The sequence below is a fragment of the Alteromonas sp. ABD4_190 genome (assembly GCF_056160105.1).
This window is the reverse complement of record NZ_JBSWWN010000001.1, coordinates 3,341,899-3,457,241: the sequence shown is the minus strand read 5'-3', so window position 1 is coordinate 3,457,241 and position 115,343 is coordinate 3,341,899. Positions and strand designations below refer to the sequence as shown.

General features: G+C 44.4%; 100 protein-coding genes, 3 tRNA genes and 1 riboswitch (2 of these 104 only partly in view). Of the genes, 44 read left to right on the top strand and 59 right to left on the bottom strand.

Annotation, left to right across the window (positions count from 1 at the left end):
* From cysQ to ACXAFM_RS15090, 4 genes are all read left to right on the top strand, one after another.
* Positions 1-399, top strand: partial view of a 3'(2'),5'-bisphosphate nucleotidase CysQ gene (gene cysQ / locus ACXAFM_RS15105; protein ID WP_474831303.1) — the 3' portion only. 393 nt of this gene lie to the left of the window's left edge; 399 of the gene's 792 nt are visible here — the last part of the coding sequence; its start codon lies beyond the left edge, outside the window; it ends in the stop codon at positions 397-399.
* Position 400: 1 nt separating this feature from the next.
* Positions 401-1,816 (top strand): sulfate adenylyltransferase subunit CysN, encoded by a 1,416-nt coding sequence (gene cysN, locus ACXAFM_RS15100; RefSeq protein ID WP_474831304.1) that lies wholly within the window; start codon positions 401-403, stop codon positions 1,814-1,816.
* Positions 1,817-1,832: 16 nt separating this feature from the next.
* Positions 1,833-3,557 (top strand): SLC13 family permease, encoded by a 1,725-nt coding sequence (locus ACXAFM_RS15095; RefSeq protein ID WP_474831305.1) that lies wholly within the window; start codon positions 1,833-1,835, stop codon positions 3,555-3,557.
* Positions 3,558-3,826: 269 nt separating this feature from the next.
* Positions 3,827-4,531 (top strand): YIP1 family protein, encoded by a 705-nt coding sequence (locus tag ACXAFM_RS15090; protein ID WP_474831306.1) that lies wholly within the window; start codon positions 3,827-3,829, stop codon positions 4,529-4,531.
* A gap of 150 nt (positions 4,532-4,681) precedes the next feature.
* On the opposite strand, the gene ACXAFM_RS15085 is transcribed toward ACXAFM_RS15090, so the two are convergent.
* Positions 4,682-5,635, bottom strand: a complete 954-nt coding sequence (locus tag ACXAFM_RS15085; protein ID WP_474831307.1) for a DUF3025 domain-containing protein — start codon at positions 5,633-5,635, stop codon at positions 4,682-4,684.
* A gap of 70 nt (positions 5,636-5,705) precedes the next feature.
* Between ACXAFM_RS15085 and ACXAFM_RS15080 the strand changes: the two genes are divergently transcribed.
* Both ACXAFM_RS15080 and asnB read left to right on the top strand, forming a co-directional pair.
* Positions 5,706-7,373, top strand: coding sequence for a M28 family metallopeptidase (locus tag ACXAFM_RS15080; RefSeq protein ID WP_474831308.1), 1,668 nt, complete (start codon positions 5,706-5,708; stop codon positions 7,371-7,373).
* A 399-nt stretch (positions 7,374-7,772) separates the two neighbouring features.
* A complete protein-coding gene (asnB, locus tag ACXAFM_RS15075; protein ID WP_118489858.1) occupies positions 7,773-9,443 on the top strand; it encodes an asparagine synthase B in 1,671 nt (556 codons plus the stop codon).
* Positions 9,444-9,510: 67 nt separating this feature from the next.
* Here the strand turns inward: asnB and ACXAFM_RS15070 are convergent, their stop codons facing one another.
* A complete protein-coding gene (locus ACXAFM_RS15070; protein WP_474831309.1) occupies positions 9,511-10,392 on the bottom strand; it encodes a type 2 periplasmic-binding domain-containing protein in 882 nt (293 codons plus the stop codon).
* Positions 10,393-10,492: 100 nt separating this feature from the next.
* Positions 10,493-11,167, bottom strand: a complete 675-nt coding sequence (gene queE / locus ACXAFM_RS15065; RefSeq protein ID WP_474831310.1) for a 7-carboxy-7-deazaguanine synthase QueE — start codon at positions 11,165-11,167, stop codon at positions 10,493-10,495.
* 94 nt (positions 11,168-11,261) lie between these two features.
* Here queE and queC point away from each other — a divergent pair, with 94 nt between their 5' ends.
* Positions 11,262-11,918 (top strand): 7-cyano-7-deazaguanine synthase QueC, encoded by a 657-nt coding sequence (queC, locus tag ACXAFM_RS15060; protein WP_334057735.1) that lies wholly within the window; start codon positions 11,262-11,264, stop codon positions 11,916-11,918.
* Positions 11,919-12,027: 109 nt separating this feature from the next.
* On the opposite strand, the gene ACXAFM_RS15055 is transcribed toward queC, so the two are convergent.
* From ACXAFM_RS15055 to ACXAFM_RS15045, 3 genes are all read right to left on the bottom strand, one after another.
* A complete protein-coding gene (locus tag ACXAFM_RS15055; RefSeq protein ID WP_474831311.1) occupies positions 12,028-12,954 on the bottom strand; it encodes a LysR family transcriptional regulator in 927 nt (308 codons plus the stop codon).
* A gap of 337 nt (positions 12,955-13,291) precedes the next feature.
* Complete coding sequence (gene uvrB / locus ACXAFM_RS15050) at positions 13,292-15,307, bottom strand: excinuclease ABC subunit UvrB (RefSeq protein WP_474831312.1); 2,016 nt, start codon at positions 15,305-15,307, stop codon at positions 13,292-13,294.
* A gap of 93 nt (positions 15,308-15,400) precedes the next feature.
* On the bottom strand, positions 15,401-16,774 hold the full coding sequence (locus ACXAFM_RS15045; RefSeq protein WP_474831313.1) for an MATE family efflux transporter: 1,374 nt from the start codon (positions 16,772-16,774) through the stop codon (positions 15,401-15,403).
* A gap of 998 nt (positions 16,775-17,772) precedes the next feature.
* On the opposite strand from ACXAFM_RS15045, the gene ACXAFM_RS15040 reads away from it, so the two are divergent.
* From ACXAFM_RS15040 to ACXAFM_RS14995, 10 genes are all read left to right on the top strand, one after another.
* Positions 17,773-17,849: transfer RNA gene (locus ACXAFM_RS15040), tRNA-Asn, on the top strand.
* A gap of 27 nt (positions 17,850-17,876) precedes the next feature.
* Positions 17,877-17,953: transfer RNA gene (locus ACXAFM_RS15035), tRNA-Asn, on the top strand.
* 193 nt (positions 17,954-18,146) lie between these two features.
* Positions 18,147-18,728, top strand: coding sequence for an electron transport complex subunit RsxA (gene rsxA / locus ACXAFM_RS15030; protein WP_014975993.1), 582 nt, complete (start codon positions 18,147-18,149; stop codon positions 18,726-18,728).
* Positions 18,728-19,309 (top strand): electron transport complex subunit RsxB, encoded by a 582-nt coding sequence (rsxB, locus tag ACXAFM_RS15025; RefSeq protein ID WP_118489864.1) that lies wholly within the window; start codon positions 18,728-18,730, stop codon positions 19,307-19,309. The genes rsxA and rsxB overlap by 1 nt, the downstream gene beginning before the upstream one ends.
* Positions 19,310-19,314: 5 nt before the next feature.
* Positions 19,315-22,191 carry an electron transport complex subunit RsxC gene (rsxC, locus tag ACXAFM_RS15020; RefSeq protein WP_474831671.1) on the top strand — a complete coding sequence of 959 codons (2,877 nt, stop codon included), beginning with the start codon at positions 19,315-19,317 and terminating at the stop codon, positions 22,189-22,191.
* Positions 22,188-23,273, top strand: a complete 1,086-nt coding sequence (gene rsxD / locus ACXAFM_RS15015) for an electron transport complex subunit RsxD (protein ID WP_474831314.1) — start codon at positions 22,188-22,190, stop codon at positions 23,271-23,273. The genes rsxC and rsxD overlap by 4 nt, the downstream gene beginning before the upstream one ends.
* Positions 23,273-24,166, top strand: a complete 894-nt coding sequence (locus tag ACXAFM_RS15010) for an RnfABCDGE type electron transport complex subunit G (protein WP_474835068.1) — start codon at positions 23,273-23,275, stop codon at positions 24,164-24,166. The genes rsxD and ACXAFM_RS15010 overlap by 1 nt, the downstream gene beginning before the upstream one ends.
* Positions 24,159-24,851 (top strand): electron transport complex subunit E, encoded by a 693-nt coding sequence (locus tag ACXAFM_RS15005; RefSeq protein ID WP_179982766.1) that lies wholly within the window; start codon positions 24,159-24,161, stop codon positions 24,849-24,851. Before ACXAFM_RS15010 ends, ACXAFM_RS15005 begins: the two co-directional genes overlap by 8 nt.
* 122 nt (positions 24,852-24,973) lie before the next feature.
* Positions 24,974-25,696: an endonuclease III domain-containing protein gene (locus tag ACXAFM_RS15000; RefSeq protein ID WP_474831316.1), complete on the top strand. Its 723-nt coding sequence runs from the start codon at positions 24,974-24,976 to the stop codon at positions 25,694-25,696.
* 195 nt (positions 25,697-25,891) lie between these two features.
* A complete protein-coding gene (locus tag ACXAFM_RS14995) occupies positions 25,892-27,307 on the top strand; it encodes a M20/M25/M40 family metallo-hydrolase (protein WP_474831317.1) in 1,416 nt (471 codons plus the stop codon).
* 237 nt (positions 27,308-27,544) lie between these two features.
* On the opposite strand, the gene ACXAFM_RS14990 is transcribed toward ACXAFM_RS14995, so the two are convergent.
* Positions 27,545-27,724 carry a hypothetical protein gene (locus ACXAFM_RS14990; protein ID WP_334057716.1) on the bottom strand — a complete coding sequence of 60 codons (180 nt, stop codon included), beginning with the start codon at positions 27,722-27,724 and terminating at the stop codon, positions 27,545-27,547.
* 164 nt (positions 27,725-27,888) lie between these two features.
* Complete coding sequence (cspE, locus tag ACXAFM_RS14985) at positions 27,889-28,101, bottom strand: transcription antiterminator/RNA stability regulator CspE (protein WP_025254517.1); 213 nt, start codon at positions 28,099-28,101, stop codon at positions 27,889-27,891.
* A gap of 325 nt (positions 28,102-28,426) precedes the next feature.
* On the opposite strand from cspE, the gene ACXAFM_RS14980 reads away from it, so the two are divergent.
* The 3 genes from ACXAFM_RS14980 to glpQ all read left to right on the top strand — a co-directional run bounded on the left by ACXAFM_RS14980 (position 28,427) and on the right by glpQ (position 31,051).
* The gene (locus tag ACXAFM_RS14980; RefSeq protein WP_474831318.1) at positions 28,427-29,137 is read left to right on the top strand and encodes an SDR family oxidoreductase; all 711 of its coding nucleotides are present in this window, start codon (positions 28,427-28,429) and stop codon (positions 29,135-29,137) included.
* A 216-nt stretch (positions 29,138-29,353) separates the two neighbouring features.
* Positions 29,354-29,749 (top strand): lactoylglutathione lyase, encoded by a 396-nt coding sequence (gene gloA / locus ACXAFM_RS14975; RefSeq protein WP_474831319.1) that lies wholly within the window; start codon positions 29,354-29,356, stop codon positions 29,747-29,749.
* Between the two features lie 105 nt (positions 29,750-29,854).
* Positions 29,855-31,051 carry a glycerophosphodiester phosphodiesterase gene (gene glpQ, locus ACXAFM_RS14970; RefSeq protein WP_474831320.1) on the top strand — a complete coding sequence of 399 codons (1,197 nt, stop codon included), beginning with the start codon at positions 29,855-29,857 and terminating at the stop codon, positions 31,049-31,051.
* 37 nt (positions 31,052-31,088) lie between these two features.
* Here glpQ and ACXAFM_RS14965 read toward each other — a convergent pair whose 3' ends face one another.
* Positions 31,089-31,961 (bottom strand): flagellar protein MotY, encoded by an 873-nt coding sequence (locus tag ACXAFM_RS14965; protein ID WP_474831321.1) that lies wholly within the window; start codon positions 31,959-31,961, stop codon positions 31,089-31,091.
* 341 nt (positions 31,962-32,302) lie between these two features.
* Here ACXAFM_RS14965 and rnt point away from each other — a divergent pair, with 341 nt between their 5' ends.
* Entirely contained in the window at positions 32,303-32,938 is a 636-nt protein-coding gene (gene rnt, locus ACXAFM_RS14960) for a ribonuclease T (protein ID WP_474831322.1), read from the top strand.
* Positions 32,939-33,012: 74 nt separating this feature from the next.
* Here rnt and ACXAFM_RS14955 read toward each other — a convergent pair whose 3' ends face one another.
* On the bottom strand, positions 33,013-33,618 hold the full coding sequence (locus tag ACXAFM_RS14955; protein WP_474808007.1) for a peroxiredoxin: 606 nt from the start codon (positions 33,616-33,618) through the stop codon (positions 33,013-33,015).
* A gap of 287 nt (positions 33,619-33,905) precedes the next feature.
* On the opposite strand from ACXAFM_RS14955, the gene ACXAFM_RS14950 reads away from it, so the two are divergent.
* Positions 33,906-34,100: a bacterioferritin-associated ferredoxin gene (locus tag ACXAFM_RS14950; RefSeq protein ID WP_025254510.1), complete on the top strand. Its 195-nt coding sequence runs from the start codon at positions 33,906-33,908 to the stop codon at positions 34,098-34,100.
* A gap of 149 nt (positions 34,101-34,249) precedes the next feature.
* Here the strand turns inward: ACXAFM_RS14950 and ACXAFM_RS14945 are convergent, their stop codons facing one another.
* From ACXAFM_RS14945 to ACXAFM_RS14925, 5 genes are all read right to left on the bottom strand, one after another.
* Entirely contained in the window at positions 34,250-37,321 is a 3,072-nt protein-coding gene (locus tag ACXAFM_RS14945; protein ID WP_474831323.1) for a TonB-dependent receptor domain-containing protein, read from the bottom strand.
* A gap of 100 nt (positions 37,322-37,421) precedes the next feature.
* Positions 37,422-38,477, bottom strand: coding sequence for a FecR family protein (locus ACXAFM_RS14940; RefSeq protein WP_474831324.1), 1,056 nt, complete (start codon positions 38,475-38,477; stop codon positions 37,422-37,424).
* 1 nt (position 38,478) lies between these two features.
* The gene (locus ACXAFM_RS14935) at positions 38,479-39,039 is read right to left on the bottom strand and encodes an RNA polymerase sigma factor (protein WP_474831674.1); all 561 of its coding nucleotides are present in this window, start codon (positions 39,037-39,039) and stop codon (positions 38,479-38,481) included.
* Between the two features lie 166 nt (positions 39,040-39,205).
* Complete coding sequence (locus ACXAFM_RS14930; protein ID WP_474831325.1) at positions 39,206-41,776, bottom strand: TonB-dependent receptor plug domain-containing protein; 2,571 nt, start codon at positions 41,774-41,776, stop codon at positions 39,206-39,208.
* Positions 41,777-42,110: 334 nt separating this feature from the next.
* The gene (locus tag ACXAFM_RS14925) at positions 42,111-42,461 is read right to left on the bottom strand and encodes a Grx4 family monothiol glutaredoxin (RefSeq protein ID WP_136780857.1); all 351 of its coding nucleotides are present in this window, start codon (positions 42,459-42,461) and stop codon (positions 42,111-42,113) included.
* 348 nt (positions 42,462-42,809) lie between these two features.
* Here ACXAFM_RS14925 and sodB point away from each other — a divergent pair, with 348 nt between their 5' ends.
* The 4 genes from sodB (at position 42,810) to ACXAFM_RS14905 (ending at position 48,493) form a co-directional block, all read left to right on the top strand.
* On the top strand, positions 42,810-43,391 hold the full coding sequence (sodB, locus tag ACXAFM_RS14920) for a superoxide dismutase [Fe] (protein WP_474831326.1): 582 nt from the start codon (positions 42,810-42,812) through the stop codon (positions 43,389-43,391).
* A 241-nt stretch (positions 43,392-43,632) separates the two neighbouring features.
* Positions 43,633-45,555, top strand: a complete 1,923-nt coding sequence (locus tag ACXAFM_RS14915) for a PrkA family serine protein kinase (RefSeq protein ID WP_269916060.1) — start codon at positions 43,633-43,635, stop codon at positions 45,553-45,555.
* A gap of 102 nt (positions 45,556-45,657) precedes the next feature.
* Positions 45,658-46,944 (top strand): YeaH/YhbH family protein, encoded by a 1,287-nt coding sequence (locus ACXAFM_RS14910; RefSeq protein WP_474831327.1) that lies wholly within the window; start codon positions 45,658-45,660, stop codon positions 46,942-46,944.
* A 1-nt stretch (position 46,945) separates the two neighbouring features.
* Positions 46,946-48,493 (top strand): SpoVR family protein, encoded by a 1,548-nt coding sequence (locus tag ACXAFM_RS14905; protein ID WP_474831328.1) that lies wholly within the window; start codon positions 46,946-46,948, stop codon positions 48,491-48,493.
* Between the two features lie 28 nt (positions 48,494-48,521).
* Here ACXAFM_RS14905 and ACXAFM_RS14900 read toward each other — a convergent pair whose 3' ends face one another.
* The 3 genes from ACXAFM_RS14900 to prmB all read right to left on the bottom strand — a co-directional run bounded on the left by ACXAFM_RS14900 (position 48,522) and on the right by prmB (position 51,932).
* The gene (locus tag ACXAFM_RS14900; RefSeq protein ID WP_474831329.1) at positions 48,522-49,739 is read right to left on the bottom strand and encodes an MFS transporter; all 1,218 of its coding nucleotides are present in this window, start codon (positions 49,737-49,739) and stop codon (positions 48,522-48,524) included.
* A gap of 150 nt (positions 49,740-49,889) precedes the next feature.
* Positions 49,890-50,987, bottom strand: a complete 1,098-nt coding sequence (aroC, locus tag ACXAFM_RS14895) for a chorismate synthase (protein WP_039222880.1) — start codon at positions 50,985-50,987, stop codon at positions 49,890-49,892.
* Positions 50,988-50,996: 9 nt separating this feature from the next.
* Positions 50,997-51,932 carry a 50S ribosomal protein L3 N(5)-glutamine methyltransferase gene (prmB, locus tag ACXAFM_RS14890; protein ID WP_474831676.1) on the bottom strand — a complete coding sequence of 312 codons (936 nt, stop codon included), beginning with the start codon at positions 51,930-51,932 and terminating at the stop codon, positions 50,997-50,999.
* Positions 51,933-52,084: 152 nt separating this feature from the next.
* On the opposite strand from prmB, the gene smrB reads away from it, so the two are divergent.
* Positions 52,085-52,735 carry an endonuclease SmrB gene (gene smrB, locus ACXAFM_RS14885; RefSeq protein WP_474831330.1) on the top strand — a complete coding sequence of 217 codons (651 nt, stop codon included), beginning with the start codon at positions 52,085-52,087 and terminating at the stop codon, positions 52,733-52,735.
* Between the two features lie 21 nt (positions 52,736-52,756).
* Here smrB and ACXAFM_RS14880 read toward each other — a convergent pair whose 3' ends face one another.
* From ACXAFM_RS14880 to ACXAFM_RS14855, 6 genes are all read right to left on the bottom strand, one after another.
* Positions 52,757-52,882 carry a hypothetical protein gene (locus ACXAFM_RS14880; RefSeq protein WP_474831331.1) on the bottom strand — a complete coding sequence of 42 codons (126 nt, stop codon included), beginning with the start codon at positions 52,880-52,882 and terminating at the stop codon, positions 52,757-52,759.
* 188 nt (positions 52,883-53,070) lie between these two features.
* Positions 53,071-53,490 carry a hypothetical protein gene (locus ACXAFM_RS14875; RefSeq protein ID WP_474831332.1) on the bottom strand — a complete coding sequence of 140 codons (420 nt, stop codon included), beginning with the start codon at positions 53,488-53,490 and terminating at the stop codon, positions 53,071-53,073.
* Positions 53,491-53,625: 135 nt separating this feature from the next.
* Complete coding sequence (locus ACXAFM_RS14870) at positions 53,626-54,084, bottom strand: hypothetical protein (protein ID WP_474831333.1); 459 nt, start codon at positions 54,082-54,084, stop codon at positions 53,626-53,628.
* A gap of 397 nt (positions 54,085-54,481) precedes the next feature.
* Complete coding sequence (locus ACXAFM_RS14865) at positions 54,482-55,120, bottom strand: transglycosylase SLT domain-containing protein (RefSeq protein WP_474831334.1); 639 nt, start codon at positions 55,118-55,120, stop codon at positions 54,482-54,484.
* Positions 55,121-55,187: 67 nt separating this feature from the next.
* Positions 55,188-56,786 carry a glutamate--cysteine ligase gene (gene gshA / locus ACXAFM_RS14860; protein ID WP_474835066.1) on the bottom strand — a complete coding sequence of 533 codons (1,599 nt, stop codon included), beginning with the start codon at positions 56,784-56,786 and terminating at the stop codon, positions 55,188-55,190.
* Between the two features lie 74 nt (positions 56,787-56,860).
* Positions 56,861-59,731, bottom strand: coding sequence for a M16 family metallopeptidase (locus ACXAFM_RS14855; protein ID WP_474831336.1), 2,871 nt, complete (start codon positions 59,729-59,731; stop codon positions 56,861-56,863).
* A 336-nt stretch (positions 59,732-60,067) separates the two neighbouring features.
* On the opposite strand from ACXAFM_RS14855, the gene ACXAFM_RS14850 reads away from it, so the two are divergent.
* From ACXAFM_RS14850 to ACXAFM_RS14840, 3 genes are all read left to right on the top strand, one after another.
* On the top strand, positions 60,068-60,628 hold the full coding sequence (locus tag ACXAFM_RS14850) for an Hpt domain-containing protein (protein ID WP_474808031.1): 561 nt from the start codon (positions 60,068-60,070) through the stop codon (positions 60,626-60,628).
* Complete coding sequence (locus ACXAFM_RS14845; RefSeq protein ID WP_474831337.1) at positions 60,628-61,395, top strand: pseudouridine synthase; 768 nt, start codon at positions 60,628-60,630, stop codon at positions 61,393-61,395. The genes ACXAFM_RS14850 and ACXAFM_RS14845 overlap by 1 nt, the downstream gene beginning before the upstream one ends.
* A gap of 78 nt (positions 61,396-61,473) precedes the next feature.
* Positions 61,474-62,430, top strand: coding sequence for a ketopantoate reductase family protein (locus ACXAFM_RS14840; protein WP_474831338.1), 957 nt, complete (start codon positions 61,474-61,476; stop codon positions 62,428-62,430).
* Between the two features lie 46 nt (positions 62,431-62,476).
* On the opposite strand, the gene lysS is transcribed toward ACXAFM_RS14840, so the two are convergent.
* The gene (gene lysS, locus ACXAFM_RS14835) at positions 62,477-64,039 is read right to left on the bottom strand and encodes a lysine--tRNA ligase (protein WP_474831339.1); all 1,563 of its coding nucleotides are present in this window, start codon (positions 64,037-64,039) and stop codon (positions 62,477-62,479) included.
* A 23-nt stretch (positions 64,040-64,062) separates the two neighbouring features.
* Positions 64,063-65,161 (bottom strand): peptide chain release factor 2 gene (prfB, locus tag ACXAFM_RS14830; protein WP_474808039.1). Its coding sequence is split into 2 segments (ribosomal slippage): positions 64,063-65,085 and positions 65,087-65,161, totalling 1,098 coding nucleotides; the frame shifts between segments, so codons are not numbered across the junction.
* 336 nt (positions 65,162-65,497) lie between these two features.
* Here prfB and ACXAFM_RS14825 point away from each other — a divergent pair.
* Complete coding sequence (locus ACXAFM_RS14825; RefSeq protein WP_474831340.1) at positions 65,498-65,716, top strand: hypothetical protein; 219 nt, start codon at positions 65,498-65,500, stop codon at positions 65,714-65,716.
* Between the two features lie 182 nt (positions 65,717-65,898).
* On the opposite strand, the gene ACXAFM_RS14820 is transcribed toward ACXAFM_RS14825, so the two are convergent.
* A complete protein-coding gene (locus tag ACXAFM_RS14820; protein WP_474831341.1) occupies positions 65,899-66,984 on the bottom strand; it encodes an alkene reductase in 1,086 nt (361 codons plus the stop codon).
* A gap of 289 nt (positions 66,985-67,273) precedes the next feature.
* On the opposite strand from ACXAFM_RS14820, the gene ACXAFM_RS14815 reads away from it, so the two are divergent.
* Both ACXAFM_RS14815 and ACXAFM_RS14810 read left to right on the top strand, forming a co-directional pair.
* Positions 67,274-68,332, top strand: a complete 1,059-nt coding sequence (locus ACXAFM_RS14815) for a flavin reductase family protein (protein ID WP_474831342.1) — start codon at positions 67,274-67,276, stop codon at positions 68,330-68,332.
* Complete coding sequence (locus ACXAFM_RS14810; protein ID WP_474831343.1) at positions 68,329-69,483, top strand: fatty acid desaturase family protein; 1,155 nt, start codon at positions 68,329-68,331, stop codon at positions 69,481-69,483. The genes ACXAFM_RS14815 and ACXAFM_RS14810 overlap by 4 nt, the downstream gene beginning before the upstream one ends.
* On the opposite strand, the gene ACXAFM_RS14805 is transcribed toward ACXAFM_RS14810, so the two are convergent.
* A complete protein-coding gene (locus tag ACXAFM_RS14805; protein ID WP_474831344.1) occupies positions 69,461-69,898 on the bottom strand; it encodes a DUF2177 family protein in 438 nt (145 codons plus the stop codon). The genes ACXAFM_RS14810 and ACXAFM_RS14805 overlap by 23 nt on opposite strands.
* Positions 69,899-70,101: 203 nt before the next feature.
* On the opposite strand from ACXAFM_RS14805, the gene ACXAFM_RS14800 reads away from it, so the two are divergent.
* Positions 70,102-70,554, top strand: a complete 453-nt coding sequence (locus tag ACXAFM_RS14800; RefSeq protein ID WP_474831345.1) for a hypothetical protein — start codon at positions 70,102-70,104, stop codon at positions 70,552-70,554.
* 68 nt (positions 70,555-70,622) lie between these two features.
* Here ACXAFM_RS14800 and ACXAFM_RS14795 read toward each other — a convergent pair whose 3' ends face one another.
* Positions 70,623-71,081, bottom strand: a complete 459-nt coding sequence (locus ACXAFM_RS14795) for a hypothetical protein (protein WP_474831346.1) — start codon at positions 71,079-71,081, stop codon at positions 70,623-70,625.
* 231 nt (positions 71,082-71,312) lie between these two features.
* Between ACXAFM_RS14795 and ACXAFM_RS14790 the strand changes: the two genes are divergently transcribed.
* Positions 71,313-72,179 (top strand): DUF417 family protein, encoded by an 867-nt coding sequence (locus ACXAFM_RS14790; RefSeq protein ID WP_474831347.1) that lies wholly within the window; start codon positions 71,313-71,315, stop codon positions 72,177-72,179.
* 94 nt (positions 72,180-72,273) lie between these two features.
* On the opposite strand, the gene ACXAFM_RS14785 is transcribed toward ACXAFM_RS14790, so the two are convergent.
* Positions 72,274-73,488 carry an endonuclease/exonuclease/phosphatase family protein gene (locus ACXAFM_RS14785; protein ID WP_474831348.1) on the bottom strand — a complete coding sequence of 405 codons (1,215 nt, stop codon included), beginning with the start codon at positions 73,486-73,488 and terminating at the stop codon, positions 72,274-72,276.
* Positions 73,489-73,898: 410 nt separating this feature from the next.
* On the opposite strand from ACXAFM_RS14785, the gene ACXAFM_RS14780 reads away from it, so the two are divergent.
* From ACXAFM_RS14780 to ACXAFM_RS14760, 5 genes are all read left to right on the top strand, one after another.
* The gene (locus ACXAFM_RS14780; protein WP_474831349.1) at positions 73,899-74,942 is read left to right on the top strand and encodes a PLP-dependent cysteine synthase family protein; all 1,044 of its coding nucleotides are present in this window, start codon (positions 73,899-73,901) and stop codon (positions 74,940-74,942) included.
* 59 nt (positions 74,943-75,001) lie between these two features.
* Positions 75,002-76,258, top strand: coding sequence for a DUF2891 domain-containing protein (locus tag ACXAFM_RS14775; RefSeq protein ID WP_474831678.1), 1,257 nt, complete (start codon positions 75,002-75,004; stop codon positions 76,256-76,258).
* A 105-nt stretch (positions 76,259-76,363) separates the two neighbouring features.
* Positions 76,364-76,999 (top strand): response regulator transcription factor, encoded by a 636-nt coding sequence (locus ACXAFM_RS14770; protein ID WP_474831350.1) that lies wholly within the window; start codon positions 76,364-76,366, stop codon positions 76,997-76,999.
* A gap of 243 nt (positions 77,000-77,242) precedes the next feature.
* Entirely contained in the window at positions 77,243-79,093 is a 1,851-nt protein-coding gene (locus ACXAFM_RS14765) for a methanol/ethanol family PQQ-dependent dehydrogenase (protein WP_014948731.1), read from the top strand.
* 62 nt (positions 79,094-79,155) lie between these two features.
* Positions 79,156-79,827: a pentapeptide repeat-containing protein gene (locus ACXAFM_RS14760; protein WP_474831351.1), complete on the top strand. Its 672-nt coding sequence runs from the start codon at positions 79,156-79,158 to the stop codon at positions 79,825-79,827.
* 280 nt (positions 79,828-80,107) lie between these two features.
* On the opposite strand, the gene ACXAFM_RS14755 is transcribed toward ACXAFM_RS14760, so the two are convergent.
* The 4 genes from ACXAFM_RS14755 to prfC form a co-directional block, all read right to left on the bottom strand.
* Complete coding sequence (locus tag ACXAFM_RS14755; protein ID WP_474831352.1) at positions 80,108-80,311, bottom strand: hypothetical protein; 204 nt, start codon at positions 80,309-80,311, stop codon at positions 80,108-80,110.
* 487 nt (positions 80,312-80,798) lie between these two features.
* Complete coding sequence (locus ACXAFM_RS14750) at positions 80,799-81,365, bottom strand: NADPH-dependent FMN reductase (RefSeq protein WP_474831353.1); 567 nt, start codon at positions 81,363-81,365, stop codon at positions 80,799-80,801.
* A 288-nt stretch (positions 81,366-81,653) separates the two neighbouring features.
* Positions 81,654-83,384: an arginine--tRNA ligase gene (gene argS, locus ACXAFM_RS14745; protein WP_474831354.1), complete on the bottom strand. Its 1,731-nt coding sequence runs from the start codon at positions 83,382-83,384 to the stop codon at positions 81,654-81,656.
* 13 nt (positions 83,385-83,397) lie between these two features.
* Positions 83,398-84,987, bottom strand: coding sequence for a peptide chain release factor 3 (gene prfC, locus ACXAFM_RS14740; protein ID WP_474831355.1), 1,590 nt, complete (start codon positions 84,985-84,987; stop codon positions 83,398-83,400).
* 524 nt (positions 84,988-85,511) lie between these two features.
* On the opposite strand from prfC, the gene ACXAFM_RS14735 reads away from it, so the two are divergent.
* Positions 85,512-87,269, top strand: coding sequence for a GGDEF domain-containing protein (locus tag ACXAFM_RS14735; RefSeq protein WP_474831356.1), 1,758 nt, complete (start codon positions 85,512-85,514; stop codon positions 87,267-87,269).
* Here the strand turns inward: ACXAFM_RS14735 and ACXAFM_RS14730 are convergent.
* From ACXAFM_RS14730 to ACXAFM_RS14715, 4 genes are read right to left on the bottom strand one after another with little or no spacing between them, the layout of a single operon-like run.
* The gene (locus tag ACXAFM_RS14730; protein WP_474831357.1) at positions 87,264-88,199 is read right to left on the bottom strand and encodes an alcohol dehydrogenase catalytic domain-containing protein; all 936 of its coding nucleotides are present in this window, start codon (positions 88,197-88,199) and stop codon (positions 87,264-87,266) included. The genes ACXAFM_RS14735 and ACXAFM_RS14730 overlap by 6 nt on opposite strands.
* A gap of 30 nt (positions 88,200-88,229) precedes the next feature.
* Complete coding sequence (gene dkgB / locus ACXAFM_RS14725; RefSeq protein WP_283645096.1) at positions 88,230-89,066, bottom strand: 2,5-didehydrogluconate reductase DkgB; 837 nt, start codon at positions 89,064-89,066, stop codon at positions 88,230-88,232.
* A 21-nt stretch (positions 89,067-89,087) separates the two neighbouring features.
* The gene (locus ACXAFM_RS14720; RefSeq protein ID WP_474831358.1) at positions 89,088-89,996 is read right to left on the bottom strand and encodes a TIGR03571 family LLM class oxidoreductase; all 909 of its coding nucleotides are present in this window, start codon (positions 89,994-89,996) and stop codon (positions 89,088-89,090) included.
* A gap of 10 nt (positions 89,997-90,006) precedes the next feature.
* The gene (locus tag ACXAFM_RS14715) at positions 90,007-91,206 is read right to left on the bottom strand and encodes an MFS transporter (RefSeq protein ID WP_014948716.1); all 1,200 of its coding nucleotides are present in this window, start codon (positions 91,204-91,206) and stop codon (positions 90,007-90,009) included.
* A 192-nt stretch (positions 91,207-91,398) separates the two neighbouring features.
* Between ACXAFM_RS14715 and ACXAFM_RS14710 the strand changes: the two genes are divergently transcribed.
* Complete coding sequence (locus tag ACXAFM_RS14710) at positions 91,399-92,295, top strand: LysR family transcriptional regulator (RefSeq protein ID WP_474831360.1); 897 nt, start codon at positions 91,399-91,401, stop codon at positions 92,293-92,295.
* 1 nt (position 92,296) lies between these two features.
* On the opposite strand, the gene ACXAFM_RS14705 is transcribed toward ACXAFM_RS14710, so the two are convergent.
* From ACXAFM_RS14705 to ACXAFM_RS14660, 10 genes are all read right to left on the bottom strand, one after another.
* Positions 92,297-93,232 carry a DMT family transporter gene (locus tag ACXAFM_RS14705; protein ID WP_474835063.1) on the bottom strand — a complete coding sequence of 312 codons (936 nt, stop codon included), beginning with the start codon at positions 93,230-93,232 and terminating at the stop codon, positions 92,297-92,299.
* 228 nt (positions 93,233-93,460) lie between these two features.
* Positions 93,461-93,757, bottom strand: coding sequence for a hypothetical protein (locus tag ACXAFM_RS14700; protein WP_014975948.1), 297 nt, complete (start codon positions 93,755-93,757; stop codon positions 93,461-93,463).
* A 114-nt stretch (positions 93,758-93,871) separates the two neighbouring features.
* Positions 93,872-94,372 carry a ribosomal protein S18-alanine N-acetyltransferase gene (rimI, locus tag ACXAFM_RS14695; protein ID WP_474835061.1) on the bottom strand — a complete coding sequence of 167 codons (501 nt, stop codon included), beginning with the start codon at positions 94,370-94,372 and terminating at the stop codon, positions 93,872-93,874.
* A gap of 8 nt (positions 94,373-94,380) precedes the next feature.
* Positions 94,381-95,109, bottom strand: a complete 729-nt coding sequence (locus ACXAFM_RS14690) for an alanine acetyltransferase (RefSeq protein ID WP_474835059.1) — start codon at positions 95,107-95,109, stop codon at positions 94,381-94,383.
* Positions 95,110-95,416: 307 nt separating this feature from the next.
* Positions 95,417-95,493, bottom strand: a tRNA-Trp gene (locus ACXAFM_RS14685).
* Positions 95,494-95,704: 211 nt separating this feature from the next.
* Positions 95,705-96,556 (bottom strand): phosphotransferase, encoded by an 852-nt coding sequence (locus ACXAFM_RS14680; protein WP_474835057.1) that lies wholly within the window; start codon positions 96,554-96,556, stop codon positions 95,705-95,707.
* Positions 96,513-97,157 carry a nicotinamide riboside transporter PnuC gene (pnuC, locus tag ACXAFM_RS14675; RefSeq protein WP_014948709.1) on the bottom strand — a complete coding sequence of 215 codons (645 nt, stop codon included), beginning with the start codon at positions 97,155-97,157 and terminating at the stop codon, positions 96,513-96,515. The genes ACXAFM_RS14680 and pnuC overlap by 44 nt, the downstream gene beginning before the upstream one ends.
* Entirely contained in the window at positions 97,157-97,420 is a 264-nt protein-coding gene (locus tag ACXAFM_RS14670; RefSeq protein WP_014975943.1) for a hypothetical protein, read from the bottom strand. The genes pnuC and ACXAFM_RS14670 overlap by 1 nt, the downstream gene beginning before the upstream one ends.
* A gap of 17 nt (positions 97,421-97,437) precedes the next feature.
* Complete coding sequence (locus tag ACXAFM_RS14665) at positions 97,438-99,528, bottom strand: TonB-dependent receptor (RefSeq protein ID WP_474835055.1); 2,091 nt, start codon at positions 99,526-99,528, stop codon at positions 97,438-97,440.
* 55 nt (positions 99,529-99,583) lie between these two features.
* Positions 99,584-99,687, bottom strand: a riboswitch (TPP riboswitch).
* Between the two features lie 130 nt (positions 99,688-99,817).
* Entirely contained in the window at positions 99,818-100,243 is a 426-nt protein-coding gene (locus ACXAFM_RS14660; RefSeq protein ID WP_012517742.1) for an acyl-CoA thioesterase, read from the bottom strand.
* 59 nt (positions 100,244-100,302) lie between these two features.
* Here ACXAFM_RS14660 and ACXAFM_RS14655 point away from each other — a divergent pair, with 59 nt between their 5' ends.
* Complete coding sequence (locus tag ACXAFM_RS14655; RefSeq protein WP_474835053.1) at positions 100,303-102,645, top strand: tRNA(Met) cytidine acetyltransferase TmcA domain-containing protein; 2,343 nt, start codon at positions 100,303-100,305, stop codon at positions 102,643-102,645.
* Positions 102,646-102,797: 152 nt separating this feature from the next.
* Here ACXAFM_RS14655 and ACXAFM_RS14650 read toward each other — a convergent pair whose 3' ends face one another.
* From ACXAFM_RS14650 to ACXAFM_RS14625, 6 genes are read right to left on the bottom strand one after another with little or no spacing between them, the layout of a single operon-like run.
* Positions 102,798-104,063: a tetratricopeptide repeat protein gene (locus ACXAFM_RS14650; protein ID WP_474835051.1), complete on the bottom strand. Its 1,266-nt coding sequence runs from the start codon at positions 104,061-104,063 to the stop codon at positions 102,798-102,800.
* A 2-nt stretch (positions 104,064-104,065) separates the two neighbouring features.
* A complete protein-coding gene (locus ACXAFM_RS14645; RefSeq protein ID WP_012517738.1) occupies positions 104,066-104,677 on the bottom strand; it encodes an energy transducer TonB in 612 nt (203 codons plus the stop codon).
* Position 104,678: 1 nt separating this feature from the next.
* Positions 104,679-105,077: an ExbD/TolR family protein gene (locus tag ACXAFM_RS14640; protein WP_012517737.1), complete on the bottom strand. Its 399-nt coding sequence runs from the start codon at positions 105,075-105,077 to the stop codon at positions 104,679-104,681.
* An 11-nt stretch (positions 105,078-105,088) separates the two neighbouring features.
* Positions 105,089-105,613 carry a MotA/TolQ/ExbB proton channel family protein gene (locus ACXAFM_RS14635; RefSeq protein ID WP_012517736.1) on the bottom strand — a complete coding sequence of 175 codons (525 nt, stop codon included), beginning with the start codon at positions 105,611-105,613 and terminating at the stop codon, positions 105,089-105,091.
* A 1-nt stretch (position 105,614) separates the two neighbouring features.
* Positions 105,615-106,973 carry a MotA/TolQ/ExbB proton channel family protein gene (locus ACXAFM_RS14630; protein ID WP_474835049.1) on the bottom strand — a complete coding sequence of 453 codons (1,359 nt, stop codon included), beginning with the start codon at positions 106,971-106,973 and terminating at the stop codon, positions 105,615-105,617.
* A 6-nt stretch (positions 106,974-106,979) separates the two neighbouring features.
* Positions 106,980-107,741 (bottom strand): DUF3450 domain-containing protein, encoded by a 762-nt coding sequence (locus ACXAFM_RS14625; RefSeq protein ID WP_179982703.1) that lies wholly within the window; start codon positions 107,739-107,741, stop codon positions 106,980-106,982.
* A 554-nt stretch (positions 107,742-108,295) separates the two neighbouring features.
* Between ACXAFM_RS14625 and ACXAFM_RS14620 the strand changes: the two genes are divergently transcribed.
* Positions 108,296-108,850 carry a 2OG-Fe(II) oxygenase gene (locus tag ACXAFM_RS14620; protein ID WP_474831372.1) on the top strand — a complete coding sequence of 185 codons (555 nt, stop codon included), beginning with the start codon at positions 108,296-108,298 and terminating at the stop codon, positions 108,848-108,850.
* Positions 108,851-108,859: 9 nt separating this feature from the next.
* Here the strand turns inward: ACXAFM_RS14620 and ACXAFM_RS14615 are convergent, their stop codons facing one another.
* The 5 genes from ACXAFM_RS14615 to ACXAFM_RS14595 form a co-directional block, all read right to left on the bottom strand.
* Positions 108,860-110,668 (bottom strand): 2OG-Fe(II) oxygenase family protein, encoded by a 1,809-nt coding sequence (locus ACXAFM_RS14615; protein ID WP_474835046.1) that lies wholly within the window; start codon positions 110,666-110,668, stop codon positions 108,860-108,862.
* Positions 110,668-111,657: an aspartyl/asparaginyl beta-hydroxylase domain-containing protein gene (locus ACXAFM_RS14610; RefSeq protein WP_474835044.1), complete on the bottom strand. Its 990-nt coding sequence runs from the start codon at positions 111,655-111,657 to the stop codon at positions 110,668-110,670. The genes ACXAFM_RS14615 and ACXAFM_RS14610 overlap by 1 nt, the downstream gene beginning before the upstream one ends.
* 51 nt (positions 111,658-111,708) lie before the next feature.
* Positions 111,709-111,981, bottom strand: a complete 273-nt coding sequence (locus tag ACXAFM_RS14605) for a hypothetical protein (protein WP_474835042.1) — start codon at positions 111,979-111,981, stop codon at positions 111,709-111,711.
* Positions 111,982-111,986: 5 nt separating this feature from the next.
* A complete protein-coding gene (locus tag ACXAFM_RS14600) occupies positions 111,987-113,117 on the bottom strand; it encodes a prolyl hydroxylase family protein (RefSeq protein WP_474835040.1) in 1,131 nt (376 codons plus the stop codon).
* Between the two features lie 89 nt (positions 113,118-113,206).
* Positions 113,207-115,343, bottom strand: the 3' portion of a protein-coding gene (locus ACXAFM_RS14595) for a TonB-dependent receptor domain-containing protein (RefSeq protein ID WP_474835038.1). It continues 665 nt past the right edge of the window; the window shows 2,137 of its 2,802 coding nt (coding positions 666-2,802); its start codon lies beyond the right edge, outside the window; it ends in the stop codon at positions 113,207-113,209.

Genomic DNA, 115,343 nt, shown 5'->3' with positions numbered 1-115,343 from the left:
ATTGTTGGTGAAGGTGCGTGGACTGAAGTAAATGGCGAATTTACCGCTATTTCTGCGCGCAAGCACGATGGTGCACAAGTGTGGAAAGTGGTAGGTAGTCGTTCTCACCAAAGCCCTGAAATTCAGAATTTATTGGCGCAGCTTGAAGGTGAAACCGAGCTTGTGGCGATGGGCAGTTCACTGAAGCTTTGCTTAGTGGCAGAAGGCGAAGCACATCTTTACCCTCGATTAGGCCCAACATCTGAATGGGATACAGGTGCAGCGCACGCCGTCGCATTAGCGGCAGGAGCAAACGTAACCGTACTTGACCCTGAAAATCCATTAGATGACAACGCTGACGCTCTTACGTACAACCAAAAAGAGTCTGTGTTAAACCCCTTTTTCCTTGTGAGCGCATAACATGAACAATGAAAACGAATTATTAAGACAGGACGTTCTGTCTTACCTTGAGCAACACGAAAAGAAAGACATGCTACGTTTCCTTACCTGCGGTAGCGTAGACGACGGTAAGAGTACCCTTATTGGTCGCTTACTTCACGATTCAAAAATGATTTATGAAGACCAGCTTGCCGCTATCACTAAAGACAGCAAAAAAGTGGGCACTACAGGCGAGAAAGTTGACCTTGCCCTTCTTGTAGACGGCCTTCAGTCTGAACGTGAACAAGGTATTACAATTGACGTAGCATACCGCTACTTCTCTACCGACAAGCGTAAATTTATTATCGCTGATACCCCAGGGCATGAGCAGTACACGCGCAACATGGTAACTGGCGCGTCAACGTGCGACCTTGCTATTATCCTTGTTGATGCACGTGGTGGCGTTAAAGTGCAAACCAAGCGTCACTCATTCCTAGTTTCACTTCTAGGTATTAAGCACGTTATTGTTGCTATCAACAAAATGGACTTAATGGACTATTCAGAAGAAGTGTACAAGCAGATTCAGGAAGATTACCTGAAGTTTGCTGAACAGCTTGATATTCCTGATATTCAGTTTGTTCCTATTTCAGCGCTTGAAGGCGATAACGTGGTAGGTGTAAGTGAAAAAACACCTTGGTTTGACGGCACGCCACTAATGGAAATGCTAGAAAATATTGAAATTGGTGAAGATGACAATCAAGAAGATTTCCGCTTCCCTGTACAGTATGTTAACCGCCCTAACCTAGACTTCCGTGGCTTTGCCGGTACGGTAGTATCAGGCCAGGTTGCACCAGGCGATGAAGTGACGGCACTTCCTTCAGGTAAGAAATCAAAAGTTAAGCAAGTGGTTACATTTGAAGGCGATCAAGAACGCGCTTATGTACCTCAAGCGGTTACGCTAACCCTTGAAGACGAAATTGATATCTCTCGTGGCGACATGATTGTGAAATCAGACAACTTGCCACTGCTTAACACCCAGTTCAAAACACATTTAGTGTGGATGTCTGAAGAGCCGCTAATGCCAAACAAGCAATACTTGTTTAAGTTCGCGACTAAGTCAACGCCAGGGGTTGTTGCTCATATCGATAATCAAATTGATGTGAACACGCTTGAAGAAACAGATGCCATGCACCTAAATCTTAACGAAATTGGTGTGGTAGACGTTAAGTTCACTCAGCCAGTCGCCTGTGACCCGTACAAGCGCAACCGTCCTACAGGTTCATTCATTGTTATCGACCGTTTAACCAATGGTACGGTAGGTGCAGGTATGATCATCGACCAAATAGCGGGTGATGCACAACATACTTCGCCTAACTTCTCTGAGTTTGAACTTGAATTCAATGCATTAGTTCGCAAGCACTTCCCGCATTGGAACTCTGTGGATATCAGTAAACTATAAGCAGGACTGGAGCAATATGGATGTGACCCAGTTCATCGTACTGGCAATTTTTGTCAGTACGATATGTGCGCTGATTTTTACCAGTCAGCGCCCTTCTACTGTGTTTTCTGGTGCAGTGTTAGCTTTACTGGTTACCCAGCAGTTATCTCTTGATGACATCTTGCTAAATTTAACAAACAAGGGGCTTATTACCCTTGTTTTGTTGCTTTTGGTAAGCAGTGCAATTGATAAAACAGCGCTAATAAAACGCCTAGGTAGAAAACTTGTTAGTGCTAACTTTACGCATTCTTACTGGCGACTGTTCTCACTTACTTTTGTTTCTTCAGCGCTACTCAATAACACCGCTATTGTGGCTAGCCTTATTGGCCCTATAAAACAAAACCAATATCACCCCGCTTCCCGACTACTGATCCCGCTCTCGTACGCTGCAATACTCGGTGGCACGGTGACTTTAATTGGTACCTCAACTAACCTTATTGTAGATAGCTTTCTACAAGAGCACGGGCACCCTGGCTTCAATTTCTTCGACTTCACTCTGTATGGCTCTATTGCTGGGCTAAGCTGTGGCCTTCTCATGTTCATGTTATTACCTTTGCTACCTAATATTGGCAACAAGAACAATAACTATCATGAGTATATGGTTGAAGCAGAAGTCGAAGCAGTTTCAGAGCTCATCGGCAAAACCGTAGAACAAAACCATTTACGTAACTTACCAGAACTCTTTTTGGTTGAAGTGGTGCGCAATGGCAACCTGATATCTCCTGTTGGGCCTGATCTGGTTATTCTGGAAAACGACAAACTGATCTTCTCTGGCAATGTCCAAAAGCTAGATAACTTAAGCCATATAAAAGGATTAAGCATGTTCGCAGAAACTGATGGTGTTTTGCGTGAAAGCTTAACGGAAGTTGTAGTAGCCAACCGCGCTCAAATAATTGGGCAAACCATTAAGAACCTTGGTTTCAGAGCGCTGTTCGATGCCGCTGTCGTCGCTATTCGCCGCGATGGAGAGCAACTATCAGGGAAGTTAGGCGAAATAAAGCTTCAGGCGGGAGACTTCTTGCTTTTAGCTACGGGCCCAGACTTTGCGACTCGTCAAAACTTAAACAAAAACTTTTTCATTTTGTCTGAGCAAAAAATTGCCCGCCCATTAACCAATAAGCAAGAGTGGATCACCCTTGGTGGTTTCCTTACGACTGTGTTATTAGCCGCGACTAATGTCATTTCATTGGCTATTGGTTTATTGTTCTTAGCTGCGGTGCTTATCGGCGTTAGGGTTACGTCAAACGGCGAAATGAAGCGAAACCTGCCGCTAAACTTGATTGTTGTAATAGTCGGTGCGCTAAGTTTAGCCACTGCGCTCGAAAACTCTGGGGTCATTACCACTACAACCGAAGCGCTCATGCCTCTTTTGGCGGGCACTGATTGGTTTGTGGCGCTCGTGGTTATCTACTTGCTAACCTTACTTTTAACTGAGTTCGTTACCAACAATGCAGCTGCGGCATTAATGTTCCCGTTTGCTTATGGGCTAGTGCAAATTATCGGCGCACCGCTAATGCCATTTGCTTTAGCCGTTGCCTTTGCGGCAAGCGCGAGCTTTATATCGCCATTTGGCTACCAAACCAACCTCTTGGTTTACAATGCTGCCAACTACAAATTTGCGCACTTTATAAAGATAGGGTTACCTATATCTGTAATGTACAGCACAATAGTGCTAACGCTGCTGAATATAACTTATCTATAGGCTGTGTACGGTCTTACTAGCATAAAAAACAAAAGGGAAGCCTAGCTTCCCTTTTTACTGCTCTTTAACCGAATCTGCGCGCTACAATTAACTAACTTTATTCATTTTCCCTTACAAAAAAATGACTCTTTATCAGAATCTTGTGCTGTACATAATGTGTGCCCGCCAGTAATCTTTATACTTATCTACGTGTTAACGAACAATAATTTACAGCATTGTTTTACACAAAACCTAAGTAGCAAATAAAAACTAAGAAAGAGGAGCAAGGGATGCACACTGTGACGAATCCTTTTCAAGCGTGTAATGATATCTTTTTTAAACCGAATGGTGTCTTTAAAGCAGTTGGTGAGCACAACAACTGGAGCTGGATGCCGTTTGTCTTGGTTATGACTATCACACTAGTATCACAATATCTTTATGTGAACTTTGTCGACATTGAGTGGTTTGCAGAAATGAACATCGCTTCACAGGGCGATATGAGCCCGGCTGAAGAAGAGCAGATGAAGTCTTTTTTCACAAGAGATGCGCTACTTTGGTCTTCTATTATCGGCGCTTTTTTTGTTCCTATCATTGTTAACGCTGTTTATGCCGTTTACGTAAACTTGATGACACGTTCAGATGACAGTCATGTTTTCGGTTTTACTGACTGGTACGGTTTTGCGTGGTGGCTTTCAATGCCTTATGTGCTGACTGGTTTGGTTGGCGTTGCTCTGCTGTTGTTTGCTGGCGACCATCAGGTAGCGCCATCAATCTTGTCGCCAGCGTCTCTTGGGTATATTGCGAATATCCCGATGGACTCGCCTTGGTACGCTTTCGGACAAGCTTTAAGATTAGAGCTTTTTTGGGGAATTTATTTGGCCACCGTAGGCATCTCGCAGTGGACGTCTTTTCCTCTTAAGAAAGCGGCACTCATTGCAAGCGCCCCGTATGTGGTTATCTACGGTATTTGGTTGATTGCTTTAGCGCTATTCTAAAAAAATCACTTTCAATAGCCCGCTTTCCACTTGGCTATTTGTTGTCGCTGCCCCGATAAAACGGAGGCAGCGACAAGCTCCTACCTAAAATTTAAATTTTCGAAGCTTAATTTAAAAAACGCGGTGCACAAGTCAACGGGCCCAAGCCCTTTAAGACCACAAAGGTAGCTGAATTGTCGGCTTACTTCCCTCGCGTAGCGGTTTAAAATAGTCTTTATTCTGATAAAACGTTTCATCTTGTTGACTGTGCCACAAAGGAACACCAAGCAAAGGCAATGGCTTTAAAAGCGGTGTTTTTTCAAAATAATTTAACGCTTTGATGCGTGCTGTCATCGCATCGTCTAACAGCAAGCGCTGCTGCCATTTATTGAGACGGCTAAAACCATATGGTACAGCTACTGCTAACCACTTGCCTGTAAGACCTATAAATGGGTTTAACATCATTTCCAAATTCGCGTGTCCGAAGATAAAAGGGCTAACCTGTGTGTGCCACAGCACCCGTTTTTCGACAAAGACACGCTCCCACTGATGGGATGCTAATTCCGCTAAAAACGTTTCAAGGGTGTCACTATCACATGACGCACCTTGCATGGCCTTACCTGTCGCTTTGCTATATGAGTTAGCAAGTGTTGCTGTTCGCTTAGGCTTATTTAAAGCAGTGTTCTCAGAGGCTTCAATCGCAAGGACTACACCACACTCATCGAAGTGAGTAATGCGATTGCGGCGCGCCGTTCTGGGGTTTACACCGTGCGCATTGATATCACTAATATGTAGCGCGTTTAACAAAGATTTTGTTTTTGGAAACTGCAGCCAGATAAGTGCATTAAACAAGTCGTGCCAGCTATGCTCTCGGGTAGGAACTACACCGTCTTCGCTAATGATGGTCTCGTAATACCGCTCGTCATCATGTGAAAACTGGCTTTGTCCCTTAAACAAGGGGCCTTGCCAATGATCATAATATCGAGTCGTTAATTCATTTAGCTGTTCAGGCGTAGGAAATTCGTCGTTACTAAGCAAGCCAACCTCTTCAAGAAGCGCCGTAACCGGTTTACTGGCGTGTTTTAGTAAGTAGTCTTTACAGAAGGGGATTGAGTTTGATTGCATATCAACTATTGGTTCGCTTTGGGGTTTTCTCTATACTGGTCGCGTATTGTAGAGCAAACAGAGACTAACAATGAAAAAAATGTTTTTGCCATTGCTTGTACCTACCCTTTTAGGCGTAAGTGCTTGCACACCTAACAACGACAGCACCACGACAAACGATAAAGCGCAGAAAACTATGCCTGTGGCTTCTAACTTCGACAGTGTTTATAACAGCATTTCTGATGCTGATATCCGCGAGCCGTTAAAAGTCTTGTCTTCCGATGAGTTTGAAGGTCGTTTACCAACGACTGAAGGTGAAAAGAAAACCATTGATTACTTGGTCAGTGAATTTACTAAAGCAGGTCTTAAGCCGGGTAATGGCGATAGCTTCCTTCAAAAAGTTGCGCTTATGGAAATCACAGCTGATCCAGATATGACCATGAGCATAGGCGACAATATCTTTGCCTACAAAGAGCAAATGGTTGCCTCTTCGAAGCGTGAGCAAAGCTCGGTATCTCTTGAAGATTCCGAACTGGTGTTCGTTGGTTACGGCGTTAATGCACCAGAATACGACTGGAACGATTACGAAGGGTTGGATGTTAAGGGCAAAACCGTGGTTATGCTAATCAACGACCCTGGTTTTGAAAACCCAGAAAGCGGTAAGTTTCAAGGTACTACCATGACCTATTATGGCCGTTGGAGTTACAAATACGAAGAGGCGAGTCGACAAGGGGCGGCGGGTGCCATTATCGTTCACGAAACCGCGCCAGCGTCTTATGGCTGGTCTGTTGTTGCAAACAGCTGGAGTGGTCCGCAGTACGGTTTAGTTAGTGCCGATAAAGGCGCGAGCCGCGTTGCTGTTGAAGGTTGGCTTACGTTAGATGCTGCGAAAAAAGTGTTTGCTGATGCCGGCCTTGATTTTGATGCCGAAAAAGCTAATGCCATGCAAGGTCCATATAGCAAAGCGATGGATATCAAAGCCTCGGTTACCGTAAAAAACACGTTCAAAAAGTCAGAAAGCAACAATGTAATCGCCACATTACCGGGTACCGAGTTTCCTGATGAGCATATTATCTACACGGCACATTGGGATCATCTAGGTAAAGATGAAAGCAAAGAAGGCGACCAAATCTATAACGGCGCGCACGACAACGCCACAGGTACTGCAGCAATGCTTGCTATGGCTAAAGCCTATTCAGAACTTACGCCTGCACCAAAACGCTCGGTATCATTTTTAGTGGTAACCGCTGAAGAACAAGGGCTATTGGGCAGTAAGTTTTATGCCAGCAACCCCGTTATTCCTATTGAAAATACCGTTGCGAACATCAATATGGATGCAATGAACGTTTTGGGTAAAACCAAGAACGTGGCGGTTGTAGGCATGGGCAAATCAGAAATGGAAGACTACCTTGAAGCCGCTGCAGTTAAGCAAGGCCGAACGCTTACCCAAGAAGACCGACCTGAAGCAGGTTACTACTACCGTTCTGACCACTTCAGCTTTGCTAAACAAGGTGTACCAGCACTTTATGCAGAGGGCGGCAATGAGCCAGCAGATGAAGAAACGGCTAAGTACAGAAAACGTATGAACGTTATCGTGACAGGCTGCTACCATCAAGTGTGCGACCAATATCGCGATGACTGGGACTTAAGCGGCATTGTACAAGACACGCAGATGCTGTTTGATGTGGGTGTCGGCGTTGCGAATGCTGACACTTGGCCTAAATGGAATGAAGCAAGTGAGTTTCAGCGCAAAAATTAATATCCGCTCTGACTTCTAAGCGTCAAAAATGCTTAGTTATGCAGTAAAACTAAAAGGGCCTTTTTACAGGCCCTTTCTTACTTCTCTTTACTATATCACTGCTTCAAGCGGCTTCGAATTGCTATTTTTTACTATTCAGAAAACTCACGGGCTATTTAGTTGACATAATAATTATGCATTCTAAATAGGATAAAAATGTTAATAAACGGCTGTTTTGAGATAAAAGGAATAAGTATTTCCATTTTCTCATCATAATCTACTTGCAATTTCCTGTCAGACTGGCACATTCAAGGCACGCGAAAAAAGAATAAAAACAATCCTTCGCTCACTCGTACGCGAGTACCGACAGAAAAAACTTCTATTATTTTTTTCAACAAGTGAACAGAGAGAATCCGTTATATGTGTGGTATTTTCGGTATCCTTGATATCAAAACCGATGTGTCTGAACTCAGAACCCAAGCCCTCGATTTATCAAAACTATTGCGCCACCGTGGCCCTGACTGGTCGGGTATCTGGAATAATGACAATACCATTCTTTGTCACGAAAGACTGGCGATTGTCGACGTAGATACAGGGGCACAGCCTCTTATCAGCCAAAACGATAAGCAAATTCTTGCGGTTAACGGCGAGATTTATAATCACAAGCAGCTAGCCGCTGACTTAGATGAGCCGTATCCATTTAAAACCCGTTCAGATTGTGAAGTTATCCTTCCGCTTTTTCAGCAAAAAGGCATCGACTTTATTGATGACCTAGAAGGCATGTTCGCGTTTATTCTTTACGATGAAGAACAAGACGCTTACCTGATTGCCCGTGACCACATTGGTATTATCCCGCTTTATACGGGTTACGATGAACACGGAAACTTCTATGTTTCGTCAGAAATGAAAGCACTAGCGGGCGTATGTAAGACAATTAGTGAATTCCCTCCAGGTCACTACCTGTGGAGCAAAGAAGGAAAAATCACTAAGTACTACAAACGCGACTGGATGGAATACGACAACGTAAAAGACAACACAAGCGATTTAGACGAGCTTCGTGTAGCGTTTGAGAAAGCGGTGAAGTCACACATGATGTCTGACGTGCCTTACGCAGTTCTGTTGTCTGGTGGTCTAGACTCATCACTGGTTTCTGCTGTGGCTGCACAGTACGTAGCCAAACGTGTCGAAGATGAAGACAAGACTGACGCGTGGTGGCCACGCCTTCACAGTTTTGCTGTAGGTCTTGAAGGTGCTCCTGACCTTAAAGCTGCGAAGAAAGTGGCGGATATGATTGGTACCGTTCACCATGAAATCCATTTCACCATTCAAGAAGGTTTAGATGCCATCCGTGATGTTATCTTCCATCTTGAGACCTACGATACAACCACTATCCGCGCCGCTACCCCTATGTACCTTATGACCCGCAAGATTAAAGCAATGGGTATAAAGATGGTGCTTTCGGGTGAAGGCTCTGATGAAATCTTTGGTGGCTATCTGTATTTCCATAAGGCGCCAAATGCCAAAGAGTTCCACGAAGAAACGGTACGTAAGCTGGATCGTCTTCACATGTTTGACTGTGCTCGCGCCAACAAAGCGACGTCAGCATGGGGTGTTGAAGCACGTGTTCCTTTCTTAGATAAGAACTTTATTGACGTAGCCATGCGCCTAAACCCACAAGACAAGATGTGTCTTGATGGAAAAATGGAGAAGTGGATCCTTCGTAAAGCATTTGATAACGGCGAAACCCTTCCCGCGGAAGTATTGTGGCGCCAGAAAGAACAGTTTGGTGACGGTGTAGGTTATTCGTGGATTGACTCAATTCGCGACTTTGTGGAAAACGAAGTAACCGACCAACAACTGGCTACTGCTGAATTCCGCTTCCCAGTGAATACGCCTGACACCAAAGAAGGCTATTACTACCGTACTATTTTCGAGAGCTACTTCCCTCAAGAAAGTGCCGCGCGCTGCGTACCTGGCGGTAAGTCAATCGCCTGTAGTACTGCAGAAGCTCTTGAATGGGACGAGAGCTTTAAGAACAATGCCGACCCATCTGGTCGCTCAATGAAAGATGTTCACGCTGGCGAGTCTTAATAGACGCCTAAATAAAGATATGTATAAAACGCAGCTTAGGCTGCGTTTTTTATTTCTGTTTAACTCTTTATAACGTAGGTTTATACCAGAGTGCAGAATTAGTGAGAGGCGTCTCAATAGGAAGCAATGGGTTTTCCAGAGTAAATATTTTGCGCTCACTAACGTCTAGAGACTCTAAGATAGGCGCATAGGTAGACTCAAACAAGGCGTCAAATGAACCGTCTTCTATAGCTCTATTTAGGCCAGTCTGAATGAGGTTTTCTAATGTTTTATTATTCCCATTAACGAAGTAGTACATTGCTGTCGGGTAATAAAGGGCCATTGAAGGCTCGAGGTAGAGATTAGTGCGACGGCCTTCTTCCTCGAGTTCTGCGCTCACCTCCATCACCGAGCGGGGGAAAAAGTCACCTTTGCCCTGTTTAATCATGTCATACGCTTCACGAAATTCAGGCACGGTGAAAACATTGAACCCGTTAGCTTGCAAAATCTTAGTATCTGGCCACTCTTCTCCTTGGATAGGAACAAGTTTACGCATATCGTTCAACGACAATACATCATCAAACTTCGACTTTTTGTCTTCGTTAATAACAAAGACGCGAAAGCCAATAAGCCCTTTGGCGATAGGTATTCGAATAGGAGTCAGCTCTTTTTCGCGCTGGTTATCTGTCATGCTCCACACAACGTTAACTTCTCTATTCTCACGTAGCTGGCGCATAGCCTTACTCGTCAGTAAGATGCGATCCGAAGGGCGAAGCTCGTAATTGACACCTGTTTTATCGAGAGCGAGTTTCAATAAAGCAATAGGATATTGTGCACGTGCATCGGAGTCGTCGATCGGCCTGGGATAGGTAATCGTCCATGTAGCGCCATCTGCCATTGGTACAATAGCCCAAAGACATAGAGCAATAGCTGCAGTAACGGCTTTTTTAAGCAAGTTGAAGCTGTGCATTTTCTTTATGCCCACGTTGAATTAAAGAGTGAGTTATAGAGTGAGCTGAGTACTCTTGATCGCGTTTTATTCTTTTAAAAGGCAGATATGTATTAAACATTTATTCAATGCCAATGTATTTGTGTGTTTGTAAAGATAGCCGCCAGTTGCGCTCAATACAAGTCCGCACAGCGAGTTCAGTTGCTCTCTTCTGCTGGCTAATTGGTTGTAAACAAACCTGTTTTCCTTCCAGCGATGATACGCTGCTCAGCAGAGCGTCAAGTTCATCAATATGCTTTTGCATAGCAATAGGATGCTTAATTTCGTTTGCTCTTTCTAAAGCACTGACTAAAACGTCGTATCCACCTTTCATATTTATTTTAGGTGAAACAGTTACGTAAGTGCGCTCATCACAGAGCACTTCAAAGGTGCCGCTGGTTTCAATTTGCGTGGTGTAACCACTATTGTGTAGCAGGGTTGTCAATGGGCGTAAATCGTACATACAAGGCTCACCTCCAGTGATGACTACGTGTTTTGCCACGTATCCTTGCTTACTAAATTCGGCCAGCAAGGCGTCTTCACTTGAGATGAAATAACTTTCTGACTCTTCGCCTTTGGTTATCACAGCCTGAGGCGAAACACTTAAATCAGGTTTAATTTCCCACGTATGTTTAGTATCACACCATGGGCAGCCTACAGGGCAGCCCTGCAGACGAACAAAAATAGAAGGTATACCTGTGTGAGCACCTTCACCCTGGATAGTTTCAAACATCTCATTGATGTTTAATGTGGACATTACAGACAATTTGACACCCTTTAACGATTGTATGTTGGGATTTTACCAAGGATCACATAAAATTCGGGGATAATTTCTTAAATCTTCAAAAACTATGTCAGAAAACGTTGTTGTTATCTATTCAGGAGGCATGGACTCTTTCACTGTACTGCACAAAGCGCTAAAGGCAGGCAAAAAAGTCCACGCATTAAGCTTTAACTATGGTCAGCGCCACAAGAAAGAGCTCGACTATGCAGCGAACGTGTGTAAATCACTTAATGTGCCTCACAAGATTGTTGATATTAGCGCTATTAATACACTTATTGGTGGCTCTGCCCTGACGTCAGATATCGATGTGCCTGAAGGTCATTATGAAGAGCCAAGCATGAAACAAACCGTAGTGCCTAACCGCAACATGATATTGCTGTCGTTGGCGGTTGGCTATGCAGTGAGTTTGGATGCCAATGAAGTCTATTATGGTGCACACTCTGGTGACCACGCCATTTATCCCGACTGCCGCCCAGAATTCGTGCATAAAATGAATGACGTATGCGGTATTGCTAACTACACCCCTGTTACCATAATGACGCCCTATATCGACGACAGCAAAACAGCCATTTTGACTGACGGCTTGTCGATGGGTTTGGACTATGGGCAAACATGGACATGCTACAACGGCAGAGAGAAAGCGTGCGGGAAATGCGGTGCATGTGAAGAGCGTTTAGAAGCTTTTAAGGAAAACAACGCTACCGACCCACTAGAGTACGAATAAGTACTGCTCATACAAATAAACATACTCAATAAAAAACACCTCTTGTTCCCTGCGTATTTATGAACGCTTTAGAACAAGAGGTGTTTTTATATTAGCTGTATTGATGAAACTACTTCTGGCTTTCAGAAATAAAATAACTTAACTCTTTAATGCAGTGGCGTAATACCGGGTTTAACCGCGTGTTTTTGCCGTTCATCACAAACAACTCGTGGCTAAAGTTAAAAAGACTCCCTTGAGCAATAGGCACAAGCCCTAACGCCGCTCCCTGCTCTTTCGCCATATAATCGGGTAATAAACCGATATATTCGCCCGTCATAATTGCGGACATTGCGGCGTCAAAAGAATCAGAAAAGGTTTGAATAGATAGCCTGGTTTCATCTTCAATATAGTTAGCCGACGAAAGGCCAGCGATACCAATCGCAGGATAGTCACCAATTTTCACATTTTCTGGCAATTCAGTATCGCGATACTTGGCCAATGGATGGGTTGGCGCGCAATATAAGCGCCCTTCAGTTTCGATCCCCACTGGGTGAAAAGTGACGGATTCTGGCTTTACCATGTCATAGGTTGAAACCACAAGGTGGCACTCTCCCGATAACGCTACATGTTCTACTTCGTTGTATAGGCGAGTTTGGATATTCACATGAATATCGTCAAACTTCTTCATCGTACTTTTAACCGCTTTACTAACGGCCAAGTGCATTGATAGCGGAAGGCCTGCCATTAACACGAGCGTGATATGGCCAGAATAATCATCGTGTAGCGATTTTAAATTGAAAACAAAGTTGTCGAAGGCATTGAAGATGCGCTTGGTTTCTTGAAAAACCACCTCACCTTCTTTTGTCATTTGAAAGCCACCACGACCACGATGACATAGCACCAAATCCAAACGCTCTTCGAGCTTTTTAATGGCGGCACTGATATTTGGACGTTGCATTCGCAACACAGGTTCAGCTGCAGTAAATCCGTTGCAGCTCGCTACAGCATAAAACACACGCAGTAGCTTGATATCTGACTCCTGAAGACGATTAAGCATGTTAGCACCTGTTTTTAGGTATAGTTATAGATACTCTAATAAGAACTATATGTAACTAATCGTGCTATTACAACGACATTTTGCTGCTTTTCGTCTCATTTAATAATAAAAAAACAACTTCTCTGTTTCGTAAATAGTTATCTACAGGAATATTTTTACATAAGTAAAAAGAACATAAGCAAAGGTGAAGAGCAAGTAGAGATGTGTTATTCAAATTTATACGAAACATGTGTTTAGGAGGTTTTATGGCAATTTTTAACTCACGATTTGAATAAAAAATGCCTGCGCAAGTAAAGCGCCCCCAATAAGTACTGAGGGCGTTGACTGGGTAAAATGCTTAAGAAAGCGCAACTACCTGTTTTCTAATTGATTCAATATCGTCACGAAGTGACGCCGCTTTTTCAAACTCAAGCTCACGCGCATATTCAAACATCTGCTTTTCAAGCTCCGTGATTTGGTCCATTAATTCAGTAGCACTTGCTGTTTTCTGTTGCTTCTTCTTCTCTTCAACTTTGCGCAGTCTGACTTTTCCAGACGCTGGGTGCGCGCTGTCGCCTAAGTCCATAATATCGGTAATAGGCTTGTTAAGTCGCATTGGCGTTATACCATTTGCCTCATTATGCGCCATTTGCTTCTCACGACGGCGCTCAGTCTCGTCCATCGCTTTTTTCATCGACTTGGTAATACTGTCAGCGTACAAAATAGCTTTACCATTCACATGACGCGCGGCTCTACCAATAGTCTGGATTAACGAACGTTCAGCGCGCAAGAAGCCTTCTTTATCGGCATCTAAGATAGCCACCAGCGACACTTCCGGCATGTCTAAACCTTCACGTAAAAGGTTAATACCTACCAACACGTCGAATTTACCCAGTCGCAAGTCTCGGATTATTTCAATTCGCTCTACGGTATCGATATCCGAATGCAGATAACGAACTTTAACGCCGTGCTCATTTAAATACTCGCTTAAATCTTCAGCCATACGCTTGGTTAAGGTAGTAATAAGCACACGTTCGTCAAGCGCTACCCGCTTTTGAATTTCAGACAGGACATCATCAACCTGAGTGGCTACAGGACGTACTTCAATAACAGGGTCTAGCAGACCCGTTGGACGCACAACCTGCTCAACTATCTCACCATCGGTTTTCTTAAGTTCATAGTCGCCCGGCGTAGCAGAAACATAAATAGTTTGAGGGCAAATTTGCTCAAATTCTTCAAACTTTAGCGGGCGATTGTCTAACGCAGACGGCAATCTGAAACCAAATTCAACTAGGGTTTCTTTCCTAGAGCGATCACCACGGTACATGGCCCCTACTTGAGAAACGGTAACGTGAGACTCATCGATAAACATCAGACCGTCTGCTGGGAAGTAATCTAATAAAGTTGGAGGTGGCTCGCCCGGCGCTCGTCCCGATAAATAGCGGGAATAGTTTTCAATACCCGAACAATATCCAAGCTCCATCATCATTTCGATATCAAACTGGGTACGTTGTGAGATACGCTGCTCTTCAATAAGCTTATTCGTTTCTTGAAGCTGCTTTTTGCGATCGCCCAATTCGTCCTTTATATGCTCAATCGCATTCAGAATTTTCTCTCGCGGTGTTACATAGTGCGTTTTTGGAAAAACCGTCGCGCGAATAACAGACTTATCCACTGCGCCCGTTAACGGGTCGAACAGACTTATCTTATCTATTTCATCGTCAAACAGTTCTACCCTTACGGCTTGCTTTTCAGAGTCGGCAGGAAAGATATCGATGACATCGCCACGCACGCGGAATGTACCCCGTTCAAAGGCCAAATCGTTACGCTTGTACTGCAGTTCAGCAAGGCGACGTAAAATATCACGCTGATCCATGGTGTCGCCCTGTCGAAGGTGCAACAGCATTTTCATATAGGATTCAGGGTCACCCAAGCCATAAATAGCCGACACGCTGGCCACAATGACTACGTCCCGGCGCTCCATCAGTGCCTTGGTAGCTGATAACCGCATTTGCTCAATGTGGTCATTAATAGACGCGTCTTTCTCAATAAAGGTATCGGTACTTGGAACGTAGGCTTCTGGCTGATAATAATCGTAATATGAAACAAAGTACTCTACGGCGTTATTGGGGAAAAACTCTTTCATTTCACCGTAAAGTTGAGCCGCTAATGTTTTGTTGTGTGCCAGTATAAGGGTGGGTCGCTGCACTTCTTTGATGACGTTAGCCATAGTAAAGGTTTTACCTGACCCTGTAACACCCAGCAATGTCTGACCGGCCAAGCCACTCTCAAGTCCATCCACTAAAGCTTCGATGGCCTTAGGCTGGTCACCAGCTGGTTTGTATTTAGAATGAAGCTCAAACCCTCTACTCATTTATTTAACCTTTCCTTTAGCTTACTGCTTAAATATTGCTTGTGTACACATCTGTTAAAAAAGACGTGCTAACCGGGATTGGCATTCGCCGCATTAAGAATTTACTGTGTCTGCCTCAAGCTGAGCTAACGCGCGCTTGAAAACAACAAGTGAAACACATGCCATTGCAATATTAGCAATGACGGTTCCGGCAAATAGCCCTTTTAGGTCGAAGAAAAAGCTACCCGCAACGCTAATTGGTACGAAGAAAACAAATAAGCGGATGACACTTAATATCAATGCTGTCATGGGGCGGTGCATAGCGTTTAACGATGAGTTAGTCAGAATGATAATTCCCTGCATGCCGTAACCTAACGGCACTATCATCAAAAACAGCTGTATTAATACGCTAACTTCGACTTCATTAGCAAAAGCGACGGCTATCCAGCTAGACAGTGCCCACATGACAAGAAAAATGCCAAACTGCCAAATAAGAACAAACTTCAATGTAAGCGAATATGCTTTTTTTACGCGCTCTACCTGCCCTGCCCCTACGTTTTGACTTATAAAAGGAGGCAGTGTCATAGAAAGTGCTAGCACGATAATACTAGCAATGGACTCCATTCTATTACCCACTCCCCAAGCTGCAACCGCTTCAGCACCGTAACCAGCGACTACAGCTGTCATTACACCACCAGCGACAGGGGTAAGCATGTTCGCACCTGCCGCGGGCAGTCCTATCTTGAGAATTTCACGGCTGCTATCACGCAACTCCGAAAGCGTGAGCAATCTAGGTAACATAAGCTTTCGGCGAACAGCCAAAATATAAAGTATCCACAAAGCGCCAACAATCCACGCGATAAAGGTGGCCAGAGCCGCACCTTTTATTCCCATCGCAGGGATGGGCCCAAGTCCGAATATAAAAATAGGGTCTAGCAACGCATTTAGTCCCCCTCCCGCAGCCATTACAATACTTGGCGTTCGGGTATCACCACATGCGCGTAGTACACTATTGCCCACCATAGGCATAGCTAAAAAGATGCTCGACAAATACCAGAGCCCCATATAATCAGATATATATGGCATTAAATTGTCTGTCGCATTAAGCAATTTGAACACAGGCTCTATGGTAAAAAAGCCAATCATTGCTAATGTCCCTACCAGTAGAACAGACAGCATAAGCGAGCCTGTAGCATAGTGCTGGGACTTGGTTATTTCCTTACTACCCTGCAACTTCCCTATTATTGCTGAGGTTCCTATACCTAAACCAATATTCAGACTGATTACTGTGAAGGTCACTGGAAAGGTAAAACTTATAGCAGCTAGAGGGTCTGTGCCCAGCAAGCTGACGAAAAAGGTATCGATAAGTCCGAAGCTCATCATCATTACCATTCCTAATATCATAGGAATAGTCATACGCTTTAACGTAGTACCTATATCTCCTCCCAATAAGTCGGAAGTACGTTGTTTAGCGTTACTTTTTATCACTAGTTCTCCGGCTGACTAAATTCCCCTAATTAATTGCACGCTAGTGTAAAACGGTGAACGCTATTTAGCCATTCAGTTTCGATAAACAAAGCAAAGATCAAGAGGGAGAGAAGAAATATGGTGTTTTTAATGAAAATGCATGCGCTGTACGAATTTGTTCATTATTCGCTAAAAACACTACTTTATATAAATTTGTACACAATAAATATGTGAGTAATTCCGTGACAGTTTAGTTTCTATTCCATTTCACTTTTAATATAGTCACTCCTGAAGTTCGATCACATTAAGTTTTCACCGCTTAACGATTGAAAGAACAACAAAAATGTTAATAACTTGTAAGGCACTCACGAATAGCACGGATTTAGTTGGATAGCATTTAGTCATTCGTTGAATTAACACACAAGCTACTTTTTGTTCAACCGATCTATTTAGATCGAGAGTAACGATCACAAAAATAGACCTAAGTCTTTGTATATTATATTTTATTATAGCCTGAAACGCACGATTCACCCAGATCAAGTTATACCTGATCTATTAAAAATCGTAGACGAATCTAAGCTATCAACATAGTTATCCACAGATTTAGTGGATAACTACCGCCAGACCATATTCGGCGGGATTTTGTGCTCGATTAATTTCCCATCACGTAAGTGGTGACTAACCTTTTAATCCTCAGGTACAGGTTACAGATTTATTAAAGGCTGTACATAATAACAGTATGGAAGCAATTTTTTATTCTTTTTAGTTATATCCATTGCACTTAATGAGATATAAAAGAAAAAAGAAAAATCCATTTAACTATAAGCAAAAAGCACACTTGTTTATAAGCAAAGATGTAATAATGGACAGTTATTAACCATCACTTTCTCAGCATTGACGACAATTTGAACACAAAGGCGCTAAAAAGCTATTTTTTGCGCAGTCAGCACAAATATTTCATTTATGTTGTTGACAGTTCCCAAGTACGTCTTTAATATTCGCCTCCGTTGAAGCACAGGTCCCCCTTAGCTCAGTTGGTTAGAGCGACGGACTGTTAATCCGCAGGTCCCCCGTTCGAGTCGGGGAGGGGGAGCCAACTTCAGCAAACAACTTAGGTGTCGATTCCCCCTTAGCTCAGTTGGTTAGAGCGACGGACTGTTAATCCGCAGGTCCCCCGTTCGAGTCGGGGAGGGGGAGCCACTTAGTTGGCTCTTAATCGCCTCACCCACTTCATTCTATTTTAATTCCTAAAACAACGCGTTTAGACATTAAATAACCCTAATTCAATCAAGTTGTTAAACCCGTTCTAAAAAGGGATAATAGACCTAATCTGTTTTTCTTTTTAATTCGCGGGCATTGTCCGTCAAGATTCCTCAAAGGAATTGCGTTATTCATGACTGAATTTTTACTGCTATTGATTGGTACAGTACTGGTTAACAACTTTGTGTTGGTTAAGTTTCTCGGCTTGTGCCCGTTCATGGGTGTGTCTGGCAAACTGGAAACCGCCATGGGTATGTCTATGGCCACCACATTTGTTCTCACGCTTGCCTCTGCATCGAGCTACCTAGTGGAAACCTATTTACTTGCTCCACTGGGCATCGGTTACCTTAGAACGCTGGCCTTTATTCTTGTTATCGCGGTGGTGGTTCAGTTCACAGAAATGGTCGTGCACAAAACCAGCCCTACCTTATATAGGCTGCTAGGTATATTTCTCCCTCTTATCACAACCAACTGTGCAGTCCTTGGTGTAGCGCTATTAAACCTTACCGAACAGCATAATTTCATGCAGAGTCTTATTTATGGTTTCGGCGCTGCTGTGGGGTTCTCTCTTGTACTGGTGTTATTTGCGGCCATGCGTGAGCGTTTGGCTGCTGCTGACGTACCGGTCTCATTCAAAGGGGCATCAATTGCCATGATTACCGCAGGCCTCATGTCCCTTGCATTTATGGGATTTAGTGGATTGGTGAAGGTGTAATGTCAATGTCTACTGCGATCATACTTGCCGTTATTGCTATTGGCGTCCTCGCCCTTATTTTTGGCCTAGTCTTGGGCTATGCGAGCATTCGCTTTAAAGTAGAGGGCGACCCACTTGTCGAGCAAATTGATGCTGTGTTACCACAAACCCAATGTGGTCAATGTGGTTATCCAGGTTGTAAACCTTATGCTGAAGCCATTGCAGATGGCGATGACATTAATAAATGTCCTCCGGGCGGTGAAGCAACGATCAAAAAACTTGCAGACTTAATGGGTGTTGAACCCAAGCCCCTTGATGCAGCGCACGGCGAGGAAGACGTCAAAAAAGTTGCTTTCATTCGAGAAGATGAGTGCATCGGCTGTACCAAATGTATTCAAGCCTGCCCTGTCGATGCCATTTTAGGTGCCGCCAAACATATGCACACAGTTATTACCGACGAATGTACAGGATGTGACTTATGTGTAGACCCCTGCCCTGTGGACTGCATTGACATGGTGCCAATAGTTCAAACTACTTCTACATGGAAGTGGGATTTCGAATCATCACCTAAAGGTGATATCCCTATCAAAATGGTATCGTAATTGTGATGTATCCAAGTTTTGATTCAATTATAGAAGCGCTTGAGGCGGGGAAGCTGTACTCATTTCCAGGTGGTGTGCATCCTGACGATAAAAAATCACTTTCTAATACCTCGGTAATTAAAAAGCCATCGTTGCCTGAGTTATTGGTAGTACCATTGCGCCAGCACATTGGTTCAGACGGAATATGCTGCGTAGAAGTTGGCGAAACCGTGTTAAAAGGCCAAATTCTGTCGCAAAGCTCCTCGCCTTTTTCGGTACCTGTACACGCTCCCACCTCTGGAGAAGTCGTTGCAATAGCGCCGCATGTTGTAGCGCACCCTAGCGGCTTAACAGAAATGTGTATATCGATACGCCCGGATGGGAAAGACACATGGGCCGACCTGTCGCCCATCGCTAATTACAGCGAGCTTGATAAAAACAAACTTATTGAAGCTATCTGCCAGGCAGGAATTTCAGGAATGGGTGGCGCAGGCTTTCCGACCCATATTAAAACCTCAACATCTAAACCTGTTGAGTTTCTTATTTTAAATGGGATTGAGTGTGAACCTTATATCACGTCTGATGATCGATTGATGCGTGAGCACGCGTGGCAAATACGCCAGGGTCTAGATATTCTTACTCACCTTATTGGGCCGAAAGCCATAGTAGTTGCGGTTGAAGACAACAAGCCCGAAGCTTTCGAGGCACTCAATATTGCCTGTCAGGATAAGAAAGATTACCGCGTTGTTAGCGTTGAAACTAAATACCCTGCCGGCGGCGAAAAACAGCTGATTCAGGTTCTAACTGGCCGAGAAGTTCCAAGAAATGGATTGCCTGCTGACGTAGGGGTGATGATGTTCAACGTGGCTACCTGCTATGCTATTGCAGATGCTATTCTACACGGCAAGCCGCTGATTGAACGTGTTGTTACCGTAACTGGTGAAGCCGTTGAATCACCAAGCAATTTTAGAGCGTTGCTGGGTACGCCCGTCTCTCATCTATTGGATGAAGCAAACTACAATCCGAAAAAACAAAAAGCACCTAAAGTGATTATGGGCGGGCCTATGATGGGCTTTACCTTATCAGACGCTACAATCCCCGTGGTGAAAACCACCAACTGTTTGCTGGTTCCAGCAAAAAAAGAGCTGGTAGACGACAATGCAGAGCGCCCCTGTATTCGCTGTAGTGCATGCGCCGACGCATGCCCTGCGTCATTGCTTCCCCAACAGATGTTTTGGCACGCCAAAGCAAAAGAATACGATAAAGCCGAAGAATACGACCTTTTCGACTGTATAGAGTGCGGTGCATGTGCTTACGTTTGCCCCAGCGAGATCCCACTGGTGCATTACTATCGCCAAGCTAAATCTGAAATACGCATTCAGCGCGATGAAAAGAACAAAGCTGAGAAGGCCAAACAGCGTTTTGAAGCGCGTAAAGAGCGTTTAGAGCGTGAAAAACTGGAGCGAGAAGCAAAGCATAGAAAAGCAAAAGAGGCGCGGTTAGCCGCAAATAAAGCCAAAGAACAAAATGCTGCAGCTGTAGATAATGCAAATAACTCGGCTGACGCTGCCGCAACTGAAGCAAAGGATAAAGTAGCGGCGGCGCTTGCACGGGCGAAAGCGAAAAAAGCGGCAATGCAGGCCAAGGCTAAGGACGAAAATACACCAGTAAACGCTGACGAGCCTAGCTCACCGGCAGACGATAAAAAAGCTCAGGTAGCCGCGGCAATTGCCAGAGCAAAGGCGAAGAAAGCAGCCCGAACTCAAGGTTCAGAGCAAGCTGAAAACGCCACTGAGTCAGCGGCTCAGGCACCTTCGCCAGAAGATGACAAAAAGGCCAAAGTTGCCGCAGCTATCGCCAGAGCGAAAGCGAAGAAAGCAGCTCAAGCTGGCCAGCATTCAGATGCGTCAACAGAAAACCAAGCGGGTTCTCAAGACGAAAAAAATGCTGTTCTTTCAAATTCTGAGACATCAAATTCTGAGCCTTCAAATACTGAAACTAACGCAGACCTATCAGTTGAGGAACAGAAAAAAGCGCGAATTGCTGCGGCCGTTGCTAGAGCAAAAGCGCAAAAAGCAGCTAAAAATAACGCGAGTGGCCAATCTGAGCAGGCTACGCCCACTCAATTAGACGAGCAGCAAGACAATCAGTCTGAAGAAGCGCTAGGTGGAATGGATGCTAAGGATGAAAAGAAGGCTAGGATAGCTGCTGCCGTTGCTAAAGCGAAAGCCAAAAAGGCTGCGTCGCAAAAAGCACAAGCATCTAGCCCTGTTAGTGAAGCTGACACAGACAGCCAAGACGTTAGCTTGCAAACAGAAGCGGATCCTCAAAGCGTCAACGGCCAAGATAATGGTGCTCAGGATAACAAGGCTTTAAATTCATCTAGCAACTTGAGCGAAGCGGAACAGAAAAAGGCCCGCATTGCTGCCGCCGTGGCGAAAGCAAAAGCCAAAAAAGCGGCCAAACAGGAAGGGAATCTAGAGGACAATATAGAAGGCGAGCACGAAGATGCTAGCGATAGTGATCTCAGCATGGAGGCTGCTTCAACGCAAAAAGCGCAAGATGAAACCAGCACGCCTAATGAGAATACTAACGACGCTCCATCTAAAGGTGACGCCGACGGGAAAAAAGCGCGTATAGCTGCCGCAGTGGCAAAGGCCAAAGCAAAGAAACTTGCTCAAAGCGGGAATGAAGATTTAGCGTTCTCACAAGATACTGCTGAACAACAAAGCGACAAAGATACAGAGCAGAGCGAGACGCCTAATAATGTAGAACAAACAACAAGTGCGCAAACAACTTCTCAACACACTGCTCAAGATGAAAAGAAAGCACGTATAGCGGCAGCCATTGCAAAAGCAAAAGCGAAAAAAGCGGCGGCTGAACAAGAGAAAGAATCAGAATGAAGTTAAGTCTATCGAGTTCACCACACCAACGGGTTAAACGCGATACCGGACAGGTCATGCGCATGGTCATTTACGCCATGCTCCCAGGCATGATAGCCCAATCTATTTTTTTTGGTTGGGGCATGCTTATTCAAGCGGTTATTGCGGTAGCAAGTGCACTAGTTATTGAAGGGGTTATTTTATATCTAAGAAAACGCCCTATCGAACGCACTCTTACTGATTACAGTGCGGTTTTAACCGGCTTGTTAATCGCGATTAGTATTCCACCTACTCTGCCATGGTGGATGACGGTGACAGGCGTTTTCTTCGCCATTGCGGTAGCTAAACAGGTGTACGGTGGACTTGGCTTTAATATTTTCAACCCAGCCATGATTGCTTACGTGGTGCTGCTTATTTCATTCCCGGCAGCCATGAGCCTATGGCTGCCTCCCGCGACTCACGCTGGCATCACGCCAAGCTTTTTAGATTCGGCTTCACTCATCTTTACTGGTTTTACTACCAGTGGATACGATGTCACTCAACTCAAAACCATTGCCGATGGTGTAACCATGGCAACACCGTTAGATACATTGAAAACCGACCTAACGCAAGGCGTAACCTACTCAGAGTCATTAGCTAAACCTATCTTCGATGGCGGTATATTCGAAGCCGCCGGTGCAGGATGGGGCATAGTAAGTCTTGCTTATTTACTCGGTGGTCTCTACCTATGGAAAACCCGCGTTATTAGCTGGCACATCCCAGGCGGCATGCTGCTGAGCGTATTCGTTTGTGCATCACTTCTTCATTTAGTTCACGCCGACTACTATGCTTCACCGCTATTCCACCTGTTTAATGGGGCAGTAATGGTAGGCGCATTCTTTATCGCCACCGACCCGGTTTCAGCGTCAACAACCCCAAAAGGCCGAATTATATTTGGAGCTGCCATTGGTTTTTGGGTAGTTATAATACGTACATTTGGTGGTTACCCCGATGCGGTGGCGTTTGCGGTGATCATTATGAATATGGCGGTACCGCTTATTGACTATTACACCCGCCCTCGTGTTTACGGTAAAAATGTGGGCAAAGGCCGAGGTAAGCAATAATGATGAAAGAAAGCTTGGCCAAAAACGGCCTTATGTTAGGTGCGTTTGCCGTTGTTACCACAGCGTTGATAGCATTAACTTTTTTTGGTACACAAGACAAAATTGAGCAACAGAAGCAGCAAAAATTACTAAGCGTACTGAATGAAGTCGTACCTAGCGAATTCCATGACAATGCTCTGTACGCCAACTGCACAGAAGTCAATGCCCCTGAACTGGGCATAAAAAAAGCCCATAAGATATACCGTGCCACGCTAAGCGGCCAACCTAGCGCGCTTGTGCTGGAAGCCACCGCTCCAGATGGTTATAGCGGTAATATAGATATTGTTGTTGGTGTAAAAGTGGATGCACCAGTTAGTGCAAACACACAAAGCAGCTCGAGTACCGAATCGCTCGACAGTGAGAGCGAAAATCTCAATACCACCGCGTTAGCGCTCTCGGATATGACCGAGCTTAATTCAACACCTCAGAGATCATCAGAGCAAGACGAGAATGCGCCCGATATTTCTGCGCCCAATACTAATAGAATAAGTATGACGGTACTTGGCGTACGCGTTATCGAACATAAAGAAACCCCTGGGCTTGGTGATAAAATAGAGCTTGCAGTAAGCAATTGGATCACAAGCTTCAGCGGCAAGTCTTTCTCACCAGATAACCTAGCTCCATGGCAAGTCAAAAAAGATGGCGGCGAATTTGACCAATTCACAGGCGCTACAATAACGCCAAGAGCGGTAGTCTCAGCGGTACGTGAAGCTTTACTTTACGCTCAGGCTAACCAAAGTGCGCTATTCTCCGCTCCCAACACCTGTGCAACAACAGATTCGGTTGAAACGATAGATGCCGTTAACGTGGATGAAACGCAACCTCATAGTGTAGAGGAGTTACAACGTGACTGACTTTCGCGACCTGTCCTTGCAAGGGCTTTGGAAGAACAACCCTGCGCTAGTACAGCTGTTAGGATTGTGCCCCCTACTAGCCGTTACCGCTACCTTCATTAATGGTTTAGGGCTTGGCCTTGCTACCATGTTGGTTTTAATTGGCAGTAACATTACCGTTTCACTCGTTCGAAATGTGGTAAGAAACGAGATTCGCATCCCTGTTTTCGTTATGATTATTGCAGCATTTGTAACCATTGTTCAGCTTCTAATGAATGCCTATACCTACGACCTTTACTTAGCGTTAGGTATTTTCATTCCACTGATTGTAACTAACTGCGCCATTATAGGTCGCGCCGAGGCCTTCGCATCGAAAAACGGGCCCCTTGCGTCCGCATACGATGGGTTCATGATGGGCTTAGGCTTTACTGCTGTGTTGGTGGTACTAGGCGGCATGCGAGAAATACTAGGTGCGGGTACGTTATTAGCGGGTGCAGATAGGCTATTTGGACCCATTGCTGCGAATTGGACTATTACACTTTTCAACACAGAAAACCCATTTTTGCTTGCGATATTACCGCCGGGTGCGTTTTTAGGCATGGGACTTCTTATTGCTATTAAAAACAGCATAGATGCTAAATTAGCAGCTAAACAAACATCGCCTGCAGTGAAAGCAGAGCGCGTGCGTGTTACTGCAGAGAGTTAAATCATACTGTAATTGTTAGCGTGGCTTGACGGAGTAAGTGAAAAATTCAGCAGATGGCGCAAACGTTTTAACTTAAAAAATTTACACCTTGTTTAGCGACCGTATTAAAAAAGTATTTAAAAATGAATAATATAGTTAAGCCAGCAAAGCCGCTTTCTAAGCAGGAAAAAGTAAAAGAAATAATGCGAATTTTGGATGACCTTTATCCAGAAATTCCTATCTTCTTAGATCACAAAGACCCATATACGTTACTCATTGCGGTTCTATTATCGGCACAATGTACCGACGAGCGCGTTAATCAAATTACGCCAAAGTTATTCGCTCGCGCGGATAATCCCTACGACATGGTGTTGATGAGTATTGAAGAAATACAAGACATTATCCGCCCTTGTGGATTATCGCCTATGAAGTCGAAAGGCATTTGGCATTTGTCCGATATGATCATCAAACAACACAATGGTGAAGTTCCAGCAAATTTTGAAGCGCTGGAGGCCATGCCTGCTGTTGGCCACAAAACGGCCGCGGTGGTTATGTCTCAAGGCTTTGGTATTCCTGCTTTCCCGGTAGATACTCATATTCATCGTTTGATGTACCGCTGGGGTTTATCGAACGGAAAGAGTGTTGAGCAGACAGAGCGTGACGCAAAACGCTTGTTTCCAAAAGAAAGGTGGAACGACCTCCATCTGCAGATTATCTTGTACGGCAGAGAATACTGCCCTGCCCGCGGCTTCGACTTAAACAAGTGTGTTATCACACGTGAGTTCGGCAGAAAGAGCTTTATTAACGAAGTGCTGAAAGAACAAGAGAAAAAGCAAAAGTTGGCGCTTAAGAAGAAGCGTAAATAGAACATTTTTAGAGAGGAGCCATTCGGCTCCTCTTTTTAATTCCACTCACTTACTCACACAAACAATTTTGCGACTAACACACGAGTTACGCTTGTAGTTTGCCTCGAAAGGGACAATCAAATTAGCTATGATGTTTGGGGTAGAGTTTTGCTCACGCAAGTAAACAAAAATATAAAAATAATCCACGGAGAACACATGTCCCGATTGAATAATATCGCTAGGAATCTAGCGTTTGGTGCATTAGTAAGTGCATGCAGCTTTGGCGTTTTTGCTGAAACTTCCCCCATTACTGACGAGCAAAAGAAAACTGCGGAAACGCTAATTCAAAAAGCGCTGAAAAGTGACTTAGGCTATAGCATCGTAGAATCACTCACTACAGAGATAGGCCCACGCCTTGGCGGTTCAGAAGCAGAAAAGCGCGCCAGAGATTGGGGTGTTAAGGTAGGAAAGAACCTTGGGTTTGATAAAGTGAGCATTGAAGAGTTTAGCATGCCCTTCTGGGACAGGGGTCACTTACATATTTCACTTACTGCACCATACATGCAGCCCCTTTACGGTACCGCGTTAGGTGGAGCTGCTCCTTCAGAGAGCGAGATCAACGCTGACATCGTATATTTCAGGGATATTCATGCACTAACCGCAGTTAAAGACGGCGCGCTGAAAGGCAAAATTGCGTTTGTCGATGGCGACGCCATGGTAAAAAGCCAAACCGGTGCGGGCTACGGACAAGCAAATCAACGTAGACGCATTGGTTGGCAACATGCGCAACGTGGTGGCGCTGAAGCGCTAGTTGTACGTTCGGTAGGCTCAGACTCCCATCGCTTCCCTCACTCCGGCATGATGAGTTCAGACGGCGATGAGTGGGCCGATATTCCGGTTGTTGCTATTTCGAACCCCGACGCTGATCATCTTCGACGCCTACACAATTTAGGCAAGCCACTGTCGTTATCGCTCCATTCTGAGTCAAAGTGGAAAGGCGAAGTAAATAGCGGCAACGTAATACTAGATTTAGTAGGAAGTGAAAAGCCTGAAGAGATTGTGCTTATTGGTGGTCACTTAGACAGCTGGGACCTCGGCACTGGCGCTGTAGATGACGGTGCCGGCGTTGCTATTACCACAGCGGCAGCCGCATTAATTGCATCACTGCCTGAACGCCCTAAACGCACCATTCGTGTAGTTATGTTTGGCGCTGAAGAAGTAGGCTTGTTAGGCGCGTTTGCTTATGCAAAACAGCATGAAAAGAACCTTGCTAACCACGTTCTGGCTACTGAGTCTGATTTTGGTGCGCAAACAATTTGGCAACTTGTGTCGAATGTGAACCCTGAAGCAACAGTACTGGTAGATGAAATCGCAAAAATCCTGTCCCCGCTAGGTATAATTCGCGGTGGTTCAGACGTTGCTGGTGGCGGCCCCGACATTATACCGCTAGCAGCGAAAGGCGTACCGACTATCCGGTTGAACCAGAACGGACGAGATTATTTCGATCTTCATCACACGCCTGATGACACATTGGATAAAATTAACCCTGATGAACTGGCGCAAAACATTGCAGCTTATGCAGCAAGCATATATCTGTTAGCAGATTCAGACGTCGACTTAAAAGCCAAATAAAAGTCAGGGGTTATTTCTATAACGAGATTGGTTAGTACACTCCCGTACTAGCCAATGCTTCTCTTGCAACAGCACCATTATTTACAGCGTTTAATACATACGACACAGTTGCACGACTGAACACGCAAGACCTATAACCTTTTAGCTTTTTAGCATCATTATTGACTATACAGCGATAAAGTCTCTTAAGCGCCTGTTATTAAGCACGAAAGCATAGAATGGGTAGTTAGAACTTAATTAGCTCTCTTGAATAAGCTGATCAATAAATCGCTTTGCTTCTTGTCTTGATGATAACTGAACATGTCGATAGGTATTCGCATGTTTGAAGGCAACAGCTGTTTTATTTATGGAGATATTTGAAATTAACGCACCTGGAATAAGGCTGTTAATGGTAGAGATAGAGTTTTGAAATTGCATATTAAATACTTCTTTATTGATATTGTTTGTTTTGAATTCCTCGCAGGTTGGGTTAAGAAATCTAAAAACGAAAATTAGGCTCTTTTCACATTTTACGTGAAAAAGAGCCCATCTTTGCGGGTTACTTCAAATAAGAGAAATAACCCTAAGCTTGCTTACAGGTCTTAAAGAACTGTTACGTTAGCAGCTTGTGGGCCTTTTTGGCCTTGTTCAACTTCAAAGCTAACCGCTTGACCTTCAGCAAGAGTCTTGAAGCCGTCAGAAGTGATTGAACGGAAGTGTACGAATACGTCTTTGCCACCAGCTTCAGGAGTAATGAAACCGAAACCTTTTTCTTCGTTAAACCACTTAACTGTACCATTTACAGAATTAGACATAATAATAACCTTTTAAAAAATTGATGTAATGGTGGAAGCCACCGAATAGCAATAGACATAACTAAGCTAGTAAAGCAGTTGTATATCTATCTAGCACTTCAATTTGAAGGTATAAAGAAAGGTACAGCGCAGTATTAGGTAAAGCATAAAACATATCTAGAGCGAGCGAGACAGTACAGGTTATTGATCGCGATGTCCAATTATTTTGGGATTATTTTTTAAGCATTCCAATGCAACCTTATTACTGGCTCACAATGAATACGTATGTTTGTATAACGCCAATACCAGCTAAGTTAATCTTATTTTTTTTCGCTAGGTTTTAATTATGACAGACATGTACTCATTATTAGATAAAACCGCCATTGTAACAGGCGGTGGTAAGGGGCTGGGTAAAACTATAACCCACTTTCTATTAGATGCAGGAATGAAAGTAGCTATCTGCGGACGCACTGAACAGACGATAAACGAGACAGTTGAACAATTAGATGCGCTATTCCCCGGTAAAGTCATTGGGACAAAATGTGATGTATCAAAAAGTGATGAAGTAGCAAGTTTTGTAAAAGAAGTTAAAAATACATTTGGCGAACTTCACGTTCTTATCAATAACAGTGGGTTTGGTAAAGAAACGCTTATCTGGGAAACCAGTGAAGACGATTGGGACGAAGTGATGGATACCAATGTAAAAGGTTCCTTCCTTATGTGTAAGCAAGTAGTGCCCCATATGATTGAAAATCGAGAAGGTTACATTATCAATATTGCCTCTCAGGCGGCACTAAATGGATATGCCAATGCCGGCGTTTACTGCGCGTCAAAATTCGCATTGGTGGGGCTTGGGAAAGCTCTTCAAGAGGAGGTGCGACCTTATGGCATTCACGTTCACTCACTCAACCCTGCGCTAATTCAGTCACAGAAAACAGAATCAGAGAAGGTAGATAAGGGTCTTATTCAAAACGAAGACTTAGGCAAAATGGTGGTCTACCTGTTAAGCCAGCCACGTAGACTTAAAATTGATAATATCGGCATGTGGGGTTTTTAATACGTTTAAGTGGAATGGTAAAACTGTCTTAAAGCGTTAACATTTCCCCATTATCATGGTGTGTCGTTTGCGTTGACCAACGAAAGTGCTCTGCAGGGAGCCGTATGAATGGGGCTCTGTGTGGCTCGAGTTCTGCGTACATGTAGCAACTGCAAACGCACACTTACAATGCAGTGTACCATCGGGTAATTCTGATGGTTCAAATAGGAAATAGTTATGCGAATCCTTCACACCATGCTTCGAGTTGAAAACTTAGAGGCGTCACTTCACTTTTACACCTCATTGATGGGCATGCGCCTTCTCAGACAATCAGAAAACAAAGAGTATGAGTACACCCTCGCTTTTGTAGGATACGGAGAAGAGACCGATAGCACTGTGTTAGAGCTTACCTATAACTGGGGTGACAACACCTATGATAAGGGTAACGCGTACGGCCACATCGCTATTGAAGTAGACGACATCTATCAGTTTTGTGAAAACTTAGAAGCAAATGGCGCTGAGGTGTATCGTAAACCTGGCCCAGTAAAAGGTGGCTCTACCGTCATCGCTTTTGTTCGCGATCCAGATGGGTATGCCATAGAACTTATTCAAAATAAGTCTATTTCACTATAGCGCGACGTCGCCAATATCTTTTAAGCGCTTGTAACATAAGCTTTCTGTGAAATGTACGGCATAAGTAAGAAGGCGATAAAAGTAAACACATGGAGTGGCAGTCACATGCTAGGTAACCGCTTATTATTTTCTTTAAACCGTGTAAGCAAGGCTGTAGCGGGTTCGTCGAACAAGCTTAAGTTGCTATTAAAGGGCAATGCTAGGTTTCGCAATAGATATACGACCAGGTTGGCATCGTTACTACCTGCTTTGGTGGTGCTATTTACAGGTGCCCTTGCCTCTGAGAGTACGTTTGCAGCTGATGCTACGAATAGTAAAACCTCGCAAGCTGAAGCAGAACATACCACTAGCGAAAGACCGCATTTTACCGTTATCGCCCATCGCGGCGCTTCTGGCTATTTGCCGGAACACACCCTTGAAGCAGCCACGCTAGCGTTCTCGCTGCGTCCTGACTTTATAGAGCAGGATGTTGTTATAACCAAAGATGACATCCCCGTTGTACTGCACGACATTCACTTAGAGACAGTCACTAATGTAGAAGAAATTTTTCCAGCGCGTCACCGAAAGGACGGACGCTATTACGCCCGTGACTTCACCCTCGAAGAGCTTCGAGCATTGCGGGTACATGAACGTGCCAACAGTGATGGCAAACAAGTTTTTAAAAGTAGGTACCGCGGCTCCCAGGCTAATTTTAAAGTGGCCACGTTAAGTGAACACTTTGAGCTAATCAGCGAGCTTAATCGCCAATTCGGCACGTCTGTAGGCGTATATCCAGAAGTAAAGTCCCCTGCTTTTCACATTGCTGAAGGTATTGATGCCAGTAAGATGGTTATCGACACATTAAAAAACTACGGGTTTGCGGGAGAAAACGGCAATAGTTACCTGCAATGCTTTGACTTTAACGAGGTCAAGCGTATTCGTGAAACCCTTGGCTATAAGGGCAAAGTAGTTATGCTGATTGGCGAGAACGATTGGGGCGAGAGCGACACCGACTACGATTGGCTGCGTACACAAGATGGCATGAAGCAAGTCGCGAAGTATGCAAACGGCATAGGCCCTTGGTTAGGCCATTTAATGGATAATGAGGCGATGGCTAAAGGGAAAGTAGAAGCAGCAAGCTGGGTTCAGTACGCTCACAATAATGAACTTACAATTCACCCCTACACTTATCGTCAGGATGCGCTTCCAGCGGGCATGTCTGGAGAACAAATTTTAGATGTATTGCACAAGGTAGTGCGAGCTGATGGCGTTTTCACCGACCATTTAGTGCCTGTATTAACCTGGCGAGACAAAACAAATTAACGCAAGTTAAACGGGTTTAAGGCGCTTTAGCAAGCGCCTAAGACTTGGATAGTCGTACCACTACGCGTCTGTTTTGTGCACGGCTTTCCCGCGTATCGTTTGGCGCGATATGACGTTTTTCACCGTGGCCTGTCAGCTGGATCCTATCTTCAGGTACACCTAGCGTAGTGAGATAGCTTTTTACTTCATTGGCCCTTCGAATAGACAATTGTTCGTTGTTGTAACGTCCACCGTAACTGTCCGTATAACCATCGAGAAGCACAAGCTCCAATTCACTGTCTTCTTTTAAATATTCGCCAATCATAGTTAAACGCTTTTGCGAATACTTAGTAAGTTCGGTGCTGTTATTCTGATAAGACAATACGGTGTAAGAAATGTCATCAAAACTAAAGGGAAGCAAGTTCGACACGCACTTAACAAAGTCGCGATACACGCCTGAGAAGTTGCTTGCGTTTAATGCCACACTCACTTGGTCATATTTGTTATACCAATCTTGGTAATAAATCGTGGGCCAAAAGCCTTTCTCCAACTCAGACAGCATAGTCCATGCAGCATCCTGCGGCAGGTCGCCATTGTATTGCTTTCGAATAGACATATCCGCGATGGTCTTTGGCGCCACACCCGGCATCCACTTTGGCGGAACAGAGTAGACCGCAGCCACATCAAACTTGTTTGGCAGCATGTACATATCTAATTCAAATTCCATGTTGAGCTGCTTCGACGCAGAACTAGTGAACATGGCTTCGCCGTAACCAGGCAATTCATGGTTAAGTGTACACTGCAGGCGCGTGTCCGTATCAATACGCCAGTTGGAACTTTCAATGGTTGCAGAATATTGCCGCATGGCAGCATGGGACGACAGCGACCCCACCATCCCCAATAAAGCGATATATTTTAATTTCGACACCATTTCGACACCATAACGAAAGTCAGACTAACATGAATGTAGGCCTTTCATACGCCCACCAATCTTTAAGAGCCATAAATTGTACCCATTCGCTTTAAGCCGCAAATAGAACGTTTTGAAAAATTCATGGTTAATAAGATTATCGTCCAAAGTGTAGAAAAGTTTAGCGTTTAATACCATTAGCGTTTCGTACTATTAGCGCTTCTCATCTTCTCGGTTTTCAAATTGAAACTGGCAACTCGAAGATATCCTTGCGATAATTCTCTGTGCTAATAAGTTTCGCAGGTAGGTTTGCATAAAAAGCGACCAACCAGTTTCTGCAACCTAGTCTTACAAGAGTGTTTATGTCTGCCAACCCGCCCCTTCTTTCCCAGCGCTTTCGAGGTTATTTTCCCGTTGTCATCGACGTTGAAACGGCCGGATTTAATGCAGGCACTGACGCCTTATTAGAGTTAGCAGCGGTTACGGTGAAAATGGATGAAGAAGGAGTACTGCATCCTGACCAAACCTTTCACTATCATATAGATCCTTTCGAGGGTGCTAACCTTGAGCCTGCGGCATTAGAATTTAATGGCATTGATCCGAATTGCGCATTACGAGGTGCTATTGAGGAAAGCGAAGCCATGAAGGATTTATGTAAAGGTATTCGCAAAGCACAGAAAAATGCAGACTGTCAGCGTTCTGTTATCGTTGCTCATAACGCAACTTTTGATCAAAGCTTCGTTAATGCTGCGATTGAGCGCTGCAATATAAAGCGCACGCCCTTTCACCCATTTGTTTCCTTCGATACCACCAGCCTAGCGGGCCTTGCCCTTGGTCAAACTGTGCTGGTAAAAGCATGTCGAGCGGCTGGGATATCGTTTGACCAAAATGAAGCGCATAGCGCCCTTTACGATGCACAGAAAACCACCGAGCTATTTTGCTATATGGTAAATCGCTATAAGGCCTTAGGTGGCTGGCCAGTAGAAAATCAAGAATAGTTTTTTCGATAAACGCCGTAAACAAAAACAGCGCCAAAAGGCGCTGTTTTTCTATTATCTTTTAACAGGTTTGCTTATAGCTTATCTGCTTCTTCAGATAGATATTTAGCTACACCTTCAGGTGATGCATCCATACCTGATTTACCTTCGGTCCAACCTGCTGGGCAAACTTCGCCATGCTCTTCGTGGAACGCTAGTGCATCAACCATGCGAAGCATTTCGTCAACGTTACGACCAAGTGGAAGATCGTTTACTACCTGGTGACGTACCATACCTTCTGCATCAATTAGGAATGAACCGCGGAAAGCAACACCATCTTCTGGGTGCTCAACATCGTATGCTTGGCAGATGTCGTGTTTTACGTCAGCAACAAGAGTATATTTAACTGGACCAATACCACCTTGATTTACTGGGGTATTTCTCCACGCATTGTGTGAAAACTGAGAGTCGATTGAAACACCAATTACTTCAACACCGCGCTTTTTAAACTCGTCATAACGCTTGTCGAAAGCGATAAGCTCTGACGGGCATACAAAGGTAAAATCTAGTGGGTAGAAGAATACAACCGCTTTTTTGCCCTTAATAGCTTCACTTAGCGTGAAAGAATCTACGATTTCACCACTACCAAGTACCGCAGCTGCAGTAAAATCAGGTGCCGGACGGCCAACTAATACACTCATGAGTCTCTCCATTTATATTTGGATTGTAATAATAAAGGTGATTACATTGCGCAATCACTTTGATGAGAAATTTCCTATCCAGAAAATAGGTACGAATACGGAAATAACAATATTAAACAATGAGTTTTTTTACTGCTCGTACCAATAACTGAACAGCATAGAACAAAACTGTCCCGGACATTACCCAGTCGTTACCTAATTGCGGTTTATTAAATCTGCCATTACCTACTTGCCAAAACAAAGAATAACAATTATTATCATTTACAGATTCATTTGGAGTACGTTTAATGTTTGTTTGCATGTGCTATGGGGTAACAGATAAAAGCATTCGCGCGGCGGTTGAAGAAAACGGCGTGGGTAATATGCGTGAGTTACGTCAACATTTAGAGCTTGGCTCACAATGCGGTAAGTGCATCAATATGGCACAACAAATTATCGATCAAACCATTATTGACGAATCTCTCTTCAAAGACGTCGGCTAATATAAAAGTCCAAGGCTATCAGGCTAAATAACACAGGCTTATTTCCGAACACGCTTACCCTATCTATTGAAGTTAAAGCTTTATCCATGTTTAAAAGCTCGGTTTGACACCCTCAACTTTTCCTAAATTAGCTTCGTCAATACTATTAGCTATTTAAAGCTGTATTCAACACCTGCATAGTAAAATGCGCCATTAATACCGCCAGGGGATGTTGGTGGATAAAGCGCCCCAACCTCACCTTGAAACGGATTTTCATTTGGTAACGCGTCAAATAAGTTCTGCGCTCCAAAAGTAAGTTGAGTATCAGGCAAAATCTTCCAAGCGAGTTGAGCATCGAAAGTGGTTAGCGCACTGCCGTAAATATCCAAGCCTGCCGAAGCATCTAGATGATCTTCATAAAATTTACCGTAGTAGTTTAAACGCCAAGTGAAGGCCCATTCGTCTTTTGACTGTTCTAAGGTAATGCTCCCTCGATGAGCAGGGAGATTGTCTTCTAACATACGTATTCGAGCCTCAGTTAAGTTGGGCAGAAGCGTTATTTCCCCATCGCTTAACACCGGGTACAGAGATACACGCTCAACTTGCGTGTCTGTCCAGTTGTAGGCGACCAACACAGAGTTTGACCAGTCGCTTAACGCAAAATTGTAGTTTACAACTAAATCGATACCCTGGGTTTTGGTATCAAAATCATTGGTAAAATACTTAGCGGAATTATATCGGGCCGCATCAAAACGCCCTTGAGCAACAAGCGTATTAACGTCATCCTCGGTTAAAGGAATGGCCGATGTGGTACTGATACGATCGGTAAGGCGAATATTAAAATAGTCGAGCGTAGCAAAGAAGTTGTCACTTGCTTGCATAACCAAGCCCAAGCTAAAGTTTACTGATTCTTCAGGCGTCAGCGGCGTGGCCCCAAGCTGCTGCGAGATAAGGTCGGTTGGCGGCAATGTTGCTTGGTCTTCCAAGCCATTAAGGCCATAGGCAGTAGTTACATTTATAACATTACTTTGGCCCACAGTCGGAGCTTTAAAGCCCGTATTTAAAGAACCTCGCAGTGCAAACATATCGTTAAGTGTGTAGCGAGTACTTAGCTTTCCATCAAATGTTGACCCGAAATCACTGAAATGCTCTACTCGCGTTGCTACACCAAACTGCCAATCTTCAGTCGCGTAAAATTCCAAGTCGGCATACACAGCCCAATTGCTGCGACTCCAGTGACCAGCAGACTGAGGTTGATAACCAGGAAAACCGTTAGAGCCTATTGAGAAGCCTTCACTTAAACCTATCGGTGGTTCTAAAGCGAAAGGGCCAGCGATATACGAGGCTTCATCTCCCGCTTTTTGAAAATACGTCTCTTTTCTCCACTCAACGCCAGCAGCAATGCTCACGGGGTCGTCAAAAATAGTCTGGATCAGTTTAGTAAAGTCTAAGTTTAGCGTGCGTTCTACTTGTGATACCCCGCCTGGAGAAAAGGTCGTTGGGCTTTGCGGCCCTAGCGAAGGGTTGACCGTATTCGATATAGTGTACTCAATATCGCTATAGCCCAAGGTGGCACTGATATCCATCGCCCACCCCTTAGGCAATTCATGCTTTATACCCATTGCAATAGAAGCATCGGTAATCGTTCCACCGAACCGAGGAGTAAAACCACCAGGGAACCATTCATTAAAGGCAAAACAATTTGCTCCAAGTGAGGTCGTGTTATCTGCGATAAGTTGGTAATCAGGGTTTTCTAGTACGTTGTCATTTGATAAAGATATTGAAGGGCACGCTATACCGCTATTTAGCCCATCCAAATCAGCAACAATAAGGCGGCTTTCGCCGGTATTCGGATCCGTTCGGCTAAATACCCCTTCGCGAGTTTGCGGATTTCGAAAATAAAACCCTCCGTTTATCTCTCTTCTCGCGGCGGTCGCAAAACTATAAAAATGGGACGTTTTTGAAATATCAGCACCTGCATTGAGCGCAAGTTTGATATCTTCGTTAACATCAAGGGCCCCCCAAACTTGAGATGGCGAGGCGATAAAGCTATTTCCCTGTTCCAATAGCCCTTGGGCATCATCTCGCTGTACCGAGCGCGACGTGCCGTTTTGCTGTCGGTATTCCGCAGTGGTGTTAAAAAAACCCGATTCTCCTAACGTAAAGCCTTTATTAAGCTGTATTTGAAACAGTTCGCCATCGCCCTCGCTGTACCCTCCGGCTTTAAGCGCAACGCTCCCACCCTCGCGGTCATCTTTTAGCACAAAATTGATCACACCAGCGATAGCATCTGATCCATATTGAGCAGAGGCCCCGTCTCGCAGTACCTCCACTTGTTTTAACGCATAAGCAGGTATAACGGATATATCGGGACCTTGAGCACCATCAGATAACCCCCCGCCTAAAAATGTGATAACGGCTGAGCGATGGCGTCGCTTGCCATTTAACAAGAGCAAAGTGTGATCTGACGACATGCCTCTTAAATTAGCAGGCCTCACCAAGCTACTTGCATCATTGATGGGCTGGTCGTTCACGTTTAGTGAAGGCACCATAACGCTTAGCATGGAAAGGACGTCGCTATTGCCCTGAGAACTTAGTTTATCTGCTCCAATAACATCAAGAGGCACTGCCGAGTCGACAGCGCTTCGAGGCGCGTTACGAGAGCCAACGATAGCAATTTTTTCAAGCCCGTCTGCCCCCTCGTCATCTGCCTGTTCATTATCATCAGTCTGTTTACGTTGTGCTGTTAGCGATGCGCGGGAACGAATACTCAACGCCCCATTTTCATCGGCTACCACCGCTAATTCAGTGCCCTCAAGTAGCTGAGCTAATGCTTCACTCAAGGTAAAGGTTCCCTTAAGCGCATTGGTCGTTACTTTCTTCGCCAAATCAAAAGGAAACAAAAGGGTAGTGTTGGCTTGTTTAGCTAATTCAGTTAAGGCTTCGTTAGCGTTCTGTGCTGGAATAGAGAAACTAAACGCATCGGGCGCTGATGCCGGAAGAGTTTTAGAAGGTTGAGGATTTTTGAGAGTCGAACCGCTCTCGTCTTGCGCGTAGAGTGACGGTGTTATGAATAAGATTAAACATACACTCGAGGCAATATGTAAGGGCGCTGCAAGCGAGAAGTATGAAGGCCACGCTGTTCTTTTGCGCGAAATACAACTAGCCGAACACGCAAAGGCACGCAGCTTCTTTATTGCTTTTTTGGTTTGCCTACTTATCGCCAAATTGCCGTAATGCAAGATATATAATCGATGTACTTATTATTCTAGTTATATTGTCACATTAAATAAATTGATGCCAATAGGGAATAACTAATATCACCTATCTATCAAACAATATTTAACTTTTCGCTAGCTTAAGCTCAATACTGGTTTCTGTAACTTTCTCATAGGTAATATTAAAGCTGCTTTCAAGTGCCGACAGCAAGCCGTCTATATCGCCCACTTTGAAATAACCCGCCACTCTGCGCTTACGCAAACTATTGTCAGAGATGTGAAAACGGACTGGCGTGTATCGCCCAATTTCCAGTAGCACAGATTCAAGGGGCTCGCCTTTAAAAACTATCATGCCCTGCTGCCATGCCAAATCATCATCAATTTCATCTTGCGACATGCTTTCTCGGGCTTCTACTTTACCCAAAACAGTCGCTTTCTCCCCGGCAAACATTAGCAGACCTTCTTCTGTAACAGGGCGCTTACCAAACAATGATTCATTTGAAGATGACGCTTTAAAGCGGTCTTTTACTAACACTTTGCCATCGGTAACAACAAGTTCGAATGCGTTGTCGTCAACATACTGCATATTAAACGCGGTACCTACTGCTGTTACAGTATTGTTTCCAGCGGTAACAGAAAAAGGGCGGGTTTTATCATGAGCCACTTCAAAATGGGCTTCGCCTTTCAAAAGTACAATATTACGTGCACTTGATGTGAAATCTACCGTTACTAAAGAGTTGGTGTTTAGATGAAGCTGCGAACCATCGGATAAGGTTACATTTTTCTGTTCACCAACACCTGTTTGTACTTTTTGGCTAACAGCAGCAAATTCAGGCGCGCTATTTAGCCAAGTGCGCTGAACAATGACGCCAACCGCGATTGCCATAACTAAGAAAGTGGCAGCAATACCCCATACAGCGTTTTTCGGTAGGGTACGCCCTTTGGTAGTATGTCGCGCTGTTGGTTCAGGGAACAAACCGCTTAATTCATTAAGCACCGACATATCGTCCCACAAGCTTGCGGCATCTAGTAGAGCTTGGCGATGGGCATTACTTTCTGCCAACCAGGTGTCTAACTCTACCTTTTCGTCACTTTTTAAACCGCGATCGAGACGGCTTACCCAAAGGCACGCTTGCTCTTGGATATCTTCTTTGCTTGAAAACTGGCGAATATTATTCATGTTAACTACTGCTTATGTCCTGAGTCGCGGTAGCAGTGGCACGGGGAGATGCACTGTCATTTGAAAGCTCTGCTAAATACCTAGAGCACATCATTAAACCTTTGGCGACATGCTTTTCTACGGTGCTTTCGCTTAGCCCCACAAGCTCTGCAATCTCTTTTTGTCGCATGCCATATACTTTTTTAAGTAAAAATACGCGTTTTACATCAGCAGACAGGGTGTCTGTCGCTCGGCAAAAATGAATAAAGCGCTCTTTACTCTCTACATTTTTTTCTAAACTGTGCCCCACTAGTTCGTAAGGCAAAATATCCATGTCATCTAGCTGCTGCTTGTTTTTATTTTCTGCTTTTGCAACATGGTTCAACGCTAAATTACGCGCTGTTTTGAGCATATATGTCCGCTCATATTGTATTTCTTGTTTTAATTCTGCTTCGTAGCTTTTTATAAAAGCTTCTTGCACGATATCTTCAATGTCGTCGGCGCCAACAATAGAACCTACCGCGCGCATTAACTTCGAGCGGTATTTTAAAAAGGTTTCAGCTACTGTCGACTTTCTTGTCATAATAATAAAAGTTGTGTGTTTCGAATTGCTTACAATGGCATCAATAATGCCTGTTTCTTCATAACTTTTCACGCAAATGATGTTCGATATTGAAAATAAAAGGGGAGCTAACGCTCCCCTTCACGTCGAAACAATTGTGAAAGTTATTTTCGCTAATAGTTAGCGATTAGAACGTGTAAACACCTCTTAGATAATAGAAGCCACCGTTAATACCGATTGGTGAGGTAGTTGGATACAACGAACCTGCTATACCGGCATACTGCGTATTCTCATCTGGGTATTCATCAAAGGCATTTTTCGCGCCTACTGTTACAGTAAACTCTTCAGTGAAGTTATAAGCCACTTCTAAGTCCACAGTAAATTCCGAACCTACTTTTTCAATAGGTAATGCAGAATCTAAGTGATCTTCAAAGATGCTACCGTAATAGTTCAAGCGTGCAAGGAAGCGCCAGTCACCGTTAGTGTGATTTGCTGTTGCACTGTAGCGCACTGCTGGAAGGTTATCTTCTAGCATGCGAATACGGAACTCAGAAATATTATCTGAAGCGCGATCTACCTCTGTAGATGTCCAGTTGTAGGCTAGTGAGAATTTAGTTTCACCACCCATCATCTCCATCGAGTAGTTAGCAACTACATCAAGACCTTCAGTAGTCGTATCAAAGTCATTCGTGAAGAAACTAATTTCAGAGAAACTAGATGCATCATTAATGCCTTGCGCTAGTAGCGTCGCAATATCTTCTTCTGTTAACGCGATACCAGACGCTGTACTGATACGGTCTGTCAGTTCAATGTTGTAGTAGTCGGCAGTAATGAATAGACCATTTTCAAAGTCTGCTACCACACCAAATGTGATGCTCTCTGACTCTTCTGGCGTTAACTGCTCACCGCCTTTAAGTTGAGATACAGGATCTGTTGGAGGTAGTGTTGCACGGTCAATTAGCTCACCGCCCGTACCAAACGCAGTTGTTACGTTACGTACATTACTTTGACCCAGCGTAGGTGCTTTAAAGCCTGTTGAGAACGCACCACGGAACGCAATGTTCTCTAGCGCTTGCCAACGGAACGCAATCTTACCTTTGGTTGTATTACCGAAATCAGAGAAATCTTCGTAACGTAGCGCACCGGCTAGCATAAAGTTTTCAGTGATGTAGGCTTCTGCGTCGATGTAAAGCGCGATGTTGTTGCGGGACACACGACCTTGGCTATTGGCCGCCAAGCCAGGGAAACCATTTGAGCCAATGCCAAAGCCTTGTGTCGCCAGCGGACCTATTTCATAAGAGGCAGTATCACCTGCAAAGCTCTCATAACTTTCGTTGCGGTATTGGAAGCCAGTCGCTACAAATAGCGGCTCATACAAACCAACATCGAAAGGTTTTGTAAAATCAATATCAAGAGTTTGCTCAGATTGGGTATAACGACCTGGGCTAAACTCGAAAGGCGTTTCTGGGCCTAAAGACGGGTTAATTGTATTGCTAATAGAAAAATCAACTTCGTTTTGGCCAAGGTTTAAACTTACGTCATAGGTAATATCATTGGCTAATTCGCCTTTGGTACCAAAGACAAGAGACATATCGGTTACCGTACCGCCAAAGCGAGGTGTGAAACCGCCCGGAAGAATCTCATTAAACGCGAAGCAATCAGGATTGTTTAACACCTGATTGATATAGGTAGGGTTTTCAAGAACGTTGTCACCAACCACGATATCTGTTGGACAGTTACCTGACATGTCGCCTGTTAAATCACCAACCAGAAGTAGCTGCTCACCGTCTTCATTTGTACCACCGTCGTTTACACCGCCACGATTGTGCGGGTTACGGAAGTAGAAGCCACCTTCAACTTCACGCTCGGCAAAGTTACCAAATATATAAGCTTCTGACGTATCGGAAAGCTCTAGTCCCGCGTTAGCGAAAAGCTTGATGTCATGCTTAATTTCAGGCGAACCCCAAATTTGTGCAGGATCTGCCACAAATGTATTACCTGCCGCAATAAGCGCCGCTGCATCGTCACGCTGAACGCTGCGAGAGGTATCATCAGCAGTACGGTATTCGGCTGAAAGGTTAATGAACCCCTTATCAGAAAGTGGTAGGCCTACATTACCCGACAGCTGAATCATGTCGCCGTCGCCTTCGTAATAAGAGCCGTAACGGGCTTCGAATGAACCGCCTTCCGACGCATCATTAAGTACGAAGTTAATAACCCCTGCAATGGCATCTGAGCCATATTGTGCTGCCGCACCGTCACGAAGTACTTCCACCTGCTTAAGTGCCGCTGCTGGAATTACTGAAATATCAGGGCCTTGTGCACCGTCTGATAGACCGCCACCTAGGAAGGTGATTACCGCAGAACGGTGACGACGCTTTCCGTTTACAAGTACAAGCGTGTGGTCCGATGCCATACCGCGAAGGTTAGCAGGACGTACTAGCGTTGAAGCATCGTTGATTGGCTGGTCGTTAACGTTAAAAGACGGAACTACGGTTTGCATCATAGATACCATATCTGTGGCACCCTGCTGCTTAAATTCTTCGTCAGAAATGATATCAATTGGCACCGCAGAGTCTGCTACAGAGCGAGGCGCTGCGCGCGAACCGACGACGGCGATTTGTTCATAATCTTCAGCTTTCGCACTCTCTTCTGCTTCTTGCGCATAAACAGGTGCAGTAGCCATTACTGAAAACGCGGCAGATGCAGCTAATACGCCGCGCACGTTTTTGGTCAATAAAGACAAGGATGTATTCATGGTGGTTTCCCGGATTTTCTCTGAAACACTTTTAGCGCTATTAGCACAATAAAAAAATGTTCCGAGAGGTTGTTATTTTATACCTTCAACACTGACTCATTTGTGGCCAGATGCTTGATTTTATAGAACGCAAGGTATTAAAAAACAAACCTTTTTCGACAAAATAAAAATATTTTTTCAAGCTATAGAGGATTTTGATTTCTGACCTGTCTATATAGTTTTTACGGGAATGAAAGTGAGAAATTTTTGGCGGTTTTTAATGAAAAAAGCTGGCATAAAACCAGCTTTTTAATCGATATTTAAAATATCAGAAATCTGCTACAAATCGACAGACTTACTCTTCTTCTTTGTATTTTTCAGCTGTCTCTTTGATAAGCGGCTGAAGTTCGTTTTGTTGGAACATTTCGATAATAATATCGCAACCACCAACAAGCTCACCTTCTACCCATAGCTGTGGGAATGTAGGCCAGTTCGCGTATTTGGGTAGTTCAGCACGAATATCAGGGTTTTGTAAAATATCTACATACGCAAATGGTTCGCCACATGACATCAACGCTTGTGATGCTTGTGAAGAAAAGCCACAGCTAGGTAGTTTAGGAGAACCTTTCATATACAACAAAATTGGGTTTTCTTCGATTTGCTGCTTGATTCTATCTAGCGTTGATTGATTTTCAGTATTATCCATTTGATTCCTCTGAGCACAAAAGTGTATTCCCTCTAAGATGGGAATGCATATATGATTTATCAAGGCGAAGGGTATCATAAAATCCCTTTTAATTACCCATTACTGAATTGATCTTTTAGTACGCTCTATCCCTATCTACCTGTATATCTACCAACGCTAGATTTCCACAAAATAGATTTTGAAAAAAATTCACAATTTTGTCATTGAGTTATAAGACTTTATCCCCACATTTGGGATATGCTTTAGCGTCTAAAGTGATATAGTCGGCTAAGCGTTGACTGGCACTTATTGAACAGGCGAAGATAAGTGTGCTTTAGACTACAATACTAAACCAACATGGAGACCGTCATGGCTTTTGAACTACCAGCATTACCATACGAACAAAATGCACTAGAACCGCATATTTCTGCTGAAACGCTTGAGTACCACTATGGCAAGCACCACGCTACTTATGTAACTAAGCTTAACGGCCTAGTTGAAGGTACTGACATGGAAAACAAAAGCCTAGAAGAAATCATTAAATCTTCTGAAGGCGGTGTTTTCAATAACGCAGCGCAAGTTTGGAACCACACGTTCTACTGGCACTGCCTTAGCCCGAATGGCGGCGGCGAGCCTACTGGCGCACTAGCTGACGCGATTAACGCCAAATGGGGTTCATTTGCAGACTTCCAAGCAGCGTTTAACGACAAAGCAGTTAACAACTTCGGCTCTAGCTGGACTTGGCTAGTTAAAACTTCAGACGGTAGCCTAGATATCGTTAACACTAGCAACGCTGAAACACCTATTTCTGGCGATGACCTAACACCAGTACTTACTGTCGACCTTTGGGAACACGCTTACTACATCGACTATCGCAACGCGCGTCCTAAGTACCTAGAAAACTTCTGGGCTCTAGTTAACTGGGAATTCGCAAGCAAAAACTTTGCATAAGCCAGACGCCGTTCTGTAGTACACACTGTGTGCTACATAGCGTTTAAGAATACGAATAGAAAGCCCCGCTTTACAGCGGGGCTTTTGTTTATGTAAAAGCTTCATTAAGAGACACTAAATTCTTATTAAAGTTGCATTTTTCATTAGACGAAAAGATTAAAAACTATACACAATAATTACTATCCTTTTCTCAAATACCTACTAAGCTGAAATTACGGGGTTCCGTATTTAAGGGGTATTCATGGGTATTTTTGAACACTATCAAAGTCGCTATGAAGAGCGAAAACAGGAAGAGTTCACCATTGGGGAGTTCCTTGAAATTTGTAAGGAAGATCAAAGTGCTTACGCAAACGCTGCAGAACGTTTGTTACAAGCCATCGGTGAGCCAGAACTAATCGACACTGCCAACGACCCGGCTCTAAGCCGCATTTTCTCCAACCGCGTCATTTCTCGTTATCCAGCTTTTTCAGAATTCTATGGCATGGAAGAAGCCATTGAACAAATCGTCTCTTACCTCAAGCATGCCGCACAAGGTCTTGAAGAGAAGAAACAAATACTTTATTTACTCGGCCCAGTTGGCGGCGGTAAATCGTCACTGGCTGAAAGACTTAAAGAGCTAATGCAGCACGTGCCTATTTACATGCTTAAAGGCTCACCAGTGAATGATCATCCATTCTGTCTATTCGATGTCAAAGAAGATGGCGACATATTAGAAAAAGAATATGGCATTCCTAAGCGCTACCTAAAAACTATTATGTCACCGTGGGCTCGAAAACGCCTTCATGAGTTCAATGGTGATATTACCCAGTTCAAAGTGGTTCGGGTTTATCCATCGGTGCTTGACCAGGTGGGCATAGCTAAAACCGAACCGGGAGATGAGAATAACCAGGATATTTCAGCTCTTGTGGGTAAGGTTGATATTCGCCGCCTAGAACAATATGCACAGAATGACCCAGACGCTTACAGTTATTCAGGGTCCCTGTGTAAAGCCAACCAAGGCTTAATGGAATTTGTAGAGATGTTTAAAGCGCCAATTAAGGTGCTACACCCACTATTAACCGCCACACAAGAAGGCAACTATAATCCAACGGAAGGCTTCTCAGCCCTTCCCTTCGATGGATTAATACTGGCACACTCAAACGAATCTGAGTGGCAATCGTTTAGAAACAATAAAAACAACGAAGCGTTTTTAGACCGTGTTTATATTGTTAAAGTCCCTTACTGCTTAAGAGTAAGCGAAGAAATTCGCATTTATAAAAAATTACTCGATAGCAGTGAACTTAGTGGCGCTCCCTGTGCACCAGACACTTTGGAATGCTTAGCACAGTTTACCGTGCTATCCCGTTTAAAAGAGCCTGAAAACTCTAGCATGTTTTCAAAGATGCGGGTCTATGACGGAGAAAGCTTAAAAGACACCGACCCGAAAGCGAAGTCTTATCAAGAGTACAGAGATTACGCAGGTGTCGACGAAGGCATGGAGGGGTTATCCACCCGCTTTGCATTTAAGATCCTCTCTCGCGTGTTTAACTTCGATCATCAAGAAGTGGCAGCGAATCCAGTTCATTTATTCTACGTATTGGAACGTCAGATTGAGCGTGAACAGTTCCCCCAAGAAACCGCTGATAAGTATTTGGAGTTTTTAAAAGGCTACCTGATTCCCCGCTATGTGGAGTTCATAGGCAAAGAAATTCAAACCGCTTATTTAGAGTCATACTCTGAATACGGGCAAAACCTATTTGACCGCTATGTGACTTATGCTGATTTCTGGATCCAAGACCAAGAGTATCGCGACCCAGAAACCGGGCAGCTGTTTGACAGAGCATCGCTTAATGCTGAGTTAGAAAAAACAGAGAAGCCCGCTGGGATTAGCAACCCGAAAGACTTCCGTAACGAAATCGTTAACTTTGTTTTGAGAGCCCGTGCAAATAACGGCGGCAAAAATCCAGCATGGACAAGTTATGAGAAGCTTCGCACCGTCATTGAGAAGAAGATGTTCTCTAACACGGAAGATTTACTGCCCGTTATTTCTTTTAACACCAAAGGCTCAGCAGAAGAGCAGAAAAAGCACGACGACTTTGTAAATCGTATGACCGAAAAAGGCTATACGCAAAAACAAGTTCGCTTGCTTTGTGAATGGTACCTACGCGTACGAAAAGCGTCATAGCCTAAAGGCTAGAAGCTTCTAGAACGTAATTGGTACTAAAGCGTGCGCTAAGCGCGCTTTAGTGCCGGTATTTGTAGTTCACAACAACTCAAGCAGGTGTGTATGGCGCATTTCATAGACCGAAGGTTAAACAGCAAAGGCAAGAGTACGGTAAACCGCCAGCGCTTTATCAAGCGTTACAAGCAGCAAATAAAGCGTGCTGTATCTGATGCTGTGGGAAAACGTTCTGTTACCGACTTAGATTCTGGCGAGCAAATTAGCATTCCAGCCAGAGATATTTCTGAACCTATTTTTCATACAGGACGAGGTGGCAGTAGAGATATTGTCCACCCCGGCAACGACCAATTCACTGCAGGAGATAAAATTGACAGACCGCCAGGTGGTGGCGGTAAAGGCGCAGGTGAAGGCGACGCTAGCAACGAGGGTGAAGGGCAAGACGAGTTCGTATTTTCAATATCCAAAGACGAATATTTAGACTTACTATTTGAAGATTTAGCGCTTCCAAATTTAAAGAAAAATCAGTTCGACAAAGTCACCCAATTCGAAACCTACCGCGCAGGTTATCAGACCGACGGCGTACCAAGTAACCTTGATATTGTTCGCTCACTCAAAGGTTCTGTAGCAAGGCGTATTGCCCTAAGCGGAAGTGATAGAAAGAAACTCAAAGAGCTTGAAGAAAAACTGGTACTGCTTGTAGAAGACAAGCACGACAATACGCTGGCTATTAATGCACTAAAAGAAGAAATTGAAGCACTTAAAGCCAAAATAGCTCGAGTGCCTTTTATCGACACGTTTGATTTACGCTTTAAAAACTACGACAAGCGCCCGCTTCCTTCAAGTAAAGCGGTGATGTTTTGTTTAATGGATGTGTCTGGCTCTATGGACCAAGCCACTAAAGAAATGGCAAAACGCTTCTATATTTTGCTTTATCTATTTTTAAGTCGCACTTACGAAAACGTAGACGTGGTATACATTCGCCATCACACTCAGGCTAAAGAAGTAGACGAGCAGGAGTTTTTCTATTCTCAAGAAACTGGCGGTACCATTGTTTCAAGTGCCTTGAAACTAATGGATGAAGTAGTGCGTGAGCGCTATAGCGATGGAGACTGGAATATCTATGCAGCACAGGCGTCTGACGGCGATAACTGGGCTGACGATTCGCCACAATGCCGCGATTTGCTTACCACAAAACTGCTGCCGGCCACCCGCTATTATGCCTATATCGAAATAACAGAAAGGCAACATCAAAGCTTGTGGCGTGAATACGAGAAAGTCGCCGCCACTCACGATAATTTTGTATGTAAGCACATACAAACCCAGGCCGACATCTATCCTGTGTTCAGAGAGCTATTCAAACGCTCTGAGCAAGATGCGCAGCAAGGAGCCTAATATGACAACCGACGCTATCGCAACAGAAAACAGCAAGGCTAAATCATCAAAACGACATTTGCTAAGCGATGGGCCCGACTGGACATTTCCGCTTATCGAAGAGTACGAGCAGCACATCGATCGCATCGCTAAAAAGTTTAAGCTAGACACCTACCCTAATCAAATTGAAGTCATTACCGCAGAGCAAATGATGGATGCCTACGCCAGCATAGGTATGCCGCTTAATTACACGCACTGGAGCTTTGGCAAAAAGTTTATTCAAACCGAGCAACAATATCGTCGCGGACAAATGGGCTTGGCTTACGAAATTGTTATTAACTCTGACCCCTGTATTGCGTATTTAATGGAAGAAAACACCATTACTATGCAAGCGCTGGTGATAGCCCATGCCTGCTACGGGCACAATTCGTTTTTCAAAGGTAATTACTTATTTAAAACCTGGACCGATGCCAGCTCTATCATCGACTACCTGGTATTTGCTAAAAACTACATTGCTAAATGCGAACAGAAGTACGGTTATGACGAGGTCGAAAACATGCTCGATTCATGCCACGCGCTTATGAATTATGGCGTTGACCGATATAAACGCCCGCAGAAGATTTCGCTACAAGAAGAAAAGAACAGGCAGGAAGAGCGGGAAGCCTACCTTCAATCGCAAGTGAATGAGCTTTGGCGCACCTTGCCCGATAGCCCGCACAGCAAGCACAAAGAAAAAATTCGTTTTCCACAAGAGCCCCAGGAAAATCTGCTCTATTTTATTGAGAAAAACGCTCCATTACTTGAACCCTGGCAGCGGGAGATTGTGCGTATTGTACGCAAAGTCTCACAGTATTTTTATCCGCAGAAACAAACCCAAGTGATGAACGAAGGGTGGGCTTGTTTCTGGCATTACCATATTCTCAATGAAATGTATGACGAGGGCTTAGTTAGCGACCGCTTTATGATGGAGTTCTTGCACAGTCATTCAAGTGTCGTGATGCAACCCGAGTACAACAGCCCTTATTATTCTGGCATAAACCCGTATGCTCTTGGCTTTTCCATGTTCATGGATATTAAACGGGTATGTCAGTCGCCTACTGAGGAAGACTATAAATATTTGCCAAGTATTGCAGGTAAAGACTGGCTGGAAACCGTGCATTTCGCTATGGAAAATTTTAAAGACGAGAGCTTTATCAGTCAGTTTTTATCACCAAAAGTGATTCGAGATTTTAAATTATTCGCTCTTGAAGATGACACCACCAAGCCTTTTATTGCGGTAAGCGCTATTCATGACGAAATGGGTTATCAAATTATTAAAGAAAAGCTTTCTGCTCAATACAATTTGAGTAACTTAGAGCCCAACATTCAAGTACACAACGTTGATGTGCGTGGGGACCGGTCATTGACTCTGCGCTATATTCCACAGCGCGGTATACCGCTTGGTGAATCTAAAGATGAAGTCATGCGTCACTTGCACAGGCTATGGAAATTCGACGTGCGTTTAGAGCAAGATAATGGGGATAGTGGCGTTGAAGTGATATCGGAGTGTAAACGCGCACCGCAGGGATAGGCCTGCGGTACGCCCTCAGAAAAAGGTATTAAGCTGCTTGTGCGCTTTCCATTTCTTTTCGTGAACACAATAGTAATGACAGTGCGCCGATTGCGGCAAACACCGCTGCTGTAACGAAAGTCTCATAGGCGTTAGTGCCCTGTTGCCATTGCTGCCCCGCCATGTAATTACCCAATGCGCCACCCAGTCCAAAAGCGACACTAATGTACACCGCTTGCCCTCGGCTGTGATACGCCTTAGGTAAAAACTGGTGAATAAAGTGTACCGATACCGCATGGGTTAACCCAAAGCTTAACGCATGAATAAGCTGGCTTAATACGATCACCATAAAGCTGTCAGCAAATGCCGCCATCACATACCAACGTAGCCCTGTGAGCGCGATACTTACAAACAATAAATTCCAGACGCCAAATTGACTAATAAGCCTGCGGGCAACCAGAAATATCCCCACTTCAGCAAGTACCCCCAGCGCGATAAATATGCCGGTTTGTTGTCCGCTGTAATCAAGGTCTCGCATATATAGGGCAAAAAAGCCGTAATACGCACCAAAGCTAATTTGCAAGCACGCTGAAGCGAAGATAAATATAGCAAAAGGTTTTTGTTTGGCGTACTTCCAAATACTGCCCGCCGTAGACGATTCAGGCGCAGCTTCTTTCGGCGCGCGTATAAACAAGGTACTTATAAATAAAAGCGCTAGTACACCAACACTGGCATGCACAGGGGTATCAGTAGAAAAAATATCTAGGGCCTTACCCACTCCTACCGTCAAGAAAATAAATCCGACGCTCCCCCATAGCCTTATTTGCCCATAGGTAGCCTTGGTTTTCGCCACTGTGTTCATAGTGATGACTTCAAGCTGAGGCAATACCGCTGTCCAAAACATCATCATAAGACCGAACGCCAGCGTAAGCCCCCAGAAACTGGTGAAGTAAAAGACAGAACTAAAAGTCAGCACGGTAAGAAAGCAGCCTAAACGCATGACGCCTATAGCGTTTCCTGTTTTATCAGCAACGCCTGCCCACAAGCCAGGACCTAAAATACGCGCTAGGGTAATGACGGCAAAAAGCTCACCAATTTCGGCAGAAGAAAAGCCCCGCCCATCGAGAAAGATCCCCAAGTATGGAACAAGTACGCCAAGTTGCCCGAAGTAAAGCCAGTAGGTAACAGCAAGGATAAAGAGCGCAGCTTTGCTACTTTTTGTGCTTGGCTCAGCGCTTTTGGCGTGGTTTAGACCATTAGATGACAATTCACATCTCCATATGCAAAAACGCCACTAGCGCAAAACGGGTAGTGGCGAATAATAAAATTTATTGGCGCAGCATGTTTTTAGTGCTGCGCGTATTTGTAAACCGCGTGAATGTGGTGATTTTAAGATTGCGGTGTTTCGATTTAAACCCTATGCCTGACCAGCAATCGGCTTAGTGGTCGATAGCACACCGGCATTTTGCGCGCGGTGGCGCAGCAAGTGGTCCATCAATACCAGTGCCAGCATGGCTTCAGCAATGGGTACAGCACGAATACCTACGCACGGGTCGTGACGTCCTTTGGTGACGATATCAATCTCTTCATTGTCTTTATTGATAGTTTTACCCGGTACCGAAATGCTCGAGGTCGGCTTAAGTGCCATGTGCACTTCTATATCCTGGCCGGTAGAAATGCCGCCCAGTACACCACCTGCATGATTAGAGGTGAAGCCGTCAGGAGTCAATGTATCGCGGTGCTCACTTCCTTTTTGGTTGATTACATCAAAACCGTCACCAATTTCTACGCCTTTCACCGCGTTGATGCCCATCATAGCGTGAGCAATTTCAGCATCTAGCCTGTCAAAGACAGGCTCGCCAAGGCCAACGGGCACGTTCTTCGCTACCACAGATACTTTTGCGCCAATGCTGTCACCAGATTTTTTAAGGTCTCGCATGTACTCGTCCAGCGCATCTAACTTAGACTCATCTGGGCAGAAGAACGGGTTAGTGTTAGTCACACTATGATCAACTTTATCTACCGTTACCGGGCCAAGCTGAGACAAATAGCCTAACACTTCAATGCCGTGCACTTCTTTGAGGTACTTTTTCGCAATACCGCCAGCGGCTACGCGAATAGCTGTTTCGCGGGCTGATGAACGTCCACCACCGCGATAGTCACGGCTACCGTATTTTTGATCATAGGTATAGTCAGCATGACCTGGGCGGAAGCGGTCTTTAATATTGCCGTAATCTTGGCTTCGCTGGTCTTTGTTTTTAATCAACAAACCAATGCTAGTGCCTGTAGTCTTGCCTTCAAATACGCCAGATAGAATTTGTACTTCGTCGTCTTCTCTTCGCGCTGTGGTATAGCGCGAAGTGCCTGGTTTGCGCCTGTCTAAATCAACCTGAAGATCTTCTTCTGTGATCTCAAGACCTGGAGGACAACCGTCTACTACACCGCCAATTGCAATGCCGTGGCTTTCACCAAACGTGGTTACAGTGAAAAGTTTTCCGAAGCTGTTACCTGACATAATTAACTATTAATCCTTACTACTAAAATACTGTACGAGTGTGTCTTTGCGCACGGCAAAAATACCTGAACCGCCATTTTCAAACTCTAACCAAATGACTTCTAAGCCAGGGAACCTTTCGTTCATATGCACTTCGCTGTTGCCTACTTCTACGAACAGCCAGCCGCCATCATTAAGGTAATTTGGCGCATCTTTAAGCATAATGTCCACAAGGTCTAAACCGTCGTCGCCTGCGGCGAGCGCAAGTTCAGGCTCGTGATGATACTCTTCTGGCAGGTCAGCCATGTCTTCCGCGTCAACATAAGGCGGGTTAGACACGATAAGGTCGTATTTCTGCCCTTCTAGGCTAGAAAACAAATCTGACTGAATGGGATAAACCCGATGACTGAGACCATGTTCCTGAATATTGATGTCGGCCACCTCTAGTGCATCCGTACTAATATCAACGGCATCCACCTGGGCATCAGGATATGCATGAGCAAGTGCAATAGCGATACACGCACCGCCTGTGCACATGTCGAGAATAGTATTTGGCGTTGACTCAACAAAAGGCGCAAATTCGTTTTGGATAAGCTCGGCAAATGGGGAACGTGGAATAAGCACACGTTCATCCACGTAAAATGGCATACCGCAAAACCAGGCCTCATTTGTAATATAAGGCAACGGCATGCGAGTTTGTACGCGCTTTAAAACAAGCTCGGCAATTTTTTCACGTTCACTTTTGGTCAAGCGTGAGCTAAGAATGTTCTCGCCAGCCTGCTCTAAGATAGGATGAGGTAAATGCAGTGCCTGCATAACGAGGCTGGTCGCTTCGTCCCACGCATTATCAGTACCATGACCAAAGTACAAAGCCGCATCGTTAAAACGGCTGGTTGCCCATCGTGTCATATCTAACAGGGTATGCAGATCTTCAATGGCTTCTTCAAGGTAAAACTTATCGGTCATGGCGTTTGGGTACATCAAAAATTTCAAAGCTGGTATCATACCCAAACTTCATACTGATTCACATAATTAACTACGTACCGAATCTTTCTATTCGTTATAATTTAGGCGTTTTGAATCGTTAAACTCGAGTGTATTAACCCAAGCTAGCGTTGATGAAAACCTTTAAAAAAGAACTCAAAGCATTAAAGAAGCAACTTTCTGAACCCAATCGCCATACAAACAAGGCGATAAAGGAAGGTGCGCGTAATGGAAAGACGTCTACGAATGCTGAGGAAGACACCTTTTCATTTGCAGATGCAATGCAGGGCGTCACACCTATATCACAAGATAAGGTAGAGCCTGATAAGCAAGTTGAATTATTTAAAAAGTCGCAGCAGGTAAAAGGTAAGCACCTAAAACACAGCAAACAACTGGCAGCTAGTTTTAATTTTTCTGACATGTACCAGGCAGCACTACCTCAAGAAGGCCCTGTGCGCTTTTGCCAGGAAGGTGAGCCTACGCATATTTTGAAACAGTTGCGTCGCGGCGATTACTCACCAGAAATGACCCTGGATTTACATGGGTTAACCCGAGAAATGGCAAAAGCAGAGCTTGCTGCGCTTATTCACACGGCAAGAAAAGAACTGGTTGATTGTGTTTGCGTGATGCACGGTTTTGGGCAGGGCGTGTTAAAAGCTGCCCTACCCCATTACTTAGTCCAGCATCCACACGTACGTGCTTTCCATCAAGCCCCTCTCGAATACGGCGGACAAGCTGCACTACTAGTGCTTATTGAGATACCGCTTCACAACAACAAACGATAGGGCAATGCTGCGTAGTGCGGTCTATTTATTCTCGTCTGCACTGTTGTGCATAAATAAATAGGTGTAGTACATCATCATCGCAACAATAATACCTATACCTAATAGTGAGCCCCACACTACTGGGTCTTTCATCATAGTCCACATCATAATAAGTCTCCTCTTTAACTAAGTTCATAATAGAAGAGACTGGTGTCAGCGATTGTGATCTAGATCAATAGTGAAAATTAGCCTTTCGGCAACTTTTAGAATGCTTGATCTAGGTCAAATTGAGTTTGTCATTTTAACATTTATATTTGTTAGGGTAATTAGAGCGCAGGCATACCGAGCGCTTCACATTATCTCGACCCAAACCGATTAAAGATATTAAGTTCGTTTTCACTTCCTAACATCAGCTCAGCAGACCTACAAAGTGTTTCCATTGACTCACTCACTTTCATGTCAAAGTTAGAAGGCGTAGATTTTAAACTGTGTTGAAAAATCTTTGCGTTAGTGTGTGTCACTAAAAGCAAAAAGCCAAGACAGCCATAAGATTTTAGATAGGGCAATCGTCTACAGAGTTGCTTTGCTGCGGTGTGGGTGACAGTTAAACTTTTATCGGGGATAGAGAATATTACCCAATGTTCTCTCTTTCTCCCTTCTTTAACAATCGCCGCAAACCAGTCGTCTACTGTTCTGTCGTCGTATACGCTGCTTGGGATATCAAATAGCACATCATTGACGTTGAAAAAACGATATTGATGCTGACTTCCTACCATGGCTACCTCCTGTTATGCCTTTATCGAATTGATAAGAAGTGTTGTGATGCTTAGATCATTTAATGAAAAGGAAATGATTGCAAAGATAGGAACCGTTAAAACGAATGAGTTAAATCTGCTCGTACCTTGAGTCCCTTACCTAATAATGTTGTTGTTTTGATAAACGCCCTTCACGCACATGCGGGAAGTAATTTTCTCGCTCAACCACTCTGAGGCTTTAGGTGCTTCACTAAAAAACTGGAACGGTATTGTGGATGCATCGTAAATTCTAGACCAAAACTTTTGCTGCAGTGCGAGTCCCTCTGGTTCATGAAGTACTACAGCGGTGGCAACGAGCCCTGAGTCCACAGCTTCCTCTACTATCAGTTGCGCATCTGCTGTACCTTCTAGGGGCGCAAGCGCCAAGCCGTAAATATTAACTAGGCTTGCCCAACGAGGAACATTAATCTTTCTTCTTTCTGCGCCCACCACACGTTGATATTTGCGGATAAACTCTAAATTGAAAGGGCCGTTGAGATCGATGGTTAGTATCCGTCTGTCCTCTACGAAGTGAGCTTTAACATCGCCGTGTGCGCCAAATTTTTCACTTTCCATAAAATTGCTACCGCTGCTCGCTTTTACCTGTTTAAAAAAAAAAGTCACATTGAAGTATAATTCAACAATCTAAATTTCGCCTACAAACCAAAATCCAAAAAGAATGACGAAAACATCGATATTTAAAGAATATTAAAATAACATCAAAAGGCTATTGCAAATCATTATCATTTACACTATCTTGTAAATGCCTGTTCGACGTTGGGTAAAAAACGGTCTTGGCTTAGCGTCGCTGAGGGATAGACGCCCGTCTATCCCTCATTTTTTCATCTGCCACAATGACTATTGCCGAGTTGTTTTCATTCACTACTTCTCGATACTCAGTCTCTTACTGGCATAAAAAACGCGACTTAAAAGTCGCGTCTTAAATACTAAATAAATATTCGCTTTTTAAAAGCTAGCTAAACAGCTTCATAAACCAACCTTTTTGAAGATCCTCTTCGCAGGTTTTCAGTTGTGTCGCGTAACGTAAAGAACGGGCTTTTACTTTTGACGCCACTTTCTTAAGCCAAGGTTTTCTGTCATAGCTTCTGCGCTTATAGCCGCCCCATCCTTCGTGATAGTTTAGGTATTGCGCGTAAGCATCCCACTTAGAAATACCGTTCACTTTTTGCGATTTATAGATGAACCACCCCATAAAGTCGATGGCATCTTCAAAATCATCCCTATCCGCACCACTATTATCAGTCTCGCGCATGTAGTCTGCCCACGTAGGCGTTTTAGCCTGTGAGTAACCATACGCCGAACTGACACGCCCCCAAGGAATAAGCCCGAAGAACACATAATCGCGAGGTGGTAGTGCATCGTGACGGAAAGAGCTTTCTTGATACATCATAGCCATAGGCACGTGAATTGGCACGCCCCACTTATCTCTGGCGTCAGCAGCTGCATCATACCAATCGTCCTTTTCGTAGAATATTTCGCACAAATTACTGATGTCTTTAGGAGGCGTAGTTGCGCACCCAGCGATAAACAGCGGAAAAAGAACGATGAGAGTTGATAAAAAAACAACCAGTTTTCTGAACTTTTGGTTCATAGCTTGTCTTAACTAATGTTCTAGTAAAATGTGTGTTTCCCTGGAACCTTTTAATGCCTGACCTATGTCAGGCATTTTTTTTTGCTGGGGCTTCAGCGAAATAATCACGTATGAATGTATCGAAGTCTTTCACGTCAGCCGCTTCTATTTCTTTTTGAGCAGCAAACGACACGTCAGCTTGGGCAGCAAATCCAGCAGCATCCGTATCCGTGTATTCAAAAGACTTCATCTCAGATTGATAAGCTTGTGCAAGTTCTAACCCTAGCACCCCATTGTCTTTGTCGTCTTCTAAAAGCATAGAAAGCAGTTTGCCTGACGGCGTTAACTCAGGGTCTTGTACTTTGGCAAACTCAGTTTTTACTGCTTCACCGTAGCGAGAAGTATCGTTAGCCATATCAAGTAATTCAGCGGCCTGCTTGAAATACTCAAACAGCGAAGTACACCATTGAGGTAACGTGATATCCACGCCACCATTTTGTAGCACTAGGTCTGGGTTTCTCCCTTCTAGTACTACTCGATTCATGTTTTCTTTCGCTTCGTTAAGCTGTGTTTCATCAAGTTCAGCACTTGGCATTAGTAAACACGCAACTAAAAATACATCTAAGAAATCAAACTGGGTCTGTGAAATACCCACTGCGGAAAACGGATTAACGTCTAGCGCACGTACTTCAATGTAATTGATACCGCGGCGAACCAAGGCGTCTGTTGGCTTTTCCATTGACTTGGTAGGCTGCTTTGGTCGTATAGGCGAGTAGAGTTCATTTTCAATCTGAATGATATTGCGGCTAAGTTGCTGATAATTACCCTCATCCCCAGCAGCAAATTGGCTGAAGCGCGTAGAAGGCGTATTCATAGCATCACGCAGTAGTTTGACGTAGTTATCGAGCTGGTTGTAACAGATTTTAAGCGAAGACTGCTCTGCACTGGTATAGCCCAAGTCACTCATTCTAAGGCACGTGGCATAAGGCATGTACACCGTACCTTTACCTACTTTCTTAAATGGTAAAGCGTGCTTTTTACCTTTTAGGAATGAACCACAAAGTGCTGGAGACGCGCCGTAGAGATAAGGAATGAGCCAACATAGACGGCGATAGTTGCGAATTAACCCAAAATAATCCGCTGAAATCTGGTCTTGCGAATGTTCTTTACCATTCAGTTCAGCCCATAGTTTCCAAAAGCTATCAGGTAGAGAAAAGTTAAAATGAACGCCAGCAATAGCCTGCATCATACTGCCATAACGGTTTTTAAGGCCAATACGGTACACCCGTTTCATTTTCCCTACATTTGATTCACCAAAGTAAGCGATAGGAATGTCGGCTTCATCTTCGATGAAACACGGCATGCTTAGTGGCCATATCTGCTCGTCACCAATGTTATCGATAACGAATTTATGGATATCTTTTAACTGATTGATGGTTTTGGCTGCGCTATTCTCTGGCGGTGTAATGAACTCAAGCAGTGATTCAGAAAAGTCTGTAGTTATTGAATCGTGAGTCAGTGCAGAGCCCAGAGGTTTAGGATGAGGCGTTTGCGCCAACGTACCGTTCGGGTTTATACGAAGGGCCTCGCGCTCTACTCCGCGCTTTATGTCTTTAAGCGCAGATAGGAACTCGGGTGACTTAAGCGCAGCGATGCGCGCTTCAAAACGGGATGAGTCTACAGTCAAAATGGTGGTCCGTTATGTCAATATTGCCCCCTTTTATGGGGGGCAATAGTGTAAATTCAACAAAAATCAATCTATCAGTTTAACGTTTCTCGGGTATTACTCTCTACTGATAATTCGATAATTGGCATCGATAGCGCGTTTAACTGAGGCAAAATTTTAGTTTTATCACCTACTACAATAATTTGCATCTTATCGAGATTCAAATATTGCTTCGCTAACGCATCCATCGTTTCCTTATCAATATTGTTGATAATAGTAAGCTGCTCTTCACGATAGCCTTTCTCCAGATCGTAACTAAGCAGCTGTCTTAGGAAGCGTGCTTTGCTAGCAGGTGTTTCAAATTCTAACGCATCGCTTAGCGTAAAGGCATTGCGCATAAAGGCTATTTCTTCTTCATTCACGCCCTCGGTGCGGTAGCGATTAATCTCTTTAAGAATTTCAGAAATGCCTTCACCTGTATTAGCAGCGGTTAAGTCGGTACTTGCTTCAAACCATCCAAGTGTTTTACCACCCACAAAGCCGCTATTTGCTCCATAGGTGAAGCCTTTATCTTCTCGCAAGTTAAGATTTATACGGCTATTAAATGCCCCCCCTAATGGGAAGTTCATAAGACGAGACTTAAAGTGATCGCCTGTTGCATCAAAAGGTAGACTTCGATCGACCAGATATACCACTGACTGCACCGCTTCAGGGCTATCTATCAAGAATATCTGATTTTCTTCATACTTAGGAAAGTCGCTATAATCAGCGAACTCATAGGTTTTACCTTGCCACTTACCGATGAAATCTAAAGTATTTACCATAGCCTCTTTCGGTAAGTTACCGACAACAACAATACTCGCTTTATCAGGTGAGTAATAATTGGCGTAAAACGCTTTAATGTCTTCTAACGTGATGTTTTGTACTGATTCTAAAGTACCTTCGTCAGGCAGGCTTACACGATTTTCTTCCCCAAACAAGATGAGATCTCGTGCACGACGCGCCAGGCTTGAAGGCGTTTTGGCTTGCTGCTGTAACCCCTGCACAACACGCTCTTTCATGCGGTTGAAGTCTTCTTGCGTAAACGCGGGGTTGAACAACTTTTCTTTTAGCAGTGCTAAGGTTTCATCTAAATGCTTAGTTAATGTTGATACATAGACTTGCGAGTACCTACCAGCGGTGCTGAAACGGATAGCACTTCCCAGCTTAGCAAGCTCGTTAGCCAATTCTTCGTTACTGTAATTTTTTGTAGTTTCGTTCATAAGCAAAGCGGTCAGATAAGCCGTCCCAGCTTTACCTTCAGGGTCTAGCAACATGCCACCATCCATGCCTAGGGTTAACGTTACCGTTGGTGTCTCAGTACTGGTAACGCCAAGCATTTCTATACCATTAGCTAGTTCAGCTTCCCAATAATCAGGGACTTCTACAACCGGAGCCTCACCAGCCTTTGGCATTTCGCTTCTATCGAAACTTGATGCTGCGCTGGTAAAGGCTTCCTCATCTGTAACCTCTGCGGTTTCTATCTCAATATTTCTTACCGGGCGCTCAAAGTTCTGCTCGGCCGCAGCAAGTTGCACCTGCCCCTTTGGTACCACACTTAGTACTACGCTGTTGGCATCTTTAATATACTTGTTGTAAACACGCATGATGTCTTCAGCCGTTACCGCGTTATAGCGCTCGATATCCTCGGCTATTAAATCGGGCGTTTGATAGAAGGTTTCGTTAGCAGCAAGGGCTGACACTTTGCCAGACACACTTTGTAAGCCAAACACCGTACGCGCTTCAATTTTACCTTTTGTGCGCGCTAAATCATCGGCGGTGACACCTCTTGTTTCGAACTCTTTAAGGGTTTCACTCAGCACATTTTGAAGTGTTGAGAGCGAGGTAATTTTTGCTGGATTAGCCAAGGCAAGTAGCTGAAATTCACAGGCGAGTTCACGGCAAGGATGAGACACCACGGCCTGCACTGCCATACCCTCTTTTACTAAGTTTTTATAAAACAATGACGTTTTACCACCACCTAAAATATCGGCTAAAACATCTAGCGGCGCTTCATCTTCGTGGCGACCGTATACTGTTGGATAGGTTATTTGAAGAAGTGGAAGGTGAACCTTATCTTCAAGGGTGACATAACGGGTTTCGTATAACGTCACCGGCTGCGGCTCAGGCTCTTCTACTGCGGGGCCTGCTGGTATTTCGCCGAAGTACTTCTTCACCCAAGCTTTAGTTTTAGCTACATCGATATCGCCACCGATGGTAAGTACAGCGTTGTTAGGGCCATACCAGCGCTTAAAGAAGGCTTTCAGGTCGTTTACGTCTACCCGATCTAAGTCTTCTACATAACCAATGGTCATCCACGAATAGGGGTGACCTTCAGGGTATAGCGCTTCGCCATTAAGCTCAAAACGCAACCCGTAAGGCTGATTGTCTACCCGTTGTGCGCGTTCATTTTTAACCGTTTCTCTTTGATTTTCAAACTTGGTTTGGTCTACAGCTTCTAGCAAGTAGCCCATTCTGTCAGACTCAAGCCATAACACTTTTTCTAACTGGTTTGCCGGCACAGTTTCGAAGTAGTTAGTGCGATCGGTATTAGTCGTGCCGTTTAAATTACCGCCAGATTCTGTAATAACTTTAAAATGCTGCTCATCAGCAACGTGTTTTGAGCCTTGAAACATCATGTGTTCGAAAAAGTGGGCAAAGCCAGATTTGCCAATTTCTTCTCGTGCCGAACCGACGTGATAGGTAACATCGACGTGAACCAGCGGATCAGAATGGTCTTCGTGAAGGATGACGGTCAACCCGTTACTAAGCGTATATTTCTCATGAGGAATAGACACGCTATTTGATGTGATTACGGCGGTATCTGAATTACTATTCGCCTGTTCTTCCTGCACGTGCTGACACGCTGATACTGCAATGACGCCTATGGCCATAAAGAGGGTACGAAGGGTCAGTTTTCCTGACATGATGATTCCTTTTCAATTACTACATGTTTTCACTCGCCTTCACTCTAGCTACACTTTGACGTAACCACTTAACTTTACGGTCAAGAATGAAGTTGCGATTTCAAAAGTGCGAGCGAATTTTCGAAGACTACCAGACTTTTTAACGCTTTACTTGCTTCGACTTTGCTATGATTGTATTAATTTGTGTATTTCTGAAATACACTTACACTTCATAGTCTCTAGTAATAAAGGCTTTAGCCAGTTGAATTCGTTAAGTGGTACGAATGAACTGACAAATGGTTTGCGTTCGGACTAGAAATTGTCCGGAAAGAAGTTGCGAAATAAAAGGATAGATGTATGGATCAGTCAACAACAGTACTTGATATAGACTTCGGAATGTCACAGTTAAGTGGTAACAAAAAACTGTTGTTCACCCTACTAGGTAAGTTCACGGACGAATACCGTTCTCTTGATGCTGACTTACAAGCGCATATAGCAAAGGGTGACTTCACTGAGGCTTATTCACTTGTTCATACCCTTAAGGGAGTGACAGGAAATCTTGGTATGTTTGCGCTTCACAACGCAAGCAAGCCGGTTGAAGCCAGCTTTCGAAATGACAGACAAGTAGCTGATGAATACCCAGCGTTTGTCGCTGTGCTAAATGAGACTATTACCACGGTAGATGCGCTCATCAAAGAGCCAGAAGTTACCGCTTCTGCCCCTGCAAACGGCGCTGCCGCTGAGCAAGCTCGAAAGCAATTATTGGCCGCACTTAAAGCCAGTGAGTTTATTGCACAGGATAAACTAGACGAATGGCTAGACGCCCTTGCCTTACCGCAAGAAAAACGCACGGCTATTATCGATGCGGTTGACGAGCTAGATTATGAAGAAGCTATCGAAGAGTTAGAAAATAGCTAGTGCTGCACATCCCTATCCTCTTTGAAAACGCTGAGCTTATTGTCGTTAATAAGCCTGTTGGCGTTGCCATGCATGACGCTGGTAATGACGCTGGCGTAGAACAAGATATAACTAAAGGAATTAAAGCAGGAAAGGTAGACGGCATTGTTACTGTTTTAAAAAAGCAGCTCGCCGTTAAAGAATTGCACCTTTGCCACCGTTTAGACACCGGTACCTCAGGTTGTTTATGTCTGGCTAAAAATGCCACGGTGGCGGCAGAAATCGGCGAGCTTTTTTCATCAAGACGGGTGAGCAAATACTACCTAGCCTTAAGCGATAACAAACCTAAAAAGAAACAGGGCACGATAATCGGCGATATGAAAAATCGTCGCGGCGGCCAGCGCATTTTGCTTAAAACTCAGGAAAGCCCAGCGATAACTCAGTTTTTTAGTAGCGCAGCTAAACCCGGCACACGAGGCTTTATCGTAAAGCCTCACTCGGGGAAAACTCATCAAATCCGTGTGGCGCTTAAAAGCATTGGCGCACCAATTCTCGGTGATACACTTTATGGGGGTGAGGCATCAGACAGGCTGTATCTTCATGCATGGCATTTGCACCTTCCTTTGTCTTCTGGTGAATTAGCGGTTACTGCACCTTTCGATACAGGTGAAGTAATCAACGAAGCCGATGTGCAAACTTGGTACAACGGGCTTAATACGCCAGAAACTTATCCGTGGCCTTCTCTGCCCACGCGCTTTATGCCCGCACGCTTTATGCCGGTGCGCTAGGGAAAATGCGCTACATGCCTAATAGGTGCCAATAATCATGATAAAATAGAAACTACTTTGAATGTTTAATAGATGCTAATGGGTAAACTACATATAGTCGGCGGCGGTGCCATAGGAAGCCTCATTGCTGCGAGCTCCCAGAAAAATGGCGTGCCGTATGACTGCTACCCCAGAGACATGAAAACCATGTCCTCTTGCGCACACTGGCAAAACGGCCAAACCACTGCGCTAAAACCTGCGAAGCCTTCACCTATCGTGTTACCTAAAAGTGATGTGCTGATAATCCCCTTGAAAGTATATCAACTTAAAGCAGCCCTATTGCAATGGCTTCCCTATCTCACACAACAACCTACCGTTGTGCTGCTTCACAACGGTATGGGCGGACTTGAGATCGCAAGAGATTTACTAGGCGACGATTATCCGTTGCTTCTTTCTACAACCAGTCATGGCGCGTTAAAAGTAAAAGCTTCAGCGGGTGATGTTTATGTGCAGTATACTGGGGTTGGCTCAACCCAAATTGGCGCGCCCCAAATTTACGCGCCTTCATGTGACAGTCCACCACCTGACACGCTTTCAGCCCTCTCACAAAAAAAGCCCCAGCTTGCTAACGCGATTGCCACGTTACATGACGCACTCCCTCCTGTGCAATACCAAAGTAATATCCTAAAAGCGTTGTGGACGAAGCTGTCGGTTAATGCCGTGATTAACCCATTAACGGCGCTTCACAATATCCAAAATAAGCACATTGCTAAGCCTGAATTTGAACAAAGCCGTATTTCAATTTGCAATGAGTTTGCTCAGGTAGCGGATGCTTATGGGCTAGATTTTGATGCACTGTCAGTTCATGAAAATGTGCTGTCTGTAGCCAAGGCGACCGGAGAAAACTACTCAAGTATGCATCAGGATGTTGCTCACGGTAGACAAACAGAAATAGACGCCATCAACGGTTACATTGTAGATATGGCAACAAAAAAGGGTATTCCCGTTCCCGAGAATACCCTTTTAGTAGAGCGTGTTAAGGCGCTGAAGCTTTAACAGCGCCAAGCACTAAACTCACTTTATTTAAGGCGTAAGATTATTCTTACTCACCCGCTTCTTGGGCGTCTTTTGGCGCCTGAGGCTTCATGTGTGGGAACAAGATAACGTCTTTAATTGTTGAGCTATCAGTAAATAGCATAGCTAGACGGTCAATACCAATGCCTTCACCCGCTGTTGGCGGTAAGCCGTATTCAAGGGCGCGGATGTAATCGTCGTCAAAGTGCATGGCTTCATCGTCACCAGCATCTTTCTCTTCAACCTGCTTTGCAAAACGCTCTGCTTGGTCTTCTGGGTCGTTCAACTCGCTAAAGCCGTTTGCCAACTCACGTCCACCTACGAAGAACTCGAAACGGTCGGTAATGAATGGGTTGTTGTCGTTACGGCGCGCAAGCGGCGATACTTCCCACGGGTATTCTGTAATAAACGTAGGCTGCTCAAGCTTTTCTTCAGCGGTTGCTTCGAAGATTTCGCAAAGATACTTACCTGCACCCCAAATACCGTCAACTTCAGGCTCTTTGATGTGAAGCTGTTTCGCCATCGCTTTAAGCGCGTCAAGGTTCGCCTCTGGATCGCGGATAGCTTCCTCGTTAGCTTCTGGCCAATACTTAAGAATAGCTTCGCCCATGCTTAAGCGGTCAAACGGCTTACCAAAATCGTATTCAATTTCAGACGTTACGTTACCTTCAGCGTCTTTGGTTGTGTTTTTGATGATGCTTGTTCCAAGAATATCTTCTGCCAAGGTGCGCAGCATATCTTCTGTAAGGTTCATCAGGTCGTTATAGTCTGCATACGCTTGGTAGAACTCAAGCATAGTGAATTCTGGGTTGTGACGTGTTGATAGACCTTCATTACGGAAGTTACGGTTGATTTCGAACACACGCTCAAAACCACCAACCACTAAGCGCTTAAGGTATAACTCTGGCGCGATACGCAGGTACATATCGATGTCTAGCGCATTGTGGTGAGTTACAAACGGCTTAGCAGTCGCACCACCAGGAATAACCTGTAGCATTGGCGTTTCTACTTCAAGGTAGTCTCGCTCGGTAAGATAATTGCGAATACCGTTTACGATCTTGCTTCGGATCATGAAGGTTTTGCGCGTTTGTTCGCTTGTGATCAAGTCAACGTAGCGCTGACGATACTTCGTTTCCTGATCACTCAAACCGTGAAATTTTTCTGGCAATGGACGAAGTGCTTTAGTTAGCAACTCGTATTGCTCCATATTCACGTATAGGTCGCCTTTACCTGACTTATGCAGGTCACCAGCTACGCCAATGATGTCACCAATATCCAGTGCACCGTATTTGGCTTTAAGGGCTTTTTGCGTGTCTTTATCAGCGTAAGCTTGTATACGGCCAGTCATGTCTTGAAGCAGCATGAAAGGACCACGCTTTGCCATAATACGGCCAGCGATGCTTACTTTATTACCCTGCTCTTGTAGCGTTTCTTTGTCGAATTCACCGAACTTAGCTTGAAGCTCATCCGCATAGTTTTCGCGACGGAAGCTGTTTGGGAAACCGTTCGCACGGCACTGCTCGCGAATAGCGCTTAGCTTAGCACGGCGCTCTGCAATCAATTTGTTATCGTCTGTTTGTTGGTCAGTCATAACCTTTCACTTCGTTGTTCGGTTTACAGCCCGGATTTCAGGCTGGCTTCAATAAATTTGTCCAAGTCGCCATCTAGCACGGCTTGAGTGTTACGTGTTTCCACGCCAGTGCGCAAGTCTTTAATGCGAGAGTCGTCAAGTACGTAAGAGCGTATTTGACTCCCCCAGCCGATATCAGACTTGCTGTCTTCCATCGCTTGTTTTTCAGCGTTTTGTTTTTGCAGTTCAAACTCGTAAAGTTTAGCTTTTAACTGCTTCATCGCCTGATCTTTGTTTTTGTGCTGCGAGCGGTCATTTTGACACTGCACCACAATACCCGTTGGTTCGTGAGTAATACGTACCGCAGAGTCCGTTCTGTTTACGTGCTGACCACCCGCACCCGATGCGCGATAGGTGTCTATACGTAAGTCAGACGGGTTAATATCTATATCAATATCGTCGTCAATTTCTGGGTATACAAACGCTGATGAAAATGATGTATGACGGCGGTTACCCGAGTCAAACGGTGACTTACGAACCAAACGGTGCACGCCGGTTTCTGTACGTAGCCAACCGAATGCATATTCGCCCTGAATTCGCAAAGTAGCGCTTTTGATCCCGGCTACATCACCGTCTGATACTTCAATGAGTTCAGTTTTAAAACCGTGGGCTTCCCCCCAACGCAAATACATGCGAAGCAGCATATTTGCCCAATCTTGCGCTTCTGTACCACCAGAGCCCGACTGAATATCAATGTAGCAGTCGTTTTCATCATTTGGACCAGAGAACATACGGCGAAACTCAAGCACTTCTAGCTGCTCAATTAAGCCTTCAAGTTCACTTTGGGCCTCGTTGAAAGTATCTTCATCTTCGGCTTCAACGGCCAATTCAACAAGACCTTCAACGTCTTCAGTTCCCTGATCGAGCTTATGGATCGTTTCAACGATTTGCTCAAGGGCCACTTTTTCCTTGCCAAGTGCCTGCGCCCTGTCTGGCTCGTTCCAAACATCAGGACTTTCTAGCTCTCGGCTAACTTCTTCTAAACGCTCTGACTTTGCATCAAAGTCAAAGATACCCCCTAAGCGCTTCGGTGCGCTCGCGGATATCTTTTATCGCATTAGTAACGGGGTTTATTTCAAACATAGTCCGCTTATTTCGTTATAAATTTAAGACCGCGGATAGTACCGAATTTGAAGAAATTTTGATAGGGGTTGGCGCAAATATTGCGACCCAGTTTTTGCACACGCTAGCGAACGTTTTTTAGTCGCTTAAGGTGAATTGAATAATATTACCGTTAAACGGCTTACAGTAGGCATTGGTAATACGTTCAAAGCCCATAAGATTAAACTTATGTAGCACCCAACGCTTCTTGGCATCTAAATTTGATGCACTGGTTTAGCACATTCACGCCTTGTTGAAGTGTGCAGTGCAAACCGTAAAGTCGTTATAAGCGATAAATGGAAAAGTAATAGGAAAGGTATGTCGTTAAATAATTTGTCTTATGCTGTTATCGGAGTACTGCTTGGTCTCTTAGTATTGGCATTAGGCCAACTTGTTGACTGTCAAAATCTAGCCGGCGCAACCATGGCGCTACAGTGCCCTAACGGTAATCCTGTTTCAAAACTATGGCTGATCGCCTCAATAGTAATAGCTGGAAGTGGTATCGCCGCTTGGCTATTTCGAAACCGCAACGTCTAATCGCGTTGCGATATTGAGAGCACATTATGATCTTCCAAGCGCACTGCAATCTGCCCAACGTAATTAACCATACATGCTTACGTATTCTCAGTAGTAAACTGCAGTGCGTATAGGTAAGTTTCAGAGCGCATAAAAGAATCTACTGCCTTCATGCGCAGCAGTGCTCACCTCTACATTTACGGCTATTTAGCCAACGTATAATCCGTATAGCCTTTCTCACCGCCACCGAACAAGGTGTCGGGATTATGTGTGTTTAACGGTAGATTGTTCTCTAATCGATAGGGTAAATCAGGGTTTGCTACGAAAGGACGGCCAAAACCAATCATATCTGCCCAACCTGCTGACAGCGCACTTTCGGCACGCGCCTTGTCGTACTTTCCAGCATAAATCAATATACCGCTGAATGCTTTGCGAATAGCCTGCTTGAAGGATATCGGCATTTGCGGTGCATCGTCCCAGTCGGCCTCTGCAATGTGCAAATAGCCAACATTAAAGCTGTTTAGCATAGAAGCACTAGCAAGATAGGTCTCTTCCGGATTGTTGTCGACCGTCCCGTTTAATGTTGTTAGGGGCGCTAGACGTACACCTACTTTATCAGCGCCAATTTCCTCAGACACAGCCTGCACCACTTCTTTCAAGAATCGAATACGGTTCTGTACACCTCCGCCGTATTCATCAGTTCTTGCATTACTCTGAGAATCAATAAACTGGTTAAGCAAGTAACCATTAGCCGAATGCAGCTCAATACCATCAAACCCGGCATCAACCGCGTTTCTCGCAGCAACTCGGTATTCTTCAACCACCGCTTTTATATCGTCAATAGTCATTTCTCTTGGCATGACCGACTCAACAAAGCCAGGGTTGCCGCCTTCATCCACGAATACTTTTACTCCATCGGCTTGAATTGCAGATGCACTGATAGGCTGCTGCCCTTCGGTATTTGATGGATGAGAAACACGACCCACGTGCCAAAGTTGTGCGAACATCACACCGCCCGCTTCATGCACTTTATCTGTTACCAGTTTCCAGCCTTCAATTTGCGCCTTGGTATAGATACCTGGCGTCCAAGCATATCCCTTACCTAGCGCAGAAATTTGTGTGCCTTCGCTTACGATTAGCCCTGCACTTGCGCGCTGAGCGTAGTATTCAGCCATTAAGGCATTGGGCACATCGCCGGGCTGGGTTGAACGGGAACGGGTCATCGGTGGCATAACAACGCGGTTCTTAAGCGTTTTTCCAGCCAGCGATACGGTTTCAAATAATTTCATAATGGGGTCCTTTAAGTTTTTCACTTTTGCAATTTCATCTTATGTATCCCTATATATGAGGCCCATTAGCTTTGTTAGAACCCGTACTTTTTACAAAGCACTTTTGCATTTTTCACAAAAGTACCGGTACATTTCGACGACGTTATCCCAAATTTCATGCATCTCCTCTTGACGCAGAAAAAATTAAGCTTACACTTGTTCGCTGAACTAGCGTACAAGTGTAAGCTAGAATATTTTCATCCTTTTTGTATTTAAGATATTCCGACGAAATACAGGTGTGATTTCTACATTGAGACAATTACTAGATAAATTTACTGATCGCATATTCCACCACGGCTCTTGGAAGGGCTATTGGGAAGTACTGATGCAGCAAATTAAACCCGCATGGCGCGATGGGTATTTTAGAGCCAGAGTTGTAACAGTAAAAAACTTAAGCTCGGATATACTCGAGGTGCTACTTGAGCCGGATAGTTCGTGGCCAACGCATTCCGCAGGGCAGCATATCGCGTTGACTATAGAGCTTAATGGCAGGCTCACCACCCGCGTATTTACCATAGCAAGTGGTGCTAATACCCACCAAAGAGACAAGCAGATCCGCTTGGTGACTAAGGTAAAAGCCCAAGGCGCGCTAACACCTTACCTACATACCTGTGTGCCTAATCAATGGGTAAATATTTCAGCCCCCATGGGAGAGTTTGTATGGCCTAAGACAGAAAGGTCTCTACTTATGATTGCGGGCGGCTCGGGTATAACTCCTTTCATTGCCATACTTGACGATGCCGTCAACAACGCGCAGCTAAACCATACACCGGTACACTTACTTTATTTTGCTAAGCCAGGCGAGCATGTATTACTCAGTGAATTATCAGCGTTCAGTCAGCGCTGTGAGTACTTCACCTATGATATTTTGAGCAAGCAAAAAGACGGAGACGTAGAAGCGCATTTGTGTAACTTTGCCAATGCACACTGGTTAGTGTGTGGTCCACGTGCCATGTTCGAGCAAGTTGAAAGTTATGCAAAAACGATCAACGTACCTGTTTCAAGCGAACATTTCGCTGCGCTTCCTGTGGTGAGCAACACAAGCCTTACCGAAAGCGAAACCTTCTCTTTAATTCACAACGGCCAATCTTTGGCTATCGACAATCAGCAAACCCTGCTTTCACAGCTTCAACAAGCAGAACAACCTGTGACCTATGGCTGTGGCATGGGAATTTGTCATCAATGTCAATGTGTGAAAAAACGGGGCGTAGTGAGAGATACCCGCACGGGTGAGCTTTCAGATAGCGCAGAGCAACTTATTCAGCTGTGTGTATCACAAGCCGTAACTGATTTGGAGATTCAACTATGAACACCAGTGTTGCAATAGACAACCAACACCGTGAAGAAGCCATCGAACAAGCGCATGCTCCGATAAGTGGAACCAAAGCAATTCCGTCAACGAGCACTAAAGAGAAACCGAACTACGAGTTACTTGCCGCTCAGCTTGATGAAATTAAAGCTGACATTAAACGAAAAGTGGGTGCTGAAGATGCGGCCTATATCCGACGTATAATTCTTGTTCAGCGAATTTGCGAGTGGAGCGGACGGATACTTTTAATGTTGGGGTTCATTCAGCCGCTGCTCTGGGTTGCCGGCGTATTGAGTTTAGCTACTGCAAAAATTCTCGATAATATGGAGATAGGCCACAACGTGATGCATGGCCAGTACGATTGGATGAACGACAAACACATTAATTCGAAAGGTTATGAGTGGGATATTGCCTGTGATGGCGCAAGCTGGAATCGCGTTCATAATTACGAACATCACACCTATACCAACATTATTGGCAAAGATAGAGACTTTGGCTACGGTTTGCTTCGCCTGTCTAACGATTTTGGATGGCGTGTAAAAAACCTATGGCAGTTCGCGACTTACATCGTACTTAGTGTTTTATTTCAGTGGGGTGTGTCGTATCACGAAATGGCCGCTGAGCGGGTCTTTTTTGGAAAAAAGAAGGACAACCGCAAGAATCAGGTTACTCATAGTGAACTAAAGAAGCGCTTTTTTAGCAAGGGCGCACGTCAATTAGTAAAAGACTATGTGCTATTTCCTCTGATAGCTGGCCCCCTATTTTTATGGGTACTTGCAGGCAACCTTGTTGCCAACTTACTGCGTAATTTGTGGACATCGACTATCATCTTCTGTGGTCATTTCACTGGCGATGTAGAAACATTCAAAGAGGAAGATTGTGTTAATGAAACCCGAGGGCAATGGTACTACCGACAAGCGCTGGGCTCTTCGAACATCAAAGGCGGCAACTTGTTTCACGTGCTTACTGGGCATTTAAGCTTTCAGATTGAGCACCATTTGTTCCCAGATATTCCTGCTAGGCGCTATAGAGAAATGGCCCCCAAGGTAGAAGCCGTATTCAAAGAACACGGCATGCACTACAACACTGGCGGATTTTTAAAACAGTACGGTAGCGTATTAAAGCGTATTATTCGCTACTCTTTCCCTTAACAAACTGAAACCCTAACCAGCCGGTCATAGCGCTCGCGCTGGTTAGGCACGTTCCCCACGCCCAATCAACCAGCATGATGAACAATGTAAAACCTTCAATAATGCTGTATGCCGTTAAGTTGTATGCGCCATAACTAGCTAACCCTAAAAGCGCGCCATCAATTCCCGCATAAAGTAACGACTTATCTCTGTTCGCCACCACAGCAAGAACAAACACTACACATCCATACATCAAGTAGAACACTACCCAAGGCCACGTGATAAATTGATTTCTAAGCAAGGGGGCCATTTCACTTTGATACCAGTTATCCGCAATAACACCAAGCCACAAGAAATCAAGTACGCCAAAGCACACAAAGATAGCAATTAACGACACGATGATGTTTTTCGCAAAGCGAATGATGTTGGAAAGCATGAAACCTATCCCTGTAAATAAGTAAATTGCTGATATAAGTTATTTAAAATATGAATACGTAAGTGTTGCACAATTAGCGCATTGGGAAAACGGTAAACCTTTTTACTGCGCGTGATCACTTTACTTAAAACTTACACTGGCAACTGCAACTTAAAAGACCTTTGAGCCTCAAAGTGACGTGGTTCAAATAAGCGTAAAATAAAATGAAAAAAACACTATTAGTCATAACGACTTCGTTAATTGTCAGTGCGTGTGCTCATAGGCCACCACCTTTAGACATGGATGAAATATTTTTTGAAACGAAAATCAAGCAGGACGGTACCAAGCTCTTCGCGTTTAGCATTCCATTAATGAAACCGCGAGAAGGCGCTAAAGGTGGCGGCAGAGGCGACCGTGGTCAAGGGGTTGAAGGTGGCGGTGGCCGTGGAGGACAGGAAAACCGAGGAGGCTCATCACAAAATTCGTCAGATAGCAGCGATAGAATGACTGAGCAACTCTATGCCTCTCTTGATGAGAAATTGGATGAAACAGGTTATTGCCAAACCGGCTATATAGAAATCGATACACATCAAACCGAAGATAGGCTGCACCTATTAGGCGAATGTAATGAGACGGCGAGTGAACTGGACAGACTCGACTTCCCGAACGTTAATTAACGCACTTTTCATGAAGCGCACTGTTGATAGCGTGCGCTTTGTTTAACGCTCGTTTGCTCAACAACCTCTTAATCAACACAGAGGGTATGCTCCACCACACCATTAGACACATAAGCTCTGCAGCCAAATAGGTCGGTAGTTTCTAAACACACCCCACTGGCTTTTTGCCCAGCTTCCACCTGATTGTTTCCCGTAACACAAGCCACTTCGCATTCGCTGCTGTCATTACACGCATTGCCAGCATCATTCGCCGGTAAAACACAAGTATACGCCTGCTGTCGGCCTACTTTCTTCCACTTACCACCCTGTTTATCACACACTTTTTCAGACTCAATAGAATAGGCCTGCTGTACCAAAGGCAGAGAGGTATCAACAACATGCTCTAATTTTTCAACTTCTTCAACACTTGCTATCGGCTGTTCAATGACTTCTGGGGGCCGCGCACCACAAGCCGCTAAAGTTGCACCCAAGCCCACTGCCAACCAGGCCCCAAACCGATGCTGTATCTTAACGCTTGCCTGTTTCATTCTTTCCCTCTATTTGTTTTACTTTTTAAACAATTACTACTTAAAAGCCACGCTTTTTCAAACCTGCGATACTTATGACCACGGCTATTAGATAAGTTCTTATTTTTTCGATAAATCCTTATTCGTGCGCTGCGCTATGCCTAATAAATTATCGAGCCTATGAAATTTTAATGATACCTAGGCGGGTCTCTTCATACACTTCGCAAAACTTGCAGTATTTACGGATGCTTTATGACACTAAAACAAACCGAAAACCTAGTAACCGCCTTAATAACTTTCAGCTTCGCTGTTCTTGGCCTAACATTTTTATTGGGTGCAAATCCCAATGCACTAATAACTACTTTTAACTTTTATTCGTTAGGCGCAATAGTTAGTGAAAGTGCACTTGGTGCTATCACTGGGATTACATTATTGCTGCTAGCCTTAATGACATTTGCTGCTCGATTTAAGCTAGTGTCAGTAAAAACGGTTACGCTATTCGCTGCATTGGTTACCGCAATCCCCCTACTCACCTTGTTATCTCCCGGGCGATGGATGGCTGATTTAGGCGGCTTCCCGATTATCGGAAGTGGTCAAGGCATCATCAAGTACTTCGCAGTATTACCGCTTTTTCTGTTCTTGTTTTATCGCGACAAACTTTCGCATAAACAGCTGACTTACCTTAACTTTGCACCTGTAGCCATGGTTTTACTATGGATAGGGAGCATGAAGTTTTTCGAGTTTGAAGCCAATGCAATTGTTGGGTTAGTAGAAACCTCGCCGTTTATGTCGTGGCTTTATGACGTGTTCAGTGTACAGGGAGCATCGAATGTAATAGGTGGTTTTGACGTCTTTTTTGCGCTTGTTTTGGGCGTAGGTATTTACACTAAGAACAAGCCAATGATTATTACGAGTGGAATCGCTTGTTTATCCGTATTTTTGATGACCCAAACATTTTTGTTCACTGTGCCGAATACCTTTAACAGTGCCACCATCGTTAACCGTTTAGGCCAGTTCGTTATTAAAGACCTTTGGTTTGTCGCTAACTTAGCGGTAGTGGCCTACTTCACAATATTTAATTCGGTGTCAACTCAAAACCGAAAAGCGCAACTAGACTAAATTAGGCTAAATTTAGATACACAAGGCCGCGTGCTGCGGCCATTTCAAGTGATATAAAACAACAGGTAGATGACGGACAATCGTTTGATGCTCTTTATTTATCTTGTTCTACCAACAAGCTTACCCAGACTAATCTATGATCTGAGCTGGCCGCACGGTCTTTAACTAATCTATACAGGTCACTTGTTTTAGCTGGCCAAAAAACGCCAGCTTCATGTACATCGAACCCATATCGAGATGGTAGAACATAGTCAGCCCTGGCCCCCCAATAAGCGGTAAAGCGATTACTGTATTTAGCGCCAGATGCGCCCGCACCACCAGCGCTTGTTGGAATTGTTTCGTTATTAACTAGTGGGTGTTCGGTTAATTGCTCAATTACACCTTCTCTGTGTTTGTCCCCGATATCAGCAGCATTAAAATCGCCTACAAGTACAAAGCGCGTATTGTTTCCTAGGCTAACTTTTTCGCCCGTGTCATCATAGATATATGCGCCTTTGTCAGGAGAAAGGTAATCTGCCATCAACCTTATTTCATCAAAGTTGCGCTTACCGTTTCTGTCCTCTTTTCCATCAAAATTAGGTGGCGTTGGATGCATTGCAAGTATGTGAACGGTCTTACCGCCCACTTTCACCGGCACATCCCAGTGAGACTTTGAACTTAACCTCAATGCCGCCCATTCATTTACATCGTACCAAGGAGTGCCATTATCAGTACTTCCACTCTCATCGGGAATAATGGGGACCTGTGGGTGAGGCATGTGATGCCATTTAAAAGTCTGGAAAGTACGAATACCCTCAACATCAATTGGGTATTTTGACAGTAGCGCCATACCGTATTGTCCAGGATATAATCCGAACCCATAGGCATCGCCACCAAAACCTTCTGCCTTACCATTATTGTCTAAGTCGAAGGTGGTAGGCTCGCCCGTGTTTACTGGCGCTACGTAGGTGTAGGGGTAATCCACTGGCTTTAGGCCACGCTGAGAAACGTTCAGGTAGTTCTTTATAAAAGCCTCAACCCCTTTGCGTTTATCTGCAATGTAGTCAAACTCGTTCAACATTAAAATATCAGGGTTCATGCGTTGAATGATCTCAGCAATATTTTTGACTTGAGGGTGCTCACCTGTAGATAGAACGTGTTGAAGAACTTTATTGCTTGGCGGCATATCCAACGATTTATAGTTAGTGGCTTCCATACTTACGTTAAACGTAGCGACTTTAAGCATTTGCTGATCTTTTGAATAAGCCAAAGTGGATACGCACATTGCGGGTAAAAGAGCTGTTACAAAGAAAAGCGCCCTAATTTTCATGTTGTTACCTTTAAATAAAGTCGTTTGCTAACGATACCAATATGCATGAGGATTCTATACTATTTTGTACTGAAGAATAGCTAGGATCTGTTAAGCGTTAGGAGCAATGAACCTTACCTAAAGTTACCTCACTTGCGGCTATTTTTTTGCCCTTGTCGTTACAACCTTGGGTTAGTTTTGATCTTTCCAATTCTTGCGCTATCACCATTTTAAAAAATAACCGCACAATTAAAGCATTTAACAAAATTATATTGCACAAAAACATGCATAGAATGGAATAATAGAATCAATTACTCATATTGCACTGATATTCTTTTTCTGACGTTAAGAGAGTACAACCCTCCCTGACTTTAACTGCTGCACGCATTTGGAAGTAATGAACAAGAATTTAATAGGAAGAGAGAAGTGTTATGAAAAGCTGGGTTTCAAAAGCGATTAATACCATCAACGCAGATTATCAGCGCTCTGCAGACACCCATTTGATAAAGCTTGAGCAAATAGCATTTCAAGGTATCGACATCTATTTAAAAGATGAAAGCACTCACCCAACCGGCAGCTTAAAACACCGTTTGGCTCGCTCCCTTTTTCTGTATGCTTTGTGTAATGGAAAAATTGTAGAGGGAACGACTGTGGTAGAGGCATCATCAGGCAGCACTGCCGTGTCTGAAGCTTATTTCGCTAAAATGATTGGCGTTCCGTTTGTTGCCGTTATGCCTAAATCAACCGCCCAAAGTAAAATCGCGCTTATTGAGCGATATGGCGGACAGTGTCACTTTGTGGATTGCCCTACACAAATGCACAGCGAAGCCACTAAGGTAGCGAAAGAACTTAACGGCTACTTTATGGATCAGTTCCTTTACGCTGAGCGCGCTACGGACTGGCGCGGCAATAATAATATTGCTGAAAGAATTTTTGAGCAGATGAAAGCCGAACCCCACCCTGTACCACACACCGTGGTTATGAGTGCAGGTACAGGCGGAACATCAGCAGCCATAGGCCGCTACATACGATACAAAGGCCTCGCTTCAAAACTCGTTGTAGTAGACCCAGAATTCAGTGTGTTTTTTGATAGCTTTAAGATTAAGGATCATACACTTACGGCTACCCGTGGAAGCCGCATAGAGGGCATTGGACGCCCTAAAGTTGAAGCCTCTTTTCAGCATGACGTTATAGACGACATGATTGCTGTTCCTGATACGGCTAGCATTGCAACCATGCATTGGTTAAACAACACCATGGGAATTAAAGCCGGCCCTTCCACTGGCACAAACCTATGGGGCGTATTAAGTATTGCTGAACAAATGAAGCAGCGAGGCGAAGCGGGCTCTATTGTAACGCTTATGTGCGATAGCGGGGAAAGGTACGGTGACACCTATTACAACGAACAGTGGGTACTAAACAATATTGGTTGTACAAGTGTGTTTACTGAAAAACTAGAAAGTATCGAAAGCTGAAATAAAACTAAGGCAGCTTGATTTACACTTTAATCTGCTACTTAAAGTGCTGGCACGCTATATGTCGCGCAGCACTTTATTCAAATCATGGTTCACTATACATTGGCGATAGATTTTTAATTGAAAAAGCTCACGAAGCCATGATGAAAATAAAGATGAAAATAAATAACATTATTCGCAGCAGTGTTGCATTAACTGCCATAATCGCTACCCACAACGCCTTCGCCACGAGTACACCAACAGCTGAAGCCGTTAGCACCAGCAGTACTAATACAGTTGCAAGTTACTCCAAAGGTACTTCTAACAGCAACTATGAGAGCGTTTTTGCCAATCTTGCACTTCACTGTATTCATCAAGAGTTTCCGAATGTAGTAAAACACATGATGAATAGTGCCAACGACGTTAAAGCGCCTAGTAAACTGTACCCGGCCTTTTATGGTTGTTTAGACTGGCATTCGTCCGTCCATGGCCATTGGCTTTTGGTAAGGATGTTAAATACTGCGAAAGACGCAGTGAATAAAGACGAGATCATTGAAAAGCTAAATATCAGCTTTACGACAGAGAACATTCAAGGCGAACTTGCCAGCCTTAAGCGCGAAAACAATGCGTCATTTGAGCGCCCCTATGGCCTTGCTTGGTTTCTACAATTAACCGCGGAACTTCGTCAATCATCAATTCCAGAAGCAAAGGAGTGGCTAAACACGCTACTTCCGCTTGAAGAGGAAATAGTGGCAAGAGTAAGTGCATGGTTACCTAAATTGGCTTACCCAATCCGAACGGGTGAGCATAGCCAAACCGCCTTTGCCTATGGCCTAATGTTAGACTGGGCGAAGGTAGCAGACAACAAGGACTTTGAAGCATTGCTTACATCTAGAGTAAAAGCATATTACCAGGCTGATAAGCAATGCCCCCTAGCCTACGAACCCTCAGGGCAGGATTTCCTATCTCCGTGTTTGGCCGAAGCTGACCTAATGCGCCGAGTAATGGCTAAAGAAGACTACAGCCAATGGCTTTCAGCATTTTTTCCAGACCTAACCGCTAAAACATCAAATTGGCTAGCGCCTGCGACCGTGACAGACAAAACAGACGGTAAGCTTGCCCACCTAGACGGACTGAATATCAGTCGTGCGTGGATGATTGAAGGCATCATGGAAGCCTTGCCAGAGGGTGATGAGCGCATACCCGTATTGGAAAAAACACTGAAAGCCCACCGTAAAGCAGGGTTAGATGCTGTATTTGGTGATATGCACTACATGGGCAGCCATTGGCTTGGCAGCTTTGCCAGCTACTTAGAAACACAGCGCGGTTTGAATTAACTTATATCCTACTAAAGTGTGAGATGAATGAGCACTAAAGTGCTATTCGTCTCACTCGCCTACCGTGGCATGCTCATTCTATGGTGATATGAATAAAGCGCAGCTATGGAAATTTTACTTGTTGATGATCACGTAATAGTGAGAGAAGGCTTTTCTACGCTGTTATCTTCGGTACTCGAAGGCGCTGTCATCACCAATGCAAAAAATGCGCAGCAAGCCACAAATGCACTTCGTACCAACCACTTCGACCTCATTATTTTAGACATTAATTTAGGAGCCACCAGCGGACTTACGCTAGCGGAATACATTATTCAGCGCTGGGAGCACGCAAAAGTACTTATGTTCAGCATGTTCGATGATATTTCCATCATCGATAGAGCTATGAAGCTAGGGGCAATGGGCTATGTTAGCAAACAAAGTGAACCTGATGTGCTGATAAGCGCGGTGACATCTATCATTAAAGGCCGGCGTTATTTGGAACACAATACTGCAATTGAACTCGCCACATTCAACCTGTCACATTCCGGAAGCAACTTAACAGATCTGACACAAAGAGAGTTAGATATATTCCTTGGAATAGCGAACGGTCTCTGTCGAAAACAGGTTGCAGAAAGCCTCAATATTTCCGAAAAAACGGTTTCAAACGTTATCACCCAGCTCAAGCGAAAACTTGAGCTACAAACAAATGCCGAGTTTGTTCACCTTGCCATCAAGCAGGGATATATTAAAATCGCCAGCTAAACAAGACCCACTAAACAAAGTCGGGAAATCTTCCCTGTACTTTCGTCTCTTATATACCCCCCTTTGGTACTGACTTTATCTTATGACAAAGATACTTTATGTAAATCAAGATATTAGTGTTTTCACCCCACTTCAAACTAAGGGAAATTTTCCCGTGTTTTGGAGGACGAATTCCGTTTATAAGAGCCTCTACTTAGTTACATACTGTTAACACAACATCAAGGTAACAGTGGAAACAAAACTATGGCTAAGTTCTATTCAAAGGCTTCATTGGCCTTAAGCGTAATTATTGGTTTAGGTACGAGTTCACATTTATATGCGGACGATGGCGTGACATGGGCAGACATTGAAAATGATGCCAAGACGCCTGAGAACGTGCTGATGTATGGTATGGGTCCAGAAGCTCAGCGTTACAGCGGACTTGATCAAATCAACAAAGAAAATGTACACATGCTATCTCCGGCTTGGGTGATGAGTTTTGGTGATGAAAAGCAACGGGGTCAAGAGTCCCAGGCAATAGTGTACGACGGTATTGTCTATGTAACCGGTAGCTACTCCCGTATCTACGCCTATGAAGCAAAAACAGGTAAGAAGTTGTGGGACTACGCCCACCGCCTTCCAGAAGGTATTCGACCTTGTTGTGACGTGGTAAATCGCGGCGCAGCAATTTATGGTGACTTAGTCTTTTTCGGTACGCTGGATGCTGGCGTTGTTGCCCTTGACCGGCTAACGGGCAAAGTAAAATGGAAGAAGCGCTTTGAAGACTATCGTGCAGGCTACACCATGACGGGGGCACCTACGATTGTTAAAGACCAAAAGTCAGGAAAGGTCATGCTTATCCACGGTTCATCAGGTGATGAATTTGGCGTTGTAGGAAAACTATTTGCACGCGACCCTGAAACCGGTGAAGAGATTTGGATGCGTCCATTTGTTGAAGGGCACATGGGCAGATTAAATGGAAAAGACAGCACGCCTACTGGTGGTTCATACGAAGTGACAACGTGGCCAAAGGATGAAAACGGCGAAATGGTTGAGGCTTGGCACCACGGTGGTGGCGCACCATGGCAAAGTGCAAGCTTCGATGTTGAAACTAACACTATCATCATAGGTGCAGGTAACCCCGCTCCTTGGAATACATGGAAACGCACCGCCAAAGGCGGCGATCCGCGAGATTGGGATAACCTTTATACTTCCGGACAAGTGGGTGTAGATGCAACCACTGGTGAGGTTAAATGGTTCTATCAACATACACCTAACGACGCATGGGATTTCTCTGGCAACAATGAACTTGTTCTATTTGACTATTACGATAATGGAAAGCTCATAAAAGCGACGGCTCATGCAGACAGAAATGGCTTTTTCTATGTAGTTAACAGACAAAACGGTGAATTCATCAGAGGCTTTCCCTTTGTAGATAACATTACGTGGGCCACACATATAGACCCTGACACGGGTCGCCCAGTTGAAGTAGACGGACAACGCCCACCACTGCCTGAGCCGGGTGAAAAACGAGGAAAGTCAATAGAGGTATCGCCTCCATTCTTGGGCGGGAAGAACTGGAACCCGATGGCCTACAGCCAGAATACCGGCTGGTTCTATATGGGCGCAAACCACTGGAAAGAAGACTACTGGACGGAAGAAGTGACCTATAAGAAAGGTGCTGCTTACCTAGGACAGGGTTTTAGAATTAAGCGCATGTATGACGACCACGTGGGCGTACTTCGTGCCGTAGACCCCATTTCAGGTGAAATTAAATGGACACACAAAGAGAAACTTCCTATGTGGGCTGGGGTACTGGCGACGAAAGGCGGACTCATTATTACCGGAACGGGCGATGGCTATGTCAAAGCTTTCGATGAGGAAACCGGTGAAGAACTTTGGAAGTTCCAAACGGGCTCGGGCATCATTTCATGCCCTATAACCTGGGAAGAGGATGGTGAGCAATATATTGGCTTAGCGTCAGGGTATGGTGGTGCAGTACCTCTATGGGGAGGAGATATGGCTGAACTCACCAAACCTGTCGCGCAAGGTGGTTCGTTCTGGGTATTTAAACTTCCTAATCACAATAAGAAGCAAAACGTAGCTAAACAATAGCTTTAAATTTGCAAACCAAACCGAGAGGCGGTGAAAACGCCTCTCGGCATTAAGGAGCTCTCATGCGCTTACGTTTTCAAACAACCAAACAACTCCCAGTATTATTATTAGTCGCCCTATATTCAGCAACTGCCAGTGCCATTCCTGATTTCGAAGATGATGTGAAGATTATCAACGGATGTGAAATAAAACCAAAAACAGTATGTAGCAATACAGACTTGAGCGGTGCTGATTTGAGCCATGCAAATTTGCACGGGGCAGTATTCACAAACGTTAAGTTCAACAAAACCAATTTAAGGCACGCCAACTTAAGCTACTCGACGTTTAAGAAAAGTAACCTAGACCACGCTGATTTAGCTACCGCCAACTTAAAACATGCAGATTTACGCAGTTCAAAAGTTCGCAACGCTAACTTAGAAGGTGTAGATGGCTGGGCGCTTTTCGGTCAAGGGGTTGATTTCACCAACTCCAACTTTTCAGGCGCCAACCTAGACCAAGGGCGTTTATCAGGTGCGACAATGGTAAACACCAACTTGCGTGCCGCGCGCCTAGAGCGAGTTTGGATGAACAAAGCAAACTTTGAAGGTGCTTCACTCATTAACGCCAATATTCAGGAAGCAAAACTGAACGATGCAAGTTTGTATCGAGCGAACCTAACAGGCACGCGCATCCACTACGCAACATTTCAGGGCACTTTCATGGACGAATGTATAAATTGTCCGATTGACTGGTAAGCTAGAGCCCCCTTGGGGTTGCTCTAGCAAGGTCACTCACGTCTATGACAATTTAACTGCCAACTCAGCAGTTTCTTTCCCCAAAATTTTAAGCTGCTCTATGGTTTTTTCATCGATTAATCCACTGTGTTTAATGATATGCAATACTTGGAAACACAGTGCGGCATCCACTAATTTATATGTAAAAGAGTGAAACATGGTAAGAGAGCCGCACTCGATTCAGCGGCTTTCTTTCAACACCTAGCGTCAAAATTATACAGAGAGTTTGAGAAACAACACGTTATATAATGCTGTCTGTTTCAAATGCATTTTCACTTGAGCGATCCGCAAGTTTTTTGAGCATTGCGAGTAAAAGTAGGTTTTGAAACTCAGGCTCTTTTAAAAGAAAAAACCCCTCTGTTGAAATAATACTCTCAAAGAGAGAGATAATATTTAATAGCACAAGAAACCAAAATGCTATGTTGCTGTAATTTTTCTTGTCCATGATTATTAGCCTTTATCCATGCTTAAATAAAACTAAAAAAGCAGACCAAAGCCTGCTTAATCAATACTAAGGAATTTCTGGCTCGTTTGCACCATCGTAGAATCCGTTGCCAAATCCTCGACCGAAATCATAGGCCAGCCACACCTGCACCTGCCACTGCTTCGATTTCTTTAATGTTGATCTCTTCCATAATAAAGCTCCTTTTTTCAATTAAAGTGATGTGCTAATGCACTGAACTAGACTATGACACCAAAGCAGTATTGACGACTGTCCATGAGTTGGGTTTTACAACGTTTTGTGAATTGAAATTTATTTTTCTGGAATAGGCAATGAAGGGACTTGATGGCGTTAACTGTTTCTCATATTAAGTAGCGCACTCTCTAATCGAAGCGATTTCAAAGGCACACTTGTTTAGCATGGATAGAAATTCTGAAATGTAGATAGCTAGAGCGCGTGCGGCTTACTCTAGCTACCCTAAGCCCATGTCTCAGCCAAGCTTACCAGCCAACTCGGCGGTTTCTTTCCCCAAGTTTTTAAGCTGCTTTATCGTTTTTTCGTCGGTAATTGCGCCATCTTCCATAAGCGAATCAACCTTTGCGATAGCTTTTTGATTTGGCAACACCATTGTGCCTAGGTTTTCAAGCAGCATTCTCAGTACCACAAGTACACGCATGCCCCCTAATCCACCAGCAGACGCCGCCATAATACCAGCCACTTTACCTCGATAGGCTTGCAATGGTTTTTCCCCTTCCCCCATGCGCGATGCCCAATCGATAGCGTTTTTCAGCAATGCTGGGTAGCTAGAATTGTATTCTGGTGATGCTATAAGAAAACCATCATGACTCATTAGCAATTCTTTGAACGCCTGCGCTTTTTCAGGCATGCCAAATTCAGCCTCTTCGTCTTCATTAAATATTGGCATTTGATAGTCGGCTAGGTCAATAACGGTAACCTCTGCGCCAGCTTCACGGGCGCCTTCAGCAGCGACGTTAACAATAGCCTGGTTAAACGAACCTTTACGGGTACTACCTGCAAATGCAAGGATCTTAGTCATTTGAGTTTCCTGTCGTTAATTTAAGTAGTGTTCTAGTTGTCTGATTTATAGGAAGCTATCACCCTATCGGTTCTAATCGAAATGTAATACCACTGCACCTGCGGTTACACGCCGCGATTACGAACATTTTAAATCTCGCCGAGTACGCAATAATCTATGCCCACTGGTATAACGATCACGATTAGCGCAAACGAGCGTTGTAGGGGTGACGCTTATGTTTCGTATAAAAAAAGGCTGACAATCAATGTCAGCCTTTTAAATATCACTACCTATGTTGTACCGCGAACACTACATTTTTTCTAGTGTTTCGATGCCAAGTAGAGTTAATCCTTTCTCTAGCGTATTGGCAACCAAAGCTGACAACGCTAAGCGGCTATCACGTACAGTTGGCTCAATGCCGTCTTTTAACATTGGGCAAGCTTCGTAGAACGTCATGAACGCTGAAGCCACTTCGTACAGGTACGTACACAATACGTGAGGTGTCGCTTCACGAGATACCATGCCAATCACTTCTTCAAACTGCATCAATAACACTGCTAGCGCATGCTCTTGTTTCTCAACTATATTGATATCTACCGGCATAGTTGCCATATCAACACCCGCTTTTCTAAACAAGCTTTTCACACGGGTATACGCATATTGCAAATAAGGCGCTGTATTACCTTCAAAGCTTAGCATTGAGTCCCAGTTAAACATGTAATCAGTTGTGCGGTTCTTAGATAGGTCAGCATATTTTACTGCGCCAATACCTACCTTTCTTGCAACTTCTTTTAGCTCGTCTTCACTTAAATCGTTGTCACGCTCGGCAATCAGTTTGCCTGCTCGCTCAACCGCTTCATCAAGCAACTCAACCAATTTAACCGTGCCACCGGTACGGGTTTTAAATGGCTTACCGTCACTGCCTAGCATCATACCAAACGGGCAGTGCTCGTAAGTTTGCTCTTCTTTCATAAAGCCCGCTTTGCGGCCTACAATTTCAGTTTGCTTAAAGTGCAGCGCCTGACGAGCGTCAGTAAGAATAAGCGTACGGTCAGCGTTTAATTTGCCGCTACGATAACGCATTGCTGCAAGGTCCGTGGTTGCATAAAGGTAGCCACCACCCGACTTCTGGACGATATAAACCGCCGGGTTGCCCTCTTTATCTGCAAGCTCAGGAATAAACACCACCTGCGCCCCCTGATCTTCTACAGCGATGCCTTTTGCTTTGAGTTCGCTTATTACGTTGGCCAAGTCGTCATTGTAAGCCGACTCACCCATAATATCTTTACGGGTAAGGCTTACGTTTAGCTTGTCGTACACTTCTTCGGAGTGAGCAATAGACACGTCAATGAACTTTTCCCACAGTGCGAGGCACTGAGCGTCACCGCCCTGCAGCTTAACTACGTATTCACGGGCGCGGTCGGCAAAGCCTTCTTCTTCGTCAAAGCGTACTTTGGCTTCGCGATAAAAGTCTTCAAGGTCAGACAACGCAGTTTCCGCCACTTCCTCTTGAAGCTTGTCTGATAGGTGCGCAAGCAACATGCCGAATTGCGTGCCCCAGTCGCCCATGTGATTTTGACGAATTACATTGTGGCCCAAGAATTCAAGCACTTTAACCACGGCGTCGCCGATGATGGTAGTACGCAGGTGACCTACGTGCATTTCTTTCGCTAAGTTAGGCGATGAGTAATCTACGACAATGTTTTGCTCTGGCGACTTTGCAATACCCAAACGCGGATCGGTTAACGATAGCTCGCATTGGTTAGCCAGCCAATCATCGTTTAGATGTACGTTTATAAAGCCAGGGCCAGCCACTTCTAGCTTACTGGCAATATCGTCAAGCTTTACGGTTTCAACGATTTTCTCTGCAATATCACGTGGCTTTTGCTTAAGCTGCTTGGCTAGCGCCATAGCGCCGTTAAACTGGTATTCACCAAACTCTGGTCGAGCACTGCGCGAAACGGGTACTGGCGCATTCTCTACGCCCATCTCTTGCAGAGCCTCAGTGAAACGATTAACTAATAGTGCATGTATATTCATAATGTATATTTCTTTAATTTTCGCGCGTGTTCGTAAATTGAATATCTGGATAGCGTTCTTGGGCTAGCTGCAAATTCACCATAGTCGGTGCGATATACGTTAAGTTATCGCCTCCATCCAACGCCAGGTTCTGCTCACCTTTGCGGCGGAATTCATCTAGTTTTTTCTCATCACTTGAGTAAACCCAGCGAGCCGTTGAAACGTTAATATGCTCGTATAACGCATCTACGTTGTATTCGGCTTTTAAACGAGCCACAACTACGTCGAACTGCAGAACACCTACCGCGCCTACGATCAAATCGTTGTTTGCAAGGGGTCGAAACACCTGAACTGCGCCTTCTTCAGAAAGCTGAATAAGACCTTTCAGCAGCTGTTTTTGCTTAAGTGGATCTTTCAAACGAATACGTTTAAATAGCTCTGGCGCAAAGTTTGGAATACCCGTAAAGCGGTAGTTATCGCCTGACGTGAAGGTGTCACCAATTCGGATAGTACCGTGGTTATGTAAACCAATGATATCGCCAGCATACGCTTCTTCTAGTAGGGAACGGTCACCCGCTAAGAAAGTTAACGCATCAGAGATACGAACATCTTTGCCTAAACGGCTGTTGCGCATTTTCATGCCTTTTTCATACTTGCCCGACACAATACGACAAAACGCAATACGGTCACGGTGTTTCGGGTCCATGTTGGCCTGAATTTTAAATACGAATCCGCTAAATTTGCCGTCGGTACTTTCGATAGTCCCTTCTTCTGTTTCGCGTCCAAGTGGCGCTGGCGCCCACTCAACCAAACCGTCAAGCATGTGGTCTACGCCAAAGTTACCCAATGCCGTGCCGAAGAATACTGGCGTTAGCTGGCCTTCACGGAATAGCTCTTGATCAAATTCATTCGATGCACCGCGCACTAGTTCAAGCTCGTCGCGCAGAGTCTCGGCAAGATCGCTTCCTACTGCCGTATCAAGCTCTGAGTTATCCAACCCTTTAATGATACGCACATCTTGAATAGTGTGACCCTGACCGCTTTGATACAAAATAGTCTCGTCGCGGTGAAGGTGATATACACCTTTAAAGCTCTTACCACAGCCGATTGGCCACGTGATTGGCGCGCACAGGATATCAAGCTCGGTTTCTACTTCATCAAGCAGTTCCATAGGATCGCGAATATCCCGGTCTAGCTTGTTCATAAAAGTCACAATTGGCGTATCGCGCAAACGGGTAACTTCCATTAGCTTACGGGTTCTGTCTTCTACACCTTTAGCCGCGTCGATCACCATAAGGCACGAGTCAACGGCTGTTAGCGTACGATAGGTATCTTCAGAGAAGTCTTCGTGCCCCGGGGTATCCAGCAGGTTTACCAAGTGATCGCTATATGGAAACTGCATAACTGAGGTGGTTACCGAGATACCACGCTCTTTTTCCATCTCCATCCAGTCAGACTTAGCATGCTGACCTGATTTTTTACCTTTTACAGTACCGGCGGTTTGAAGCGCACGCCCGAACAACAGTACTTTTTCAGTAATGGTGGTTTTACCCGCATCCGGGTGCGATATGATTGCGAACGTACGTCGCTTTTTAATCTCTTCTAGAAGTTTCTTATCTGACATCAATACTTATCTTCGTTATCTATTATCCCTGTAAACCAATAACTTACAGGCGCGTTTTATATCGGATAGGCAATGCTTGTCCGCGCAAATTGTATATTGCGGTGAAACGCTTGATACGGCTTGGTAATTAATTGCGCGGATTTTAGCATTTTACTGGGCGTAACAGTAGAGCGAAATTACGTAGCACCTGTCTTATGACGGGTTAAATGAATCGACGGTTTAATTTCAATGATCTCTTCAAGTTTTTAACATTCAATTTAACGAAAACCTTTGCGTAGGCGCTCAACGAACTTATTAGCTTATTCGTCCCATAACTATTTACTTTGCCTACTGAATCAACATCAATCTACACGGCACCACACATTTTCTTAAGCTTACTTAATACCAAGCTAGACTGAGCAGTGCTCTAAAAACATAAACTGATGATTATGTATTTTTGTTTTATCTTTTGAAGGCTTACATTTTTAAACAATGTGCTATATTGATTTTTAAACAAAAAACAACCAACGGTACAAGGACGACATATGCTGCGAATATTATTCGCATGGCTTGTAATAGCATGCTTTTGCCCAACCGCTAACGCAGCTAATTTCAATGACCCACAGTCTATGCTCTCTTTGGACAGCGATGCCGTTTTTGCAGTAAGTAACTCAGCTGAACTTACAGGCAATGAACAGTGGTTTTATAGCGCTGATGTTATAAAAAGGTCTCCTTCACAGTACTTACATTTTAAAGTTCGCGTTTACAACCAATTAGATACGCAAGTTCCTGTCTGGTTTTCAATAAGCTTTCCTGCAATTAAAACACTCGCTGTCACCGACGGTACCCATCAATGGGAAACAGGAGACGATACACCTTACAGCACTCGTGCGGTAAACACGCCCGATTATCACTTTCCGTCTGTATTGCCAGCTTCATCTTATACGGAATTTAGCGGCACCATGTCTGGCGAGATACTTAGATACAGTTTCTCTGTGGCTACACCGGAATTTTATAGCAACCTTTACATGAAAACATTGCAGCGGGATATGGCATTTTTCGGCGCGATGGGGCTGCTTACCCTGCTTTGTGCACTTGGCTATATTGCCAGCCGCAATTTAGTTTTTCTTAGCTTTGCTTCGTTTATCTTTGCCACAACGTTTTGGTTCTTCCGAGTTTTTGGCTATGCATTTGAACTACTGTGGCCTAATACACCAAGTTTGAACGACATTAGCTATGCTGTAAGTATTTACTCTGTTTTGATTACCGCCTTTTGGGTATTGTTTCAAACTCTTGCCAGAGACAACCATGAAGTTTACGGAGCAAAACCGGTTAAACGATTCTGCGTAATTCTGCCATTTATGGGTATTTTGTTTTGGCAAGGCATGGGGCTCGATATAGCTCTTAAGCTCCCTGTTATTCTCTTTTTCCCTTATATACTGATTGCAGCTCTCGTTATCTTTGTAGAGCATAAACGGGGCTCTGACAGAGCCAAGTGGCTAGCTGCCGCTATGCTTCCAGTAACATTTAGTACCTTAGTCCTTACTATTATTGCACTTTTTGAGGTCGAGCTTTATCTAGAGCCTATCGCCACTTTCATGACTGGACTTGTGATGACCTGTCTGTTTATGGTCGCGCTTACCGCGAACTACATGGTTAAGGTTGTGCAAAGAGAAAGAGACGCACAGAAAGAAGCAGCACAATTAAAAAGTGAACAGACATTTAAACTAGAAGCGCTGGTGAAAGAGCGTACACTAGCGCTCGAACAGACCAACAGTGCATTGGCAGAGTTAGCTTCTAAAGATAGTTTAACGGAGTTGCCCAACCGACGTACGCTGGACATGTTCGTAGACAATACGTTCGATAAGACTATACACAACCACGAGGCACTCGCCATTGCGCTAATCGATTTAGATCATTTTAAAAGTATCAACGATACATTTGGACACGATGTAGGTGACGAAGTACTTAAGGGCATTGCTAACATTCTCGCGCCGCTAAATAATGCAGAGCAAGTAGCGGCTCGGTATGGTGGAGAAGAATTTGCCATTGCAAAGCGCGTCACACAGCCTAATGGTAACCAGTCTAGCGAAGCCGAGGAATTTGCAAAACAATTGGAAATCGTCCACCGTGCCATTAATCAGTTAGCGATTGCATCGATAGATGACAGGAAACTGGGAGCATGTATAGGTTGGACATTATGTAAAGGCTCCGACGATATTGTCGAAGCCTTTAGGCGGGCTGATCAAGCCCTTTACGTAGCCAAAGATAAAGGAAGAAACTTAATCATTCCCGCTTTATGAAACCGCAACCACCGCTTTTCGCTTATCATCTTTTGAAAATTGCAGCGCGTTGTTCAAATTATCGAATTCAAACACGTTAGGTATTTCAACAACCAACGTTTGCGCAGCAACTTGCTCAAGTAACGCCTCACCATCTTTCACCAAACGCTGCCACTGTGATAAATCGCCATAATCATGCAGCGCACCTAGCGCTATCTCATGATAAGAAATAGTACGCGTGAAAGGCTCATCAACAGGCACTTCAATACGACCTAGTATACTCACTACGTGACCATTAGCTTCAAGAAGCGGTACAAGTGACGCCGCATAGTCTGGACCATTTGCATCGAAAAGCGCGTAAAAGGTTTGCCCTTCAGGTTTACCGCGATGGATGGCTTTTACGCCCATCTCAGCAGCTTGCTCTTGCGTAAAGCTACCTGAGATAACATGCACATTAAAACCTGCTTGTGAAAGCATTTGTGCCAGCAATTTGTTAACGGCGCCCATACCGCTGACTAACACATCAGCCCCTTTTCTTACCGGCACTTTACTAAACGCCTGCCAGGCAGTAAGCATTGGGCATGGCAAGGCAGCAGCTAGTGCAAAATCAACGCTTTCTGGTACAACCATTACGCGGCTTGCGTACACTTCACTATGATCGGCAAAGCTTCCGTTTTCACCCAGGCTATGATGGTAAGCCACCCGCTTACCCAGGAGGCTGTTATCAACGCCCTCACCTACAGCTACAACAACACCCGCACCGTCCACACCGGGGATATGCCCTTTTTCCCAGTCGCGCGGGTTATCATCGATAAACTTCCAGTCAACTGGGTTAATGCCAATAGCATAGTTGCGCACGACAATACGCCCTGCCTCCGGCTCAGAAAACTCTTGTACGTTTTGTATCAGTGCTGCGCCAGCTTGTTCAAATTGCCAAACGTTAGCTTGCATAAAAGCTCCTTAACAAGGTGATTTTTCCGATTAGTCCCACGCAGGTGAAAAATCTGGGTTAGCTTGACGGTCGCCACAGTCTAGTGCGTCAATTTTTGCAATATCGTCAGCGTCTAAGGTAAGTTCAAGCGCTTTGAAATTGGTTTCCAAATTTTTGCGCTTGGTCGACGATGGAATAGTGACTAAACCATGGGCCAGCTCCCAGGCTACAACCACCTCAGCAGTGCTCACGCCGTGCTTATCTGCAATTGCAATGATGGTCTCGTCTTTTAACACTTTACCAACAGCAAACGGCATATATCCTGTTACTGTGATACCGTGTTTCTCACACGCTGCACGCACTTTTTCATTAGTAAGATAAGGGTGTACCTCTACCTGATTCGTGGAAATAACGCCCTCGCCCAAGATACTCACCGCTTCTTCAATTTGTGCCACGGTAAAGTTAGAAATACCAATCTCTTTTGTGAGTCCCAGTTCCTTAACGCGCAGCAATTCACCTAGGTACTCTTCCATGCTTTCGCCGTTTTCCGGTGACGGCCAATGAATAAGTAGCAGGTCAACGTACGACAGTTGGAGCTTTTCCAAACTCTCTTTTACGCTATCTACAAAGCTTGCTTTATTCAACTTGTCATTCCACACCTTGGTGGTGACGTATAGGTCTTCACGTGCAACAAGGTTGTTTGCAATAGCGTCTTTAATAGCGCGACCTACCGCTTCTTCATTGCCGTATATTTGCGCCGTATCAATATGACGGAAACCCACTTCAAGTGCCATTGTCACGCTGTTATAGGCTTCATCGTCTTTTAAGCGAAACGTGCCTACACCTAGCGAAGGAATTTTAGATTGTGACTGATTTACATTCGGCATGATGCCTCCTTGTTGGTTCCGTTATTTATGAAAGTGAGGTAATACGTAGTCAGCAATGCGCTGCATCGCGTCTTCTACTGGTTGCGTATTACGTCTGAAGTGCAGGCCAATATGATCAACCCCCGCGTCTTTCATTGCATTGAGTTCTTTGATAAGCCCATTTACACCAGTTTCAACCCCGAATCGGTGGCGTTTTATGGGCGCTTCATCGTCTTCAACCAAATTAAGATGAATAAAGCTAACGTATGGCTTGTTGCCCGCGACACTTCGCCATAGTTCTACGCGCTTTGCATGGTCGTTCGGTGTACCTGGATACGCCAGCCAACCGTCCATATTTTCTCCAACCCACTGAGGGCTTTGCTGAGCGAGCCCTGCAACGTACAAAGGCGGCGTGGTTGAGCGCGGTAACAGCGACATGCCAGGCTTAAGGGAATTCTCACCGTGCTTTACAATTTCCAGTGACTGCCTGAAGTGCTCGCCGCGACTGTCAAAATCGACATCGAACAACGGATACTCAACCGGTCTATCCCCACTGGCTACACCGAGTATAAGGCGGTCGTTACTTAGCTGCTGCACTGTTGCTGCCGCTTTTTTAACAAGCCATGGCTGCCTAAGAGGCAAAACAACAGCTGCTGTGCCTAATAGAATATTGTCTGTGATACCCGCTAAATAGCCTAGGTAAGTGAAGGTTTCGAAAACCTGAGCCGCATCCCCAAAGCTAGGGTCATAAACCGGTACATCTCTTACCCACGCTGCTTTAAACCCTAGTTTGTCGGCTAATCGAATACGGCTGTGATGCTCGGTCATATCAGGTACGCCGAATGGCGTACCTTCTGTGGCGTCGAAATGTGCCCAGTCGTTATCTAGCGGAAGCTCTACACCTACTGAGAACGTGTGTTGTGCAAGCTTATCAAAGGTATTTGTCGTCATTATGACCTCCCTACGCGCTCGTTGTGTTATTCGCCGTATTCGCAGTACTGAGTGCGCGCTTGTCTAAGTAGCCGCTATAGCGCGTGACAAGTAACGCTGCAACAGAAATAATTGCGCCAATCCACGCGGTATCAGATAACTGCATGCCGTCTACGATTGCACCGCCCAGAATTGAGCCCACAGCTATGCCTATGTTAAATGCCGCAATATTTAAACCTGACGCCACATCAACAGCATTAGGGGTAAACTTCTCTGCTAATTGAACAACGTACACCTGAAGTCCTGGAACATTGCCAAAGGCAAAGGCGCCCCACACTAAAACGGTGATCACTGCGGCAACTTTACTGCCCATGGTAAACGTCAGGGCAAACAAGATGACTGCAAGGGCTGAAAAGATAATAGTTAACGCGCGGATTGGGCCTTTTTTGTCAGCAAGCTTGCCGCCATAAATATTGCCTACCGCGACAGACACACCGTAAACCAGCATAATTAAGCTGATAGCTGAGGGCGCAAACCCCGCCTCTTCCTGCAATATAGGAGCGAGATAGGTGAATGCCGTAAATGTGCCGCCATAGCCCAATATCGTCATTAGATACACTAATACCAGACGAGGCTGAACCAACACTTTCATTTGTTCACTCAAAGTGGCCGGTTTACTTTGTTTAAGATTGTTCGGTACCAGCAACGCACTGCCTATTAGCGCAAGTGTGCCTAGCGCGGAAACCACAAGGAAGGTTGCTCTCCAACCGAAGTTTTGACCAATCCAGGTACCCAAAGGTACGCCAGTAACCAAGGCTACGGTTAAGCCCGTAAACATAATGGCAATAGCACTGGCTTCTTTTTCTTTCGCCACTAGCCCTGTAGCAATAGTTGACCCTATAGAAAAGAACACACCGTGCGCTAAGCCTGTCAAAATGCGAGCTAAAATTAAGCTCTCGTAGCTAGGCGCTTGCCAAGCAAGAATATTACCAGCCACAAATAGCGCCATTAAGCTTAGGAGAACATGTTTTCTATTCCATTTTCCCGTAAGGGCGGTAAGAACCGGTGCGCCAACGGCAACACCAACGGCGTACAAGCTAACAAGTAAGCCTGCACTTGGTAACGTAACGCCAAGATCTGTAGCAATGGTGGGGACAAGCCCCACTATCACGAACTCTGTTGTGCCAATAGCAAACGCACTTAACGTTAACGCAAATAATGCAATAGGCATTTCAATTATCCTCAAAAAGTAATTAACGAGATGGCTTGATTAACAACGCCACCATTGGCTTCTAGAACGAACAACTACACCGTTTTTTGAAAGCCATTAATAAAGTGCGTACAGTTTGACGATAAATTTATTTGCAAAAAACAGCACTAATGACAAAATACTTTTGCGATATTTGAAAATATAAGGTGTGCGATGCCAGTCTCATCAAGAACTGAAGATTTAGAAGCCTTCCTAACCGTTGTGGATACAGGTAGTTTTTCCAGTGCTGCCAATCTACTCAATCAGCAGGTTGCAAAAGTGAGTAGAGCGGTTACCCGTCTTGAAGATGGCTTAGATGTAACCTTATTGAATCGCACTACCAGACGGTTGGAACTAACAGAAGAAGGTGAGCTTTTCCTGCAATATGCCAGAGACGGGCTAAACATATTAGAAAAAGGTGAAGAAGCATTACGGCTATTAAAGCGCGCCCCTTCTGGAAAACTTCGGGTCGATGCTGCGAGCCCGTTTGTATTTCACCAGCTAGCGCCGTTAGTGGGCGAATTTCGAGAAGCATTTCCTGACATAACACTCGATATCACCAGTCACGACAGCATTATCGACCTGTTGGAACATAAAACCGATATCGCAATACGTATTGGTGATTTAAGCGACTCTAACTTGCACGCTAGACGTTTAGGAAAAAGTAAGCTGCATATTGTGGCAAGCCCACAGTATCTTGAAAAATATCCCATATCTGAAGGTGAGGATGGAATTAGCACGCTAAACAAACACAAACTGATTGGCTTTAGCGACTCACCAAGTCTCAATAAATGGCCGATCAAACAAGATATTAACTTGCAGTACAGTCTTCGTGCGTCAAGCGGCGAAACTATTCGCCAGCTGTGCTTGGCAGGTCAAGGTATCGCGTTACTTTCTCACTTTATGGTACACAAAGATATCAGTGCAGGCTCGCTGGTAGCGCTATTTCGCGACGATATTGTCAGTCCAAACCGCAGAGAGTCGGTACAAGCGGTATACTATAAAAATAGTGCAGTATCGTCTCGTATTTCTGCGTTTTTGGATTTTATACAGCCGCGACTAACTCTTTAACTCACCTTTGTTTAGCGTGGCCTTTACCTAATATCTTTTTAAGTGTGCTTTGAGGAAGGCCATTTACTATTAGCGCGGCTATCATCAATATTGCACCGGCCATAACCATAGGCAGCAGCGTTTCTTTAAGCAATATCACAGAGCTTACATAACCCACTATCGGAGTGAGTGTACTAATAAGAACAATTTTATCTGGGGGCAATTTAGGCCCCGCCGCTACCATAAGGCCAAAACCGAGACCTGTTGCCACTGGGCCAATATACGTCAGTAACAACCAATCACTTATATCGTAAGCCCCAAAATTAGGTGTAGGCTCAACCATCAGTGCAATAGCAAGCATGGCGAAACCAGCGATGGTAAACTGCCAGAAGACAGCTTCAATGACGCTTCCCTTCCACTTATGAAAAGACACTCTTCGAATAGCGACCGCCCACAATGCAGATGCCAGCAACATACCAAAGAGCGGTAGCCATGCGCCCGGTTGCCCCGAAGCAAATAAAATCATTGCACAGCCAATGGTAGATATACCGGTTAGAATTAATCGCTTAGAAGGCGGGCGTTGCCGATACCATAGGGTGTCGATAAGCAGCATCCAAAGCGGTGTGGTGTAAATAAGAATACTGGCCGTGCCAGCAGGAATAAACTGCAGTGAAACGGTAATAAGCCCCATTGATAGGATAAACTGGAAAAACGCAACGACAAACACCACCGAGCGATCTTTACGATTGAGTACCGGTAAACGTTTTTTGGTGATAATTACAAACAGCGCGAGTACGGGAAGGCTTAACAAGAAGCGCAAGCACACCATCCATACAGGCCCTACAATCTCAAGCCCTAATTTCATGCCTGGCCAGTTAAGTCCTAAACACAACACCGCAACCAAAAGCATTTTAATGCCTTTTGATTGCTCTTTTTCCGCCACAGATGATGAAGACATGCGTTTTAAAAAATCCAATTACACGAACTGCGTTAAGAGAAGTTTCTACCGCCTGGTAAGCTGAATGTAGGCGGAGAATTTTGAGGGCGCAAATATAAGTGAATTAGCAAGGGATTAAAACCTTCCTGACCGTGTAAACACGCCAATTTATCGACCAAATGGTCAACTTTTTAAAACCTTGTGGAAACTTTGCTATACGGGTGGTTAATCAATGATAAACACTATGACTTACAGGTACAATGCAACAGACAGCAGCTTCCGCTCCCCTTTTTCTATTTTGCTAACGCTGTGCATGTACTTATCTGGCCGAAAAAAGTAAATGCGGTTAAAGAGATTAAAGATGACTTTCTCTGCCCAAAATTGACCGCCGCGCTTCGGCTTTTTTAGTACTACATTAAATTTAAAGTAACGCCCGCTGCCCATAGGGTCATTATGTTCTAACACGCTATGACCCTCTTTGTAGGTGACCACATTTATAGCAAATCGTTTTGATGAGATTAAAGCCTTGTTGAGCACTTTAGCCATGCTATTTCTACCTTTACTGACGGGAACGTATCCTAATTTAAACACGCGCTGCTACAAGCTGGGAAGCGTATGCTGAGTTCGGATAATGCTTTAATATACGCGAAACGTATATGCCTAGGCTAAGGTGGGATTTGTCCACTTCATGATTTTAGCGTTTTCTTTTTGTGCGCTGTTTCCATTACTCTTGTCATGCCCGTCATTATCACTTTTTACGGTGTAATAGTTTTTGCGGGTTTCTATATGCTCAAACCCGGAGCTCTCATACAGCGCAATAGCAGTATCATTACTTTCACGCACTTCTAGCCACATTTCACGCATTGCATTATTCACCGATGTCTCAATGACAAAATCAACTAAAGCGCGACCTATACCCTTGCCTCTAGCGCCACTGTCTACCGCGATATCCATCAGCGTAGCTTCATCAACGACTTCAAGCATGATGGCATAGCCAACAATCTTGTCATTTTCAAAGGCAAACACCCCGTAATAGGGTTTGGTGAAACAGTCCGCGAAGGTACTTAGTTTCCAAGGCGACACTTGTGCCTCTTGATGGATAGCATGCGCAAGTTCAATGTGCTCGTTAAAGCCTTGCGGCGGTACGATTGTTAACTTCATCGACGCGACTACTGTCCGTTAGCGGAGTGGTTTAATTCGCGTGCTGCGCTGATAAGCTGCACCCACAGCTCCCGTTTTTGCACAGTTGTGAGTTTAAGTGGTGTGGCTGGCAATATAATGGCTGTTTCGGTTACTGATAGCGTACGGCCAATCATTATGGTGCTAGCCCACTGTGACGGTATACCCAACTGAACACAGGCTAGCTGTAAGTCCTTCAGCCATTGCTGTGATTTCGCTTTCTGTTCGGCACTTAACGGGATACCTTCAGGCGATACCGGCCCTTTTGCGCCAGCAGACTTTGTTGAAGACTCTTGCGAGGTAACCGCATTGTCGAAAGACGGCGAAATGTTGTGTGACTGTGAAGCACCTGTTTCGGTTTGCCCTACTTTCCCGTCATTGTGCGATGCGCCAGGTGTGGAAAGTTTTGCTGCCCCGCCGTCTTTAGGCTTAGCCTTATCTTTCGCGCTACTGCCAACATTTGCCCGCAACTGAGCAAGTCGTGATTGCTTTTCTTCTTGAGATATTGGCGTTGAAGGTGGCTTATTGGTTTGAGCGTTTTGGCTGTAGGGTAATTGTGCTGATGAACTACTATCAGTGCCGACGTTGCGTTGTACTGCATTGGTATTGTTTTGTTTCGCTTGGTCTTCCTGCTTTAGCTCAGTGTAGGCGTCTTTGGTGATCCAAACCGGGATCCCCATTTCTTGTAAAACCGCCTGCTGATATGAAGTAAGAGACATTGCGCAAAAACACCTTACGTGAATAGTTCATTGTATTTGTTTAGTTTACTAAAGTTGCAGGCTTGGTTGAATAACTATCGCGTTCTTTTGCTCGGATCGCACCTGCTGTTTAATGCTCAAGCGCTAATCCATAAGCGTTAATTCATAAGGGTTATTCGCGAATTTATAACGCCTAGCCCTTGGTATAAGAGGAAATAAAACAGCTGCAGCAAATTAAGCACTAGCAACAGAAACCAATAAAATTTAAGAAGAATTTAACAAAGAAACGATTTAGGATTTAAACGTAAACGTTCACAAGAAGAGAAAGTGGCAGGGGTGGAGGGACTCGAACCCCCAACCATCGGTTTTGGAGACCGCTGTTCTACCAATTCGAACTACACCCCTAGCGCGCTGTGCATTATACGGATGACATTAAAAAGGTAAAGCCTTTTTATCACTACCATGCACTGCATGCTTAATTAACACGCAATGCGCTGTTTTTTCAATCGAATAACACCAAATAGGCTTTATCCTTCACCTGTGTTTTATCTTATTGCCCGCTTTTAAACCGACTTCTATGCAGCGTCACTTTTAAATACGGAGCAGTTTATGACGATTAGACTTTATTGGCCTTAAGCGCAGCAAACCACAGGTCATTAGTGATAGCGACAATCTCGGTGTGCAGATCAAATTTCGCTATCGCGTCGTGCTCATCGATATTCATTAGCTTGGCGTAATGCTTAACTAGCTTTCTACTTTCATTGATTTCGAGTTTATTGATAAGGCAGCAACTTGCTAAATCGAAGTAGCGGTTTCCCATGGCGGCATATTCCCAATCAATAATTTTGAGTGAGTTATCTGCGCTCAGTAATAAGTGATTAGTTAGCAAGTCATTATGACATAACACATAGTCGTCATCGTCTTGTTCACTTTTTATTACTTGTTTCCGCAATGATTGAGCTTTTGAATAAAGCTCACTGCTCATATCGAGCTGTGCAACATCAATATAATGCTGCCATCTTGATGCTAAATCCAATGGCCTAGCGGTAATGGGCAAAGAATGAATACGAGCGAGGGTATTGGCCAGCTCAATCACTGAAAGCGTCGCATTGCCACTGTGTTCTAGCCACTGCTCAACCCATATGGTTTCATCATCGCTTAACCATATAGGTTGCGGCGCTATGCCAAACCTATAAAGCTGTTGCTGCAAAGCAAATTGGTGCGCACGATTAACCCCACTAAAGTCATCATCGCCCATCCATTTCACCGCTAAGTCGACAGGGTTATGATCCGACTTTGGTTGCCCACTACTTTGAAGGTTATTTGCAATCAAGGGTGACTGACTATCTGCGAGCTCCTGAACGCGGTAAACGTGATTTACCGCTCCAGCGGGGTGTGACGAAATTTTCGCACTGTCGCTAAGATTAAGCGCCTTTTGCAGCGTGGCGATGATATCCAACCTGTTCACCTTGTTTTTTATATTGTACTAGCCACTGGTAATACCCAAATACCGCAAAGCCTACGTAGCCTAAGAACAGGCAAGCAGATAATGCATAACCCACTTGCAAGTATAAATAGGCGGACGCTAAATTGATGAAAAACCAATAAACCCAGTTTTGCAGAATTTTATGCGCCACCATAAATGTTGTGACTACACTCAATAAATTAATGCTCGCATCTAATAGTAGGTACTCACTATTGAACTGTGAGCCCGCCACCTCAGACAGAACCCAAGCGAGCAATAACATACTCGGAACAATGAGCAAATGAGCCCACAGCGGCCAATGAAGCACTGGCTTAACATCGCCGTCTTCCGCCCCTTTCGACCACTGATAATAACCGTATCCCGCCATTATCATATAAAAGAAGTTAAGCGCAGACTGAAATGGCAACGTCACCTGCCAAAATAGCCAGGTGTAAATTGCGGTACTCACAAAGGCGCACAGCCAACACCAGCTGTTCTGTTTTGCGGCTAACAGCACATAAGCAATAGCGAGGACAACCGCTACCCACTCTAACAGTGAAGTAGCGGCAATTTGAGAAGTGAACTCAGAAAAGAAGTTAGCCATTAAGATGATTTTCTAGATTGCATGGCATCAAAATTTAAAAACTTAGCAACGAAAATAGCCTGCCCTACTTCTTCATGGGTTCTTTGCATTTCTTCACCAAGTACTTTCATAACCACACCATAGTCACCTGTAACCTGCGTGCTGGTTGAACTTGTCGAAACCGTGATATCACTATAGCTATTTAACCTATCGATAAAATCTTGAATAGGTGGAATATATTCGTTAACCAAAGGGTACAACGACAGTTCAACCATAACTTGCATGTCTGTTTCCTTTTATTTTAAAACGCGTACTTAACAGTAACGCCAAACTGACGTCCGTTACCTATTTGGTAATATGGCTCTTCAAAGGCGTATTCATCGCGAGGGTCATTGCTGAAACCACCAAACCCTCGAGTGTAATACTCACGATCAAACGCATTTTGTACCCACAGTGATGTCTGCCAATCACCGTGTAACACCACAATCTCCGAGTTAACCAGCGTAGTACTTGGCGCGGTTACATTATGTCCGTCAGAAAAACGGTATTCGCTTTTGTAATCTACATCTATACGCCACAGCATGGTGTCTGTAAGTGCGTACTCACTGTAAACGTTTGCCGTCCATTTAGGTGATTGGGCCTGTCTTTGCTCAGAGACTTCAGTGCCGTCCGCTAATGTATACCCTTCAAAAGTAGCGCTAAGGTAACCCACACTTGCATCAAGCTGCCATGCATCATTAGCAATCCAGCTAAGCTCCAGTTCGGCCCCTTTGTTTGTTCCTAAATCAGCATTATCAATAATATCTACGAACCCTGCCGTACCGTCATCACGAGTGATAACGTCAAAATCGCTCACCTGGGTATCTTTTCTATCCATATAGAAAATTGCAGCGCGAGCAATTAGGTCAGGCGTAAGTAATGGGCCCTTAACGCCTACTTCGTAGTTCCAGTTGTATTCCTCATCGAAGAATCGCTGATTGTCATTCACGCGGCTGTCGGGGTTAAAGCCTGCGCCCTTATATCCGCGTGAAATACTGCCGTAATAGAAGTGATCGCCCTGCGTATACTGAAGCGCGATTTTCCCGCCTACCATGGTGGTGTCGAACGCGCGAGTAAGCTGGTTGTTATCAGCGTAATCAAAATCGTAGTTTTCTACTCTTAACCCTGCTACTAGTACTAAATTTTCGTTCAAACGACTTTCAGTCTGAGCATAGATAGCGGTCGTCGTAGGCGTGTATTCACTGGCAAAGTCACTATCTAAATAAGTGTACTGACGTAGCAGCTTTTCTTCCGTGCTTTTATAAAATACGCCTATTGTCCAGTCGGTCATACCATCAAAAAGTGCGGCACTGTCAGAGGACACGAAACGCATCTCTCCGGTCTGTGTTTCTACATCGCGATAATAGGCGTCAAAAGACGTATAACCCCACGGGTGAAACCCTGTGAATGTCCAGTCTTCATCATAGCCATAAGCAATATTGTGAGAAGCATGGGTGGCAATTAGAATAAAGTCGCCCGCTGCTGTATTGGTTGTAGAGCGCGCGCTAACAGCGTGGGTTTGGTGCTCGTCAAAGCCTGGCTCGTCAGACAGGGTTTTGTTGTCGTTGTCTAGCGAGAATGCATCGTAACCGTTATTAATGTCATACCAGCGATAGGTAAGTGCAAGCGTGGTTCTTTCGTCTACACTGCCCTCTACAGCGAAGCGCAATGCAGTTTCATCAATATTATTAGTGTCGCTTCTATCTAAAAACGTATTTTCGACAAAACCATCACTACGGTCATGCACCAGCGCAACGCGATATCCCCAATCAGAATTAATATCGTCGCCAGTGGCACCTTCAATACGGTAACTATCTTTATTGCCAATGCGGGCCTCAACGTAATCTGGCGCGTCGCTTCCTACATTGTTACTGGTAAGCTTTACCGCTCCAGCCAGTGCACCCGTACCATAGAGCGTAGCTTGAGGCCCGCGATAAACTTCTAGTTGTTTGGTATCAAAAATAAGGCCCGCTGCGGCAAGACCAGAAAAATCGAATTCATCGACGATAAAGCTCACAGAAGGATTAATAGGCTCGGCAAACTGGCTACGCTCGCCAATACCACGTATTTGTATGAAGCGGCCACGAGATGCGCCTGCAGCGAAGTTCACATTTGGAATACTGTTTAACACGCTGTCAATATGGCTAGGCTGCCTATTGCTAAGACGTGCTTGGTCTAAAATAGTCGCACTAGCACTTAGCTGGTCGAGTGTGGTTTGACGAAAATCACCTGTTACAACGACGCGTTCAATATCAGTTGGCGTGCTATTTGAAATGCTGTTTTCTTTGCTTTCTTGTGCATAAGATGCAACAGAACACGCAAGTAGTGAAAGAGTGAAAAGTGTTTTATACATGGGATCTCTTATTCTTATTTAAGAAAAAAGATCCGGGTCTAACGGCAGGTGATAAGGCTATATTGTGAACCATCCCTACGCCGGTATTATCCGGATCAGGTTTAAGGGTTCCCACGAATGTGGATCTCAGACCGAAAACGGACACCCCTTGGTATAGTGTTGCGTAGCTAAAACTAGCAAACTCAACTTCTGCGACGGAGTCTACCAGTTCGATACACGCCGTCAAGCAGATAAGACGTTAAGCTAACGTAAGGTTTTATATATGATATAAGGCGTTGAAAGCTTAGGGCTATTCAGCGTCAATATTCATATTTAGGCGACGTACTTCATCGTCAGTTTGTGCTTTTAAACCTTCCAACGTTTTGCCGTGTGCCGTTGGTTGACGGGTATCAGGGTCAACCTTTACGAAAACGATATCGTCTGCAAAACAGATGGTTTTCTTGGTTGCTTTGTTGCGTACCAAGCAGCTTACGGTAATAGACGTACGGCCCACAGCTTTAGTTTCTAAACCAAACTCAACGATATCTCCCTGCATAGCAGGTGATTCAAAGCTAATTTCACCGATATGCTTGGTAACTAAGCAATTGGTTTCTAATTGACAAATAGCCCAAATTGCAGCTTCTTCGTCTATCCATTCTAACGCGCGGCCACCGAACAACGAATTGGCGTAATTAAGATCGTTTGGCATAACTAGACGCCGAGAAAGAAAGCGCATTCGAATTCCTCATAATAAATCGCTACTATAGCGTTAGATTATACCGAAAAAACTGATTCATGGCGCTAACTCAATTACGTGAATGGCTATTAGCCCCTTATTGTGAAGATGGCTCAAACGTCACTCCCCCGCTTCACCGAAAAATACTTATTGTCTCTGGCGGAAATGCTTTCTGTAATGCCGCACTTTGCTGCATACACTCGCTCGCGGATGACGTTTCATCGATGAGCATTGCAAGTTTTACTGGTAACACGCTGAAAGGAAAAAAGCGCAAACAGGTACTAGGTTGCGAATACGACACGGCTATCTTGGACTGCCGCGATACTTTCAAGCCAGGAGATATGATGGCTGTAGCAGGTACTGTTAAACGCCAAGGCTGTTTAGTACTTGTGTGCCCAGATTTCAGTGAGTGGGTTGAAAATGTTTCTGTGCCGTTTATTTCAGAAGGTTTTACGCTTGCTCGCAGCCGTTACCTCGCCCGCTTTATTGAACGCCTTCGGAATAACGAGTATGTAGCCTTTCATACAGAAACTGAAACAATTCTGCCTGATGTAGAAAGGTATCGCGTAGGGCAAACACCTAAGCAACACGCTTTTAAAAGTGCGCGGTTTAAAACGCAAGAACAACAAGATGCCTATGAAAGTCTGTATCAGGCATTCTCAGTAAACCAATTAAATGCTCTCGTCACTGCTCCAAGGGGACGGGGCAAATCCTCTCTATTAGGTATATTCATCGATCGCTTGATCAGCGAAGGAAAAAACGTGCTGCTTACTAGCGAGCAAGTGAGTAACGTTGCTAACCTAATGTCGCGTGTCAATAATCACAAGGATTCGATATCCCCCCCGCTTTTGTCATCTTATGGCTTCTCTGATGAAAAAGAACCAACGCCAATTGATCACAAAATAACACCTCTAGGTTCGGTTAAATGGGTCCCCCCAGACAGTGAGCTTCTTTATAGCAGCAGTCCTTCTTCCTCTTCTTATTGCAATAACAATGGTTGCAGTAAGAATGCCCCTTTCGATCTTGTTGTGATTGATGAGGCAGCGTCCTTACCATTGCCTGTTTTAGCACGTATGTTGGCCCATAATCCACAGTGGGTATTAAGTACTACGCTTCAAGGTTACGAAGGCTCAGGAAATGGTTTCATTCACAAACTCATTCCTAACTTACCTAACACTGTTGAGCACCTAAGTTTGTCAACGCCGCTGCGTTGGTTTGATAACGATCCTGTTGAGAGGTTCTTAAATCACACCTGTTTGTTTGAAGAATATTCCAAGAAAGATACCCCGTGCCTCTTCGCCTCTGAAAACCGAGCTAAAAATAACATCGCACTTTTAGAACAAGAAGACAGTGAGTTGTTGATGAAGGTCTGTAGTTTCAATATTTGTTCATTTGAAAATATGGCTGAACACATGCTTCAACAAGTGATGTCACTTCTTGCGCTTGCACATTACCAAACAACGCCTGACGACTTCATGCGTTTATTAGACAGCCCAGACGTACTTGTTGCCACACTTAAAACAGAAAGGTTGGTGCTTGCTGCGGCAATAATCAATATTGAAGGAGGCAACAGCTTGGGCGCTTTATCTTGTGAGATTGCATCGGGGCGTCGCCGTCCACAGGGTCACCTAGGTGCACAGCGGTTAACATTACTGTCGGCAGACCCTGAAGCCGCAACGTTTAATTACTGGAGAATTAACCGTATAGCAGTACAGCCGAGGCTCCAAGCCAGAGGGATTGGTAGCTACCTTGTTCAAAAATTGATTGAAATAACTCATGATAAAGCCATTGATGCTTTGTGCACGTCGTACGGGACAACAGCTAAACTCGAAAAGTTTTGGTCTAACCAGGGTTTTCAAATTGTTGATTATGGTAGAAAACCAAACAAAGCCAGTGGAGAAACCAGTGCTTTAGCTATCTTACCGAAAACCTCTAGTGCAAAAGCTATGGTTACGAGGCTTATCGCATTGAAAACTAGCCTCAACAGTGCCGCTAAGCTAGATGAACTTCCCCACTCTGTTCTTTCAACCTATGTAAACAAGCTTATTCACTTTACTCTAGGAACACGCCCACTAGACGATGTGTGGCCCATCTTAAAAAAGTTAGCTTGCGAAATAGAACCGATGAGCAACAAGAATGACCATAAGTCGCGTCAAAAAAGCGGAGGACAGAAATACAGTGACTTGGCTTTAGAGCACGAAGAATCGCTTACTGTACTCAATCAGTTAGTAAACATTATAGACTCACAGGATTACTTGAAAGCGCTTTTTACAAGTTCTGATAGAGAAATAGCGTGTATTAAGGCGTTATTAAAAGATCACGATATAAAAGTAAATGGATTGAAAGAAGTCACATCCTTAATTAGAACCACTGTCCAACCCGCTTTCGATTCAATAAATTAATTTAAATAACGCTATTCAAAAAGATTTGAATGCTTCTACTGTTCGTTGGAAAACGAATTTATATTTTTATTGCTTCACCTTTGGAGCAAACAAACCTTAGCTAAAGACAAAAAAAAGCCTCCCGAAGGAGGCTTTTGAGCTAAAACCGAATATCAAATGTTAATACCACGGTTTTTAGCTTTTTCCTTGATGTAAGGTTCCCACGCAGCCGCGTTACGGCGTAGTGAGCGATCTTTCTTAGCTTCTTGCACGTGCTTGTATGCAGACTTGAAGTTCCCCGCATAGAAATTCGCTTCCATAAGTGTGAAGTGAATCTTTGCTGGGCTTTCTGCGCCACGCTCTAGAGCATTTTCTAGTGCCTTAATAGCGCCTTTGTAGTCTTCCGCTACAAGTAAAAGCGTACCTTGCTTACGATAATGCTCAGGATCTGAACTTTTAGCTGCAGCTTGTGCATACAAGTTTGCCGCTGTTTTGAAGTTCTTGGCCTGATGATATGCATTAGCAATGTTAGCTAACATATCCGCATCGTTTTTAAGCAAACCTTCTTTTGAGTGCTTTTCAAGCAACTTAGCCGCCTTGTAAGGCATACCGTTGCTTTGATAAAGCTGAGCAAGCGTTTTGATTTCTGACTCTTTTTCTAGATAACCTTGCATGTAAGCAAGCTCTAGCGTTGAAAGACCTTTCTTATAGTCTTCAACCAAGATGTAGAAAAAGCCTAGACGCGACCACCAAGTCTTTTCCTGAGGGAAAGTTCTAACAAGATCTTCCGCCACAGCAACAGTCTCAGGGTACATCTTACGCTCGTAGTAAGACGTTAGCTTAAGTACATACGGGTTTTTATTTGGCTCTTCATACAAAGCAATTGCTTTATCTGCTGGCTCTACCATCTTAGCTAGTTGCTTAGATTCGAAGTAAGCCTGTGCCAAACGCGTATAAACGTCAGCGTCTTCCTTACACGTGAAGTCCATCCACTTGTTATACCATTTAATGGCATCAGTGTACTTCTCTTCCTGCATGCTCAAGTCACCTAATAACTTAAGTGTTTGAGAGTGCTCAAGGTCGTTAAGTACTTTTGGTTCAACGGACTCAACCAAATACCCTAACGCTTTACCACCTTGTCCTTCTTGCGCAGCAAGTAAGTTACCAATAAAACGCTTAACATAAGCTTTATCAAAATCGTCTGAAGGGTCGATTTCGTAAAGTACGTTCAATGCTTCATTGACTTGGTCTTCGTTATAAAACTCAAAAGCTTTCTGAACTTTTTTACCGGTACGCTCACCTACAAGCGTTGTTTTTCCTTTCTCATATCCAGGACAAACAACAGGTGATGACTGCGCTAGAGCAGCGGGTGCTGAAAGCACCGCACCTGCGCCTAGCACTAAAGCAACGGCTGACATTTTGAATGTACGTTTCATCATGATCATTGCTCCAGTTTAAAGTCTAGCTGTACGAACATGCCAGGTTGTTTAACCGGCTTGCCATCAACGATCTTAGGCTTGTATTTCCACTTACGTAGAGCACGACGTGCTTCACGGTCGAATACGCGCTTAGGTTCAGCTTCGATAACTTCGATATCTTCAACACCACCAACTTCGTTGATAGTGAAAGACAGTCTTACCCAACCTTCACGGCCATCGCGGGCTGCATCAGGTGGATATTTCGGGTCGATACGAACGATAGGTGTAGCTTCACCGTCACGTTGCATTGCACCAACACCACCGATGTTTACACCAACACCACCTGTGTCGATAGCTGGAATAGCTAAGCTAAAGCCATCTGCATCAGGTTCCGCTGTTTCCGGCTCTACTTGCTCCATTTTAGGAGGCTGTGGAGGCGGTGGCGGCGGTGGTGGTGGAACACGAGTACGCGTTTGCGTCTGGTCGTCTGGTTCCTGCATTACAATATCGATAACCGGTGCAGGCGGTACTTCGTCTGCTGGTCTAGATGAATTTTCAATCAACTTGGCCATTAGAACGAAAAGGGCAAATGCAACCGCAGCACCTAATACAATAGATACAAGTATACGTAACATCTTATCCCCTTGCCGCTACCGAGACTCGGTTAACGCCAGCGGCTTTAACCTGATCCATAATTTCAACTACTAAACCATGCTTTGCTTTTACATCAGCTTGGATGATTACGTAGTCAGTTGGCTGCTCGGTAAGCAGTCTCTCAATATTCGCTCTTACGCTGTCCGGCGCTACTTCACGCTTATCTAGCCATACATTTCCGTCTTCCGTTACGGCGATGAAAATGTTTGCATTTTTGTGAAGAATCGCCTGGCTCGCATCTGGCTTGTTGACTTCGATCCCTGCTTCTTTAACGAAAACAGTGGTAACGATAAAGAAGATCAGCATGATAAACACGATGTCCAACATGGGCGTCATGTCGATCTGTGCATCTTCTTCCTCGGTTCTGACTTTTCGAGCCATAATCTCTCTCTCTAATGATGTGGCAGGCTATCAACTAGCCCTTCTCTTGCCAGCTTCACTTTCGCTTCAAGACGTGAACTGATGAACAGTCCAGATAGCGCAGCTACCATTCCCGCCATTGTCGGGATAGTCGCCATAGAGATACCAGCCGCCATTAGACGTGCGTTGCTGGTGCCCTGTGTTGCCATTGTCTCGAAAACACTGATCATACCGGTTACTGTTCCAAGTAGACCGATTAGTGGACACATTGCAATAATGGTTCTGATAATCAGCATTCTAGCGTTTAGATCGTCTGACGCTTGAGAAATCCACGCGTCACGGATTCTATGCGCATACCATGATGTGGTATCTGCTCGGGCATCCCAATTCGCGATGATGTTTTTCTTCACCTTTGGGAAGACCGAGGTTAAATACCAGTAACGCTCAATCATTAAAACCCACATGAGAAAGAGCGCGGCAGCAACGAAGTAAAGTACGTCACCGCCGGTAGCGATAAAGTCCCTGACCGATTCGAATAATCCAATCAGGTAATTCATATTACGCTTTCTCCGACTCTGAGTGAGCAGCTACGATACCCGCAGTTTGCTCATCAAGAATGTGGATGATTGACTTGCTACGAGAAGCTACGATGCTGTGAGTAAGGATTAGAGGCAGAGCCGCGATAATACCTTGAGCAGTAGTTACAAGAGCCATTGAGATACTTCCTGCCATCATACGTGGGTCACCAGTACCGAATAGTGTGATAGTTTGGAACGTCTCGATCATACCTAGTACTGTACCTAGTAGACCTAGTAGAGGAGCAATTGCTGCGAAAATCTTGATTACGTTGATGCCGCTTTCAATTTTAGGAAGCTCGCGAAGAATCGCTTCATCAAGTTTAAGTTCAAGGTTTTCTGCATCAGCAGTTTTGTTCTCTTGGTAAACTTTAAGAATACGACCTAGAGGGTTACCTTCAGATGGGCTGTTCACGTTTTTAAGCTGTGAACGCATTTTACCACCAGTGATGGTAAGCGTGATCATCTTATAAAGACCAATAAGTAGACCAACAGCTAGCATTAGCGTAATTGTGTAACCTACTGGACCACCCGCGTGATAACGCTCAGACATTGTCGCTTTTTGCTTCAATAGACCAAGGATACCGCCTTGAGAAGGGTCAGCGTAGAAAGGCGTGAAACCTGAAGTCGCTTCGATTAGATCTTCAGCAGACGCTACGAAGTGACCGTCTGGTTGACGACCTAGAGGCTGAACAACTTCAGACTCAGCATCGTATGCTAGGTAACCTTCTTCACCAACAAGGTTGAAAGTACCAATACGAACAACTTCTTGCTGTGAAGAACCGCCGTCTAGGTTAACTACTTCAGTAGTAAACTTAACAACTTCACCACCTTCAGTCATTTCTTTTTGAAGTGCAAACCATAGGTCTTCTAGTTCTTTGATGTTAGGAAGACCTTTAGAGTCTTCTGACATTTCCGCTAGAAACTGGCTACGGCCAGGGAACTGTGCACTAACAATTGATGTAGAGATACGACCGTAAGCTTCAGAAGATGCTTGACGTACCACACCAAACATTTCGCCAAGCGTACCAGTAGCTTGGTCAAGCTCAGCGGCTTTTTCGTTAAGTGTTACTTCGTTATCTGAGAATTGCTTCTGTAGACGATCGCCACGGTCTTGCTCAGCTTTAAGGTTCGCTTGAGCTTTGCGTAGAAGCGCTTGCTTGTCAGCACGTGCTGATTGGAACTCAGCTTCACGCTTTTTGTCTAGACGAGCTTCAGAAACACGGTTCTGTTGAACCTGGTCTAAAAGATCTTTCAGGCTCTTTGCTTCCTGAGCTTGCGCTCCGGTTGCCGCAACTGCAACTGTCGCAGCGGCTAAAAGAGATTTGAATACTGGTTTCATTAACAATTACTCCGCTGCGCTAATTGGTAGTTTAACAAGAGCCGCAGGAATGGTGCCGTTAGCCATTTTTACTGCGTCAATAGTTGAAGAAAGGTACTCATCACCTAGCTTCTCCCAAGTGCGGCTTTCATTGTTCCAAACCCATGCGTGCGTTTGGTCAAGAGAAAGAGCTAGTAAAGCTGTACGACCTAGGTTAAAGAAGTCAACAGTTACTTCAGTACCCGCATCATCGATAGTACCTTGGTAAGAATTGATCTTAGTACCGTACTCAACTTCTACTAGGTAAGCTTCTAGTACCTGACGGAACTGCTCAGAAACAGTAACGTTAGAGTTAGCCATCAGGTCACGAAGACGCTCAACGCGCTGTAGACGCTCTTCCAAACGAATTGGACGGTCTAGCTTGATGAACTGCTCTAGGCTGTCAATCATACGGAACATAAGAGGAACGATGCCCTGCTTAGTTTCTTCGATGCTGTCGATTTGACGCTGTAGAGAGTCGATTCCACGCTGCTGGTCTGCAACAAGGCTAGCGATGTAATCGTTGTAGATTTTAAGGTTTTCTGTCTCATCTACTGTTTGACGATACTCAACAAGTAGTTCTTGAGACTGTTCAAACAACGTGTTGATTTTTTCTTGAGATTTCGCTGCAGCCGCGTGGATTTTCGCTTCTTCTTTATGAAGATCTTCAAGCGTATCTGCAGAGACTGCACTACCTGTTAGTGCGAAAGCACCCATAACAGTAGAAGCAATAAGAGTTCTCTTGCTCATTTTGGACATAGTTCCCAACCAAATTTCTTATTTGAATCCTCGCCGATAAGGAAAATATTCGGGCAAGGGGCGTATAAAACTTTCACAATTTTGTTTCAGGAATGTAGCACTGACGTCAATGTTCAGTACTACGAACGTAGTATACTCACACGGATTGTTACGTTTAGTCAAGTAACACACTATTTACACCTAACAGATTTAGGTTTAACTGCTCGTTTTCCGCTCAGTTGGGTTGAATGTGCATTCAAATTCATTCTGCATAAACCTGGACACATCTTAATCGTTTAATATTTACCCTAAATAAAACGTTTAAATGCATAAAACTGAAGGTGAAATGCAAACGCGTGCAGTAAAGTTCACTGCAATAGCTCAAAAGCATCAAGACTATTACAATATTGCTTAGCTTGTTATCTCAACAATTACCTTTTTGGGAAGATGACGTTGGTCTTAATCAAATCTAAAGTGTAAATAAATAATCGTGTAATTTAACATTGGCTTGCTATACACAATTTGTTATTTATACCGCACCTATACATAACAAGAATGATTAAACTATGATCGCACCTGCATATAGCTACACTATTGATGACAAACCTGTTTGGGTATTCGACAATTTATGCTCTCTTGAAGAAGCAACTGGTATATTTAAAGGTTTAGAAATTAGCGCATTCAAACATACTGAAATCGCGCGTCCCGATACTGCACAATACAAGCATTGGGCAGTAGAGCTTAATGATACACAAGTGCGAGGATTAGCAGTTTATCAACACGCTATTAATGAAATATTCAATACCACCGGTAAGCACTACAAAGCATATCGAGGCTATGTTAATTATGCGTCCTATGGGGATATGCTTTTTACACATACTGACTGTTTGCCTGAATCAGATGAACTTACGGTATTGGTTTACCTGTGCCCTGAATGGGATATAGAGTGGGGTGGCGAAACACTTTTTTACAACAGTAAAGATGATTGCGTTTTCGCCTGCACACCTAAGCCTGGAAGGACTGTGGTATTTCATGGAGCAATCAAACATGTAGGTAGACCACCAAACCGTATTTGCTACATGCCTCGATATACCCTTGCTTTTAAGTTAGAGCCAGCTTAAGTCAGGCTCTTAACTCGTTTTATCTGGCACGATATCAAAAGCGACGGTTAATCTTTGCTCATCAGTTACAATTGGATTTGTGCCGTGCCACATATAGGAAGGGAAGAAAGCAATATTTCCCTCTTTCGGCTTCACCGCAAAATCTTCTGGCATTTCGACGCCACTTATATCTGGCCTCCCGAAGACCAACCAACCGTTGCCATTTGTTTTAACTTCAGCCGGTACGTCCACATACAGAACTCCACTCAGCCACCCTTCTGAATGATAGTGAGATTTGTGAAATCCTTTCTGTCGCAACCTTACCGACCAACTGCCGATAAAATCAATGTCTTGACTCAGACGGGATAAAAATGGATGTTTTTTCTCTTTAGTAAGTGTTGATAGAAATGATTTAGCCCTAGCTTCAATTGAAGTTTTTAGCTCTTTAATTACTGGATGCGCTGAATCGAGAAGGTTTTCAAATGTCTGAGAACCATTGCGAAGCGATTGCCCAATAGGATGTTTTTCGTTGTTGTGAAGCGTATTGAGGTGCGCTTTGAGGATGTTTATAAATTTTGTGTTCGTGTCCTCGTTTCCTAACAACGGCTGCACACTCACAAACCTTTGATAATCGCATAACTGATTATATTTGGCCTCATCACCATTAGCTTTGTACGCTGTAGATAATAATGTCCAGTAGCCCTGATTAAGGGGCGCAATTCGGCACACAAGCTCGAGCGCTTTTACAGCCTCTTTGTACCTTTTAAGGCTTAATAATGAGTAACTTTTCTCAATCAGTAAAGGAAGTGTCTCTAGCGTGGGATTAGACGCTTTGACACTAACGTTTGCTAGCGCTTTTTCAAAATAGCCAAGCTCTCTTAGCGTATTTGATAAACTGGCCGCTACGGCAATTTGATAAGTGGGAAGTTTAGCTTCAACGAGCTTTTCTAACCATAGCTTAGCTTTATCGTACTCTTCTACCCTAATCATAAATTCCGTATAAGCTAAAATTAAATCAGGGTTGTTAATTGATAAGTTTGCTTCTAAATAAGAAAACGGCGTTTCCAGATTTTGAACCCAAGCTAAATGAGCATATTCTTTATGCAAACTTACACTAGTAGGAAAAAGCCGTATCCCCTCTTTATAAGTGGCGAAGGCCTCATTCATTGACCCCTTTAATGCTAATACTGCCGCTAGATTCTGAAAAAGTTCTGAAGTTGGATTTCCCGTCGACAGTGCTTTTTGGTAGAGCGATATTGCTTCATCAAGCTGGCTATTTTTGCGTTTTATATTTCCTAAATTGTTTAGCGCTTTTATATTTTGTGGCTCGCTGGATAATAATTGCTTTAAATAACGCTCAGCCTCGCCGTCACGTTGACTCTCCACAAGCACTGATGCCATTAACAGTAACACTGTGTTTTTATTTGGCTGCTTTGCCAACAGCTGATGACAATGACTTTCAGCTTCGCTATAGCGCTTAGCAGCATACAAAGCTCTTGCTAAATTATACTTGTAATCAAACGCGTTAGGCTTGATTTTTAACGCTTTTGTAAACCATAAAATAGCTTTTTCGCTTTGCATTTTGTCGAGGAACAAATTTCCATAGCTGTTCATTAGGTCAGTAGACTGTGGAAACAGCTTTAAGCCTTTCTCAAAGACTTTAATAGCGTCATCAAGTTGACCTATTTTCCTTAACGCACTGCCGTGTAATTGAGAGACTACAGGGTCTACACGAACTAACGCCCCGTTTTTTTTTAATGTATTTATAACAAAAAGAAAATCCCCTCGGTTAAAAGCATTAATGAGGGTTGGAATGACAATATTTGGCTGCGACTGCATTATTTATATAACCTTTTATCCAAAGAAGCTAGCGCTCCATACTGCACAGACCATTCCCCATATTTGGAAATAAAATGGGCTACATCTTCTCGCTCTTTAAGCGTTAGATGGGGATTCCAAATGTCTATTATTAAGACTGCCCGGGCCGTTTCGGCCTCATTTTCTGCGCTATGCTGATAGCTGTCGTCAAACAAAATCGCTGTTTTTCCTTCGCTCCAATACATGCGTTCATTAGCGACCTGTAAATAGGACTTATCATTAACTACCAGTGGAATATGTAACGTCCACTTAAGATTAGAAATGCCGAAATGGGGAGGGATTTTAGTACGTGGCTGCAGCACAGAAATGACTACCTCTGGCGCGTGTACCGGACAATGGGCCAGAATTGGCGAGTTAAATAATGCTTTTACTTCACTGGGCAAGTAATCACTATGTTCGGTAAACTTGCCTGCTTTCATAACATGGAGCGAATTCCAATTTTCCGTTAACCTTGCCCACTCTTCGGTGTCAGGCACAACGCCTATTTCGTGAATGTACTGTTCGTTAGCACGTGACAATAGAGACATAAAAGCGTCTTTATGGGTACTAAGCGCTTCAATAAATATATCAAGCCCTTCCACCACACTTATATCTGAAAACGGCACGGAGGGAAGGTTTGGAATAAATAAAAAACTAGGGGCTTGAAGTGCCTTATCAAACCTCTTTTGTTCCGCGCCACAAAACATCGAGATAGCACGTTTAATTCTTTCACTCGAACCCATTGATGCGGTTTTTGCAAATAGATCACGTCGAGCTAAATTAGCCGCGTTATGAATATGTGTAGCTTGAGATTTAGAAAGCAGAACGTCAGGTTCTGGCGACAGATAATCAGGGTAGTGCGAATAAACATCGCGGTAAAGAGAAAGTGCGTCATCATAGTCGCCCGAATTAATTGCGACTGTGATCCGCGCTAGTGCGTCTTCAGGGCTATTATCGTTTTTTTTAGTCATACAAAAATGGGAAGCGTTTTGCCTCCCATATTAAACTAACATTGGATGTATTTACAGGTCACCGCCGCCAGTTTCTGTTCCACGCTGCATGCGCAACCAGCCGTCGCGACCAGCTTCACGCATTTGCTCTCGTTCTTCTACTGAGTAACAAACGCGTTGCATGCGGTTTGAACCTATCTTTTTCTCCATTTTGCAGACCATACCATCGTCTTCTGCATTGGTATCAGCCTTCGCATACTGAGAACTTTGATTACTGGTTGAACCACATGCACCTAGTGTTAGAGCAAGGCTTGATGCAAGAATTATTTTTGTTACTTTTTTCATCCGTGTTATCCCTTAGTATAAGTACCGTAAACTACATTACCATAAATGGTTGTACATTCTCTAATCCATTTTGTAACTAACCATTTATTTTCTGAAACAGTTGGCGTACCGGCATGGTAGCTATTTAACAATAACTTACCGTGTTCATCTGTGTTAGGAAAAACAACCATATTTCCGCTTGTTGGCGCTATGCTAATATCAAGCTTTGGAAAAAGAGTTTCCCCTCCCTCGTTGACCGTATTTAAGTACACAAGCGTGGTTTTAATGCGCTGTTTGCCATCTTTAAACATTAGCGCATCGTTTTTTTCGTTTAATCCGTCATAGTGAGGTTTGTAATGCTGGCCCGGCTCATACCTCAACATATTCAATGCCTCACCATTACATCTTGGTGTGTTCGTTACCTGTGATATTAATTTGTCTAGCTTGCGGGTAATCCAGTCGCAATGGTTAGGTGCTATTATCGCTACATAACTTGTTCTAACACTATCAATCCTACCCTCTCCCGTTAAAGGATCTACAATCATTGACGGTTGCAACAACGCGCTAAACTTCGTAATTAAATAGCAGCATTCGTATTCAGATAGTACGCCTTCATAAACTTCAATAGGCAGGGAATTATCTAGCACTTTTGAAGGCTTATATTCTCTATGCAGAGATGCGGATATTTCTTCAATGGCCTCTTGGTGAACGCCCTCGTCAATAATATCTTGTATAGACGAAACCAAATTAAGCTGTTTACTTATATTCGGTGCTAGGTGACACACTTTGTCCGCAATGTAAGAAAATGTAGCGCTACCTACCGATAGATAAGAAAGCGCAACTAAGTAGGCCTCTACAACACCTTTATTACCGAGTGCAAGTAACGTTTTAGCCACCAACTCGGTATTCGTTATTACGTCACCAAAGTAACCAATTTGTAATTTATGGAACTGTACGACGGGGTTATCAGCACACTCTACCCCTTTTAAGAACGCTACTGATTCACCAGGGTTCTCCCCTGATATAAAATAAGCATAATCTAGCGCTGCATTAACGTCTCCCAATTCGCCAGCTTGCCTTAGCCATTGCATTGCCTCATCAGTGTTGCCTGATACATGGGCTTGGTTAGCATTCTTGATACACTGTTCTATATTCATTACCTGTTGTCCACACAATATTTAGGACGGGTCACACATAACAAAAAAGCCTCCGAAGAGGCTTTTTATCATTCTATCTACAACTTCAATTAGAAGTTAAGGTTTACTCGTGAGTAGAAGAACTGTCCAGGGATTTCATACATAGACGGGTCGAAGCTGTTAGCAAACGTCGAGTAAGAAACTTCTGGGTCAGTGTCGAACAAGTTGTTCACACCAAGCGTGATGCGTAGGTTGTCGTTAACCGCATAACCTAGTGATACATCGTGGTACGCCATATCTTCAAGCTCGTTGAAGCTATCGCCACCAATCTCTTCACTTGGATCACTACATAGTTCTTGGTCAAGTGAATCGCTGATTGAACACTCTTCAGTCGTGTGACCGATGAAGCGAACTAGCCAGTTAGCTGTCCAGTCGTCGTATGCCCAAGTAACTGCTAGGTTGGTACGTAGACGTGGAACAACGTCACGGTCGCCTGCAAGACCGGCATCGTTAAACTCAGTAGATGTATTTGTTACTGGGTCGATTACGATAGTAGTACGCTCGTCAACATAAGTACCATCCCAGTTGATGCGGAAGTCACCGTACTCAGTTTCAAAGTTATAAGCTACGTTGTAGTCGAAACCAGACGTTGTCTGACCACCAAGGTTAGTTGCGCCGTTGAATAGGTCAACAACGTTACCACCAGCACCACGTGTTATTAGTGAACAAAGGTTAACACCAGTTTCAGCACAAGCGTTAAGGATAGTCTGTGCACCTACAGTAGAAACCGCATTATCAACTTCGATATCAAAGATATCAAACGTGATTGATAGGCCTTCAACCGCTTCTGGCGAGTATACGAAACCGTATGTAAAGCTCTCTGCTTCTTCAGCTTTAAGGTCCGCGTTACCACCGATAGTAGTACGGATTTGCGTGTTAGGTTGCGAATAAGTAGCAGGGATGCCTGCACAGCCTGGTAGGTCAGGGTTACCAGCCGCACCGCCATTACATGGGTCAGTTAGTGGAGAGAAGCTGTCGCTGTTTCCACGGAACAATTCTTGTAGTGATGGAGCACGGAATGCTTCAGACCAAGTACCACGAACAAGTAGGTCTTCATTGATGCGCCACTTAATACCCACTTTAGAGTTAGTGGTGTCGCCGAAGTTGCTGTAGTCAGAGTAACGAGTAGCAAGCTCTAGGTCTAGCTGCTCTACGCCAGGCATATCTGAAAGTAGTGGAACAGCAAGTTCTAAGTAAACTTCTTCGACACTGAATGCACCAGCGGTAGGCTGACGCGCGTTACCTGAAGTGATGCCCGCAGCGATGATTGCATCTGGCTGGTCATAACCTTCCTGCCAACGCTTCTCGTAACCTGATGCGAACGCTAGGTAACCAGCTGGAAGCTCAATAAGCTCACCAGAGATGTTTGCAGAGTAGCTTTCTAAAGAAGTGCTTTGCTCATCCTGCGCAGTGAATGTGATGTAATCAAGCATTTCTTGCGTGATAGTACCTTCACCGATGTCTGTTGAGCCACCGAATAGGTTCAGCGGAGTACACTCGCCCGTGCAGTTAGCTGGGTCGCCGATAGCTTGTGCTACGCGGTTCATGTTTAGAAGACCGTCAGTTAACTGGTTCTGAGTGATGTCAGCGTATGTGTAGTTTGCATCCCAGAAGAACTCTCTGTCAGCAAATTCAATTACACCTTCGAAGCCACCGTTAAACTGGAACTGGTCAACGTTTTGTTTGAAGCTACGGAAGCCCGCTTCCATCATACGACGACCGAATAAGAACATTTCGCGTGCATTTGGATCTGCATCTAGTACTGATTGGTCAGTTGAAATATCTACACCATATGGGTTGAACGGGTTGTTCGCTGCTAGCGTAAAGCCCGAGTCACCAAAAGCAGTACCGATGAATAATGGAGTAGGCGCAAGAGCCTGCTCTGACTTACGGTTACCGTAGAAACCAGTTACGTTAACAGATAGGTTATCTGTAAGTTCATAACGTGCCTGAGTATATATGTTAGTACGTTCTTGCGGCGTAGATAGATAGTTAAACGGCGCAAAGTTGAAACGACTAGAAGGTTCAACCCACGGCTCTAGACCGCCGTTACCGTCGCCTTGTTGGTTAAAGCTAGTGTCAGCCTGGTCAAAAGTCCAAAAACGGCCTTGAGGTGGCGCTGATGAGCCACCGAAACCTTCTGGCGTACCAAAAGTAGGTACTGCAGAGATTTCACGGTCGCCCGCA

Bases quoted from the DNA above. Each gene is read 5' to 3' on its own strand.
- cysN (WP_474831304.1), top strand. From the start codon at position 401: ATGAACAATGAAAACGAATTATTAAGACAGGACGTTCTGTCTTACCTT.
- ACXAFM_RS15095 (WP_474831305.1), top strand. From the start codon at position 1,833: ATGGATGTGACCCAGTTCATCGTACTGGCAATTTTTGTCAGTACGATA.
- ACXAFM_RS15090 (WP_474831306.1), top strand. From the start codon at position 3,827: ATGCACACTGTGACGAATCCTTTTCAAGCGTGTAATGATATCTTTTTT.
- ACXAFM_RS15085 (WP_474831307.1), bottom strand. From the start codon at position 5,635: ATGCAATCAAACTCAATCCCCTTCTGTAAAGACTACTTACTAAAACAC.
- ACXAFM_RS15080 (WP_474831308.1), top strand. From the start codon at position 5,706: ATGAAAAAAATGTTTTTGCCATTGCTTGTACCTACCCTTTTAGGCGTA.
- asnB (WP_118489858.1), top strand. From the start codon at position 7,773: ATGTGTGGTATTTTCGGTATCCTTGATATCAAAACCGATGTGTCTGAA.
- ACXAFM_RS15070 (WP_474831309.1), bottom strand. From the start codon at position 10,392: ATGCACAGCTTCAACTTGCTTAAAAAAGCCGTTACTGCAGCTATTGCT.
- queE (WP_474831310.1), bottom strand. From the start codon at position 11,167: ATGTCCACATTAAACATCAATGAGATGTTTGAAACTATCCAGGGTGAA.
- queC (WP_334057735.1), top strand. From the start codon at position 11,262: ATGTCAGAAAACGTTGTTGTTATCTATTCAGGAGGCATGGACTCTTTC.
- ACXAFM_RS15055 (WP_474831311.1), bottom strand. From the start codon at position 12,954: ATGCTTAATCGTCTTCAGGAGTCAGATATCAAGCTACTGCGTGTGTTT.
- uvrB (WP_474831312.1), bottom strand. From the start codon at position 15,307: ATGAGTAGAGGGTTTGAGCTTCATTCTAAATACAAACCAGCTGGTGAC.
- rsxA (WP_014975993.1), top strand. From the start codon at position 18,147: ATGACTGAATTTTTACTGCTATTGATTGGTACAGTACTGGTTAACAAC.
- rsxB (WP_118489864.1), top strand. From the start codon at position 18,728: ATGTCAATGTCTACTGCGATCATACTTGCCGTTATTGCTATTGGCGTC.
- rsxC (WP_474831671.1), top strand. From the start codon at position 19,315: ATGTATCCAAGTTTTGATTCAATTATAGAAGCGCTTGAGGCGGGGAAG.
- rsxD (WP_474831314.1), top strand. From the start codon at position 22,188: ATGAAGTTAAGTCTATCGAGTTCACCACACCAACGGGTTAAACGCGAT.
- ACXAFM_RS15010 (WP_474835068.1), top strand. From the start codon at position 23,273: ATGATGAAAGAAAGCTTGGCCAAAAACGGCCTTATGTTAGGTGCGTTT.
- ACXAFM_RS15000 (WP_474831316.1), top strand. From the start codon at position 24,974: ATGAATAATATAGTTAAGCCAGCAAAGCCGCTTTCTAAGCAGGAAAAA.
- ACXAFM_RS14995 (WP_474831317.1), top strand. From the start codon at position 25,892: ATGTCCCGATTGAATAATATCGCTAGGAATCTAGCGTTTGGTGCATTA.
- ACXAFM_RS14990 (WP_334057716.1), bottom strand. From the start codon at position 27,724: ATGCAATTTCAAAACTCTATCTCTACCATTAACAGCCTTATTCCAGGT.
- cspE (WP_025254517.1), bottom strand. From the start codon at position 28,101: ATGTCTAATTCTGTAAATGGTACAGTTAAGTGGTTTAACGAAGAAAAA.
- ACXAFM_RS14980 (WP_474831318.1), top strand. From the start codon at position 28,427: ATGACAGACATGTACTCATTATTAGATAAAACCGCCATTGTAACAGGC.
- gloA (WP_474831319.1), top strand. From the start codon at position 29,354: ATGCGAATCCTTCACACCATGCTTCGAGTTGAAAACTTAGAGGCGTCA.
- glpQ (WP_474831320.1), top strand. From the start codon at position 29,855: ATGCTAGGTAACCGCTTATTATTTTCTTTAAACCGTGTAAGCAAGGCT.
- ACXAFM_RS14965 (WP_474831321.1), bottom strand. From the start codon at position 31,961: ATGGTGTCGAAATTAAAATATATCGCTTTATTGGGGATGGTGGGGTCG.
- rnt (WP_474831322.1), top strand. From the start codon at position 32,303: ATGTCTGCCAACCCGCCCCTTCTTTCCCAGCGCTTTCGAGGTTATTTT.
- ACXAFM_RS14955 (WP_474808007.1), bottom strand. From the start codon at position 33,618: ATGAGTGTATTAGTTGGCCGTCCGGCACCTGATTTTACTGCAGCTGCG.
- ACXAFM_RS14950 (WP_025254510.1), top strand. From the start codon at position 33,906: ATGTTTGTTTGCATGTGCTATGGGGTAACAGATAAAAGCATTCGCGCG.
- ACXAFM_RS14940 (WP_474831324.1), bottom strand. From the start codon at position 38,477: ATGAATAATATTCGCCAGTTTTCAAGCAAAGAAGATATCCAAGAGCAA.
- ACXAFM_RS14935 (WP_474831674.1), bottom strand. From the start codon at position 39,039: ATGACAAGAAAGTCGACAGTAGCTGAAACCTTTTTAAAATACCGCTCG.
- ACXAFM_RS14930 (WP_474831325.1), bottom strand. From the start codon at position 41,776: ATGAATACATCCTTGTCTTTATTGACCAAAAACGTGCGCGGCGTATTA.
- ACXAFM_RS14925 (WP_136780857.1), bottom strand. From the start codon at position 42,461: ATGGATAATACTGAAAATCAATCAACGCTAGATAGAATCAAGCAGCAA.
- sodB (WP_474831326.1), top strand. From the start codon at position 42,810: ATGGCTTTTGAACTACCAGCATTACCATACGAACAAAATGCACTAGAA.
- ACXAFM_RS14915 (WP_269916060.1), top strand. From the start codon at position 43,633: ATGGGTATTTTTGAACACTATCAAAGTCGCTATGAAGAGCGAAAACAG.
- ACXAFM_RS14910 (WP_474831327.1), top strand. From the start codon at position 45,658: ATGGCGCATTTCATAGACCGAAGGTTAAACAGCAAAGGCAAGAGTACG.
- ACXAFM_RS14905 (WP_474831328.1), top strand. From the start codon at position 46,946: ATGACAACCGACGCTATCGCAACAGAAAACAGCAAGGCTAAATCATCA.
- aroC (WP_039222880.1), bottom strand. From the start codon at position 50,987: ATGTCAGGTAACAGCTTCGGAAAACTTTTCACTGTAACCACGTTTGGT.
- prmB (WP_474831676.1), bottom strand. From the start codon at position 51,932: ATGACCGATAAGTTTTACCTTGAAGAAGCCATTGAAGATCTGCATACC.
- smrB (WP_474831330.1), top strand. From the start codon at position 52,085: ATGAAAACCTTTAAAAAAGAACTCAAAGCATTAAAGAAGCAACTTTCT.
- ACXAFM_RS14880 (WP_474831331.1), bottom strand. From the start codon at position 52,882: ATGATGTGGACTATGATGAAAGACCCAGTAGTGTGGGGCTCACTATTA.
- ACXAFM_RS14875 (WP_474831332.1), bottom strand. From the start codon at position 53,490: ATGGTAGGAAGTCAGCATCAATATCGTTTTTTCAACGTCAATGATGTG.
- ACXAFM_RS14870 (WP_474831333.1), bottom strand. From the start codon at position 54,084: ATGGAAAGTGAAAAATTTGGCGCACACGGCGATGTTAAAGCTCACTTC.
- ACXAFM_RS14865 (WP_474831334.1), bottom strand. From the start codon at position 55,120: ATGAACCAAAAGTTCAGAAAACTGGTTGTTTTTTTATCAACTCTCATC.
- ACXAFM_RS14855 (WP_474831336.1), bottom strand. From the start codon at position 59,731: ATGTCAGGAAAACTGACCCTTCGTACCCTCTTTATGGCCATAGGCGTC.
- ACXAFM_RS14850 (WP_474808031.1), top strand. From the start codon at position 60,068: ATGGATCAGTCAACAACAGTACTTGATATAGACTTCGGAATGTCACAG.
- ACXAFM_RS14840 (WP_474831338.1), top strand. From the start codon at position 61,474: ATGGGTAAACTACATATAGTCGGCGGCGGTGCCATAGGAAGCCTCATT.
- lysS (WP_474831339.1), bottom strand. From the start codon at position 64,039: ATGACTGACCAACAAACAGACGATAACAAATTGATTGCAGAGCGCCGT.
- ACXAFM_RS14825 (WP_474831340.1), top strand. From the start codon at position 65,498: ATGTCGTTAAATAATTTGTCTTATGCTGTTATCGGAGTACTGCTTGGT.
- ACXAFM_RS14820 (WP_474831341.1), bottom strand. From the start codon at position 66,984: ATGAAATTATTTGAAACCGTATCGCTGGCTGGAAAAACGCTTAAGAAC.
- ACXAFM_RS14810 (WP_474831343.1), top strand. From the start codon at position 68,329: ATGAACACCAGTGTTGCAATAGACAACCAACACCGTGAAGAAGCCATC.
- ACXAFM_RS14805 (WP_474831344.1), bottom strand. From the start codon at position 69,898: ATGCTTTCCAACATCATTCGCTTTGCGAAAAACATCATCGTGTCGTTA.
- ACXAFM_RS14800 (WP_474831345.1), top strand. From the start codon at position 70,102: ATGAAAAAAACACTATTAGTCATAACGACTTCGTTAATTGTCAGTGCG.
- ACXAFM_RS14795 (WP_474831346.1), bottom strand. From the start codon at position 71,081: ATGAAACAGGCAAGCGTTAAGATACAGCATCGGTTTGGGGCCTGGTTG.
- ACXAFM_RS14790 (WP_474831347.1), top strand. From the start codon at position 71,313: ATGACACTAAAACAAACCGAAAACCTAGTAACCGCCTTAATAACTTTC.
- ACXAFM_RS14785 (WP_474831348.1), bottom strand. From the start codon at position 73,488: ATGAAAATTAGGGCGCTTTTCTTTGTAACAGCTCTTTTACCCGCAATG.
- ACXAFM_RS14780 (WP_474831349.1), top strand. From the start codon at position 73,899: ATGAAAAGCTGGGTTTCAAAAGCGATTAATACCATCAACGCAGATTAT.
- ACXAFM_RS14770 (WP_474831350.1), top strand. From the start codon at position 76,364: ATGGAAATTTTACTTGTTGATGATCACGTAATAGTGAGAGAAGGCTTT.
- ACXAFM_RS14765 (WP_014948731.1), top strand. From the start codon at position 77,243: ATGGCTAAGTTCTATTCAAAGGCTTCATTGGCCTTAAGCGTAATTATT.
- ACXAFM_RS14760 (WP_474831351.1), top strand. From the start codon at position 79,156: ATGCGCTTACGTTTTCAAACAACCAAACAACTCCCAGTATTATTATTA.
- ACXAFM_RS14755 (WP_474831352.1), bottom strand. From the start codon at position 80,311: ATGGACAAGAAAAATTACAGCAACATAGCATTTTGGTTTCTTGTGCTA.
- ACXAFM_RS14750 (WP_474831353.1), bottom strand. From the start codon at position 81,365: ATGACTAAGATCCTTGCATTTGCAGGTAGTACCCGTAAAGGTTCGTTT.
- argS (WP_474831354.1), bottom strand. From the start codon at position 83,384: ATGAATATACATGCACTATTAGTTAATCGTTTCACTGAGGCTCTGCAA.
- prfC (WP_474831355.1), bottom strand. From the start codon at position 84,987: ATGTCAGATAAGAAACTTCTAGAAGAGATTAAAAAGCGACGTACGTTC.
- ACXAFM_RS14735 (WP_474831356.1), top strand. From the start codon at position 85,512: ATGCTGCGAATATTATTCGCATGGCTTGTAATAGCATGCTTTTGCCCA.
- ACXAFM_RS14730 (WP_474831357.1), bottom strand. From the start codon at position 88,199: ATGCAAGCTAACGTTTGGCAATTTGAACAAGCTGGCGCAGCACTGATA.
- dkgB (WP_283645096.1), bottom strand. From the start codon at position 89,066: ATGCCGAATGTAAATCAGTCACAATCTAAAATTCCTTCGCTAGGTGTA.
- ACXAFM_RS14720 (WP_474831358.1), bottom strand. From the start codon at position 89,996: ATGACGACAAATACCTTTGATAAGCTTGCACAACACACGTTCTCAGTA.
- ACXAFM_RS14715 (WP_014948716.1), bottom strand. From the start codon at position 91,206: ATGCCTATTGCATTATTTGCGTTAACGTTAAGTGCGTTTGCTATTGGC.
- ACXAFM_RS14710 (WP_474831360.1), top strand. From the start codon at position 91,399: ATGCCAGTCTCATCAAGAACTGAAGATTTAGAAGCCTTCCTAACCGTT.
- ACXAFM_RS14705 (WP_474835063.1), bottom strand. From the start codon at position 93,232: ATGTCTTCATCATCTGTGGCGGAAAAAGAGCAATCAAAAGGCATTAAA.
- ACXAFM_RS14700 (WP_014975948.1), bottom strand. From the start codon at position 93,757: ATGGCTAAAGTGCTCAACAAGGCTTTAATCTCATCAAAACGATTTGCT.
- rimI (WP_474835061.1), bottom strand. From the start codon at position 94,372: ATGAAGTTAACAATCGTACCGCCGCAAGGCTTTAACGAGCACATTGAA.
- ACXAFM_RS14690 (WP_474835059.1), bottom strand. From the start codon at position 95,109: ATGTCTCTTACTTCATATCAGCAGGCGGTTTTACAAGAAATGGGGATC.
- pnuC (WP_014948709.1), bottom strand. From the start codon at position 97,157: ATGGCTAACTTCTTTTCTGAGTTCACTTCTCAAATTGCCGCTACTTCA.
- ACXAFM_RS14670 (WP_014975943.1), bottom strand. From the start codon at position 97,420: ATGCAAGTTATGGTTGAACTGTCGTTGTACCCTTTGGTTAACGAATAT.
- ACXAFM_RS14665 (WP_474835055.1), bottom strand. From the start codon at position 99,528: ATGTATAAAACACTTTTCACTCTTTCACTACTTGCGTGTTCTGTTGCA.
- ACXAFM_RS14660 (WP_012517742.1), bottom strand. From the start codon at position 100,243: ATGCGCTTTCTTTCTCGGCGTCTAGTTATGCCAAACGATCTTAATTAC.
- ACXAFM_RS14655 (WP_474835053.1), top strand. From the start codon at position 100,303: ATGGCGCTAACTCAATTACGTGAATGGCTATTAGCCCCTTATTGTGAA.
- ACXAFM_RS14650 (WP_474835051.1), bottom strand. From the start codon at position 104,063: ATGATGAAACGTACATTCAAAATGTCAGCCGTTGCTTTAGTGCTAGGC.
- ACXAFM_RS14645 (WP_012517738.1), bottom strand. From the start codon at position 104,677: ATGTTACGTATACTTGTATCTATTGTATTAGGTGCTGCGGTTGCATTT.
- ACXAFM_RS14640 (WP_012517737.1), bottom strand. From the start codon at position 105,077: ATGGCTCGAAAAGTCAGAACCGAGGAAGAAGATGCACAGATCGACATG.
- ACXAFM_RS14635 (WP_012517736.1), bottom strand. From the start codon at position 105,613: ATGAATTACCTGATTGGATTATTCGAATCGGTCAGGGACTTTATCGCT.
- ACXAFM_RS14630 (WP_474835049.1), bottom strand. From the start codon at position 106,973: ATGAAACCAGTATTCAAATCTCTTTTAGCCGCTGCGACAGTTGCAGTT.
- ACXAFM_RS14625 (WP_179982703.1), bottom strand. From the start codon at position 107,741: ATGAGCAAGAGAACTCTTATTGCTTCTACTGTTATGGGTGCTTTCGCA.
- ACXAFM_RS14620 (WP_474831372.1), top strand. From the start codon at position 108,296: ATGATCGCACCTGCATATAGCTACACTATTGATGACAAACCTGTTTGG.
- ACXAFM_RS14615 (WP_474835046.1), bottom strand. From the start codon at position 110,668: ATGCAGTCGCAGCCAAATATTGTCATTCCAACCCTCATTAATGCTTTT.
- ACXAFM_RS14610 (WP_474835044.1), bottom strand. From the start codon at position 111,657: ATGACTAAAAAAAACGATAATAGCCCTGAAGACGCACTAGCGCGGATC.
- ACXAFM_RS14605 (WP_474835042.1), bottom strand. From the start codon at position 111,981: ATGAAAAAAGTAACAAAAATAATTCTTGCATCAAGCCTTGCTCTAACA.
- ACXAFM_RS14600 (WP_474835040.1), bottom strand. From the start codon at position 113,117: ATGAATATAGAACAGTGTATCAAGAATGCTAACCAAGCCCATGTATCA.